The organism is Autumnicola patrickiae, from assembly GCF_031846525.1.
Taxonomy (GTDB): domain Bacteria; phylum Bacteroidota; class Bacteroidia; order Flavobacteriales; family Flavobacteriaceae; genus Autumnicola; species Autumnicola patrickiae.
Genome location: NZ_JAVRHM010000009.1, coordinates 57,672 through 173,014 on the forward strand (window position 1 = coordinate 57,672; position 115,343 = coordinate 173,014).

Below are 115,343 nucleotides of genomic sequence, written 5' to 3' on the forward strand. Positions count from 1 at the left end.
GATTATTGAGGAGCTTTACTATAGACGATAAGGGGAATGAACATATTCTGCAATTTGGGATGCAGGGTTGGTGGGTAGGCGATCTTTACAGCTTTCTTACAGGCGAAGCTTCAGAATATAATATCGAGGCACTGGAAGATTCAGAACTTTTACTTATCACCAAACCCTCCTGGAATCTGCTTCTGGATGAGGTTCCTGCTTTTGAACGTTACTTCAGGATTCTTATTCAAAATAACTTAATTGCCACTCAAAGGCGCCTAATGTGTACAATAAGCGCCACTGCCGAAGAACGTTACAGTAAGTTGCTGAAGGATTTTCCCGATATCTCGCAACGGGTGCCGCAGCATATGATTGCTTCTTATATTGGGGTCACACGCGAAACGCTAAGCCGCCTCCGGAGCCAGATGATCTCCGGTAATTAAATGCCTGCATCTCTTGCCAGCCCTTTGTCCTTCTTAGATTAACTTATCTTTAATAAGATTGTGTGACATAGATCACCTCCATTTCTTATCATAGGTCATTGGCTATGGCGCGTTATGACTGTAAGTTTGCAGGGTAATTATTAAAACATACTATTATGGCAACTACAAAATGGGATATTGATCCAACACACAGTGAAGTAACTTTTAAGGTAAAACACCTTATGATCTCAACCGTTACCGGAAAATTTAAAGTTTTTGAAGGACAGGCTGAGACGGAAAGCGATGATTTTAAGGACGTAAAGAATGTCGAGTTTAAAGCTGATGTAAAATCTATCGACACTAATAATGAGCAACGTGACGAGCATTTAAGATCCGGGGATTTCTTTGCAACAGATGAGCATGCCGACATGGTTTTTCGTGCTGGGAAATTTGACGTGAACAGTGATAAGCTGGAAGGGGAATTGACTATAAAAAATACAACAAAACCCGTCACCCTTGATGTAGAATTTGGTGGGGTTGTAGTGGATCCTTATGGGCAAACAAAAGCTGGTATAACTGTAAGCGGTAAAATTAGCCGAAAAGAATTCGGTTTAACCTGGGATGCCGTTACAGAAGCCGGGAGTGTGGTTGTAAGCGACCAGGTGAGACTTAATGCCGAGGTTCAGTTTGTAAAACAGGCATAAATACTGCACTGGGCAAGGGAAATTTTCTGCGGAATTTTTAGAATAGAAGGAACAGGTGATGATAAAAACAGTAGCAATTTTAGGAGATACAGGCAATTTTTTTGCTGAACTGGTAAAGGCTTTGATGAAGCAGGATCTTCGCTTGCTCTTTGTTTCTGAAGATGAAGAACATGATTTAAATATAATAAATAACCTGGAACAAACTGAAGCCGTAGCTGAAGTAGAATTCACCGGTTGTGAACACGATGGCTGTTGGGAAGCTGATATTATCCTAATAAATCAACCTCAGAATATCTCCTGTTCTTTGATTGAAAGAATAAAAGAAGTAGCGACACAAAAAGTGGTTCTGTTGGTCTCCGGCAACAAATTACAATTCGAAGAGTTGGATTTTAAGAAGTTGCTGCCTCACTCAAAAGTTGTTGAGGTTTTTGTGGACTTGCAGAAGATGGAATTCTCGGTTTCTGGTAAGGATCCTGAAGCCATAGCCGGAGTGGAGGCGATATTTGCAAATGCATGTTTCGAAATACAACGATGCCTTTAAAAAATTGAAGAAGCAGAAAATCAGCAGAACCTTGAACAAATCAGCTATTAAAACTCGAATAATTTAAATAAACTATTACTAATTTTTAAAAATGAATATTATGAAACAATTACTTTCTTTATTATTTGTCGCTTTTTTAAGCGCCACAACATTTGCACAAACAACCTGGAAAGCCGATCCGGCCCATACGCAGGTTTATTTTGGGATTACCCACCTTACAATTTCTGAAATTGAAGGTAAATTTAATGAGTTTGAAGGTAGCATTACAGCTTCAGAAGAAGATTTTAGCGATGCACAATATAACATGGTAATCCAGATACCTTCTATAGACACCGGAGTAGAAATGAGGGATGATCACCTGAAAAATCCAGATTTCTTTGATGTTGAGAAACACCCTGAAATGACATTTAAAAGCACCTCATCCAGAAAAACAGGTGATGGAAAATATGAAGTTACCGGAGATCTTACTTTCCACGGAATTACAAAACCAGTAACCCTGGAGGTTACACATCGCGGAACAATAGAGCATCCTCAAAACGACGATATTATCTCCGGATTTTCAATTTCAGGTAATGTGAAAAGATCTGACTATAATCTGGGGCCAGATTTTCCTGAAGCAGTATTAAGCGACAATGTAGTAATTGACGTTGACGGGGAGTTTATAAAGCAATAAATTTCACCTTATTCAGGAGGAAGCTTAGAAGATTGAAGTAACTTTTGGCTTCCTACTATCCAAAAATGGAATTAAACGAAAAGTCCTGTCGTGCAACGGCAGGGCTTTTCTATTTTATAACAGGAGAAGATTGTTCTTAAGTGTTTAGAAAGAAATAACTTATTTGATCAGGATGTATGGCCAAATAGGAATGTCTAATGCTTTAGTAGCTGTGGATATCCATCATTACATTTTATTGCTTGTATTTGCTTAACTTAAGAAGTTGAAAATTCTAAATTATAAATTTCTCTATGGTCAGAATACTAGCTTTTTACCGTTCCATAAAAAGCAAAATAGCATTTTATCCCACGCTATTCGCTCTTTCAGGTCTTCTGTTTGCACTTTTAATGATGTATCTGGAGAAACGTGGAATGTCAGACTATCTTGTAGAACATGCTCCCCTCTTTGTAGTGAACAGCGGAGATACTGCCCTTACAATACTCAGTGCTTGTATTACCGGACTTATTTCTATGATGGTTTTCAGTTTCTCAATGGTGATGGTACTTTTAAATCAGGCGGCAAGCGATTATTCGCCCCGTTTGCTTCCAGGGTTAATTTCAGATTACCGGCATCAAATCATCCTTGGGATTTATATTTCAAGTATTTTGTACTGCATCTTTGTTCTTTTTTCCATTCAGCCAACAGGGGATAAGTATCAGATTCCGGGATTCTCTGTCTTGTTGGGAATCCTGGCTACCGTTATTTCCATCTATGCTTTTATCTACTTTATCCACAACATTTCCGAAACTATTCAGATCACGAATATTATGGAAAAGATATTCAACAATGCCAGTACTAGGCTTAATATCCTGTTGGAGAGGGAAACTTCAATGAACTGGAATTTCCCCGATAGTCACGGCTGGACAGCATACAGTAGTGATAAAAGTGGTTACTTTCAGGATTTTTCGGGAAGGGATCTTCTGGCCTTTTCTAAGAAAAATAATACTTTTTTAGAAGTTCTGCCAATTAAGGGAACCTTCGTCTTAAAAGGAACACCGGTATTTCGTTCCAAAGAAAAACTTAGTGAAGAAGCCGTAAAGGAACTTCTGGAAAATTTTCATCTGTCAAGAAAAGAGCTGGTAACTTCCAATTATGTCCTGGCATTTAAACAGATCACCGAAGTTGTGGTAAAGGCAATGTCGCCCGGTATTAATGATCCGGGTACAGCGTTAAATGCCATTGATTATCTCTCTGAACTCATAAGGTTAAGAATGCTGAAATCTGACGAAAGTTTTGTCTCCGATTCCGGTCAGGATTATGTAAAAATGAGAGCTGTAAGTTTTGAAGAATTATTATACCAGATAAATGCAGCGTTAAGAAAATACTGTTGTGGCGATATTGTAGTTGTTCAGAAGCTGGGATATATGTACCTGGCTCTATTAAAGCAGAAAGTCTTACGTCCATCTTATCATGATGTGCTTGAGAAAGAGGCAAAAAGACTCCTGACTGACGCAAAGGTGGCAATGACAAACGAAGCAGATTTAGAAACTTTGAACCTTCTTGCAAAGAAACTGCCTCTGCAGTTTTAAGACCTTCAGTTTCAAAGATGATTGTTCAGCAGAATGGCGTTTTATAAAAGCGCATTTATCAAGTCTTCAATTTGTGCAGGATTGGTTTTTACGGCTATTTTTTTCAATTTTTTCGTGTTTGCATTAGAACAGGTTTTTTAAGAATGTGTATTTCCCTCTCCTTCATCTGGAAGGCCAAATTGAGTATAAACATCTTTAACTGTTTCACTATCTTCAGAAAGTATAACCAGAGTATCCTGATCTTCTAATGTAGTCATACCGGTGGGAGTGATAAACTTACCCTCTCTCATTATCATCGCAATAATTGCCTTTTTCGGGAATTCCAGATCTACAATTCTTTTTCCTGTGCTGTTGTGGCCTTCTGGGATAGTAATTTCTCTCATAAGAGATTTTGCGCTATCCTCAAGAAAAGCATCAACCGGGGATCTTTGTTTGGCTTGTGATGGTAATGAGACATGTAGCCATTTTGCAACTGCCGAAAGTGTGGTACCCTGTATAATTACAGAAAGTACCGAAACAAAGAAAACGATGTTGAAGATCATGCCGGCTTTTTCAATTCCAGCAATTAAGGGGTAGGTGGCGAAAACAATAGGAACCGCACCTCTTAGACCTACCCAGGAGATATACCACCTGCGTCGCATTTTCATTTTAAAAAAGGACAGGCTAATTAAAACTCCTATGGGACGTGCTACCAGGATTAAAAAGGTGGAAACGAGAAGTCCAATTCCCATGACAGGGAAAATTTGAGAAGGGTTAACTAACAATCCGAGGGTAAGGAATAGCACAATTTGCATGAGCCAGGCGAGTCCGTCGAACATTCGCATTATAGCTTTTTTGTGAATGAGATTTTGGTTTCCTAGAAATACTGCGCACAAATAAACTGCCAGGAAACCATTACCTCCCAAAGTATCGGTAGCCGAGAATGTCAGGAACATCAATGCAATAGCTAAAACCGGATACAAGCCTTCGAAATCCATTTTTATCCTGTTGATAATCATCTTGCTAATCTTCCCGAAGAGAAAGCCCAAAAACCCGCCGATAAGGATCTGTTGAAGGAAAAGAGGAATTATACTCAACAAGCTCTGATCCTGGTGTACTACAAGCCCCAGAAAAGCAATAGTTAAAAAATACGCCATAGGATCATTACTCCCACTTTCTAACTCCAGGGTTGGTCTAAGATTTGTTTTTAGTGCAATGTTTTTTGACCTGAGAATAGAAAAAACAGCAGCCGCATCTGTAGAAGAAACAATTGCGCCCAGCAGTAATCCTTCGTAAATACTAAAATCTGTTACCAGCCATACAAAAGTTCCAACTCCGGTTGCAGTAAACAATACGCCAAGGGTAGAAAGGGAAACCCCTTGCCAAACCACAGGTTTGATGCTCTTCCAACTAGTGTCCAAACCACCAGAAAATAGAATAAAATTAAGGGCAATAATCCCTATGAACTGAGTTAAATGTGGATTTTCAAACTGGATCTTTCCAATTCCTTCAGCACCGGCTATTACACCTACTCCCAGAAATAAAAGTAATGTGGGTACTCCGAATTTAAAGGAGGTTTTTCCAGCTAATATGCTAATGAACAAAAGAAGGGATCCTATTAAAATTATATTTTCGCTTGTTAGATCCATATTCCCTACCTTTTTATCTATTGTAATACTGTCTTAATGTTTGAATTCTTAAGAACCAAATTGGTTTATGTTACAGATAATTGATCTTCTGTACTGGGTTAAAATTAAGGAAATTTTGTTCGGCTCTAATAACTATATAAATCTTCTTAGCTGAAGTAGATGGTCAAACTGAAGAAATTATATTTTAAGTCAAATGAAGCACAAATTACTAAATGCCCTTGCCAAATAACAGGTAGCGTTGATAATTGATTAATGTTTTAATTCAGAAGGAAGTTTCCCGTATTTTTCTTTAAATACTTTCCTGAAGTATTTTACATTATTAAAGCCAACCTCATATGAAGCCTGGGATATCGAGAAGTTATTTACTTCAATAAGTTTGGCAGCTCTTTCAATTTTTACATTTCTAATGTATTCATTGATACTATTTCCTGTAATAGCTTTTAATTTTCTGTACAATGATGTTCTGCTCATGCCAACTTCTTTGGCGATCAATTCCACATTATCTTTTCCTGTGCCCATATTTTTTAAAATAACCTGATCGAGTTCGTGGAGAAATTGCTTTTCCTGGTTTAGAATCTTTGAGGTTTTATTGTCTATTGTGGAAGAATCGGTATTTTTTAAGAAGTAGTTTTGTAGTTGACGGCGGTTTTCAAGCAGGTTTTTTACGCGGGTCATGAGCAATTGGGGATGAAAGGGTTTAGTAATATAATCATCCGCTCCTTCCTCATAACCGGTACTTATACTTTCTATATTGTTTTTTGCAGTTAAAAGGATAATGGGAATATGGCTTGTTGAGGTTTGCTTTTTTAATCCGGAGCATAAATCTATACCATTTTTTTCCGGCATCATCACATCAGAAATAATGATATCCGGAACATATTTGGAAGCCTTGCGTATTCCTTCATCACCATTGGTAGCATGAACTATATCATAATCCTCTTTAAATATTCCATTCAGGAAAACCAAAATTTCAGGATTATCGTCAATAATAAGGATCAAAGGCCGGTTCTTATCTGAAGTAATGCTTTCATTCTTTTTGCCCGGTGTACTGCCTGGTACAAAATTTTCTTTCAGATAAATTTCCCCGGAAATTTCCTCAGGTATTATGGACAGTTTGTTAGAAACAGAATTTTTTACGATTGGGATGCTAAGTGTGAAAATAGTTTCTTTCTGAGGGACACTGCTCACCATTATATCTCCATTGTGTAATTCTGCAAATCGCTTAGAAAGTGCTAATCCAATGCCGGTTCCATTTTTCTTAACGGTGGAATCAGATCGATAATACCAATCAAAAATGTGGGTGAGGTCATTAGAAGTTATGCCTGTTCCTGTATCGGAAACCTGAATTTTAAAGTTTACCTCTTCTATAGATAAAACCACTTTTACCCTGCCTCCTTTTTTGCAATATTTTATAGCATTGGAAAGGAGGTTGTTTACAATAACTTCAATCTTTTCAAGATCGATATAGGCCAATATTTTTTCCTGAGGTAAAGAATGCTCCAGGGATATATCTTTTTCTTTTGCCAGGGGCAGATAGTTTTGAACCCATTTAAGAAGATTCCCCGGCAGATCATGATTACTACAATTTAATTGGCTTAATCCTTCTTCAGCTTTCCTAAACTCCAATAATTTGTTGATTGACTGAAAAAGTTTTTTTGCATTTCTCCTGATGAAGAGCAGGTTCTGTTTTAGGTCTTCATTTCTTTCTTTTGAAATTAAGTTTTCAACAGGTGCGAGTATAAGAGTTAGGGGGGTTTTTAGTTCATGTGAAAATGCTGTAAAAAAACGTAAGCGTTCTTCATTTAAATCATGTTCCAATTGCCGCTGTTTTTTTTCAAAAATTAAGGAATTCCTAAGGTGAACCCTTTCAGTATAATACCTCGAACTTAACCATAAAATAATGGCAATTATCAGGATATAGAGGATATATGCAGGTAGGGTCTTCCAGAAAGGAGGCACGATGCTGATCAATAAATTCTGAAATGCTTCTTCTCCCATCCCAGAATTTGTCTTTACCACTAAGTTATATTCTCCCGGAGGTACACTGGTAAAATTTGCCACACCAGAGCCTTGAGTGTCAATCCAAAAATCATTGTAATTTTCAAGTTTATAGGAGTAGTTGATGTTTTTTGCTTCAGGATACTTTAATGCGGCAAAATCTACGGAAAAAGAATTCTGGTTATGTTGCAGAACTATTTCCTTTTGAAAAGGAATAGCTTCTTCCAAAATGTAGCCTTCCTTTTTACTACCAATAGGAGCAGATTCATTAAGAATTTTAAGTTCTTCGAAAACAATGGGATAAATACTATTTTTTGTTCCGAAATCCTCTGGGTTAAGTATGTTTAAGCCGTTGTTTCCGCCAATATAAATTTTGCCTGTTGCACTTTTAATAGCCGCACCAATATTAAATTCGCCGTTCTGAACGTTATTCATGGAAGAAATGTTCAAAATCTCATTTGTCTGGACGTTATACCTGCAAATTCCGTTGTAAGTGCCCAGCCATATAAGATTCTCATCTTCCATTACCATGCTGCTTACCGTATTGTTGCTCAAGCCTTCCCTTTCCGTAAAAGTTTTCACCTCTTTTTTTTCAGGATCAAACCGTAGCAATCCTCCATACCGGGTGCCGGCAAGGATATCTTTATTATTTAAAACAGTAATAGAAAAGACGACATTTGTACTAAGTCCTTCCAGGTTATCCTGATTAAAGAATACCACAGTATCTTTAATGGGATCATATTTTATAATACCTGAGCCAAAGGTGGCGAGCCAAAGGTTACCTGCACAATCTTCATCAATATCCCGAATATCTATTTTTCCGAGGCTCTGTATATAATCAAACTGATCCTTATAAGCGTTATATTTATAGAGTCCGCCCCTGTTCGTTCCCACCCAAAGGCTATTGTTACGGGATTCAAAAATCTCACGCACATCACTACCTTCTGATGGAGAGCCCTGTAAATAATGAGTCCAGGTGTCGTTTCTTTTGTCTAATTTGTTAAGACCTCCCTGGTAAGTGCCTACCCATACCCGATTATTGGAATCTTCAAGAACAGAAATAATGTAATTGTTACTAAGGCTTTGGGAATTATTCTCCTTGTGATTAAAATTTTTTATTTCTCCCGTTTCGGAATTATAGAGGTCCAGGCCTCCACCATCTGTCCCTACCCATATCATATTGTTGTTGCTTCTGGCCAAAGCTCCAATGCGGTCATGGCTTAAGGACTCTGTGGCGGAAACATTTCTTTGAATTAGCTTTATAGGTTCTCCCCCGGGATTTACATAATTAATACCGGTAGGCGTTCCCAGCCACATATTATTATCTCTATCCCGTGTAATTACAGAAACAGTACGATTGTAAACACTTGAGCCATCAGTACCGGGTAAAAACCATTTTATTTCAGGATCTTGATCTGGTTTAATTAAAGAAGCAATGTTGATGATGTTCAATCCTCCATTTCTTGTACCTATCCACATCTGTCCCAGATCATCTTCTTCAAAGCAAAGAATGTCATCATCACTTAAACTTTTGGACGGGGAATTTCCTTTATTTAACTTAATGGTGTCTCCCTTTCCCGTTATAACTTCCAGCCCTTCTCTTGAGCCTATCCAAAGATTTCCGGATAAGTCTGTGTACAGGTTGTTTATAGTTGAAAAGGAAAAATTTTCTTCTCCGGAATTAAGGTGGATAATAGTATTGGTTTTATAAGAAAATTTATTTAATCCGTTGTTAAAAGTGCCTATCCATAGGATGGAATCTCCTTGCATGGTCATGGAAGAAATCTCGCTGGAAGAAAGAGGAAAATCTTTTCCAAATTTTTCTTTGATGGTTTGAATGTTCCAGTCTTTTTTAGCGAACTGTATGCCTCCCCGATAGGTGCCAATTATTGGGTTTCCATCCGGTCCCAGGGCGAGGGCACTTACGCTATTCGTTAATAATCCATCTTGATTGCTTACAACCGTAAATTTATCTTTACGAAAATTGTATATATTAAGACCTTCGTCTGTTGCAATTAAAAGTTCCCCGGACGATTTAAATTTTAATTGCTCTACGTAATTATTAGTAAGACCCGTCAAAGAATCATTATAACTACCCTTGTAATGAATAAATCTATTACCGTCATAGCGGTTTAAACCATCTATTGTAGCGATCCATATAAAACCCAAAGAATCCTGTGCAATATCATTAACAAAGTTATGGGATAATCCTGAAGATATATTTAATAAGTGAAAAGAGAGGTCATCATTGTTGCGATCTGGCTCTCCATGCTTCTCCTGTCCAAAAGACACCTTCGTGAGTGTTAGAAATATAATTATGTATAAATAACAAATTTTCATTATAACCTTAAAAATAAAGTTAGAAGCGTAAATAAACAGCATTAAAATGTAACAAAACAGGCTTTGAACGATTTGTGACCCATATTTTGACGATCTGCACCCTAAGGTTTTAGCTTTTATTTATGAAAATTGCAGACAACATTAACCAAAACGAAAATACGAAATCGTTTTCATTTTAATGTTCTGTATATCACTAATCATACTAACTAAAAACAGGGTATATGTCAAATTTTTTACTAAGTCAGAAAAACTGGAGAGGCTCAATAGCAGCAGTTTTTCTATTATTTACTTCAATACTTTTTGCTCAACAGCAGGAAATTACTGGTAAGGTAGTGGACGAATCAGGGCTGCCTCTTCCTGGGGCTACAGTCCTTGTTAAAGGAACTTCGAACGGAACCGTAACTGATATGGATGGTATTTATACTATAAATATTGATGATCCTGCTAGCGCAGTTTTAGTGTTTTCATTCGTAAGTTTTGAAACAAAAGAAGTCTCAATTGGTAATCAAACTTCCATTGATGTTCGTCTTGAAACAGATTCACAATCTTTAAATGAAGTTGTGGTAGTAGGATATGGTAGCAAAAAGAGAGCTACTTTAACAGGTTCTATTTCTGAGGTAGAAGCAGACGAACTTCAACGTAGTCCTCAACCTAACCTATCCAATTCTATTTCAGGCCGAATTCCAGGTGTTATTGCCAATAACCGTAGTGGTGAACCGGGATACGATGATTCAAGCATTTCTATAAGAGGTTTAGCTACAACTGGGAATAATGATGTTCTTGTAGTTGTAGATGGAGTTCCAGGACAGATTGGAGGGCTTTCGCGATTATCCCCAGAGGACATTGAGAGTTTTACCGTCTTAAAAGATGCCTCTGCAGCTATTTATGGAAGTAGGGCGGCAAATGGTGTTATTTTAATAACCACCAAAAAAGGTAGAAATGCCGCTCCGGAAATTTCCTATAAATTTGATATAGGTTTCGCTTCACCAACAAGGTTGCCTGATCTGGCAGATTCTCCAACCTATGCAGGGATTAGAAATGAAATAGCTTACTACAATAATCCTTCAGAGGGATTTAATCAGATTTATTCCAATGAAGAAATTAATTTATTTAGAGATGGTAGCGATCCAATAAATTATCCAAACACAAATTGGCCAGAAGAAGGTCTTCAGAACACTGCCATTCAAACACAACAAAATTTAAATATTCGTGGTGGTGGAGAACATGCCCGGTATTTCCTTTCCCTTGGCAAAATTAGCCAGGATGGAATCTATAAAAATGGAGCTAATAAATATGATCAGTATAGTGTAAGATCAAATATAGATGTTGACATTACTGAACAGTTAGAGGTGGGGTTATCTTTAAATGGAAGAAAAGAGGACCGGCAATTTCCTACCACCGGAGCCGGGGGTATTTTCCGATCCCTGTACCGGGCTTATCCAACCAGTCCAGCTTATTTCCCTAATGGTTTACCTACAACGGGAATCGAATTAAGTAATCCGTTAATAGCTGCTACGGAAGCAGGAGGAATAAACAACAATCCACAGTACACTTTTAATGGTATTCTTAGAGCAAAGTACGATTTTGATTTTTTAGATGGATTATCTGTTGACGGATTCTTTTCAGTTGATGAAAATTCTAACCGTACCAGAAATTTTGTAACTCCGTATACTTTATATGAATATAGAAATGAGGAATATATTCCCAGAGTTGTAGGTGGAGGACCAGACCAACAAGGGGCTTTATACGAAGAGCATTTCAATCAATCCAAAACAGTAGGTAATATTAAATTAAATTACGTGCAGCAATTTGGAGACCATAATGTAGATGCATTTATAGGCTATGAACAAAGTGAGGATAAATCCCATACAATGGGAGCCTCAAGAATTCATTTCCCTACTACAGAAACTCCGGAACTTTCCCAGGGCGGAGCGGCTGCTGCTGATTATGATAATTATGGAAGTAGCTATAATTTCACACGATTGAGTTACTTGAGCCGTGTTGCATATAACTTTCAGGAGAAATATTTAGCTGAATTTCAAATGAGGGTAGATGGATCATCTATTTTTCCTGAAGGGAATCGTTATGGATTCTTCCCTTCTGCTTCCGTTGGATATAGAATTTCTGAAGAAGAGTGGTTCAATGAGAGTGTTTCCTTTTTTGACGATTTAAAATTTCGTGCATCTCATGGTAAATTAGGTAATGATAATGTTGGACAGTTTCAGTATTTTAATAATTACACCTTTAATAATCGCTATGTCATTGGAAACGAAGTGACAACTGGTATAGATCTTACCCGACTGGCAAATCCTAATATTACATGGGAAGAAGCAATTAAAACAGACCTTGGTATAAATGCAAGGTTTTTAGGGAATTTTAATGCTGAATTCATATATTTTCAACAGGATAGGTCTAACATTCTTACGACCAGGAATGCTTCAGTACCAGGAACTACCGGAATTGTAAATCCGTACGATCTAGATCCTTTAGTTCCTTCTGAAAATATCGGTTCGGTGGAAAGCAATGGTATAGAAGCTGTTTTAGGTTACGATTATACGGGTGAAGATTTTAATTTCGGGATTTCAGGAAATTTCACCTATGCCCAAAACGAAGTGATTTTTATGGATGAAGCTCCAGGCCTGCCGGAATATCAGCAACAAACAGGAAGACCAATGAATACTTATTTACTTTATAAAACTGTTGGGATCTATCGATCAGAAGAGGATTTTAATCAATATCCAAGCGTTCCAGGCGCACAACTTGGAGATTTAATTTATGCAGATATAAACGGAGACGGTGAGATTGATGCCGACGACAGGTACCGCACAGAATATGGAAATATGCCTCAAATTACATTTGGTTTAAACCTATATGCAGAGTATAAGAATTTTGATTTTTCAGCCTTATTCTCAGGTCAAACTAATGTTAGCCAATATGTTCTTCCCGAATCTGGTACGGTTGGAAATTATTATAGTAGTTGGGCAGATAACCGTTGGAGTCCAGACAATCCCAATGGTTCCTATCCGCGTGTAAGTGAAAGAGCATCATCGGCAGTAAGTGGAGGTTTGTTTAGAAACGATTTCTGGCTGGATGATGCCTCATTTGTAAGATTGAAAAATATTCAAGTTGGCTATTCTCTTCCATCTTCTTTACTAGAACGGTTCTCGGTTTCCAATTTCAGAATATATGCCAGTGGATTTAATGTATTTACCTGGACCGGAGTGGAAGATTATGATCCTGAAGGTGCCAGCGAAAGCGGACAATTTTATCCGCAACAACGAATTATTAATTTAGGTTTAAATATCCAAATTTAAAGATTATGAAAAGAAATATAAACAGAGAACTTTCATCTTTGAAGGTAGGAATTGTTCTTCTTGCAACTATTCTAATTGGTTGTGAAAAAGACTTTTTAGAAGTTAATCCAACAGACAGGGTTTCAGAAGTTGCCATAGTGCAGGATTCCACGCTTTTTGAAGCATATGTGATTAACAGATATCTGGGAGTGAGATTAATTGACAAAGAAGGTGATGGATCAGTACCAGGTTTCGGCAGAGGTTTTGAATATGCAATGATGGGAACTCTTACCGATGAAGCCGTTTACAACAATGATGATAATACCTGGTTAATCCAACAAGGGCAATTATCACCTGAAAATACAGGGATCTTAGGCAGTTTCTGGGGTAGAAGCTACAGGAGTATTAGAGAAGTGAATTACGCTCTTCAGCAAATTGGTGAAGTAGAGATGAGTGATTCGGGAAAAGCAAGACTTACTGCAGAGTTAAAATTTATAAGGGCATTTCGTTATCACGATTTAATACGGAACTATGGAGAAGTAGTTTTAATGGGAGATCGGGTTTCTGAATTAGGAGATGATTTTACAGATCCTGAACTTTTCGAGAAAAGTTCAATCCAGGAAAGTATAGAATATGTAATTGGAGAATTAAATGAAGCTGCGGAAGGACTTCCTTTGCAAAACAGCGGAACCTGGGAAGAAGGTCGTGCTACTCAAGGTGCAGCTTTAGCCTTAAAATCCCGTTTATTGTTATATGCAGCCAGCCCATTGTATAACAATGATAACTCTGATCCTCAAAAATGGCAAAGGGCTGCAGATGCCGCGCAGGATGTTATGGAGCTGGGGATCTATAGCTTATATCAGAATGGCTACGCAGAGCTGTTCTTAACAGAAGGCAGTAATTCTGAAATTATATTTGCCAGGTACTACAATATAAATGAAAGACATACTGCTCTTGAAATAGCCAATGGTCCCAATGGCTATGGAGGCTGGGGAGGTCAGGCACCACTCCAGAATCTGGTAGACGATTATCAAATGGCAGACGGTTCAGATTTTGATTGGGATAATCCCGAAGAGGCCAATTCACCTTATGAAAATAGAGACCCGAGGTTTTATGCAAGTATTTTATATAATGGCGCCGAATACCGTGGCCGTGAGGTAGAAACTTTTACTCCGGGGGGTCTCGATAGCCAGGACGGCCCGGATAACTGGAACACAAGTAGAACGGGTTATTATCTCAGGAAATTTATTAACGAAGACTTACCTATTCAAAACCCATGGGAAGTGGCAGGTACTCAAAATTGGATCTACTTCCGATATGCTGAAATACTTCTAAATTATGCTGAAGCTCAAAATGAAGCATCAGGACCAGATGATTCAGTTTATGAAGCTGTTAATCAAATAAGAAGCCGTAATAGTGTAGATATGCCTCCTTTACCCTCAGGTTTGTCTCAACAAGAAATGAGAGAGGCTATTCGTCAGGAAAGGCGTATCGAATTAGCCTTTGAGGAACATAGATTCTACGATGTACGTCGCTGGAAAATTGCAATGGAAACAGAAAATGAGCCAGCATATGGTATTAATGTTAGAAAAAGTGAAGACGGTAGCCTTACCTACCAAAGAAGGATTGCTTTAGAAGGCAGAAGCTTTCAAGAACAACATTATTGGTTACCAATACCACGTGAGGAAATTCAGTCTTCAGATGGACAACTAGAGCAAAATCCTGGTTATTAAAAAATTAGGGAGAAGTTAAAAGCTTCTCCCTTTTAAATTCCTTTAATATGAAGAAAACAATAATTAAGCGCAGCATTCTTCTTTTCTTAATTGTTACCTCTCTCAGTGCATGTAATTCTAAATCAGAAACTCCGGAGGATGTTAATGATGAAGAAAGTGAAGAGCTTCAAGCTTTGAGTCTGGAAATAAATCAACAGAGAGTATATCAAATTATGGACAATTTTGGAGCATCGGACGCTTGGTCAGGTCAATTCGTGGGAAATTGGCCTTCTGATAAAAAACAGAAAATTGCTGATCTATTATTTAGTCAGGAATTAGATCCTGACGGAAATCCTGAAGGAATCGGAATTTCTCTTTGGCGGCTTAATATAGGCGCTGGAAGTGCTGAGCAAGGCGCCGAAAGCGGGATTAGAGATGAATGGCGTAGAGCTCCTTCATTTTTAAAGCTTAATAATGAATATGATTGGAATGGTATGGAAAGTCAGGTATGGCTTGCAAATGCTGCAAAAGCCCATGGTGTAGATCAATTACTTATCTTTTCCAATAGTCCTCATGTAAATTTTACCAGAAATGGTAAAGCCTTTACCAATGATGCCAACCATTCTAATCTTGCTGCAGATAAATATGATGAATTTGCGGAGTACCTGGCAATTATAACAGAGGGACTACAGAATAAAGGTCTTGAAGTCGATTATATAAGTCCCGTAAATGAACCCCAATGGGATTGGGCAGATGGAGGCCAGGAGGGTACTCCTTTATGGAACAACGAAATTGTGGGAATTGTTAAAGCTCTGAATAAAGAATTAGAAGACAGAAACCTCTCTGCATCCATAGATATTCCAGAAGCCGGACAAATAAATTATCTTTATGAGGAGGGTAACCGCCCCGGAAGATCAAATCAAATACAGGCATTTTTCAACGAAAGTTCAGAGAATTATATCGCAGATCTTGCCCATGTAAGTCCGACAGTTTCCGGTCATAGTTATTTTACGACCTCTCCGTTTTCATCTATGATTGAACAAAGGGAAAGACTATCTAATGCGGTAGATAACATTCCTGACCTAAAATATTGGATGAGTGAATATTGCATCCTGGGTGATAATAATGGTGAAATTGAAGGTAATGGACGGGATCTAGGTATAGATCCCGCATTATACCTCGCGCGTGTAATTCACAGTGACCTTACGGTTGCAAATGCCTCGGCCTGGCACTGGTGGTTAGCCGTGTCTCCTTATGATTATAAAGATGGTTTGATCTACATTGATAAAAATAAAGAAGCGGGTGAGTTTTACGAAAGTAAAATGCTGTGGGCTCTCGGGAACTATAGTCGGTTTATCAGGCCCGGTTATCAAAGGATTGATATAACAAATTCAGGGTCTAGTGATATCCGGAAAAACTTCCTTTTTTCAGCGTATAAAAATCCTGAAAATGATGAGGTTATAGTAGTTCTGGTGAATTCCGGGAATGAAGATGTACCAGTGCAGTTGCAATTAAAAGGCGAAGAATTAAATATAGTCGATTATTACGTTACTTCATCAAATGAAAATCTTAAGTATAAGAAGCTGAATTCCTCAGAAAACTTTATGGCACAAAAAAAATCGATAACTACCTTTGTATTAAATAATTAGTATTATGAACAGATATAAACTTCAGGTATTTCTTCTGGTGTGTTTTTTAATTTGGACCACTAATCTGTTTGCTCAGCAAAAAGGGAAAGAATTATTTAATGATAACTGGCAATTTCACCTTGGAGATAGTATTTCATTAAACGGGCAGGAATGGAGAAATGTAGATCTACCGCATGATTGGAGTATAGAAGGTCCCTTTGATGCAAAATGGGCGAGCGGAACCGGATTTCTTCCAGGTGGTACAGGCTGGTACAAGAAGGAATTTGATCTTTCGGACTATGATAAGGATCAGCAGTATGCCATATATTTTGATGGAGTATATAAAAACTCTGAAGTATGGATAAATGGACATTTCCTTGGAAAAAGACCAAATGGCTTTATCTCTTTTCAATATGATCTTACTCCTTATCTCAGAAAAGAAGGTAATGTGCTTCTGGTAAAAGCAGAGCATACTGATTATGCCGATTCCCGTTATTATACAGGGTCTGGTATTTACAGGAATGTATATTTACTAAAACAGGATCCAACTCATTTTTCGCAATGGGGAGTATTCTTTCAGACACCGGATGTTTCAGAAGAAAAAGCAACGGCAAAAATTGCTGTGGAAGTAGACAACCACAATGAACAAAACCAAAATTCTTATATCACGGTTCTTTTGAAGGATCCTTCCGGTAACACGGTAGCAGAAATAGAAAAGCAACTAACGCTACGACCTGGTAAAGAAAATTATGCTGAACTGAAAGTTGAAATTCTAGATCCAGAACTTTGGTCTCCCGACTCTCCTTACCTCTATGATCTGGAGGTGACAGTGCTGAGAAATGATCAGGCTGTAGATACATGGAAGGAAAAAGTGGGTTTCAGAAACTTCAGGTTTGATGCCAATAAAGGTTTTTTCCTGAATGGTGAGAATATGCTTATAAAAGGGGTATGTATTCATCATGATGCAGGAGCACTTGGAGCAGCTGTTCCAAAGGAGGTTTGGAGAGAGCGGTTCGAGACAATTAAAAAACTTGGGGCAAATGCTGTTCGTATGAGTCATTATCCGCACCAGGATTACATCTACGAACTTGCCGATGAAATGGGATTTCTGGTACAGGATGAAGCTTTTGATGAATGGGAATTCGGAAAGAATAAATGGATTACCGGCTGGAATGTTGGAGAACCTGGAAATGAAGGATACCATACTGATTTTGATGAGTGGGGGCAGAGAGACGTAGAAGATATGATTCGTAGAAACAGGAATCGTCCTTCAATTTTCATGTGGAGTGTCGGGAATGAAATAGATTATCCTAATGACCCATACAGTCATCCTGTTTTGGATGAAGGTCGTAATCCGCAGATCTACGGAAAGGGATATCAGCCTCAAAACCCACCTGTGGAACATTTAGGCAAACTTGCAAATGAACTGGTAAAGGCAGCCAAAAGTTATGATACCACCAGGCCTGTTACTGCAGCTCTTGCGGGTGTTACCATGTCAAATTTTACCGATTATCCCGGGGCGTTGGATATAGTTGGATATAATTATCAGGAATTTAGATATGAGGAAGACCACAAAGCTTTTCCGAATAGAGTTATCTACGGAAGTGAAAATGGTGATGCTTTAGATGCCTGGTATGCAGTAACTGAAAATGATTTTATATCTTCACAATTCCTCTGGACAGCCTTTGATTTTATGGGAGAAGCCAGAGAATGGCCTAACAGAAGTAGTGGGGCAGGGATTATTGATCTTGCCGGTAAACCAAAACCAGATTTTTACTTTAGAAAAAGTCTCTGGAGTGCGGAACCAATGATCTATATTGGGATAACCAATAGTGAAAACAATGTACTCCATAGAAGAAATATTCAGGAAGCCTGGATTGGAGATAAAGGAGAAACAAAATGGGTGACGGTATATACCAATACCGATGAGGCAGAATTGTTTCTGAACGGGAAATCTTTAGGACGTAAAACAGCCGTTTACTCCAATGAAAAAATGATATCCTGGGAAGTGCCATATAATGCCGGTAAATTAAGAGCTTTAGGATTTGAGGATGGGAAACAGGTGGCTGAATATGAAGTGGAAACTTTTGGTAAAGTTTCTAAACTGGAAGTCACCACCACAAAAGCTTCTTTTTCAGAGGAAGGTGAAATTGTGATTCTTGATGTTTTGCTGACTGACAGAAAAGGAAATGAGGTTACTAATCAGGATCGTATGATCAGTTTTCAGGTTGAAGGACAGGCAAAAATCCTTGCACTGGAAAGTGGTGACCGGGACAGCCATGAAAAATATCAGGCTCCTCAAAGGAAAACTTATAAAGGTAAGCTAAGGGCTTATATTAAAACAATGAAGGGAGAAGATGATTTAATAATTAAAGTTATTGATCGGGAACTCGGAACTAAAAAAATAAAAATTAAAAACCTCAACAAGTAAAAAAATTACAAAAGTGAAACTTGAAAATCTATGAAAAAATTACTCTTATTATTGCTTATGCTGTTTCCTGCGGCTACTTTTTTTGCTCAGGATACAGGAAACGAATGGGAAAACCCTACCATTCTTGATAGAAACAAGGAAGAAGGCCATGCCCAATTTGTTTTATATCATAATGAAGCGGCAGCCAGAACTGCAGCTAAAGAAGAATCTGAATATCTTAAAAGCCTCAATGGCACCTGGGAATTTGATATTGTTAAGACGCCTGGAGAAAGGCCAAAAGACTTTTTTCAGGCAGACTTAAATACCGATAATTGGCAAAATATCAATGTGCCTTCAAACTGGGAACTGGAAGGTTTCGATATCCCTATTTACACCAATGTAGTATATCCTTTCCCTAAAAATCCACCTTTTATAGATGAAGAGTATAACCCTGTGGGAAGCTACAGGACCAGCTTTACCGTACCGCAGGATTGGGATGATAAGGAAATTATGTTACACTTTGGTTCTATTTCGGGATACGCTCAAATCTATGTAAACGGAAAAGAAGTGGGAATGACCAAAGCTTCTAAAACCCCGGCGGAATTTAATGTTACGCCTTTTCTAAAAGAGGGAGAGAATTTACTGGCTGTACAGGTGTTTAGATGGCATGATGGCAGCTATTTGGAAGATCAGGATTTCTGGCGTTTAAGCGGAATAGAACGGGATGTTTATTTACAGGCAAATCCAAAGACTACTATCTGGGATTATTGGGCAACCAGCAGTCTGGATGAGGAATATCAAGACGGAATTTTCAATATGAACGTTGACCTTCGCAAATTTGAAGGTAGTAAAATAAGAAAGCCGGCAGTAAAAGTTGAACTTATTAATCCTGAAGGTGAAAAGGTCTTTTCTGAAGAAAAAAAGAGATTAGCTCAGGACGAAAATGTGCAATTTTCGACCACCATTCCAGACGTCCAAAAATGGAGCGGAGAATTTCCAAATCTCTACACTTATGTAATCACACTTTCAGACAGAAAGGGAGAAACTCTGGGAGTAATTTCAGGAAAAACAGGATTTAGAAAAGTGGAAATCAAAGATGCTCAGTTGATGGTAAATGGAGAACCTATTACCGTAAAGGGCGTCAACCTTCATGAACACCATGGAACTAAAGGTCATGTGCCAGACAGGGAAATGATGATCAAAGATATTGAACTGATGAAACGCAATAATATCAACGCGATTCGTATGAGCCATTATCCGCATGGGATTGAGTTATATGAACTTGCAGATAAGTACGGTATGTATGTGGTAGATGAAGCTAACATTGAAACCCACGCTATGGGTGCCGAACTGCAGGGCAATTTTGACAAATCTGTTCATCCTGCTTACCTTCCGGAATGGGCACCTGCACATATGGACAGGGTTAAAAGAATGGTGGAACGCACGAAAAATCATCCATCAATTATCATCTGGTCTTTAGGAAATGAAAGTGGAAACGGACAGGTTTTTTATGATGCGTATGACTGGATTAAGCAGAAAGATACAACGCGTATGGTTCAGTTTGAGCAGGCTGGGGAAAACAGGAATACCGATATTGTGGCACCTATGTACCCCGGCATCGAAAGCATGATAGCCTATGCTGAAGATGAAACTAAAGAGCGACCATATATTATGTGTGAATATTCCCATGCTATGGGAAATAGTAATGGGAATTTTCAGGAATACTGGGATATCATTAACAGCAGTGAACATATGCAAGGCGGTTTCATCTGGGACTGGGTGGACCAGGGTTTGAAGGCTGAAACCGAAGATGGAGAAATGTTCTGGGCATATGGCGGAGACCTTGGAGGGGCAAACCTGCAAAACGATCAGAATTTTAATGCCAATGGTCTTGTTGATGCAGGAAGAAATCCACATCCCGCCTTACAGGAAGTGAAAAAAGTGCATCAGAACATCAACTTTGAATTTAATGGACAAGATTTAAAAATTACCAATAAATTCAATTTCACTAATCTTAGTAACTATAATTTCAAGTGGGAACTTATCGCAAACGGCGAGGTCGTAGAAACCGGGAACTTTGAAGTTTCCGCGGAACCTAACCAGCAGGAGACGGTGAATTTAAACCTGCCACAGCTGGGGGATAAAGAATATTTTCTGAATACTTACGCTTATACTTCAGAAGCTACAGCGCTTGTTCCTGAAGGTCATGAAATTGCACGGGAGCAGTTCTTATTAGGCGATGCCGATTATTTTGCAAATATCGATCAGCCTGCTACTGATGAAAACCTTCAGCACAATGTCAAGAATGGTATTTTAAGCTTCAGCACCAATACCGTAACAGGAGAATTTGATTTAAAATCAGGAAAACTTCAGAAATACAACTTTAAGGATGCAGATACTGAAGTTATTTCTCAATTCCCTGAACCGTACTTCTGGAGGGCTCCTACAGATAATGATTTTGGAAACAATATGCCGGAGAAACTGGGAGCATGGAAAATAGCCACTAATGAAGATCCAACGGTAAATAATGTTGAAGTTGGAGAGAAAACAACAGAAGGCTTACCTGTAACAGTACAGTACCAATTAGCTGAAGTTGATGTGCCTTATACTGTGGAATATTTGATAAAACCAAACGGGGATATACAGGTAACTTCCAGTATAGACATGACAGGCCAAGAACTTCCGGAACTTCCAAGATTTGGAATGCGCATGATATTACCGGGAGATTACGAAAATCTGTTTTATTACGGAAGGGGACCATGGGAAAACTATCAGGACAGAAACACTTCTTCTTTTGTGGGCAAATACGAAGATAAGGTGAGCAACCAGTTCACATGGACCTATATTCGTCCACAGGAATCAGGTTACAAAACAGATGTTCGTTGGTTAGCCCTAAAGGATAATCAGGGAAAAGGAATAAGAATAGAAGGACAACAGCCATTGAGTTTTAGTGCGTTGGATATCCCGACGGAACAATTGGATGAAGGGCCAAAGAAGGTACAGCGACATCCTACAGATTTGGAGCCTCAGGATAAAGTATTTTTACACCTGGACTTAAAACAACGTGGTCTTGGCGGGGATACCAGTTGGGGTAGGTTACCACATAAGCAGTACAGGCTTGAAGATGATACCTATAGTTACACCTACACTATCGAGTTAGTGAAATAGCCAGTCAAAAAATATTCATAGTTTAAATGATTGAATTAATAAGTGGAATTTGCAATAGAAATCATTTAGGCTCAGAAAGCCCCAGACATTTCGGGGCTTTTTAAAATTAAGTTTTTTAACCTCCAGAATCAATGCTATTATGATAATAAAACACCCATTACTGGTATTAGCTTTTCTCATAGTGAATCTTTTCCCTATCTATTCGCAACAGAAAATTCAGGCCGCAGAAGAGGAAAAATTGTTGGATTCCATTCGTTTAAGTGATCCTTTTATTCTGGCTGATAAGGCTACTGCTATGTATTATATGACGGGAACCGGGGGAAAGCTTTGGAAAAGCAAAGATTTAGAAAAATGGAGCGGGCCTTATGATGTGGTAAAAACAGATCCTGAATCATGGATGGGTCCCGATCCTATGATTTGGGCAGCAGAATTGCATGAATACAAAGGGAAATACTATTATTTCGCTACTTTCACGAACAGGGATAAAATAATAGATACCGTTAAAGGAAATACGATTGAACGCCGGGCCAGTCATATCCTTGTAAGCGAAAGCCCAGATGGGCCATATGTTCCCATGGAGGATGACACCTATTTACCTGCCTCTAAACCAACCCTTGATGGGACCTTTTGGGTGGACCAAGACAATAAACCATATATGGTGTTTTGTCATGAATGGCTGCAAAATTGGAATGGTACTATGGAAAAAATTGAACTCAAACCTGATCTGAGTGGATCGATTGGAGAAGGTGAAATTCTCTTTAGGGCAAGTGACTCTCCCTGGAGCAAAGAATATAATGAAGAGGGCGAAATTGTTCCAAACAAAGTTACCGATGGGCCATGGCTTTTCAGAACCCAGACAGGGAAATTGGGTATGTTATGGACCAGTTGGGTTTTTAGTGACTATGTTCAGGGAGTGGCTTATTCCGAGAGCGGCACTTTAGATGGTCCATGGATACAACAGGAAGAGCCTATTACTGCTCCAAATTTTGGTCACGGTATGATGTTCAGAACTTTTGAAGGAGAATTATTAATGGCATTACACAGCCATAGAGTCGGGAAAAATGGCAATTTTATTAGAATCCCCAATTTACTGGAAGTAGACGATACAGGAAACAAAATTTCAATACAGAAGTAATTTTTACCAGTATAAACAACAAATAAAATCCGTTCAATAGTACAATTCAAAAAGAAAACATAAGATGAAAAAGACCTTTAAAACTAAAAATATCATCTTCCTTAGTTTATTCAGTTTAGTGATTTCCAGTTTTTTTTCCTGTAAGGAAGAAAATACAGATAAAGAATACACAGCCTATCTCTTTTCTTATTTCGTCGGAAATGGTGAAGGCGAAGAAGCCATACACTATGCCATCAGTAAAGACGGGTTTAATTATCATGCATTAAATAACAATCAGCCAATAATTTCCTCAGATTCCATTAGTAGGACAGGTGGTGTAAGGGATCCGCATATTTTACGCAAAGAAGACGGCGATGGTTATTATATGGTGGTAACAGATCTTTTGAGTAAAAACGGATGGACCAATACGGCAATGACATTATTAAAATCTGATGATCTAATAGACTGGTCCAGTACAATTATTGATATTCCCGAAATTTATCCCGAATTTTCTGAAGTAATGCGGGTTTGGGCACCACAGACTATTTATGATCCCCAGGAAGGAAAATATATGGTTTACTTTTCTATGCTGGAACCGGGTAGCTATGATAAGATTTATTATGCTTATTTAAATGAAGATTTTACCGGACTGGAAGATGCACCAAAACAACTGTTTTTTAGTCCAAATGAAAAAGCTACCATAGATGGGGATATTATAAATAAAGACGGAAAGTTTTATCTGTTTTATAAAACCGAAGGAGAAGACGACAAAGGGATTAAAGTCGCTATTTCAGATTCGATCACCTCAGGCTATAAGCCGGAACCTGGAAATGTAGATCAAACCGAAAAAGCTGTAGAAGGCTCAGGAGTTTTTAAGCTGAATGATTCTGAAAATTATATCCTTATGTATGATGTTTACATGGATGGCAGCTACCAGTTCACCAGAAGTTCAGATTTAAAGAACTTTGAAGTAGTAGATGAAGAAATTTCAATGGATTTTCATCCAAGGCATGGAAGTGTACTTCCTATTACTACGGAAGAATTAAAACGTTTAATGGAAGCTTTTCCATCAAATAACCTGGCGGAAATTACAGGAGCATCCAATCCTGAAATTAAGTCAAACAACATTGTTATTAATAAAGAGGAACAAACCATCTACCTTCCGGTAAGAGAGGGCTCAAATTTGGCAAATTTCGATCCGGGTTTTGAGACGCTCCCCGGAGTAACAGTAACACCAGAAGGCGCTCAGGATTTTAGCAATGGTCCTGTAACCTATACGGTTTCGAGAGGAGAAAATTCAGAAACTTTTGAAGTTACAGCAAAAGTGGCTAACAATCCGGTGGTAGAAGGTTACTATGCCGATCCTGAGATCATTTATTCTGAAAAAGAGCAGAAATATTATCTGTACCCCACCAGTGACGGCTTTACAGGCTGGTCTGGCACCTATTTTAAGACGTTTTCTTCAGAAGATCTGGTGAATTGGGAAGATGAAGGTATTATTCTGGATCTTGAAAAAGATGTTTCCTGGACCAGCAGAAATGCGTGGGCACCAGCTATGGCTGAAAAAAAGATTGATGGAGAATATAAATACTTTTATTACTTCACGGCAGCTCAACAAGTGGGAGTGGCAACTTCAGATAATCCTGCAGGTCCATTTGAAGATTCCGGTGCACCTCTTATTTCAGAATTGCCTGAAGGAGTAAATGGCGGACAAAATATAGATCCGGATATTTTTTTAGATCCTGAAAGTGGCAGGAATTATTTATATTGGGGTAATGGATTTCTTGCAGTTGTAGAACTTAATGATGATATGATGACCATCAAAGAAGGCTCCTCTAAAATACTTACTCCAGATGAAACATTTAGAGAAGGAGTTGAGGTCTTCTTTAGAAATGGAAAATATTATTTCCTTTGGTCTGAAGATGATACCCGAAGCCCAAATTATAGAGTGAGATACGCAACATCTGATAGTCCGCTGGGGCCATTAGATATTCCTGAAGATAATATTGTGATTCAGAAAGATGAAGAGCAGGAGATTTTTGCCACCGGCCATAATTCAGTTGTTCAGGTTCCTGAAAAAGATGAGTGGTATATTGTTTATCACCGGTTTACCCGACCCAAAGGTGCAGATATGGGACAGTCAGCAGGTTTTCACCGTGAAGTTGCCATTGATAGTCTGAAGTTTGCAGAAGATGGTTCGATCATTCAGGTTAAACCTACATTAGAAGGAATTTCACCGTTAAATTAATTGAACTGGCATTTACGTGCTACTATTACCATAAAATCATGAATTTTATTCGCTACTCCTTTTTAGTATTTGTAACCGGAATTCTCACTTCCAATATTTCCAATGCACAACATTCGGAAATACTGAAAAGCCCAGACGAAAAAATTTCGGTAGAACTTCAATTAGAAGATGGCAGGATATTCTATGATGTGCATTATGAAGAGGAGCAGTTTTTAGAAGAATCCCCTCTGGGCTTAGAGACTTCATTGGGAGATTTTTCGACAGACCTGAAATATATTTCTTCAGAAAATTCAACCGTAAAAAAATCCTATGATTTGAAGAATGCCAAAGTGAGCCATGTGATTTATTTGGCAAATGAGCTGGTCTCCAGGTTCGTGAATCCTAATGAAGATACTCTGGTGGTAACTTTTAGGGTTTCTAATCAAGATGTTGCTTATTCCTACGGAATCAGGTCCAAAGAAGGTAAAAGCAATATCAAAATTTTCAATGAGATTTCAGGTTTTGATCTTCCTCAAAATACGACTACCTATATTACTCCACAGGCAAAGCCTATGACAGGCTGGATGGAAACAAAACCTTCCTATGAAGAAGAATACACCCTGGGGGAGCCTATTGGCAAACCTTCAACTTATGGTGAAGGATACACTTTTCCTGCCCTATTTAAACTTCAGAATAAAGGTTGGCTCCTCATTTCTGAAACTGGTGTGGACAGCCATTATCCCGGCTCCAGATTGAGTGAAGGAACAGAAGATGGATTGTACCAGATTGCTTTCCCACAGGAGGGTGAAAATAATGGAATAGGAGATACCTTTGCTGCCCAGGCCTTACCAGCTCAAACTCCGTGGCGAACCATAACTTTAGGAAGATCCTTAAAACCTATTGTGGAATCAACCGTTGCTTTCGATTTAGTTGAACAAAAATATGAACCATCTATAGACTATAAGATGGGAAGAGCCACCTGGAGTTGGATTGTATGGCAGGATAACAGTATTAATTATGAAGATCAAATAAAATTTATTGATCTCGCTGAAGAATTAGATTTCGAATATGTTTTAATAGACAATTGGTGGGATAATAACATAGGCAGGGAAAGAATTGAAGAACTGGTTGATTATGCCGGTGCAAAAGGAATTGGAGTTATTCTTTGGTACAATTCCAACGGTTACTGGAGCGAAGCCCCGCAGACTCCCAAAAACAGAATGAACATCGCTATTGCACGTCAGCAGGAAATGGAATGGTTGCAGGAGATAGGCGTTAAGGGCTTAAAAATAGATTTTTTTGGCGGGGACAAGCAAACCACTATTCAGTTGTATGAAGATATTCTGAACGATGCCAACAACTACGGACTAGCAATTACATTTCATGGAAGCACCCTTCCCAGAGGCTGGGAAAAAATGTATCCCAATTTTGTTACTTCTGAAGCAGTTTTGGCTTCTGAAAATCTGGTTTTTAACCAGTCCTCTCTAGATAAACATGCTCTGAATGCGACCATTTTACCTTTTACCCGGAATACAGTCGGTGCTATGGATTTCGCCCCGGTTTTTCTGAATAACAGGTTGTCCAGGACCCAGGAAGATGGAACAATTAGAAGCACAACAGATGCGTTTGAACTTGCCACTGCCGTGCTTTATTTTTCCCCTATTCAGCATTTTGGTGTTACTCCCAATAATATCGAAGAGCAGCCGGAGTATGTGCTGGATTTCTTAAGGAATGTCCCTACCGTTTGGGATGAGACTATTTATATTGGTGGGGAACCTGAAGATTATGTTGCATTGGCAAGGCGAAAAGGTGATCAATGGTACGTAGCAGTTGCTAACGGGAAAAAACAAAAACAGACTATCGAACTGGAACTTCCTATGCTCTCTGGTCAGGAAGTTAAGCAAATTTATGATGAAAAAAATGGAGCTGCCGGGATTAAAACTTCAAAAATTAAAAAAAACGGTAAAATTACAGTCGAACTGAAGTCGGAAGGCGGCGCTATTTTGTTTAATTAGCCATTCTAAAGTCATACAAAAGAAACAGGTATACGAGGCTTCAGGTTTGTCTAAAGATAAGTGGGTAAATTTGCCAATTATCGGGCTGTAAATTGGTTTCTTGGCACCTTCGTTTTTATTATGAAAGTCGTGTGTAAATAGAAATTCATAAAAGTTTATTTTAGGCTTCCGGCTAGCATATAAAATTTATAAATTATTGTCTCCTTTTTAACAAAGCATTTAAAATTTTCAGAGGTCTTTTGCTTTACTTTTAGGCCATGAAAAAGATTTTTTTAGTTGAAGATGATCATGCTTTACGGGAATTAATAGGTTTTCTTCTAATTGAAAAAGACTATGAGGTAACAGCATTTTCCAATGCAACTTCCTTTACAGAAACGATTAACCGCGAACTTCCCGACCTTATCCTCATGGATATTATGTTACCAGATGGTAACGGAGTTGATCTTTGCAGGAACATTAAGGAAGAAAGCGAAACCAGAGAAATTCCTGTTCTGCTTATGTCTGCTCATGCCAACCCTTCTATGGTAAATGGGTCTGGTGCTAACTCATTCCTGGCCAAACCTTTTGATGTGGAAGAACTCTACGAGCATATCGAGAAAATTTCTTAAATTTTCTTTTAATGAAGGAAAGATCATGTAGCTCTCAGGACTTATACTTCCTAAAATTTTTTTTATTTACCCTGTAAAACTAGTTTTACGTAAAGAGGGAAATGATCAGAGCCAAATTCTGGTAGACGCTCTATCTCTGATAAATAAAATTCTTCAGTAACAAAATAGTGGTCAAGCGGCCACCTCATAATCATCGAATTAGAGTCAAAAGTATTAAAGACACCTCTTCCAATTCTAACATTCTTAAGACCACCGCTTTCTTCAAATAACCGGGAAGTAAGTGACCAGGAAACATCATTGTAATCTCCGGCAACAATGGAGGGCAGAGAATCTTTTGCCACCAGGTCGCCAATTTTTATCAGGGCTATTTCCTCTTCTCCCTTATTATCAGGGTACTTGCTACTGGGAACAGGGGCGACAGGATGCACGCCATGAAACATAAATTCCTCTCCGCCTGGTAAGGAAAACTTGGTATGGAAAGAAGGCACATCTTCCTGGTTTAAAAATTTAATCTGGTTTTCCAGGGGGAATTTTGAATACATTGCCATTCCATAGGCGTTGTCCAGAGGATACTCTATGTGATAAGCATAATCTTCTTTCAATACCTGAAGGTTCTGTATCCAATTCTCATCCACTTCCATAGCTAAAACTATATCAGGATTTTTCTCCTGGATAATTTTTAGAAATTCATCATAACTGGTATTGGTAATTAAGACGTTAGCAATAACAATTTCTATTTCTGAAGATTTTGCTATTTGTTCATCTGCATCAGGCACCGCTTTATCTCCAAAGAAATAGGGGAAAATTTTTATAGATTGAATAGTAATTACAGCTATTAAGCCAAGGCCAACGATGATAGAAAATAAATTCCATTTTTTATTCAGAAATAGGAAAACAGGAAATAGTAATATTCCGGTGATCATATACTGAAGCCTGGGGAAATCCAGAATTTTAGAATACCATAAGGAGAGATCATGAACAAGAGAAAGAAGGCTGACTATAATTAGCACTACAGAACAAACAACGATGCAATAGTAGAATATTTTCCTGGTGGTAGACATCTTTTTGTTCTTTTAATAATATTCGTTATTTGCTGAAAGGGAGCCTAAAAAGCGAGGTAGCCATATGGCCAAAAAGGCAATTATCGTCATAATACCATATTTATGAATGAAATTAATATCCGTCTGGTACTTTTATTCCCGGTTTTCTTAAGTGGCAGCCATAAGTAACACCTTAATTTAAGGATAAAAAGGGAACGCGAAAAAATTTAATTTTTTAAATAACTCACAATTTAATTGTTTTTATTCTTCTCCCTCAGAAATAAGATTTTCCGGCAGGGCAAAGGCAACATAACTGTCTCCCGCTGGTGCGCCTAATTTGGTTCCTCCACAGGCCAGTACAATATACTGCCGCCCATTAACTTCGTAAACACTGGGAGTAGAAAAAGCCGCCGAGGGAAGTTCTGTCTCCCAAAGCAGCTTTCCGGTTTTCTTGTTGTAGGCCCTGAATTTTGCGTCTTTAGTACCTGCAATAAACAACAGTCCGCTGGCAGTGACAACGGGTCCGCCGTAACTTTCGGCTCCTGTTTGCGGAATTCCTTTCTCGATTAATTCTTTGTGCTCTCCATAAGTTACCTGCCACAGGTATTCCCCCGTATTGAGATCTATGGCATTTAAGGTGCCCCAAGGCGGTCGCACAGCTGGATAGCCATCAGCATCCAGAAATTTATCATATCCTGAAATCTGATAGGGAATCTGATCATTTTCCTTAGACCTTCCCATTCCCGGTTCTTTAGACATTTCTTCTGCGATCTCCTCCTCGTTGACATAGGCTAAAAGTGCATCCATTTCTTCTTCGGAAAATTTATTAAAAGCAGGCATCATACCCTGCCCATGCTCCACAATATTCCTGATTTGTTTCTTATCCCTCCGTGATTCAATGTTTACAAGGGAAGGAAATCCGCTGGCGGGGCTGCCTGTAAGATCATTACCGTGGCACATAGCACAGTTCATAGTATACAATCGCTGGCCAAAAGATTGTTCAGCCAGCTCCTTTTCAGTAATAGTGGGGTTCAGAGAAATTCGCCAGGCCATTTCATTGCTGTTTACATAGAGAATCCCCTCGGGATCGGCCGCGGCGCCGCCCCATTCGGCACCGCCGTCAAGTCCGGGATAAATAATGGTTCCGCGTTCACTAAGCGGAGTGAAAGGTCCTTCAAAACGGCTGTTTCTAAAGGTTTCGATTAGTTCCTCCCTGTTAGAAGCAATTGGGCTAATATCGTCTTCGGTAAGCGTTTGCCTTGCATAAGGAGCGGGCTTTACAGGAAACGGCTGTGTTGACCAGGCCACTTCTCCCGGAACATCTGAAGCAGGGACCGGTCGCTCCTCAATAGGGAATAAGGGTTGACCGGTTACCCGGTCAAAAAGGAAAACAAAACCTTGTTTGGTGGTTTGTGCCACTGCATCTATTCTTTTCCCATCATGGGTGACGGTAAGCAGGTTTGGAGGGGCAGGAAGATCCCTGTCCAAAATATCGTGATGCACAAACTGAAAGTGCCAGATTCGTTCCCCGGTTTCAGCATTTAAAGCGATGAGGCTGTTAGCAAAAAGATTCTCCCCCTGCCGGTTTCCTCCGTAAAAATCAAAGGCAGCCGATCCTGTGGGGGCATAAATTATACCACGCTCAAGATCTACAGACATTCCTGCCCAGTTGTTGGCGCCTCCTATCAATTTATTCTTGCGTACATCCGGTGGCCAGGTTTCATGTCCAAACTCTCCGGGACCAGGAATGGTATTAAATACCCACTCCAGTTCCCCGGTTTTAATATTAAAAGCCTGGATAAGCCCCAGCGCAGCATCTGCACCTTCAGAAACCCGTAATGGCATCACAATAATGTCTTTATAAATCGTACCCGGCGTATTAGAAATTACCATCCTGTCCCGGGAAATCTCTCCCAAACCCGTTTTCAGGCTCACGCGTCCGTTATTGCCAAAACTTTTAATGGCTCTGCCGGTAGCCGCCTCTACTGCATACAGCCAGGGTCCACTGGTGTAGAGGATTCTTTTATCATCACCTTCTTCCCAATAAGAAAGTCCGCGGCTGGTACTAAAAGAATCCATTCCTTCAGATTCTTTTCTCCAGATAAGCCCTCCGGTAGCAGCATCTACGGCAAAGGGCTGGGTGGTGGCGGTCATCCCATAGACAATTCCATTTACCATAAGCGGATTAGTTTGCACCTGTCCGGAATCCTGAGTGTGAAACTGCCAGGCCAATTCGAGTTGGTTTACGTTGGATAGATTTATTTGTGTTAATGAAGAGTATTGGTTACGTTCAGGTCCCCCCTGGTAATGAGCCCATTCGCTACCGGCTCCTTTAATTGCCACTTTTTTGGTTTTCTGTTCAGAATCACATGCAGTAAAAACCGTAAGAAGAAACAGGATTATATAAGGATCAAAAAGTCGTTTTGTATAACAGGATTTCATTTAAAGCTACAGTATTTAAATGGATTATCAGCAGATCTTCCACAAGCGGGAACCTTCATCTAACGAAAATAGATAAAAAATACTGCTTGTAATTGTGAGGATACTTACTTTAAAACTATAAAGGTTGGGAGCTTTAAATCTGGAAAATTATTATAAACTGTTTTTCAGCCCTATTTTTATAAAAACATTGAGTTTAAAAATTGAGCTTATTGCATTTATATATCTAATTTTACAAAAAAAATCAATGGGTTTATTAATTTTTTATGCTGTTTTCTCTATTCTTTTTTCTTTTCTGTGCTCTATCTTAGAAGCAACTTTTCTTAGCATCACTCCAACATATTTACGAATGAAGCTAAACGAAGGTAAGAAATACGCCGCAGAACTTGAGAAGCTAAAGGAGGATGTCGATCAGCCTCTTATTGCGATTCTTACAGTAAATACAATTGCGCATACAGTTGGTGCAATATTGGTAGGAGTTCAGGCTGAGAAAGTTTTTGACGATGGAGGCAGTATGGTAGGTATTGTTTCTGCACTTATGACTTTGGCTATTCTTGTGCTTTCAGAGATCGTTCCCAAAACAATTGGTGCAACTTACTGGCAATCCCTGGGGAATTTCACAGCGAAATCTTTACAGGCTCTTATTTTTCCGCTGAAGTATACAGGAATTCTTTGGTTGATGATGCAAATCACCAAACTTGTGGGAAAATCAGAACAATCAGGAACACTTAGCAGGGAAGAATATATAGCAATGACAGATGCTGCTGTAGAAGAAGGTGTTTTTGCAGAAAATGAAACTACGCTAATTAAAAATATCCTAACCTTTAAATCCATTGAAGCTCAGAGCATAATGACACCGTTTTCAGTGGCTTTTATTGCAGATGCATCTACTACTATTGAAGATTTTTACCACTCCCAGGAAGAATTAATCTTTTCGCGAATCCCGATTTATGAAGGTACACCCAGCAATGTAACAGGTTTTGTACTAAAGGATGAAATTTTAGAGGAAATGCTGGATGGAAAAGGACCTGAAACCCTTCAATCCATTAAAAAAAACATTCCTATTACGGGAAAAGAAACTCCTATTACCGAACTTTTTCAACGGTTTATTGGAGAACGCGCCCATATGTCTATTCTTGTAGATGACTACGGGAATACCGTTGGATTAGTGACAATGGAGGATATCATTGAAACACTTTTAGGATTGGAAATTATGGATGAAAGTGACAATGTCGAAGATTTACAACATCTGGCACGACAGAATTGGGAGAAAAGAGCCAAAAAATTAGGTATTATTAATAAGAAAAAAGATGATGAAAATTAGTTGCTCATCATTTTATCTAAAAAAAATAATTAAAAGATGCAAAAAAGTTCCGGTAGCGATCATGCTGAAGACCTTACTTTTCGAAAAAAAGTATGGATTGTTGTTGGAATTTTAACTTTTACGGTTTTATTTATTTTATTGATAATTGAAGCTGCAAATGCTCTTTTACTAATCTTTGCAGGATCCCTTATTGCAATATTCTTTACCGGCTTAAGTTCTCTTATAGAAAGAAACACCGGCTGGAAGAGGTGGCTGTGTAAAACCATTTCCATAATCTCAACCTTTATAATTATACTTTTGTTTTTCTGGCTGATAGGTGCAAAAATTCAATCTCAAATTTCTGTTCTTAGTGAGACTATACCTTCAACTTTCGACAATTTAAGAGATCAGCTTAATAACAGTGAAGTAGGACAGGAAGTAATGGAAACGCTAACTTCAGAAGAGTCTATTAAAAAAGCAGAGGCTTTTGGAGGAAGGTTTTTCCAATCTACCTTTGGAGCTTTTGGTGATATTTATGTGGTATTATTTATAGGGATTTTCTTTACCGTTTCTCCAGATCTTTATGCAAAGGGTATTGTCACTCTTTTCCCTCCAAAAAAACATAAAAAAGCTCAAAATGTTTTAAGCCATCTTAAAAAACAGCTGCGAAACTGGCTTAAGGGAAAATTATTCTCCATGTTTGTAGTTTTTGCTTTTACCGCAATAGGGCTCTCCATTCTTGGAATAGAATTATGGTTAGTACTTTCTCTCTTAGCCGGCCTTCTTAGTTTTATTCCCAATTTTGGACCTTTAATAGCTTTAATACCGGCAATTTTAATCGGTCTTCTGGATGGACCTAAAACCGCACTTATTATTTTAGGGATTTATGTACTGGTGCAATTCCTGGAAAGTAATTTTATTACTCCCATGGTTCAAAAGAAAATGATAGAAATGCCTCCAGCCCTTATTCTTATCGCACAACTTTTTATGGGTGCTCTTACCGGGGGATGGGGTTTAATTCTGGCTACTCCAATAACCGTTATAGTAATTGTTCTGGTTCAGGATTTATACTTAAAGGAGCGTGAGCAAAACCAGGAGGCATAGTTTAGTGCATCAGGGTTTTCCAAATTAAATAATTCAGATTTTTTGAATTTTCCTTATATTAGCATCCGCTTTCTAAGTTTAGGACAGTAAAAGCGTAATAAGTAAATTATTTTCAAAAGGCTTAAGAAATTATGCTTTTTGAACTGAATATAAAGAGGTGTTGTTTATCCCAATTTATTGGGGTGAAGTGGTAGGATACTGATTCACTTCGGTATATGCCAATGAGAAGCTTTTTTCCATTAGGTTGGGAAGAGGCTTTTTTGCATTTTAAACCTTTTCAAAACTATCTCTTCTTAAAATTTAGTATTTAAGCTTTCACAAGCTAAAGGTCGATAATTGCCATTTTTGGGCTGCCTCTTATTTTCTTCGGAATAGATCTTTACTGAAGAGATTTCAGCAGGAAAATTGCTGAAAATCAAAGAGAATACATCCTTTTGAAGGCCAAAATGTTGTTGTTAAAGCTGAAAAATTTGTGAAAACGACCTTTCAGCAGCTAAAATTGGTTGTAAATGGTATATTTAGAGGAGAAAATTAAATTTTAAGTACCAAAATGGGAGTAATTCATCTGGAGTATTTAATCGATAAAAAATAATGAAGAAAATAAGCATTTTAAAGCATAGTCTTTTTTGCACAATCATCGCAATTTGCTTTTTTAGTACCGCTTTTGCACAAGATGAAGTAATAGACCTTTATGATGAAGCTCTTCCCGGCGCACTTATTTCCGGAAACTATAAAGAGCAACCTGAAATTGACGCAGAAGGAAATGTAAAACGTATCAGAAAAGTTTCCAATCCCACCCTCAGCGTATTTTATCCCGAAAATAGCAATGGCACCGCAGTCCTTATCTTTCCCGGCGGGGGATATGGTCACCTCGCAGTTCAGGCTGAAGGTAGTAACGTTGCCAGCTGGTTTAATAAAATAGGGGTAACGACCTTTGTTTTTTTATGAAAAAGGAGGCCACGGCTTTGGTTTGGGATATGAGGGCACAAAACAATTTTGGCCTTCGACACTGGAAAAATGGCTGCAGCAACATTCTTATCTGGAAGCTTCCAATAATTCTTCAAAAGATCTGAAAAAGCCATAAAGATTCTGAAGGCCATCTGCTAAAATTAAATCTCCTTATCATCTGGAAAACTGCAGCTCGAAAATTGGCAATTTTCGTACTAAGTTTTGAAAATGATATATCTGGATAGCCTGATATTCCTTCTCTTCCGGAATATATTTATCTCTTAAAATAATAATTATCAGCTTAATGCAATTGTAAGAATTTGAAACCTAATTTAATAGGAAGATTCTTCATATGACGTGGGAAAGTCAATTTGGCTAAATTCCAGGTTGTTCATCGAAAACTATATTTCCTTTCTGTCTATAGTATTATATTCGTTATAGGATTAATCTGTACCCTATCTTCAGTTATTCCGGTTAGAAAATATTTCTAATTGAATGCCGTGTACGTCGTTTGTCCTAACTCCTCTTAAGGACATTTCGCGATATTTTCTCCCCTTTTAAAATTGATAAGGTCTTTAGATGAATTGCTTTTTGTGAAGCATCAATAACAGCTATTTCTGAAGCAGTTTCATCTTCATTTTTTAAATCTATCTAATCTAAATACTTCAACTATGGAGCAAAATTACGAACGTCTCACATACTCCATTATTATCACCTTACTGATCATGTTTTTCCATTTTTATAATGTTAACGCACAGAGTTTTTCCCAAAAAGATCTGAACTTTAATGGAAAAGGAAACCTCAATAATGGTACTTCTCTCATGTTTGGGCCAGATGAGCGTCTATACGTAGCAGAATATACAGGTGAGATCAAAATCCTGTCCCTCGAGCGTACCGGCCCAGGGGATTATATGGTTACGGATGTAGAGATATTACAGCAAATCCAAAGTATTCCAAATTACAATGATGATGGGACTTCTTTTTCTTCGGCTTATAGAGAGACAGTAGGTCTTACCGTTACAGGAACTTCAGAGCACCCGGTAATCTATGTGGCTTCCAGCGATTTTCGTATAGGTGGCGGTGGGGGAGGTGGAAGTGGCGATGTGGGGCTGGATACTAATTCCGGAATCATTACCCGCTTCAGTTGGAATGGTACAGGTTGGGATGTGGTGGATATCGTACGGGGTCTCCCCAGATCTGAAGAAAATCACGCTACTAACGGTATGGAATTCCGCACCATTAACGGTGAGGATTATCTAATTGTTGCGCAGGGAGGGCATACCAACGGCGGAAGTCCTTCGGTTAATTTCGCATTTACTACAGAATATGCTCTCTCTGCCGCTATTCTTTCGGTGAACCTTAGCATGCTGGAGAGTATGCCTGTTCGGGACGATAATGGCAGAAAATATATATACGATCTCCCCACGGTAGATGACCCTACCCGCCCAAATCTCAATGGAATTACAGATCCCGATGATCCGGCTTATGATGGGATTGATATTAACGATCCTTTTGGTGGAAATGATGGGCTGAATCAGGCAAAAATTGTTGAAGGTGGACCTGTACAAATTTTTTCTCCCGGTTATCGTAATGCCTATGATCTGGTGATTACAGAAAGCGGTGCTGTTTATGTTACAGACAATGGTGCAAATGGAGGTTGGGGAGGTTTTCCCGTAAATGAAGGAACAGCGAATGTCAATAACGATTATGATCCTGCCGAACCTGGAAATACGTCTTTTAGTGATGGAGAAAAGATCAATAATAAGGATCATTTAACGCTGGTAACGCAGGATATTCAAAATTATCAATTCGGAAGTTTTTATGGAGGCCACTGTACTCCAGTCCGTGCTAATCCTCATGGAGCAGGTTTATATACCAATCCTGCTGCTACCGGAACAACAGGCGCAGTGTTTCGTACCTTGAAATACCACCCAAATCCAACTTCAGCAGGTTATACTTCAGATCCTCATCTTGCTTTACCGGCCGACTGGCCTCCGGTTTTAAAAGCTAATCCTGTAGAGGGAGATAATCGCTCTCCTGGAGATCTCAATCCAGATGGAGAGAAGGATGTCCTGGTCACCATCTGGGGAACAAATACTAATGGTATAGATGAGTATACTGCATCAAATTTTGATGGTTCCATGAAAGGCGACTTAATAGCGGGCGTTAATACCGGTGTGTTAAGACGGGTGGAGTTAAAAGCGGATGGAACTCTTGAAAAATTAACCCCATCCTTTGCCTCAGGAATAGGAGGGGATGCACTGGGAATAACCTGTAATAGTGATGATGATCCTTTTCCCGGGACAATCTGGGTGGCGACTTTGGGAGGAAAACTGGTGGTTTTAGAACCACAGGATTTTATTAATTGTAAACTCTCTCCTGAAGATGATTATGATGCTTTGGCAGATAATGATTTTGATGGATATACCAATCAGGATGAGTTTGATAATGGTACAGATCCCTGTAACGGAGCTTCCCAGCCGGGAGATTTTGATAAATCTTCAGGCGGATTAATGATTTCAGACTTAAATGATCCAGATGATGATAATGACGGAATTCCGGATAGAGATGATCCTTTTCAGCTGGGAGATCCCTTTAAAGAAGGCAGTGACGCCTTTGTACTTCCAGTAACAAACCAACTCTTTTCCAGTAATACTAATCTGAATGGTTATATGGGACTTGGTCTTACGGGATTAATGAACAACGGAGAACCAAACCCAAACTGGTTGAACTGGCTGGATCGCAGGGACGACCCTAACGATCCTAACCCGAACGATATTCTTGGTGGTGCAATTGGGGCCATGACTATGCAAATGACTTCAGGGACGGCGCTTGGTAGTAATAATACACAGGAAAAGGCTTTCCAATACGGGGTGCAGACAAATTTTACGACCGGCATCTTTACTGTGGCGGGTGGTTTATTCAATTTTAATGCACCGCTTCAATTGTATGGAAACTTTCATGCGCCAAATGGTGAGCTGGGAATCTTTATAGGTGATGGTTCTCAAAGTAACTACATCAAATTTGTTCTTACTCCCGGAGGAATAAAGGTGCAACAGGAGCTTAATGACATTCCCGGTACCCCGATAAATTATGATATTGCTGTTGAGGAAAGGCCAGAATCGGGAGCTTCTTTATTTTTTATCATAGATCCCTCTACAGGTTTAATCAGGCTGGAGTATTCCAAGGATTCGGACGTACGCCGTGAAGTTGGAAGTATTTATGCTGAAGGGGCTATTCTTGATGCCATTCAGCAAAAAGATATCGATCTGGCAGTGGGGCTTATTGGCTCTTCAAATGCTGAAGGTGTGGAGGTTGAAGGAACCTGGGATTTCTTAAATGTTACAGTAGATAATCCTTATGTGGTAAAACAGATCCCCGATATGGAAGTTCATTTAAATAGGGAAGAGAGTAGTATTGACTTGAATAATTTTTTTAATGACAATTATGGTGTAGAGAATCTCACTTATTCTGTTCAGGGTAATACCAATTTAGAAGTTGCTACAGTAATTTCAGAGAATAATTTAGCTATTGGTCATCCGTCCATTCCTACGATAGCGGGTATAATTATCCGTGCAACCGATGCTGAGGGAAATTTTACAGAGCAAACTTTTAAGGTGAAAGCTGTAGATCCAGATTCTGAGAAAAAGCCGGTACTTTACCGGGTAAATGCAGGTGGTCCGGTAATAACTTCCATAGATGCAGAGATGGATTGGAGTGGCGACACTTCTGTAAATCAATCTCCTTACCTGTCTCAACCCGGCGGTAACCGTACTATGATTTTTGGAATGACCGGATATGATCCGGGTGTGGATTTAGCCGCTACCCCTAAGACCATATTTAATACAGAAAGGTTTGATGACAAGGCGGGAGAACCAAACATGACCTATTCTTTTCCGGTAAATACAGCCGGGGTTTACAAGGTTAGACTCTATTGTGGAAATGGCTGGAGCGGAAGTTCTGACCCCGGACAGCGTGTTTATGATGTGAAAATTGAAGGAGTTATACCTTCAGATTTAAACAGATTGGATCTCTCTGCCAGGTTTGGTCACCAGGTTGGTGGGGTTGTTCCCTATGATGTTGTGGTGACTGACGGGGCTATAGATATATCTTTTATTCATCATGTGGAAAATCCGCTTTTAAATGGAATTGAAATTCTCAAAATGTCAGAAGGAAATCCAGTTATAGTCACAAAAGTAGACGACCAGATCAATCCTTCCGGAGAAGAATTGGAGAGTGGGCTTCAGGTTTTGGCTGATGGAGGCGATGGAACTTTAAATTATGCTATGACAGGAGCACCACAAGGTTTAACTATGAATTCAGCTACTGGAAGAATCTCAGGAAATATTGATATTGATGCACATATAAACAGCCCCTATACAGTAATGGTGGTTATAGATGATGCAGATGAGGAGACGGACGATGCTGAAATTGTTAATTTTAAGTGGGTGGTAACTTCAGGAAAACCGGAGATTGTCCAGGCAATACCAGATCTGCAACGAAATATTAATGCTCCGGCTGACGAACTGCTTTTAGATACTTTCTTTGATGATAATGGTGGTGTGGAGAACCTAAGCTATACAGTGGAGAAAAATACTAATACTGAAGTGAAGCCCATCATAAACGGCAATACCCTTACTATTAATTATCCTTCCTCAACTGCGGAATCAGATATTACTATTCGGGCTACCGATCTTCATGGGAATTATGCGGAACAGATTTTCCAAATCAGGGTAATAGATGATTCAACAGGTATTCCTATTGAGGTGACTGCAATTGCTTCTCAGGAAAATCTTGTTAGAGATGAACTGGATGGTAGCTGCGGTGTCACAGCCACAGGCGGGGATGGACCGCTTGTCTATTCAATGAGTGGCGCGCCAGAAGGTGTTGTTATAGACGCTGTCACAGGATCTATTTCCGGAACAATTGCTGCAGATGCTCATGATTATAGTCCTTACAACGTAACTATTACAGTAGACGATAGTGATGCGGAAAGTTCTGATGCTGTGGAAATCAACTTTACCTGGACAATACTCTCAGGAGAACCTGTTATTGCTGAAGTGATGCCCGACCTGGAACGATATGTTAATGCTCCCGATGAAGCGATACTTCTTAATAAATATTTTGATGATAATGATGAAATTCTCACTTACACTTTACAAAATACAAATCCGGAAATAGGTGCTGTTATTACGGACAATAAACTCGCTCTAAGTTATCCATCTTCCCCTGCAGTATCAGATATAATCATCCGTGCAACCGATTCTGATGGAAATTTTGTGGAGCAGACCTTTGGAGTAAATATTATCTACGATCCTGCAGGCGTTCCTATTGAAGTGACTCCAGTTGCTTCTCAGGAAAATCTGATAGGAGATGAACTGGATGGCAGCTTTGGCGTTACAGCTACAGGTGGGGATGGAGCGCTGATCTATTCCATGAGTGGTGCGCCAGAAGGCTTGATTATAGACGCTGCTACAGGAACTATTTCCGGAGTAATCGCTTCAGATGCTCATCAATACAGTCCTTATAACGTCCTTATCACGGTAGATGACAGTGATGATCAAATTTCTGATGCTGTGGAAACAAATTTCACCTGGACAATATTATCAGGAGAGCCTGTTATTGCTAAAATTATACAGGATATCGAACGATATATTGGTGCTCCAGATGAAGAAATAGTGCTGGATGCCTATTTTGATGACAACGATGGAAAGGAAAACTTAATTTATACTGTCAAAGCTAATACCAATTCAAATTTTGGAGCAGTAACCTCAAATAATATTCTTTTTATTAGCTATCCTTCTTCTCCTGCAGTATCAGGAATAACCATTCGGGCTACAGATGCTAATGGAAATTATGTGGAGCAGACTTTTGAAGTGAGGGTTAAGGAGGAGGAGATACCTCAGGAATACATTGTGCTTTATCGGGTAAATGCTGGTGGTCCTGCGGTCGCAGCTATAGACGGGGAAATGGATTGGGGTGCAGACACTGCCGGTGAAAATTCGCCATACCTTGTACAGCCCGGAGGTAACAAAGCACTCAATTTCGGAATGAAATCTTATCATCCAGATGTTGATCTTACTACCACTCCTACAGGTATATACAATTCAGAGCGATATGATGATAAATCCGGAGCGCCTAATATGACCTATTCTTTCCCTGTTTCCAAACCAGGATTTTACCAAGTGCGTTTGTACTTTGGCAATGGATGGAATGGTAGTTCCTCCCCGGGTCAACGTGTTTACGATGTAGAAGTCGAAGGTGTTATACCTTCAGATTTAGATGATTTGGACCTCTCTGGCAGGTTCGGTCATCAGGTGGGTGGAATCGTAACGTACAATGCTGAGGTTTTAGACAGTGCTATAGATATTTCATTTATACATAATGTGGAAAATCCGCTGATAAACGGAATAGAAATTCTGGGAGTTTCAGGAGGTAATCCGATTATAGTGGCAGACCTTGAGGATCAAATTAATATTTCAGGGGAAGAACTGGACGGTAGTCTGGTAGTTTCTGCCAGTGGTGGTGAGGGTAATTTAAGATACTCAATGTCAGGAGCACCTTCAGGTTTAGTTATAGAACCAACCAACGGCCAGATAGGAGGAAGTATTGCTGCAGATGCTCATAAATACAGCCCCTACAACGTCATTATTACTGTAGATGATAGTGATGAAGAGACTTCTGATATATCGGCAATGAGTTTTACCTGGACAATATTCTCGGGAGAGCCTTTTATTGCTGAAGTGATGCCAGACCTGGAGCGATATGTTGATGCTACAGATGAAGAGATACTTCTGGACACACATTTTGATGATAATGATGAGATTCTCACCTATACTTTGCAAAACACAAATCCGGAAATAGGTGCTATTATTACGGGGAATAAACTCACTCTTACCTATCCGTCTTCTCCTGCGGTATCATACATAACCATCCGGGCAACCGATGCTGATGGTAATTTTGTAGAGCAGACTTTTACGGTAAGTGTGATCTACGATCCTGCAGGCATTCCTATTGAGGTGACTCCAGTTGCTTCCCAGGAAAATCTTATAGGAGATGAACTGGATAGCAGCCTGGGTGTTACAGCCACAGGTGGGGATGGAGCACTGATCTATTCAATGAGCGGTGCGCCAGAAGGTGTTATTATCGACGCTGGCACAGGGACCATTTCGGGAATAATTGCTTCAGATGCCCATACATACAGTCCTTACAACGTAATTATCACGGTAGATGATGGTGATGAAGAAAGTTCTGATACTGTGGAAATCAGTTTCACCTGGACGATATTCTCAGGAGAACCCTTTATTGCTGAAGTGATGCCAGACCTGGAACGATATGTTAATGCTCCTGATGAAGAGATACTTCTGGATACTTATTTTGATGATAATGATGAAATTCTCACTTACAATTTACAAAACACAAATCCGGAAATAGGTGCTGTTATTTCAGTCAACAAACTTGCTGTCAGTTACCCATCTTCTTCTGCAGTATCAGAGCTCACCATCCGTGCAACAGATACTGATGGAAATTTTGTGGAGCAAACTTTTGGAATTATTGTTAAGGAAGAGGAAGTGCCTGAAGAAAATGTGGTGCTTTACCGTGTAAACGCAGGTGGCCCGGCAATTCCAGCTATAGATGGAGAAATGGACTGGAGTGCCGATACTTCCGATGATAATTCTCCCTATCTGGTCCAGGCTGGAGGAAACAGGACGCTTAACTATGGAATGAAATCCTATCATCCAGATGTGGATCTAACGACCACTCCTATGAATATTTATAATTCTGAGCGTTTTGATGACAAATCCGGACCACCAAATATGACCTATTCTTTCCCGGTAACCACTTCGGGAATTTACCAGGTGCGCTTGTACTTTGGAAATGGCTGGAAAGGTAGTTCCTCTCCTGGTCAACGTGTTTATGATGTGGCAATTGAAGGTGTGATACCTTCAGATTTGAATGATTTGGACCTCTCGGGCAGGTTCGGTCATCAGGTAGGTGGAATCGTAACCTACGATGCTGAGGTGTGGGATGGCACTCTGGATATTTCGTTTATTCATAACGTAGAAAATCCGCTTATAAACGGAATAGAAATACTTGGTCCATCCCAGGAAACAATAAAAGCAGAGGCGTTATTACAGAAGGATAGTAAAGGTTCCGGGCAACAGAGTCGCTGGACGAATTTGGGAGAGTTGAAAGCATCAATTTACCCCAATCCTGTTTCTTCGGAAGCTTATCTCCAGTTATCTGATACACAGGTGGAAGTAAACGGAATGTCTTTATACGGATATAGCGGACAAATGATTAAAACCTATCCTAAAAAAGAACTTACGAAAGTAGAAAATGGGCTGTACCTCTTCAGGGTTTCAGGTCTTCCCGATGGAATTTATATTGTAAGATTAGATACGAGTGTTTCCAATGCGGTAAACCTAAGACTCATCGTTAAGAATTAACTCAAAACTGATAAACAAATGTAGGAGATAAAGGGATTGCTTCTATTTGTAAATGTAAGATCAAAGTCTGGTTTTTATTCTGAAATTCCGGAGAGTTTCTTATATTCAAGGTATTTCAGCTTTAATCAGATAAAAAGTAATTTTATGAAACCAGAAGAATACTTCTTTAAAGACGACGGAAGCATCCCGAATAATAAGCTTCCGCTTCTGTTGTATAAAAATGCGTTTTCGGAAAGGGGAAAATCCGGAGCTGAATGGCTGGAGAAGCGATTTTCAGAAAATAACTGGAGAAACTCCTGGAGGAATGGTGTCTATGATTATCATCATTATCACAGTAATACCCATGAAGTCCTGGGAGTGTACAGCGGTAAAGCTTTATTGCAACTGGGAGGAGAAAAAGGCGAGAAACTGGAAGTGACTGCCGGAGATGTAATTGTTATTCCGGCAGGGGTGGGGCACAAAAATTTGGGAAGTGAAGATTTCCAGATAGTAGGCGCTTATCCCAACGGAATGGACCACGACATGAACTATGGAAAAGATCAGGAACGCCCTCAATCGGACAAAAATATTGCTGAGGTGCCATTACCGGAAAGCGATCCTGTTTTAGGAAAAGACGAAGGTTTACCAAAGATTTGGGCGGGGGGCTAAATCTCAATAATAACAACATTAAATCTATTTTTTTAAAGAAGCAGTCTGTTTTTCCATTTCAAGAGTTTTTCAGGGTCAACTTAAAAAACCAGCGGCTGCCATGAGAATGGCAGCCGCTGGTTTTATGCTGATGGTTGAGCACTAAATTACAGTCTAATTACCTATTGTGCAGGATAAATTCTGGCAGCCCAGCCGCCCCCGTTTGCCAGATGAACATTCAGTTGCTCACCAGACTTTACATTTATCACCTCCCGTTTATAATCGGTTGCTTCTTTGTCGGCATTTACTCCGTCTTTAAAAATTACGGCTTCGTAGTCTCCTTCCGGTAAAAATGAAAGATCGATTTCAAGATCCCGTGCATCCCAGTTAGTAATGGCACCTACATACCATATATCGTGTTTTCTCCGGGCAATGGCTGCGTATTCTCCTACTTTACCGTCCAATGCAACGGTTTCATCAAAAGTAGTGGGCACAGAAGCTATAAACGCTGTGCTTTCGGGTTCATCTTTATAATTGGTTGGATTGTCTGCAAGCATATTAAACGGAGCTTCATAAAGTACATAAAGTGCAAGCTGATGTACGCGCGTTCCCTGGCTCATGGGAGCAGAATGTATTGCCCGGAAATTATCTTTACTGGCATTTATCATTGCACCCGGAGTATAATCCATCGGGCCGGCGAGCATTCTTATATAGGGAACTCTGGTGTCATACAAAGGAAAGTCAGTATTGGACCATTTTGTATTTTCCAGACCGCGAACTCCTTCAAAATTCACCACATTAGGATAGGTACGCTGCAGGCCGGTTGGTTTATAGGAGCCATGAAAGTCCAGCATAAGTTGATGTTCCGCAGCTTTTCTGGATATTTCGTAATAAAAATCAACCATTTTTTGATCATCCCTGTTCATAAAATCTACTTTTAGACCTTTTACACCCATTTCAGAATAAGTAGCCAGCGCTTCATCCATATTTTGCGCCAATGGGAGATAGCCAGACCATAGCCAGACCCCCACACCTTTGCTGCCGGCATAACTAATAATTTCGTCCAGGTCTATATCAGGAATTGTATTTAGAATCTCTCCTTTGGGAGCCCAACCTTCATCCAGCAGGATATTTTCAATCCCATTTTCTGCGGCAAAGTCGGTGTAATATTTATAGGTTTCGGTATTAATTCCGGCTTTAAAATCCACTCCCGAAATGTTCCAGTCATTCCACCAGTCCCAGGTGACTTTTCCAGGTTCTATCCAGGAAGTGTCATCTATACGCGGGGCAGAAGCAAGCTTATAAATCATATCGTTATTAAGAAGTTCTTTGTCTTCGTTGCTGATGATCACAACGCGCCATGGAAAACTACGCGAACCTGAAGTTTTTGCTATGTAATCGGCTCTTTTGGTGACAAAAGACTGTAATCCGTTATGTCCGCCCTGTTCCTCTTCCAGGGGATAGCCGGCAAATTCTCCTTTTAAAGAAAAATCATTGTCGCCTGCTTTCAGAAACATTCCGGGATAACTTTCCAGGTCTGCTTCTGTAATTGCTGCTTTCATTCCGTTTGGCAATTCCACCAGAACAGGGGCAAAAGCGATCGTATCTTTGTTAATTTCAGATAAAGGAATATGCTGGTAGAGGTTTTCAAATGAAATCTGATACACGTCGTTTGCCGGATCGTTAGCATAAGGAATATAGATCATATGATCTTCAGGAAAATTAAAATTCACCTCTTCAGAAGCAATAGTGAACTCCTTTTTTCTGTTGGTGGTAAAGCGATAGGCAACGCCGGAATCATAAGCTCTAAAGATTAAACCATAATTCTTGTTGAACTTTAAAATCAGCTGATTGTAATGATCTTCAATGATATCCTTTTTATAATTAATCGCATCAATAGTCGTATTGATCTCCTTTTTTTCAGAATCGCGGACCTTAGGAGTGGTGCCAAGTTCTTCGCCATTTTCCAGCGTCATTGCGATACGGGAAGGGGAGATAACCTGGTGTGAACGGTTGGATACAGTCCAGGTGATATTTTTACCAATATTAACTTCCACCTGTATTTCAGAATTTGGAGATGCTAGTGTAAAGCTGGTCTCTTTTTGGGCAAGTACAGCGCTACTGCTAACAGTAACAAAAACGAATAGAGTTATGATTTTTGTAATACGCAACATTATTGTTGATTTTGGTAAAGCAAGATACTTTATTTCCGCTTGTCCTGAAAGTGCTGCCTATTGGACACTAAAATTAGAAGGCCTGCTTTCTCTAGAAGATGAATCAAAAATGAACAGGAAGAGTGCGGCAAAATTCTTTTTTCTATTTTTGTTCTATGAATGATCCCCACCCCAATGAAGAAATATGGCGAATTCAAACGCTACTGTCTTACAATATTTTAGATACTCCATACGAAGAGGATTTTGATGGCCTGGTGCAATTAATCTCTATTATTTGTGAATCTCCAATTGCGATTATTTCCATGATCGACGAAAACCGGCAGTGGTATAAAGCTAAAGTTGGAATAGCTTTTAATGAAGTACAAAGAGAAGAAAGTTTTTGTCAGCATACTGTTTTGCAAGACGGGATTTTAGAAATAGAAGATGCAAAATTGGATGACAGGGTAAAGGATAACCCTCATGTCACTGTAAGTGAGGGAATAAGGTTTTACGCAGGTGCACCTCTTAAGGCCGATAATGGGCATAATATAGGCACCGTTTGTGTAGTTGATACAAAGCCAAAAAAGTTGCGGCCAGATCAAAGAAAAGCCCTTCAAATACTTGCAGATCAGGTGATGTCTCTTTTGGAGGCGAGGAAGAAAAATGAAGAGCTAAGGAAAGAATTGAGTATTGTTCTTGACAGGAAAATAGAAGAAGCCGAAAAACAACTTCTTCAGAAGGAGGGCGAATATGATAATCTGCTGAAGGCAATAAAACTGAACAACGGAGTAATTGAATTCTCACCGGAAGGAAAAATCCTAAAGGTCAATAAAAATTTTCTCAATTCCATAGGCTACAGCAAAGAAGAGCTATTGGAGAAACAACATTCAATATTATTGAATGAAGAACAGAAAGAAGATTACTGTAACTTCTGGCAGGAACTTAAAAAAGGGAAGTCCAGGGGTGGTCGCTTTATGAGGCGGCATAAAAACGGCTCAGAAGTTTGGTTTCAGGCCACTTATAATCCTATTCTTGATTTGGATGACGAGGTAATAAAGGTAATTAAAATTGCCCAGGATATAACAGCAGAGATCAATGCTCAAAAAGAAATTCAGAAGGCAAAAGAAACTGCAGAATCCTTAAATGTCCATAAAGACAATTTTATAGCCAATGTAAGTCACGAGATTAGAACACCAATTCATGCTATTCTTGGATTTACAGAACTTTTGCTGGAACAGGAATCAATAGAAGGAAAACTCAACTATCTTAAATCCATAAAAACAGCCGGGGACAATCTTCTGTTTATCATAAACGATATTCTGGACTTATCTAAAATTGATGCCGGAATTATCGAAATGGATTATTCCGTCTTTGATTTAAAGCAGGTTGTGCGTAATGTCTTTTCGATCCTGCATTTAAAAGCCAAACAAAAGGAAATTGCGCTTACCTATGAATTCCAGGAGCAGGTGCCGCAATATTTAGTTGGGGATAAGAACAGGTTGACTCAAATCCTTATTAACCTCCTGGGAAATGCCATTAAGTTTACCGCGCAGGGGAGTGTGAAATTGGGTATTGGTTTGCAGGGAAGTACTGGTACTAAAGATCGTGGTTACGTTGAATTCACGGTTACCGATACGGGAATTGGAATAGCTGAAGAGAAACTGGATAAGATTTTTCAACGATTTTCCCAGGCAGACGAAGCCATTTCCCGAAAATTTGGCGGTACAGGTTTAGGTTTGAATATCTCAAAGCAGCTAATAGAGAAGCAGGATGGATCTATAGAAGTAAGTAGTGAAATTGGAAAAGGTTCAACCTTTAAAGTTGTAATTCCGTATAAGATAAGTGAAAACCCAATAGCAGAAAAAAGTCCATATTCCGTTGAAGGTGAAAGTATCACAAGAAAAGCTAATATTCTGGTGTGTGAAGATAATGAGCTTAATCAAAAACTTATAAAAGCAATATTGTCTGAAAAAGGACATCATGTAGATATCGCATCAAATGGTAATATTGGGCTGGAATTTCTCGCTAAGAACCAATATGACCTTGTGTTTATGGATATCCAGATGCCGGAAAAAGACGGCTATGAAACAACACGAGAAATCAGGAACACGATGGATCTTAAAATGCCAATTATCGCCCTTAGCGCCAACTTTCTTAATTCTGAAAAAGTAAAGTGTCTGGAACGGGGTATGAACGATTACTTATCTAAACCTTTTGGTAAGGAGGAGCTGGAAGGGCTGCTTAACAGATGGTTAGGTAGCGGAGGCCGGAAATTAACTAATGCGGGAGTTAACAAGGTAAGAGAAACGGATGACGTAGTTTTTCTGAATAACCTCGAAGAGTTTTCCGGTGGAAACGAAGAATTTAAAGCTGAAATGATTTTGTTGTTTATCGAGCAGTCAGAAAGAATGCTTCAGGATTTGGAGAAGAGCGTGGAGCAAAATGATTTTAAAAGCATTAAATCGACTGCCCACAAGTTTAAATCCTCCTTTGGGATTATTGGTGCAGATACAGAAAACCTGAATAATCTCGAGGAAATTCAGGAGGGGGAAGTAAATCAAAAAGAAGTTGAAGAACTTCTGAAGGCTCTAAAAGACCAGCTTAAAAAAATATTCTTTATCTTGAAAAAAATTAACAAACCCCAATATGAGAATCCTACTGGTGGAAGATGATGAGATGTTACGAAAGTCGCTTGTCTTCTTTTTAACTTCAAAGAAATATGAAGTCAGTGCTTTCGATAATGGTCTGGATGCCATAACACATCTGGAGTCTTCAGAAAATCCAACAGATCTTTTAATAACAGATCTTAATTTGCCTTTTGCAGCTGGACAACAGGTCATAGGCGCAGCAAAGAAAATTGTGGACTCTTCAATTCCAATTATTGTGCTAACTTCTTCCGGAGTAGAATCCACAGAGCTTGAGGTGTTTGATTTAGGCGCAGATGAATTTGTCACTAAACCTTTTAGTCCGCCGGTTTTATTAAAAAGGATTGAGAAACTCCTTCCAAAATAATTGGTTACTCTTTAATCACTTCAATAAATAATGTGAAATATAATATTTTCTGCAGGCCCTGATTTCTATTTATGCATCTAACAAATCAACAGGAATTTTTTTCTATTTATGAAGTTGTGCTGCTCCTTATCCTGCTAATTCTGGCGGTAGGCTTGCTGTTTTTTTTACTGACCTTCTACAAGAGGATTTTGCGTATTTCTGAAGACCGGCGAAAACAGGAATATCAGGAAAAAATTGAAAGTCTGTTGTTTTCCTTTTTATTCGGGGAGATGTCGATTAAGGAAATACAGGAAGATCAGGATTTTCAGAAAATGTTTCAATCAGGTTTATTTCAAAAGGTTTCGATAAAAGCTATAATTTCCCTGCATCACAGCTATAGTGGAGCCTACAGCAGGAAGTTGGAACAATTTTATGAAGAAGCAGGATTTGCGAATTATTCGGTAAAACGTTTAAATTCCCGAAAGTGGCCGCATGTGGTAGAGGCGATAAGAGATCTTTCCACCATGAATCATTTAAAATCTTATCCTAGAATCGCTTCACATATCGTTCATAAGCATCCGTATGTAAAAACTGAAGTACTTATTGCAATGATAAAAATGAAAGGGATTTCTGAAATTTATAAATTTCGGGATTCAGCTATGTTTTTAAATGACTGGGTGCAAAGCTGTATTCTTTTTACCGTAAAGAAGCACAATATACCGGCTCCTCCAGATCTTGTTGATTTACTGAAGAGCAGGAACCGTTCTATAGTAATGCTAACAGTTCGGCTTATAGATTACTACAAATCTGCAGAACATTATACAGTTCTTTCCAGTTTCTATCAGCAGACGGTGGATATAAAACTGAAGAAGGAAATGGCACTGGTTTTACGAAAAACAGAATCGATATATTAAAGTTATGACAGGAATAGATGCTCTGGATATACTCATTTATGGATTCAATTACCTGATACTTATTTTCGTATTCCTGGTAATGATTTCTTATATCGTTCTGGCGATAATATCCGGGTTTTCTTTAAAATCTTATCTTCGGGAGAACAGGTTTGTAAATTACAATGCACTTTTAGCGCTGGAGAATGCACCGTGGGTATCACTAATCGCCCCCGCATATAACGAGTCTAGAACAATAAAAGAAAATGTACGTTCCCTGCTGGCGATCAATTACAATAATTTTGATGTTATAGTAGTAAACGATGGAAGCAAAGACGATTCCATTCCGGTGCTGATAGAGAGTTTTGAACTGGTAGAAGCTCCTTTGGAATATAAACCGCGCCTTAAAACAAAGGATGTGAAGGCGATTTATGTTTCCTCCAATCCGGCATTTTCAAAATTAGTTGTAGTAGATAAAGAAAATGGAGGTAAGGCAGATGCCCTTAACACAGGAATAAATATTTCCAACAATCCATACCTCGTATGTATCGACGTGGATTGTATTATGGATAAGGACGTGTTGCTAAAACTTGCAAAGCCATACCTGGAGCAATCTGAAAAAAGAACTATAGCCACGGGAGGTGTAGTGAGAATTGCCAATTCCTGTATAATAAAATCGGGAAAACTTGTTGAGGTACGTGCTCCGGAGAATTTCCTGGCAAGAATACAGGTAATAGAATACCTAAGGGCATTTATACTGGGCAGGATGGCCTGGAGTAAGTTAGACGGATTGCTTATTATTAGCGGTGCATTTGGAATGTTTGACAGGGAGATAGCCATTAAATGTGGTGGATACGATACCAGGACAGTGGGAGAGGATATGGAATTAATTGTGAGGATGCGACGTTACATGATCGAAAATAAGGAGCCTTATACAGTGCAATATATTCCGGATCCGCTTTGCTGGACAGAAGCCCCTGAAACCTATAAAATACTTCGGAAACAACGCAGCCGGTGGATGCGTGGTACAATAGAAACTTTGTACACGCACAGGAAAATGCTTTTTAATCCGAAGTACAAAACCCTTGGACTTTTAAGCTATCCCTACTGGATGCTTTTTGAATATTATGCGCCAATAATTGAATTCACCGGACTTATAATAACAATAATACTTGCGGTTTTTGGAATTATTAGCTGGAAATTTTTCTTTCTGTTTTTGCTCCTGGTTTATGCCTTTGCTGTAATGTTTTCCATGATCGCCCTATATTCTGAAGAAGCCACCTTCCAGCGTTATGAGACTTTAAAAGATCTTAGGAAGCTTTCGATAATTGCACTCCTTGAACCAGTAATCTTCCATCCATTTACCGTTTATGCCGCTATTATGGGGAATTGGGAAAAACTCAGAGGAAATAAAGGCTGGGGTGACATGACCCGCACCGGTTTTGATAAAAAGCCATAAGCTTAGTTTCTGTTGTTTTAGGTAATGCATTAAAATGGCAATTATCGGCATGCTATATCGTGTATATTCAGATTAATCCTGCTTTTTACCTCTTGGTTCCTGCTTCTTCTTTTTACTTTTTATTTCTTTCCCTCTTTAACCCTATTCACAAAAATAAAATATCACTAAAAATGGGTATTGCGCCATGCTGCTGCTCAACCTATTTTTACCGCATTATTGTACAGAGAGATACAAATCCATTTTATACTAACCAGCCAATTAAAAAAACATGAAAAAAGCTATTCAAGTTTCTATTGTTACATTGTTTTTAATTTTTTCGTCTGTTCTTTCGGCTCAGGAAGTGGGGGAGCAATATTATTTTTCCGAAGATAAGCCAAAGGTAAGACCCTTCAGGATTGGAGGTAAATTGGGTTTTCCAAACCTGATAGGCGGAAACCTGGAATATGTAACGCCCTTGTTGGGGGATAAACTTGCTGTAAGTGTAGATTATTCGACTATTAAATCTGACTGGTTTGCACCTGAAGAAGAGGAGGGTTACGAAGAATCCGGGGATAAAATAGACTATACCTACATGGAAGGCGGTCTCAATTATTACCTCTTTAGCCCCGGAAAAGGTTTATATGTGGGTGCCAGTTATGGCACTATTAGAATTGACGGCGAGATGATGTTTTATTCTGAAAATTCTGACAGAACAGATCCTGGAACTGCGGATATTGATTTAACGAACAGCTCTTTCAGTGTGAAGTTAGGGGCAAAACTTGGAGGCTTATTCTACTTTAGACCTGAGGTTGGATATCGCTTTACACCCCTTCCGAAAGATTATGAAACCGTGGTGGTATTTAATGATGGCTATACTGAAACCCGACAAACTCCACCTATCGACACCGAGTCTTCTCCTCAAAATCTTTTGTATAAAGGATTAATAGCAAATATTGGTCTTGGATTTTCCTTTTAATGAAGTGCAACTCTTTGCAATTTATTCAGTGCTGAAGTTCATCTTCGATTTTAGGTGATGCTTTAAAATGGCAGTTATCGACCTGTTTTTGAGGTACGAAGTTAGAGATGTAATATGAATATCTTCTGGTGTACTGTGAACTTTCGTCTCTCCTCTCTTCTCTTTTTCTATTTAATTCTTTCACTCCTTTTTCAACATCTTCAAAGTTTAAATTCTTAAATTTTTTCCCATTTCATCTTAAAATTCCTGCCATCATACTTTCCGCAATGAGCTCAGCAGTATTTTTACAACCGCTTTTAGCGAGAACATTTTTTCTATGGGTGTGTATTGTATGGATAGAAAGATTTAAATGATCTGCAATTTGCTTGGCACCGTAACCTTGTGCAAGAAGATCTACAATCTCTCTTTCCCTGGTTGTGAGGGAGCCGGAAATATCGGATTCTGCACTTCCCATAGTGGGTTTAAAAATACCTTTATCTACGGGAACATTATAAAACGATTTTCCACCCTGGAGATTTACAAAAGAAACACTTCGTGTGCTATTCGCTGCAATGTGCGTGATGTCACAGTGAATAGTAAAGACGTGCATTGGCATATTATTTTTTGAAACTGATATTGGAGTGGCCTGCATGAGCATAACCCTGGTCCTCTTTTTATGATCTACCATTTTATAACTGTAGATTATTTTGTATTTCGTGAGCTCAGAGGGTGTAAGATAGTGGCAAAAAAAATCTTTTATTACCAGTTCCTTTTTTTCCAGTTTTTCAATTTCCTCCGGAAGTGCAAGTTTTAGTAGCTCATCCATAGTCAGGTTTTCAGGAGATATTCCTGCAAATTTTTCTACACTGGGGGAGATATAATCCAATTCAAGATTGTGCATATTTAAAATGTAGAAGTAAGATTCGCCCGGAGCAAAAAGAGCAGCCATCCTCTCGAACTGTTCAGTGATCTGATAACGTGAATATTGCAGAATTTCTGAAGAATATTCCCTTCTCCATAATTCTGAGATTTTGTGGTTTTCCGTTTCCATCCTACCTGTTAAATTTTTAACAATATAGGTAATTATCTCAAAATGACTACATTATAATGTTATATATTGTAAGTGTATTCCTATGTTTAAATAAGTCAAAGTGAATATAAATTTCTGATAACCAGATTTTTAGCGAGTGAAACTGTAGTGAATAATTTTTTGCATAAGAAATTAAATAGAAACCTTTTAACTGGTTGGATATTATTAAAAAAGGGCTTAAAAAGAGGTTTTTCCTTCAATCGTGTGAGACTTTTCTTTAAATATTTAAATCAAGATGCACGATCCTCTTATTGTTCTTTATTTTTTTTCTGAAGGGAAATATAGTGGTTTCAGGTTTAAAAATTCAGGGAAAAGCTTGAGCCTTTACCGGGTCCAGTATCAATAGTTAATTTTCCGTTTAGCTGTTTTGTAAGGGAGTGGATTAAAGACATTCCTGTCCTGTTGTTGTCTTTGTTGTAAACAAAGCCTGAACCGTTGTCTTCTATTTGCAGATGGTATTGCGAATCTATGAACCTAAAACGTATTGTAATGTTAGGATGTTCAGCGTCCTGAAAAGCATGTTTAAAGGAGTTGGTAATAATTTCGTTTATGATAAGACCCAGCGAAATTACCTTTTCAACATTTAAATCAATAGGCTCGACATAATATGAGATAATTTCGCCTTCAGAAGTCTTGGGTTTATTAAAGAATTCTATAGACTCACAAAGTTCCTTGATATAATCAGGCATAAAAATAGCAACACCCGTTTCCTGTCCATACAACCGCTGATGCACCAAAATAAGGGCCGTAAGCCTATTCTTGGTTTCCTGTACCTGGGATTGCTGAGCCGACTTTTCATCTTCAATAATCTGCATATCCAGTATACTTATTACCAGCTGGAGATTGTTTTTTACACGATGACTCAATTCCCGTAACAGGGTTTCGATAAAGGTATTTCTTTCCTGCAATTCGTTGACGGTTCTTTGAAGTTCCTGCTGCCTGCTTTCAATTTCCATCTTCTGACTTTGAATTTCCTTATTCTGTTTCAGGATTTCCCTTCTGTCCTTCAGCATTTTGTTCCTGAAGTTAATAATTACATAAGTCGTCAATCCCATAGAATAAAACATGGTGGTCATATGATCTATCACCGCTTCACCCCTGGAGGAATACGGAGTAATCCAACCAGGAAAGTTAAGCTCCAGGATGAGCAGGGTTGCATAGAAAAGAAACAGAATACCAGCTATTTTATATTGAAATCTTGCCGGCGCAACCAGAATAAAGACGTTTAGGAGTACAATTATAAGGAAGGCGACCGTGCCTCCAAGCCCATTGTTATAGAAGTACATGATGCCCAGAACTGTAATTATCGCTATCAGGTAATAACTTATTAATTGATTTGAATATTTATTCCTGTATCTCGATAAATAAAATAGATAAAAAGCGATGATGCTGCCTATAAAACTTAAGCCAACAACAGCCATGTTTAGGCCTATAATATAATTTATTACCGTCCCTACCAGCGCAAAAACAGAAATTGAAAACGAGGAAACATTAAAAATCCTCTGTTCAATTTCCAGTCCTTCAGTTCCGCTCAGCGATTTTAAGAAGTGAGAGATTGCCATCGATTCTTTATTCATTTTTCACCCACTTTAGCCGGGCTGCCAGGGCTATTAATTCGTAAGTAGAAGCCACGTCAAATTTTTTAAGAAGATTTTTGCGTTGGGTTTTGATTGTATGTTCGCTAAGGAAAAGGATATTTCCGATATCCCGGCTGTTAAATCCGCGGGTGAGCAATCCTATAATTTGCAATTCCCTGCTACTGGGTTTGGCAACAGCATTACCAAGATCGATTTTTTCAATTTTATTCAGGGCAATAGAAAAAGCTACCAGTAACTGGCGCTCAAGAAATGGCTTTACGAGGTATACCACAGGTTCGGTTTCCAACGCAGAATCCAGGAAACTTTTATCGGTATAAGCAGAGATATAAATTACCGGCACCCATTGTTCGTTCTGGATCTTTTTTACGATGCTTGTCCCGTCTGCGCTCTCATTAAGATGAATATCGCTTATAATTAATTTAGCAGGATTTTTTCTGAAAAGTTTTAGCGCTTCTTTCTCATTAGCCGCAATAGAAAATACAAAATCGCCCTGTTTACTGAGGATTTTCTCAATATTCTCTGCAACCAGGATCTCATCTTCAATAATTAAAATATGAAGATTTTCAGCAGCATTATTTTCTTCAGAAATCATTGTGAGGGTGTATTACATATAAAAATTTCAAAATTACCATTTACCAAAAGCCCTAGCTTTTAAAGCTGAAAATAGTAAGAAAGATAGTTTTTCTTCTGAATATTTTATAGGCTTAAACTGAACAAAATACAGCTTAAACTAAATCCGATAGATTTGGTCAAAAACAAAGTTTGAGTCGAAGGAATATTTATTCTGAAGTTATCTTTTTCAGTAAAATTAGAAGAAAAGCATTTACAGCACAATACCCACTTATGGTGAAAGAGTTTAATGCTCAGTAATAGCTGAAAAACCTGAGGAAAAGATAAAACCGTTCAAAAATGAATTTAACGTCATTCTAAAATTGGTTCATATGACGAAAACTGGCATTTTGGGACGGCCTCTTAATATAAAACTGTTGCTTGTAGAACAGCATTGCTGTTAGCTACCGATATTGAAATCTACCAGCGCTGGTGAACTTCCGGCTTGATGTATTTATCATAAATAGCATTCATTTTTTCTATTTTTTCCGAAGATAACGGCGGAAGATCATAAACTGAAGTATTTGATAATAAGTGATCTTTTTTAGATGCACCCGGAATGATACAGCTTATTTCTTCAAACTGAAGGATCCATTGTAAAGCTATAGGGGCTAGGTTTTTTGCGTCCGGAAAGAGCGCTTTTAATTCGTCCACTGCTTTTAACCCTTTTTCAAAATCGACTCCTGCGAAAGTCTCCCCTTTGTCAAAAGCTTCTCCATTCCTGTTGAAGTTTCTGTGATCTTCTTTATCAAAATGAGTATTGGAATCAAATTTCCCGGTAAGTAATCCACTGGCTAACGGCACTCTGGCAATAATTCCGACATCTTTTTTCTTCGCTTCCGAGAAAAATAGCTCTGAGGGACGTTGCCTGAAGAGGTTAAATATAATCTGAACAGTAGCAACATTATCATATTCCATTGCTTTTATGCCCTCTTCGATCTTTTCTACGCTCACTCCCAGGTTGCGCACTTTCCCCTGATCTTTAAGTTTGTCAAAAGCTTCAAAGATTTCGGGACGATAGTAAACATCTGTGGGCGGGCAATGCAGTTGCACAAGATCCAGGCGTTCGAGTCCGGTTCTTTTCAAGCTGTCTTCCACAAACTTTACAAGTGCTTCCGGAGTGTAATTTTCGTTGGTATGCGGATTAATTTGTCTTCCACATTTTGTGGCTACATATATTTCCTCAGACCGGGAGCGTACTACCCGTCCTACCGCTTTTTCACTTAGACCTTCCTCATAAACATCAGCAGTATCTATAAAATTCACACCCTGGTCTATCGCAGCATTTATAATTTGATCGGCTTTTTCATCATCAAACCCGGATCCCCATTTTCCTCCAACCTGCCAGGTTCCAAGTGAAATTTCTGAAATTTTTAAACCAGTTTTTCCCAGTGTTCTATAGTTCATGATCTTCTGTTTTTTATAAATTTAAAGATTAAAAGGAGCATAAAAAAGAACAGGGAGCTTTAAAGGGAAAGTTTAGGAATTTTATAACAGGAAGAGCGCTCTCTACTTTGGTAAAAAGTTCGTGGTTTGTCAGCGTTCGGATATAGGGAACCAACAACTGAGGTGTCACTTTCTACGTTTATTCGATTTAAAAGCGTCTCGACTCCGCTCGACGTGACATTCCGGAACTAAAAATAAATTAGAACATACGAAAGAGGGACGTACGATTAGGTCATCAGTAAATTTTAAAATCAGCAAATTCTCACATTTCTTTTATGAACCGACCTATTGAAGATTTATGAAATTTGAAATGATTCGTGAGTAGCAACTCTAGACGATAATTGCCATTTTTGAGCTGTCTCTTTAAGTTGTTCAGAAATAAAATTCACACTTCGACAGGGTCAGTGTGACAATAAACCCCAGCAATCGCGATTGTTTCTTTTCATTCAAGGAAAAGAAGAATGAACAGGTCGATAATAATTATTTTGGAGTGTCGCTTTGTACGTTAATTCGATTTAAAAGCGTCTCGACTCCGCTCGACGTGACATTCCGGGACTAAAAATAAATGAAGCTTCTACAATTAGGCAATTATCAAACTTTCCGAATCAGCACATCTTTAAGCCGCGACTTCTCTTTCCAGCGCCAGGAAATGAGTTAGTTCTGTGCCGTAGGAGCGCAACGGAATAATTGTGATTTCGCATAAATATTCCTCGTTATTCTTTCTGTAGTTTGTAAATGTTTCAGTGAAAATAATTTCCTCTTTTAATTTACGTGACACCCTCTTTTTAATCTCTTCAGGAGTATTTTGTCCCTGTAGGAAATCGGGAGTGCGTCCAATGGCAAAACTGGCAGCATATCCTGTCATCTCATAGAATCCTTTGCTTACCCAATTAATTACACGGGTTGCATCGGTTAATACCAGCGCATCGTACTCTTCATCCAGAACCGAATTAATATCGAATTGCCATTCGAATCTTTTTTGAAATTGTTTCAGGCTTTTTAGTTCCCTTTCTTTTCTCTTTCTGTTTAAAGCAGAGTGGAAACTGGTGGAGGAAATATCCATACCAGCCAGTGGGGCGGTAGCTAATCTATGGGAGTTAATTTTGCTTTTTATTTTCCTGTACTCCTTGTCACTAAGGGTTTGCAGGTAGAGATCCAGTGACCTCATATTGCTCAAATCATCCTGATATCTACTCATTTGCTGTTTTTAGCTTGTTTCTCAAATTATAAACCCCGGTGTGGGAAGCAATGTGCTAAATAATTAAAGAACCTTTTACTTAATAATCTTATCAGTGGTCAACATGCGCCTTTGCATCTTCGATTGGTGTGACACAAAGATACTCATAGCGTCGTCAGGCTGAGCCTGTCGAAGCCCTTTTAATGTCACTCAATACCAAGTTTAATTAAAAATAAAAGTACCTTAATCCGCTTCACAAACCAATTCTGTTTGCCCACTCAACGTTTATAATAAAAATAAATGTAGTGCTAATCCCCATGTGATGGTAATGTTATTGCCATTAACTTTAAATGGAAAGCTTAAAATATCTTTATAAGCTTTCCATTTAACATCTGTTTATTTAAAAAATGGACTTCAAAATATATATTGAAGCCAAATTAGGCTACATCTATGTGCAGAATTTATTCTGCATTATCTTTATATATTTTGTATCCAAGATAAGCTACCCCTGCAATGGCACCCCATTTTAAGAGACCTCCGAATAATCCCAATCCTTTTTTTGCAGCCCATATTTTTGCTGCTTTTTCTCCTGTTTCTTTTGCTGTTTTCGCTACATCCATAATGTTGTTGTTTTTAAATTAAGTTGATTTTTTTTGATCAAACACCTTTATCAGGTGGAAACTTTTGTGCTTTTAAACACTCCTGTTTCTTTAAAGTTAATCTGAATCAACCCCATTTTCAAAACCTTTTAAACATCTTTAACTAAGCTGAAGCCATGTTTAACAAAATCCTCAAAATCTAAAGGATAACCGATCCTGTATCCCAAGATTTTAAGAGACAAAAAAGATGATTTTTTATAGAAATTGTTGCTGCCACGAAAACCTTATTCTATTTATTGTAACTTATTATTCCCCGATATTGCCGTAAGCTTTATCCAGGAATAAATACCTGTCGTCTTTTTCTGCATCTTTAAATTTAGACTTTGAGTCGATAATCATTACCGGCGGGGTGGCATCATGAGCTTCTGCAGCCGGCCATTCGGGAAGGTTTTCTCCGTTTGGATTTCCGGTTTTAATGAAGTTTGCCAAATATTGCATGATGGTCGCAGAAACTGTAAAATCCTCTTCTGTCCAATCGTAAGTATCAAATAGATCCAGGTTGCCCATAAAATATTCGATCTCTGCGGCGTGTGGAGCACCAATCGGTTGCTGTTGTGGTGCATTTTCAGAATCCTGATTATTAAGCGACGGCCTTAATTTGCTATAGAGGTAGCGGTAGACGGGTTCGTTACTGTTTTTGCGGTGCAGGTCAAACCATTTCCAGGTACTGTAGGAGATAAAGCTGTCTGAAGCCAAAGCGGTGGCAGATTTCTCAATTTCGTCTGCAGAACTGTGGGGATAAAGCTTCAGAACTTCTTCAAAGTTTTCAGGATAGGTTTCTTTTACTTTTTCAATGTAATTTTCTTCGGAATAGGATTCGTCCTGCATAAAGGCTGTACCCGGAATTTCGGCAGAATTCCATCCTAAAAGCAACGGAATTTGCGCCTGATTTCGCTTCCTGAAGATTTCCGGAAGTGTTTCCGGTAAAAAGTAGCCGTCGATAACACTGGAAAACCTGAAAGCATCTGACTTTCTATAACTTTCAAATATTTCAGCAGTACTCGCTGCTTTCATTTCTTCAATAGAAGTATAGCCATTTTTTTCAGCAAATTCAGCTCCGTTTTTTTCAGCTTCAGCTAAAGAAACAGGCGCCAGAGTGGGTTTTATAGCAGCGCCACTCTCGCCAATTGCACCAGCAATAAGATCTTTGGAAAGGGGAGAGGCCATTTGTGCGCTCACAGAAACCGAACCGGCAGATTCTCCCGCAATGGTCACTTTTTTGGGATCGCCGCCAAAAGCCGCAATATTATCCTGAACCCATTGTAAAGCCGCATGCTGGTCCAGAAGTCCATAATTTCCTGAAGCATTATATTCAGCTTCCTCGCTGAGTTCGGGATGGGCAAAAAATCCGAAAATATTGAGTCGGTAATTTACCGTTATCGCAATAATGCCTTTTTGAGCCATGGCAGCTCCGTCATATCGGGGTTCAGACGCATCGCCGGCTACAAAGCCGCCGCCGTAAAAATAAACCAGCACGGGGAGCTTTGCAGTGCCCCTTTTAGCAGGCGTCCATACATTAAGATAAAGACAATCCTCGCTTTGGCCGTCACTACGGAAAACCATATCGTCGAAAATCCTTGCCTGCACAGGCGAAGGGCCAAATTTAGTGGTTTCTTTTACTCCTTCCCATTCTTCCAACTCCTGTGGAGCCTTCCATCGCAATTCTCCAACCGGGGGCTGTGCAAAAGGAACGCCCAGATAGATAAATAGATCTTTTTTGGCATCATAATAACCACCAATTTTCCCTTTTTTAATTTCTCTTTGTGCAGGTTGTTGCTCCTGGGAAACAGAAGGGGAAATGATGGAGAGGGCGAAGAAAAGCAACAGAATATTTTTCATGAAAAGCAGAGTTATCTTTTAAATATACAAATAATACGAGAAAAAAAGAGGCAGTCCAAAAATGGCAATTATCGCACTGCTAAAATAATTCCGGTATTTTGAAGTACATAGAAATCCTGTACAATCCGAAGCCATTAAGACAGCTAAATAATCCATTTTTGGACTGCCTGCTATAATTTTGAATGTGGTAGAAAAAATTAAATCACAATCTTTTTATCTCCTTTTACACCTTTGTAATTTCCACTAAGGTCCTGGTTTTCCTGCTCGATCTTGTGTTTCTTTTTGTTGAATTTATTTTTGAACTTTTTCTTTTTCTCGTTGATCTCGTCGCTGTTACTTTGTATATATTTATATGCAAGGTAACCTACACCCGCTGCTGCTGCTACGCCCACGCCAATAACTCCGCCGCGGGTGGCAAGGGTTTTGCCTACTTTAAAAGCTGTGGCTTTTGCCAATAGTTTTCCTCCCATTGCAACAAGGTCGCTGCCGCGGGTTACGAGTTTTTCTCCGGTTTTTATTACTGCATCATTCATATTTGTCAAATTTAGATTAGTATTTATTTTTAATTATGCTTTTCCTGTTGGTTTAATTAATAACTCATTAACATTTACAGTTTCCGGTTGTGAAACTGCGTAAAAAACAGCATCGGCTATATTTTCCGTATCCAGTTTCGCCTCGTCTTCACTGTAATCTTTGTCTTCCAGTAATTCCTGATCTGTAATGTCCTCCCGAAGATCGGTAGCGACTGTTCCCGGTTCTATCGCGGTAACGCGGATGTTGAATTCCGTAGAAAGTTCCATTCGCATGGCTTTTGACAGTGCAATAACCGCTGCTTTTGAAGCGCCATATACGGCACCGCCTTCAAAAATTTCCTTTCCGTCTACAGATGCTATGTTTACTATATGTCCGTTTTCCTGTTTTTTCATATGCGGAAGTACCGAGTATATACACCGGAGACAACCTTTTAGATTCACTTCTACGGTTTGCAGCCATTCATCCAGATGACGGTTTTTTAGATAGGTAAGCGGCATAACACCTGCTGAATTTACCAAAATATCGATCCTGCCAAATTCTCTTATTATCTCTTTAAAACCGTTAGCCACACTATCGGTGAGACTTACATCCATCTCCACGACCATACTTTTATTTCCGATTTCCATCTGCAGTTCTTTCAATTTATCTACACTACGGCTGGCGAGGGCGACATGGCAACCTTCCTTAGAAAGTTTTTTAGCAATTGCTCTTCCAATTCCGCTGCTTGCTCCTGTAATTACTGCTACTTTATTCTTTAAAATCATTCTTTTTCACTTTTTCCTAAATATCCAATATTCTCACTGGAGAAGGAGTTAAGAGGTTTGTAAATAACAAGAATTTAACGAGTTAAAGGAGATGTGAAAATGTTTCTTTGGTACAATGGTTTGGTTTACTGATGGTACTTCTAATTTTATTGGTAGTTCATTGTTGTCCACAATGTCACAGCGGAGTCGAGATGCTTTCTGGCTTAGGAAGTTGTAATTTGAAAATTTCTAAATTCGAAAATGTACTGATGAAATAATGAGGGCTTCGACAGGCTCAGCCGGACTGTAGCTTCCATTGTCACACAGAGCTTGTCGAAGTGTGTTTTGATCTTTTTTCTAATATCTTTGAGTCATGGCTCTTGTCTCCTGCTTCCCGTTTCCTGTCTCCCGTTTCCTGCTTCCTGCTTCCTGTTTCCTGTTTCCGTTTAAGATAGAACCTCCAAAAAGCCAATTTTCGACCTTTTTCGTACTTCCAACTTCATACCTCGTAATTCTATTTCCCCTCTTTCTTTTTCCTTAGATGAAAAAGAAACAAAAAATCAAGGCTTACGAAACTTTATCTAAATTTTTCATTCGGCACCTAAATTTTGTGAACTCGCTGTCATACTTTTTGTAAGTACTAATTTCTGCACAGCTCAAACAGCATAAAATTTTACGTTGCCTTCACTTCAAATTTTACGATAAACTTTCGATAGGCCGGGTCATAAAGTAATTTGAAGATTTGCTGATGAGATAGTGGAGGGCTTCGACAGGCTCAGCCGGACTGTGTTGATCTGAAAATGTGCTAATTTGAAAATTTGATAATGTTATCACTATAGTTTCTTTGTGTTTGGAATGTCACACAGAGCTTGTCGAAGTGTGATCTCATTTTTCTAACATTTTTAATTGTCTATTGTCTATTGTCTATTGTCTCTTGTCTCCTGCTTCCTGTTTCCTGTTCACATAAAATGTTATTTTATTCCAAAAGGACTTCCGGAGCTATAAATTTTACTTCAGAATGCTTATCTTAAGAGGTAAATCAAAAAAACCAGAAACTATGAAAATTTCTAAATTATTGTTTTTATTGTTTTTTGTAGCCATTGCTTCCTGTAATGATGCTCAGCAAAATCAACAAAATATTGAAGAAATTGAAGAACAGGAAGTAGACGTAGAAGATAGGGCTACTGTAGAGAAGCAAGTGGGAGATCCCGAAAACCTGATGAAGGACTGGGACGAGTTGTTGAACCAGGAAGATACTTTGGGACTTGCCGAAATAATTGCAGATGATGCGGTGTTGCTAACCGGCGGTAAAGGCGTGAAGGATACCGATAGTATCAGGATGTGGTTAAATAATAATTCTGTTGCGATGAAAGGTCTTACTAGGGAAGCTATGGTGAATAGTTCGGGTGAAAAAATCAGGTACCAGGCCGGGACATTTTCTAAGGAAGAAGAAAGTACGCCAGGGGAAGGAACTTATACCATTATTTGGGAACAGGACGATAGTGACAGCCAGTGGAAAATAAAACTTCTGGATATTTCTTCTGAAGGAAATTCTGATTAGAACCTGGAAATCGGTTTTTTAAACCAGGAATTTTACTGAAATGAAGGTCGGTAAGGTGGCAGCTTTAAATGCTAATTATCGGCCTTTATTAATTTAGATTCTTAGTACTGCTGAAGGATGCTGGGTTAATTGAGGGAGCGGTTAAACCGCGTCATCATTTTATAAGCGCAGCGAAAAATTTTCTGCTTTCTAGAGGATTTTTTCGAAGATCCGGAATTCATCATTTCAATCTTTATAAATTTCCCTCCCAATTTGTAAAAGCTTATTTCCTGCGGAAGCGTAAGTGCTCCCGAATCATTTCTTTTAATGCCACTATTCTTTTTAAAAATAAAATCTCCTACACATTCCCTTACTAGTTTCGAATTTTGCGAAGCATCTTCCATAACTATTTATTTTTTAATGAAAAGTGATATAATTTACGAAAAATAATTGAGATCGGTAAATTTTTAAAGCATTTATAGAAGTTGTGTTTGAATTTTGAGGATTCTGAAGTGATTGAATTATGTTATTTCAAGTGCTTTCTGCGCCTGTAGCATATGGCGATCATTATGATATATTACCACTCTTAAGGTGTCTCCCAACTTTAATTTAAGAAAGCTTGTAATACTAATAGAGGTTTTAGTTTTATTGAGGCTAATTTTTCTTGCTTTTTCCAGGAGGTCCAATATTTTATTTTGCTGAATAATAAATTCTTCCAATGCTTCCTTATCCAATTTACTGCCATTGGGATTTTTGTTCCTGAAGGTTTTTATTTTCTTCATCTTTTCACCGGGAAGCATCATTTTAGCAAAATAATTTCCAAGCTTGCCAGATGCAAATTTTTCTTCAGCAGCGTAGTCCCTTTGGTTTATTCTCTTTTCTATCTCCGGCAAGTAATACTCTCCGTAGAGGTTAAGGTGTTTAATGCATTCTAAAGCACTCCAGGAATGATCATTAACTTTATGGTTTAAATTTTCCAGTGGAAGCTTTTTCATCTGTTCTGCTTTGCGAAGGTTTTGAAGGGTACGTGCTTTTAAATCAGAAATTAAGTCTTCGGAAGCTATTTTCATGTTGTTGAACTTTAAAACAAATATCGAAGTTTCTGAAAACCAAAATCTTGATTCAAATCAAGACTTTTTTAACCTTGAAAGTGTTTCCGGAGTCATTCTTAAGTACGACGCGATGTAGCGGTTCGGAATTTCCTGAAATAGTTGCGGACTTGTTTGCAGGACTCTTTGATATCTTTCGGAAGGGGAGGAGGTAAGTAAGTCTCTTTCCCTTTCCATTTGCTGAAAAACTAATTGTTCTAAAATTACGTGCCACAGTTTCAGGTTTTCTTTATTGCTGAAGATAAAGTCCATAAACTTCTTCTTTCCAATTACCTTTAGTTGTGACTTTTTCAGTGCCTGAATGTAAAGATCAGAAGGCTGCTGGCTAATATAACTGTCCAGTGCAGCCACAAAATTGTATTTATAAGCAAACCTGATGGTAAGCTCCTCTTCCTTATCTACCACGAAAATCCTTAGGCTGCCTTCTTTTACAAAATAGATATTAGTGTCTATACTTCCTGCTACTTTAATATATTCGTTGCGAAGAGGTTTGAAATCCCGCTCCCAGAGGTCTAGCTCTTCTATTTTTTGCTGAAGTTGATGTAGAGGGTTCATAATTTCAAATGTTTTTCTAATTTATTCAATAGCAGTAAATAAGCAATAGATAATGAATAGCCGAAGTTTAGACCTTTAGTTTTCCACAAAACAGGTTTTCCTATCATAGTTGTTTCATCCTAAGATTTCAACAATATTTAAAACTTTTACTACAGCTGCTAAAATCAGAGTAGCGAGACTAATTTGATATTCGGAAATATCACAATAAAGTGCTGGAAATCGGAACGGTGCCTTTGCAGTTGCTGGAAGACAAATTGACCGGTGGATTGAGGAAGTGAAGAATAGCAAGAGCTAGAAAATAATAGATATCAAAAATGCCCTTTTTGGAGAATATTGCAGGAAGGGCTTTTTTGATTTAGAATGAATTTGAACTCCGAAATCTATTCCTGTTTTCCTTGGAGAAAAAGCGAAAGTAGAGCTAAAAATGAATTTAAAGAAGAATTTTTTTATCATGTGCTAAAAACTCTTAACTTGGTTATCCACTAATTTTGTATTGTGAATTACGTGCTTATAAAGAATATGGAACATTTTAAAGCTGAATCCTTTAAAGAAAATGGAGATTTCGTAGATTTTTTTATTCTCGTAGCCGGAGGTTGGGGTAAGAGCAGCAAAAGGATAAGTTATAGGCCACACTTCAAAGAGTTTCTGATTATCCACGAGATTGATGAAAGTTATCAGGAGCTGAATTCAGATGAAATTGGAGCTGAAACAAATCTTTTGGAAGCAATTTCTAAAAAAGCATTTTATAAAATAGACTGGTAAAGGGGAAGGAATAAAGGTCTGATAATCATATCACGACTTTCATCAAATCAGTCAATGATGCGGAAAAAGGTAAAGCCGCTTCACGTTCTTTTTTATATCTTTCGAGCTCAAATAAATTCAGGGTGCTACTTTGAATTTCTCTCCAATATCTGCACTAATTAATCTAATTATTCTTCTGACATGCTTAACCAACAGCTAATTTTTGACTTTCTTTTAGAATGTAAGATGGCATTGGCTCATGAAGTCTCCACTCTACACTCATAGGTTTCGCTCCTTTGGACTTTATAAATTCTGCTTCCCCCAAGAATGTGTAAGACATAGTAAATCCATATTCATCTACGTTCTGTTCTCTTACGAAAAGTAAAATTCTCTTTCCGATATTTTTGTGTTGTATGTAAGATTCTCCTTTTGGAGAATTTGGAGAAATGCTGTTTTGCGATTGCCAATGAAAAAGATTTTTGTTCACAGCATAATCTTCATACATAGTGGTGGGAGAATACTCTTTTTCAGTCTTTTTTAGCGTCACGAATAATGCCTCAACGTTTAGTTTTTTATTAAAAGCAGATCCTTCGCGATTGGACGATTTTTTGCTGAATGTGCTCATTCCTATTGCAGCTAAAATTTCTTCTCTGTTATATCTGCCGTGGAGTTTTAAGGGGAAAGGGAAGCGTAAATCTATATCTTTTTCAACAAATTCTATTTTTTCAATTTGATGAGCTGTGAATTCTTGCATTTCTTGAAGCATCACCTTGTTTTTCCTAAGTGATACAATACTCTCCTTAACATTTTTGAATCCTAATTTTGTTCCGGCTTCTTGCCATACATCATAATGGAACATGAGAAGCATAATCTCTTCCTCATTATTTAATAAATCGAGATCTGTATCTTCAGATATTACCTTCTGAATAAAGTGCAAATAACTTAATGAATTACATTGTATAAGCTTCTTCTGCATACAAGTTGTTAGTTCTTTCTCTTGAGGCTCAGTAAAATCTGAAATAACTCCTGCATCTGCACATAATCTTTTCCAGCTTCCTTTCTTGTAAATTTGTTGAAGTTTGAGGTGATGGAATTCTAGAAAATTATTTAAGGTAAGCGGAAGTGTAGAATGATGTTTAAACTTCTGAATTTTAAGGAGGAGCTGAGGTCTCCTAAATTCAGTTGCTTCCCTTATGTTTCTTAAGATTACTTCCTTGGCTTTTTTCTCCAGTACAATTGAACAGCCTAAAGGTAAATGGGGAAATTCATCTTCTATTTCTTTAATTATAGATGTATGAGATTTGCCTACAAGTGCTCTGAATTTATGCTCGAAATCGTACTCTGGACGGGCATTTCCAACAAAATCCAGGACAGTCAAGCAGTCTTTATTCTCTGCAAGTCTGAGGCCACGGCCTAATTGCTGTAGAAAGACAGTCAAGCTTTCTGTAGGTCTAAGAAAAAGAACAGTATCAATATTTGGAATATCTACTCCTTCATTGAAAATGTCTACTACAAAAAGATAATTTATTTCCTTTTTCAGGAGCTGACTTCTCAAAACTTCTCTGTTTGAACTATTGCTACTCACCAAATAATCAGCTTTTAGACCTGCTATTGTAAATTTTTCTGCCATATATTTTGCGTGATCTTGACTTACGCAAAATCCTAGAGCCTGTACATCATCTATATCAGTTAAATATTCTTCACAGTTATGGATAATGTCGGAAACACGTCTGTCATTTTCAGTATAAAGTTTAGTAAGTTCTTTTATTTCGTACTTTCCATTTCTCCAATTAACATTGGACAGATCAATCGCATCAGATAGAGCAAAATATTGAAATGGGCTTAAGAGCTTCCGATTTAATGCTTCCGGTAATCTTATCTCCGCAGCAATTTTGTTGTGAAAATCTTCTGCTATGTCTCCTCCGTCCATTCTTTCTGGTGTAGCTGTCAATCCTAAGAGAATTTTGGGATCAAATCTTTTGAGAATTGGTCGGTAGCTATCCGCTTTTATGTGATGCACTTCATCAACTATTATGTAGTCAAAGAAATCAGACGCCAGTTCAAGGTTTTTTAATCGACTGTGTAAAGTCTGAACGGAAGCGAAAATTTGATTATATCTTTCAGGTTCATTTCCATCTACCCATAGTTCACCAAAATTAGAATTCCGTAAGACGTGCTGAAATGTTATTTGTGCCTGTTGTAAAATTTCTTTTCGATGAGCAACAAATAGAAAGTTTGAACTGGGATTTTTAGAATAAAATCTTTTAAAATCAAACGCTGAAATAACTGTTTTTCCTGTCCCAGTGGCTGCGACTAATAAATTTTTATGCCTGTTGTGCACCTCTCTCTCAGATTGCAGTTTGGATAAGATCTCCTCCTGGTATGGATATGGTTTTAGGTCGAAGAAGGTCGTGATTTGATTTGTGCCGTATGAACTTTGTCTTTTAAGAGCACTACTTAATTTTTCTCGATCCTTTCCCTTTTCATAAAATTCAAATTCTGGATCTTCCCAGTACGTCTCGAAGGTTTTTTGAAATTTATCAATAATATGTCCAATTTCCTGTGTAGTCACTTTTAAATTCCATTCTAAACCATTTGTTAGAGCAGATCGAGAAAGATTCGATGAACCGATATAACCAGTATGAAAACCTGAGTTTCTTAAAAATAGATAAGCTTTTGCGTGCAGACGTTCGTGTTCAGAATTATAAGAAACTTTTATTTCGGTATTAGGTAAAGAGGACAGGTATTCAACGGCTTTCACGTCCGTGGCTCCCATATAAGAAGTGGTGATAATCTTTAATTTTTTACCACTGTTTGTAAATTCCTCCAGCTCTTTTTTAAATATCCGAATTCCAGAATACTTTATAAACGAGACTAACCAGTAAATTTCATCTGAAGAAAGAATTTCTTTTCTCAATTCACTTTCCAAAGAAATTCCAACATTGTTGCCAGTGAATAGTTCGCTTTGGCTTAAGCGAGTATAAGGTGTAATTTCTTTTAATCGCGCTTCTAAATTGGAAAACGGGAAATTTAATTTTGAAAAAACGGCTTGCAGTATTTTGCCTTCACTTTCTAATAGATTATCAGATAGTTCTACATTTTTGAGCTCTGAGACTAATAGTTGAATTATCTTATTGGAAAGCTCAATTTGTTTTAAAGGGCGATCTTTTTCCTTAATCTCATTAAGAGCAAATTTAATTGTTTCAGCTAAGTAAAGACTTAGATATTGTGAAGCCTCTTCTTTGTCTAGTGTAGTTTCGCTGATGTGAAATTTTTCAGAATCAATGGATTCTAATTTATTTGCAACCAATTTATTTATTAGCTGTTCGTAAAGACCAGTTTCAAAATTCATTTGTAATTCTGTATATAATATTGAACAATAGGAATGTCTGCTTCAGCCCAGTCGAATTGTATTAACTGAGATTTGGATGCCCATTCTATTTTCAGATGTTCTTTTAAATCAATTTCAAATGTTTGCAGGGAACAGCGAAATGGAATAAGTTCAATTATTTTATCATGTGAATATTGATGTTTATTGGAAGGAAGTTGTTCGGAAATTTTAATTTCCACACCTAACTCTTCAAGAATTTCCCTATGAATACATTCTCTAAGATTTTCATCTTTTTCTTTCTTGCCTCCTGGAAATTCCCACTTAAGAGGAAGATTCATTTTTTCGCTTCGTTGGGCGCAAAGAATCTTGTCGTTCTTCTCTATAATAGCACAGGTGACTTGAATTACTTTCAATGGGGAAAAGCTTTGTGCATAAAAATACAAGATTTAATGAGAATTAAGGTTTAATTTCTTCCAGCCTCCTCCTTAATTGGACAAATTCCATTTAACAGGAAACATTCCTTTTTAACTATTCTTTCCGCACTGGCCACAAATTTATTTTATAATTTTGGACTTATTCCTATTAGAGGGAAATAATCCAAATTGCAATGAAGAAAAATAAATCAATCATCCACCTGGATCTGGATAGTTTTTTTGTTTCCGTAGAAAGAGTAAGGGATTCAAGGCTGGAAAACAGGCCGCTGATTGTGGGCGGAATGGGAGACCGGGGCGTGGTGGCCGCAGCCAGTTATGAAACCCGTAAATTTGGAGTGCATTCTGGTATGGCCATGAAAGTAGCCCGGCAGCTTTGTCCGCAGGCTGTAGTGATAAAAGGAGATTCTTCGGTTTATACCGCGCACTCCCATCTCGTAACCGAAATTATTAAAAACAGGGTGCCCGCTTTTGAAAAGGCGAGTATAGATGAGTTCTATGCAGATCTTAGCGGGATGGATAAATTTTTCGGAATAAGGAAATTTGCTCACGAACTAAGGGAAACGATTATAAAAGAAACCCGGCTGCCAATTTCTTTCGGACTCTCACAAAACAAAATCGTTTCCAAAATCGCCACCGGGGAGGCAAAACCCAACAATGAACTTTATATTGACAATGGCGAAGAAAAGGCTTTCCTGGCGCCACTTTCTGCGGGTAAAATTCCTATGGTCGGGAATAAAACATTTCAGATTTTGATGAACCTGGGGATCAGGAAAATTGAAACTATCCAGCAAATGCCGGTGGAAATGCTGGAAAGTGTGCTGGGCAAAAATGGGCGTACCATCTGGAAAAGGGCGAATGGGATAGATGATGCGCCTATTGTTCCTTTTCACGAGCGAAAATCTATTTCGGCAGAGCGTACTTTTAACCGCGATACGATAGATATGGTGCAGCTAAATGCCACGCTGGTGGGAATGGCAGAGAATCTTGCCTATCAGCTGCGGCGCGGTAATAAACTTACCTCGAGTATAAGTGTGAAAATCCGTTATTCAGATTTTCAGACGGTGAGTAAACAGGCTAAGATTCCGTATACCAGTGCAGATCATATCCTGATTCCGAAAATTGAAGAGCTTTTTAAGCAGCTTTATTCGCGCCGACTCCTGATTCGCCTTATCGGAATAAAATACACCGGACTCGTAGGCGGGCATTACCAGATTAACCTGTTTGATGATTCTGAAGAAATGTTACGGCTCTATAATTCTATAGACAAAATTAGAAGCCGCTTTGGCGAACATAGCGTGGTAAGGGCTTCTACGCTTGGCGGTGCGAGTGTTGGCAGATCTGAAAATCCTTTTAACGGCGAGCCACCGGTAGTTCTTGCGCATAGACACTTTTAAATGTTTAATGTTTAATGTTGAAGGTTTAAAAGCAAAAAGTCAAAAGAGCAAGTGAGTTAAGGAGGGGGGAAGTTATAGTAATAGGCTTTAAGCGTTAAGTTTGAAAAGGAGGAAAAAGATAAAAAGCAGAAAATAGAGAATAGAGAAAAGAGGTTTCTTCAGGTCGAAAAGGGGCATTTTTGGAGGGTGGTTTATATTTTTTGCTAAACACTCCACAACAGACAACTTACAACCGAATTCCGGCCTTAACTCAAAATAATCAAACTGAACTCCGAACCCTGAACTGAGAAAACCCACAACTTCCACTTTTTTAAACAGCTCTTCGACTCCGCTCTGGGGGACATCGAATTCCATACTTTCAAATTTGACTAAGACTGCCAACCCACAACTCACAACCAAATTCCGGCCTTAATTCAAAATATAAAATTCAGCATTTAAAATAGTGAAAAAGCTTCGCTAATTTAGCCGTATGAAGGCAAAAATTGATCATGGCTCTAAAACTTACAATATCGACCTGTCGAAGCCGCTGGATATTTCTATTGGTTTACGCGGAGACAGTAAAAATCCCGTTGCCTGGTATCTTTCGGCGCCGGAAATAAATCCGGTAAAAGAAGGAGATTTTATTGGCAGGGTGAGTGAGGGAGCTTCGGTTAATTTCAATAATATCAGGTTTAATCCGCATGCGCATGGCACTCATACCGAATGCGTGGGGCATATCTCCCGGGAATTCCATAGCATTAATCAAACCCTGAAAAAATTCTTTTTCATTGCTAAATTAATTTCCGTAGAACCAGAGAAAAGAGGAGAGGATTCAATAATTACTGAAGCGCAATTAAAGTCGAAAATTGCCAAAAACGAAGCCGAATCTTTAATTGTAAGAACGCTGCCAAATTACATCGAAAAGCGGAGCAGAAAATATTCCAATACCAACTGGCCGTATCTGGAAGAAGCTGCGGCGCGGTATATAAGGGAATGCGGAGTGCAGCATTTGCTTATCGACCTGCCTTCTGTAGATAAAGAACGCGACGGCGGCAAATTGCTGGCGCATAAAGCCTTCTGGAATTATCCTAAAAATACGCGGGCGGAAGCTACAATCACCGAATTTATCTATGTTTCCAACAATATTACAGACGGGGAATACCTGCTAAACCTGCAAATCGCTTCTTTTGAAAATGACGCTTCCCCGGCAAAACCGGTTTTATATAAAATTCAGCAATAATGAAAATAACTTTACAACTTGAAGAAATGGCAATGCTCGCGCTGGGCATTTACGCCTTCAGCTTTCTGGGGCTTTCCTGGTGGTGGTTTTTTGCACTCTTACTCGCGCCAGATATTGGAATGCTGGGTTACCTGGGAGGGAACAAATCCGGAGCTTTTGTTTACAATATTTTTCATCACAAAGGCCTGGCGATTTTGCTGTGGATCGTGGGTTTTGCTCTCCAAAACGTGATTTTACAATTAATAGGATTAATTTTGTTTTCACATTCGGCTTTTGATCGTATTTTAGGCTATGGCCTCAAGTACGAAAAAGGCTTTAAATTCACACATCTGGGAGAAATTGGTAATTAATTATGGAGCTTTTATTTATCGGGCTGGCCGTGGGTGCGGTGGTTGCTTATTTTATTTTTGCGAAATTCAATACTAACCGTTCAAAGGAAAATACCAGCGAACAGTCGGTAGTGCTAATGGATAAAATCCGTAGCGTTTGCAAATTTATTACGGTAGAAGGCGATTTCGCTGAAATTTACCATTACGAGAATCTAAAAGAAAGGTATGTAAGTCTTTTCCTCGGAAAAAAGAAAGCCATAATCCTGATTAATGCCAAGGCGCATATTGGTTTCGATTTAAGTAAAATCAGCATGGAAAGTGATACGGAATCCAAACGGATTATTCTCACTAATTTTCCGCAACCGGAATTGCTTACCGTAGAAACAGATTTCAAGTATTACGACAAACGTGAAGGCTGGGCGAATCCTTTTACCACTTCAGATTTAACCGATATTAACCGCGATGCAAAGAGACATATTGTAGATAAAATTCCGGAAAGCGGACTATTTGAGCAGGCAAAAAAGGAGGCGCTGGGAACCATTCTGCTTATGGAAAAAATCGTGGAAACCATTGGCTGGAAGCTGGACTACACGGCACTTACTTTAAAAGAAGCCGAAGAAAATAAGAAACTGAAATCGTAGGTTGCGCTCTTAAAACCTGGCAATATGAACATCGAAACCTTTAGAAATTACTGCCTCGCCAAGAAAGCGGCGACCGAAGAGCTTCCTTTTGGACCCGATAATCTTGTTTTTAAAGTTATGGGCAAGATGTTTGCACTCGCTTCGTTAAATGATGTTCCGTTGCGCATTAATCTAAAATGTGATCCCGAAAAAGCGATTGAGCTGCGGGAAGAGCATGAAGAAAGTATTTTACCGGGCTATCATATGAATAAAAAGCACTGGAATACCTTAATTTTAGGCGGCAGGCTGAGTCCCGAAATGATTTTTAATTTAACCAATCATTCCTATAAACTCGTCGTGGCGGGGCTAACCGGAAAACAAAGAAAAGAACTGGAGAATTTAGAATGAAAAATACCTTAGAATTTTACACTCATCAAAAAAGTATTCACGAGCAGCAGTTAGCTGTACTTTCCAAAAAATTACTGTTTTCCAGTCTTATCAGATTGCTGGTTTTTCTGGCAATTTGCTACGGAATCTATTTTTTCTTCGGAAATGTAAATGTGTTGGTTCCGGTAATTATCGGCGGAATTGTCATTTTCCTGTTCCTTGTTTCCAGGCATAGCGATATTAAAGAAAAGAGCGATAAACAGAAGGAGCTCATAAAAATCAATGAAACCGAAATTGATATCCTGAAGACTCGCAATTTTCAGGATTTGCCTTCAGGAAGTGAATATGACGATCCTGTACATGTTTACAGTCAGGATATCGATCTTTTTGGGAGAGGATCTTTTTTCCAATATCTCAACCGGACTGCCTTACACGAGGGCACCAATAAGCTCGCCGCAATCCTTAAAGAAAATTCCATTGATGGTATAGAAAGTAAGCAGGAAGCTATAAAAGAACTCGCTGAAAAGTCCACCTGGCGACAGGAATTTACTGCTTTGGCGAGATTGGTGAAAACCGAAACCGCATCTGCCACCGTACTCAACTGGTTTAAAAATTACCGGTTTTTCGTACCTGCATTTATGAAATGGCTGCCAACGGTCTTCAGTATAATATCGATAATTGCCATTTTAGCCTATGCCTTTGATTATATTAAAGGAATTCACCTGCTGCTGTGGTTTTTGGTGGGGATTCTCACTACCGGATACTTCCTGAAGAGGATAAATTTGCTTTCCGGTAGCGTAAGCAAGGTTCAGGATACTTTTCACCAGTACCACAGGCTGCTGGGGCTTATAGAAGATGAAGATTTTACTTCAGAAATCCTGAAAAAGAACCAAAACATGATCCGTTCTGAGAAAGAAAAGGCTTCAGCGATCTTCAGGAAGTTTTCTAAAGCTATTGATGCTCTGGATCAACGGAATAATATGTTATTTGGCTTTTTTGCCAATGGATTCCTGCTTTGGGATTTGCAGCAGTCCTATAAGTTAGAGCGCTGGATTGGCAATTATCGTCAAAATGTGGAAAACTGGTTCGAAATTATAGAATTTACAGATGCTTATAATTCACTGGGCAATTTTGCTTTTAACCATCCGCAGTATGTTTTTCCGAAGATTAGTATTGAAAATACCGGGATTTCAGCAAAAAATCTGGCGCATCCGCTTCTAAATCCGGAAAAAAGGATAGCGAACGACTTCAACATTAATAATGAAGAATTCTTTATCATCACCGGGGCAAATATGGCCGGAAAAAGTACATTTTTGCGTACCGTTTCTCTGCAAATCGTGATGAGTAATATTGGGCTTCCGGTTTGTGCTGAAGCATGCACGTATTCACCAATTAAGTTGATTACCAGCATGCGTACCAGCGACTCATTAAATGATGACGAGTCTTATTTCTTTTCGGAATTAAAACGCCTGAAGTTTATAGTAGATAAAGTGAAAACCGACCGCTATTTTATCATTTTAGACGAAATCCTGAAGGGGACTAACAGTACGGATAAAGCTACGGGAAGTAAAAAGTTTGTCCGGAAACTTTTAAAATCGCATTCCACCGGAATCATCGCCACTCACGATCTGAGTTTATGCGAAATTTCTTCGGAATTACCAGAAGTGAAAAACCACTATTTTGATGCTGAAATCATTAACGACGAACTCAATTTCGACTATCAATTCAAAAACGGAATTTGCCAAAATATGAATGCCTCTTTTCTACTCCGGAAGATGGAAATTGTGGACGAGTGAGTTTGTAGTTTGTAGTTCTTTGTTCGGAGTTCCGGTGTCACCCTGAGCTTGTCGAAGGGTAGGTTGTCTGTTGTAAGTTTTAGAATGACAACTCCAGGCTGGATTGAAGTGACTGTCCCCCTGAGCGGAGTCGAAGGGTGGGTTACTTAGTGAAAAGTTTATGGATCGGAATCTTGAGTCACAAGCATCTCGACTCCGCTCGATGTGACATTTATGGTTCCTTGGCGAAGTGTAGAATTGAAGTAGCTTCGACAGGCTCAGCCTGACTTCACGAACGAACAGGGATATATCATATTACAATAATTCAAAATTTAAAATTCATCATTCAAAATAATAGTACTTGGATTCAATAACACAAATCGTATTAGGAGCTTCTGTAGGAGAAGTGGTGCTGGGCAAGAAAGTCGGAAACAAAGCTATGCTTTACGGCGCGATTGCAGGGACAATCCCAGATTTAGATACCTTCGTGGGCTATTTTACAGATACGATCACGGCTATTGAAATTCATCGTGGCTTTAGTCATTCCATTGTATTTTCTATTCTTTTTGCACCCGTTTTCGGCTGGCTAATTTCGAAAATAGAAAAGAATTCTGAAGCCAATTGGAAGGACTGGTCCAAATTGATGTTCTGGGGCCTGGTCACGCATCCGTTACTCGATGCACACACCACATGGGGAACTCAGCTCCTATGGCCGTTGGATTTGAGACTTGCCTACAAGAACATTTTTGTAATCGATCCTCTTTATACACTTCCGTTTCTCGTATTCCTGATTCTTGCAATGCGGAAAAAGAGAACTTCTCCCGAAAGACGAAAACTGAATTATTGGGGGCTGCGGATAAGTAGTTTTTATCTGCTTGTGGTAACTCTACTGCTAAAGGGCTATTCATATGGAAAGTTTACTGATTCACTTGAAAGTCAGGGGATTTCTTATGAAGATATAGAAACAAAACCGGCTCCTTTAAATACGATTCTTTGGACGGCAAATGTGAAATTAGAAGATAAATTTCTGATAGGGGATTATTCCATTTTCGATTCCCAGCCCGTTCAGTACTATGAATATCCTAAAAATCATCATTTCTTAGGAGATCTAAAGGACGATAAAAATGTTCAGCGGCTTATCGACATCAGCAATGGCTGGTACACTATTTCAGAAAAAGACGGAAAACTATTTTTTAACGATCTCCGTTTTGGAACGTTAGAGCCTGCTTCCAAAGATGAAAATTTTGTGTTTAGTTATGAGCTTATTCCGGAGAATGGAACGATAAGAGCGAAGGAAGTGGAAAAGAGCAGGGGTGATGCTAAAAAATTACTGGCAGACCTGGGAGAACGGATTTTAGGGAATTAAGTTTTTTGAGTGGAAAGTGAAAAGTTTAATAAAGGGCAAATTATGAAATTTTTTATTTTTCAATACCACAGATTTTAAACTCTAAAGGCATACTCTTAAAATGGCAATTATCGGATTTAGATCTTACTTCGGCTGTAAATATAGGGGAATGAAAATCAGGAATAGGATCTAGCATCTCGACTGCGCTCGATGTGACATTTGAGTTACAAGTTTATCGTAAAACTTCCACCGATTCATTTACTTTTGCGCATTCAAATCAACCAATGGAATTACAGGAAAAATTACAGCAAAGGAGTGACTCTAAGTGCGAGTTGTGTGGAAATACTGAAAATCTTCAGGTTTACGAAGTACCCGCGTCTCCGGTAGAAGGTGAAGAAGCGAGTATTCTGGTTTGTTCCACCTGCCTGGAACAGATTGAAGATCCCGAAAAAGTAGAGCCAAATCACTGGCGTTGCTTAAACGATAGTATGTGGAGTACGGTTCCAGCAGTTCAGGTAGTATCGTGGAGAATGCTTAACCGTTTACGTGCTGAAGGCTGGCCGCAGGATTTGCTCGATATGATGTATATGGACGAGAAGCTAAAAGCCTGGGCAAAGTCCGGTGAAAATTCTGATGCAAAATCTGAAGAAATTGTACATAAAGACAGTAACGGAGCTGTGATAGAAGCTGGTGATACCGTGGTTCTCACTAAAGATCTGAATGTAAAGGGGTCAAATATAACCGCCAAACGAGGTACTGCCGTTCGCAGAGTTTCACTGGTGCACGATAACCCGGAACAAATAGAAGGAAAAGTGGAAGGGCAGCAAATCGTGATCCTGACGAAATTTGTCAAAAAAGTCTGATGACGATACCTTCGGGAATATAAACGTGACAGGTTTTCAAAACCTGTCACGTTTGAATGTAGTTATCTTTTCTTTTGTTTGCCGCTGAACCCTGTCAGGTTGAGCTTGTCGAAACCTTCTTCAGTACAGGACAAACTTCTTCAGCTTAAAATCAAAGGAAAACACTTAATACGATCAAAAACCTCACAGGTTTTGGAAACCTGTGAGGTTTAAACTGTTGATAGTGATTATTCCTCCTTTTTCAGTTCCGTAAAATACTTATAAAACCACGGAATAGTTTCTATTCCTTTCAGGTAATTCCAGATTCCGAAATGTTCGTTTGGAGAGTGGATGGCATCGGTATCCAGTCCGAAGCCCATGAGGATAATTTTACTTTTCAGCTCTTTTTCGAATAGAGAAACTATGGGGATACTGCCGCCACTCCTTTGCGGAATTGGAGTTTGGCCAAATGTCTCTTCATAAGCTTTACTCGCTGCTTTAAAACCAACATTATCGATAGGTGTTACATAAGCATAGCCGCCATGGTGAGGTTTTACTTCTACGGTAACCGCTTTAGGAGCTATTGCTTCAAAATGCTTTTTAAAAAGCTGGGTTATTTCTTTCCAATCCTGATCTGGCACCAGTCGCATGGAGATTTTAGCAAAGGCTTTTGCAGGAAGCACAGTCTTCGCGCCTTCGCCAATATAACCACCCCAGATTCCGTTTACATCCAAAGTTGGGCGAATAGAAGCTCTTTCCAGAGTAGAATAACCAGCCTCGCCGTAGACGTCATTAATTTTCAGTTTGTCTTTATATTCCTCTTCATTATAAGGAGCTTCGGCCATTTTCTTGCGCTCTTCCTCACTTAACTCTTCAACTTTGTCATAAAACCCCGGAATGGTGATATGATTATTTTCATCTGTAAGGGATGCAATCATTTTGCTAAGGATATTTATGGGATTCCCCACAGCACCGCCATATAACCCGGAATGCAGGTCGCGGTTAGGTCCTGTAACTTCAACTTCAATATAGGAGAGTCCGCGAAGTCCGGTGGTAATAGAAGGAGTTTCTTTGGAAATCATTCCGGTATCGGAAATAAGGATCACATCATTGGCAAGTTTTTCCTTGTTTTGCTCTATAAACCAGCCCAGATGTTCACTTCCCACTTCTTCTTCCCCTTCAATCATAAATTTTACGTTGCAGGGCAGCTCGTTGTTTTTGGTCATATATTCCAGTGCCTTCACGTGCATATACATCTGACCTTTATCGTCGCAGGCGCCACGGGCGAAAATAGCCCCTTCAGGATGAATTTTTGTGTTTTTGATCACCGGTTCAAACGGCGGATTCTCCCAAAGATTCAATGGATCTGGCGGCTGAACATCGTAATGACCATAAACCAGAACTGTAGGTAAATCTTTGCTGATTATTCTTTCTCCGTAAACAACAGGATGCCCCGGAGTTTCACAGATTTCGACAAGGTCACAACCGGCATCCTGCAGTTTTTGTTTAACCGCTTCGGCTGTCTTCAGCATATCCTTTTTATAATTTGAATCTGCGCTAATGGAGGGAATTTTTAGCAAGTCAATTAATTCATGAACAAAGCGGTCTTTATTTTCTTCTATGTATCCTTTGATGTCTTTCATTTTGTGGTTTTAGATTCCTCCAAAGGTAATAATTTGAATTTTTTTATCTTGACTATTTGAAAATTGAAACTATTATGTATATTTGCATCCGCTAACCAAATAACGGATAGCAGATTTGTCCAGAAAAGCGGGCGTGGTGGAATTGGTAGACACGCTAGACTTAGGATCTAGTGCAGCAATGTGTGGAGGTTCGAGTCCTCTCGCCCGCACCAAAGGAAAAAGCCGACTTTAACGAGTCGGCTTTTTTGTTTGGGTAACACAGGGGTAACACAATTTAGGGAAAAATTTAGTTATTGATCATAAGCCAAGGGTGTAGGCTTCCAATTTGTACAGAGATATTTCGGGGATCAAGCCTGATTGTTGTGTTTAGGCAAAAATTGTGGTTAATCTATAGAGGAAGATATTTCCCTAAATTCACCAGTTGTTTAAGATAATCGAGACGGGGGGAAGACCCGGCTGTAAGGAATAATTGCTATTTTTACATCCGCTCTAAAACCTGAACCTGGGTGAAATGGTCTTTTTTTTCCCGTGTATAGGCGTGGACTGTCCCCTAAAGGCCGGGCAGGTTTTCCACTTAAAATAAATTGGATCTCAGAATTTTTTGTCTTGCTGAAACAAAATTAAATAAAGACTCGGTTCTATTTTTCATATTCCTCATCAGTTACTTTATCCAACCACACTACGCCCCCTTGATCTATGTTGGTGCTTATTGCGGTATGAGTCATTGATTCTCCTGGTGATGCTCCATGCCAATGTTTTACATTGGGTGGGCATTTTATTACTTCACCTGCCTTAATGACTTGGACCTGCTTTCCCTCTTCCTGATAATGGCCTTTTCCGTGAGTTATAATTAATACCTGTCCGCCGGGATGGTAGTGCCAGTTTGATCTCGCACCGGGTTCAAAAGTGACATTCCCCATAGAAATATTATGAATAGTATGGTTTGGCGCAAGCATATTTACCCAAACGGTACCGGTAAAATTTTCACTTTCAATTTTATTGCCCTTTGAAAATGGCCTTTGAACCTGGGCATCCTTGATGTTGTTTTCTTTTGTCTCTCTATCTAAAATAGCATCAGTCTGGACATTAAGTTTTTCTGCTAATACTTCTGAAATCACCTGCCCTTCCCGCCAGCCTACTTTTTGAGCTATTTGCAAGGCGAGTTCCTTTAGCTGCTCATCGGTAAAACCAATATTCCTGGCCACATTCAGGTGCGATCCTAATTGAGCTTTGACCCCGCTCATACTGGCCAGGGCAGAAATAGTGGCAATTTCTCGCGCCTCAAAATCCAGAACATCTCTTCCAAACAAATCCCGAATAGGTGCTCCTTTAAAAACTGATCCACAACGGGGGCAAACTCCCGTACTCCCGAAGCTTCACTTGTTCCTACCAATTCAACTAGAACTTCAGAACCCAATTCCCTGCTGGTCTTATTAGCAGGAAGGGGAGATGCTGTTCTTCCCTCTTCATCTTTGATGCCTTTTTCTTTCCGTCCTTCCAAAACCGACTGAAATGTTCCCAATGCATTAAGACTCCGCGGAAAACCTGTATAGGCGTATAAATGAACCAGCACTTCTTTTATTTCGTTAATGGTTAGACCGACATCCAAACCTTCATTTAAAGCTGATCTTAAATTCTCCTGATTCCCTTGTGCCGTAAATGCTGAAATAGGGATGATATGTTTCTGTTCTTCTGTTAAGGTCTCAGTGTCATCGATATTGTTTTGTGCATGATTTTTTTCAACAACACTAAATAGTGTCATTAAAAGAGCTAGTACTATTTGTATTCTTTTCTTTCTCATAAACTGAACTTGTTTTATGGATTTTCTGAAACCCCTATTTTTTGTAGCCAATCTTTCACTTCTTCCCAGACTTCTCTTGCTCTTTCATCCTTGATTGCCAATAATACCCCATCTCTTTCGCTCCCTCCTTCAACGGAAAAACCTTCTAAGATCCTGCTTTCATTTGCTATTTGTTGTACATCTTCAAAACTGCTACCTATCCCGTATCCTCCATTGGTATTGAAAGGAATTACAGTTTTACCGCTCAGATCATATTGATGCAGGAAAGATTCCATTGGCGGAGGCAATTGCATATCCCAGGTAGGAAAACCTATAAATATGGTATCATATTGATCAATGTTCTCTATTTCAGTTGCTAAAGGAGGTAAATATCCACTTTTATTCTCCCTGTCCACCTGGTCAACAATTTCCTGGTAATTTTCAGGATACGGATCTTTTAATTGTAGTTCCACCATTTCGCCTCCAACAAAATCCTGGATCATTTCAGCCACCGCTTCCGTGTTATTTGTTCTGGATAAATAAACAATCAATATATTGGAACTTTCCTGTGCTATAGTTTCTTCATCTTGAGGCTGACTTGTAGATTTACCATTACAGGAAATATTCAGACATAGGAAAAACAGCAGTGCAGGATATAAGTGACTTTTCATCTTAATCTTTTTTTTTTTTTGAATTTAATTTACTTAATCTCCCATCTGCCGTACAAAGGACATATTAGCCAATTTCCAGTCTCCATTTTCTTTCTTATACACTTCTGTAACTATAAAAGGGTTGGTCACTTCATTTCCCCCAACCACGGCTAACAAGGTGATTCGGTTTAAAACAATAGCAGTATTCCCCATGACATCTACTGAAACTTCATGTATATCGGCATTTTTATAGTGTATGCCGCCGGACCTGATGACTTCCACCTCACGCTCTTTGCCCCAGCTTCCACCCATATGAACAAACTGCGATTTTTCGTGGAAGAGCTCTGCCAAAGCATCGGCATTCTTGTCTGCCATCCATTCCCATTTCTTTTTAGAAAGTTCTATGATTTCCTGCTCCGTATCTTTTTGTGATAAGTCAGGAGTTTTTAGCGCATTATAAGTTTCTGCAGTTAGAGTATCTGTCCATACTGTAGGTGCATTTCCACTTATTGCCAGATAAGCAACCGGATTATTGGGGGTAGCACCATGCCAGTGTTCCACATTTGGAAGACACTTCACAACATCTCCGGCACGTACCACCATAACTTCTTTTCCCTTTTCCTGATAATAACCAACCCCGTGAGTTATTAATAGTAATTGTCCTTCAGGATGCAAATGCCAGTTCAGTTTAGATCCCTCAGCAGATACGACCTGAGAGATGTTAAAATCGAAAGTTTCATCGGCATCAAACACATGGCTCAGCCACACCTCCCCTGTATGATTAACATTAGGTGCTTTTTCACCCTTAGGAAAAATACTTTCCTGAGCAAACAGCAAATTTGGAATTAACAATCCCAAAACGAACATCAGAAACCAATTTTGTATGCTTTTCATATTTTGAGTTTTTGAATTTTGTTGTTTTTAATCCAGTCCTTTTTCTTTTAACCACTCAAATAAATGGTTTGCCACTTCTTTATTGTTCAGATCGGACATGGGGAAGTGGGTATTTCCTTCCAATCCAATTTCCGGAAGTGGGACTAATGTTACATCCCCACCGTACTTGTTAACTGTCTCAGTCCATTTCTTTGCCATGGCAAGTGCTACCCGCCACTGTTCCTTTCCGGGGTTTTTGGTAACTTCTTCAGGAATGTAATCGCCATAGTAGATGATAACGGGAATTTCCGTAAGGCGTTCAAATTCAGCCATTGGAACAGCCCGGGCGCTCAATTGCCCGCCCAGATAAGGCATAGGTTCAGGTACTTCACCTTCAGGAAATACAAAGTTACTCCCCGGTTCATAAGAAACGATTCCTTTAATATTTTGATTTTGTAAAGCAGTAAGCCAGCCCTGGCCACCGCTATGAGAATGAGTAACTAAAACGCCAGGTCCCATTCTGTCAAATAAAGCAGAAACAGCTGCTATATTTAAATCAATCTCAAGCGGCCCGGTATCGGGCGTCATTTGTCTAAAGAATTGATCTAACGCCTGTGGATCTTTAGAAAATTGAACTCCTTCATAAAATTCAGTTCCCATTCCTAAGCGGAAAATCCCAAACCATAGCTGATCATCTGTTGCGGCTGAAATTGTAGTTCCTTCAGTACCCCTTCCGGCCAAACCTCTTCTTGGCTGATCAATTAGATACACCGGAAAACCTTTCCGAAGAAAAATACTTTGAAATCCTTCCCTGCCATCTGGTGTAGTTTGCCAGGTCCTCATTGATTGTCCGAATCCGTGCCAGAATACCAGCGGGAGTTCCCGTGCATTCACAGGCTTTTGGTAAAACACAGTCGCGTGATCGCCGTGCAATGTTTGGCCCTCTGTACTTTGATTGCCGGGATTAAAAGCCCCGTGTTCTACAGGATCAAAAGTGCCAGGGCTCTTTTTTACTGTACCCCCCACTGCGAAACTTCCCTGTTCCTGAATTTTAATTATACTGCTCTCTGAGGAGCTGCAGGAATTCATGGAAATTATTAGTAAAAACAGGTATAAAGGCTTGAAAAAAGAAATTGTTTGTTTCATAATATTAATTGTTCACCTGCAAATATTATATTTGATTATGTAGAAAATGCTACATAAAATACCTTTTTTTTAATCAATTCTACTAATCAGGCCTTCAAAAAATGCCTTTCTTGATGGAGAACGAGACAAAAAGTCCGTAGTGGAATTAACTGCCATTTCTTAACCTTCGGAAGGTGCTTCCACACCCATAGCGTCCATTACCCCCTGTGCATTCCTTGTACCTGCAATTGTAATATCTGAAATGCCGGAATTAAACTCTTTTAATTCTTCCGAAGAAAAAGATATATCATTTGCCCTTATGTTTTCCCTAAGGTGTACTGAATTTGAAGTTCCTGGAATAGGCACTATCCAGGGCTTTTGAGCTTGCAACCAAGCCAGGGTTATTTGCGAAGGACTAGCATTCTTTCGCAGTCCCCATTCCTCAATATAATAAAGCATTTCAAGGTTTTGAGGAATATTTTCTGGAGTGATTCGTGGTAAAATAGCCCGGAAATCACCCTCAGAGAATCGGGAGTTTTCATTTATCGCATCGGCAAAAAAGCCATAACCTAAAGGACACCAAGGAACAAAGCCGATCCCCAGTTCTTCACACAGAGGTAAAATATCGGTTTCAGGATCGCGGCTCCAGGGTGAATATTCATTCTGAACAGCAGACAAGGGTTGCACAGCGTGAGCTCTACGAACGGTATTCAAACCCGGTTCAGATAATCCCCAGTTCCGCACTTTACCTTCGTTCATCAAATCCTGGATGGTGCCTGCAACGTCTTCAATAGGGACATTGGGGTCAACACGATGTTGATACGACAGGTCAATATAGTCTGTTTTTAATCTTTTAAGCGAGCCTTCCACTGATCTTCGGATAGTTTTGGGACGGCTGTCTATACCTCTTCTTTCCCCTGTATCGGGATCTACATCAAAACCAAATTTAGTTGCAAGTACCACATCTTTTCGAAATGGTGCCACCGCTTCCCCTACCTGTTTTTCATTAGTTAAAGGCCCATATACTTCGGCAGTGTCAAAAAATGTTACACCATTGTCATAAGCTTCCCTGTAAAGTTTGTTTACCAGGCTCTGATCACGGACACCACTGGTATAGAACCCGACCACCGGAAGACCTCCCAGCCCCTGGGCGGAAACCTCCAGATTTCCCAATTTTCGGCGATTAGGTGCTGTTCCGGTGAAGGTTTTGCCTTCACCGTTGTTTGCAGCCCCAGTTTCTCCATGGGCAACCATGGAGAATGGATTCAAGGCAAGACCCAAACTTGCAATAGCCGACCTGCCCAAAAATTTCCGTCTGTTTACAATATTTCCTCTCCACAAATTTTCTGAATTTTTATTCTCCATAATCTCTTAATTTAAAAAGTTACTATTCTATTTTGGTTGTTCCTAACCACTTCACCATTTCTGGATCACGATGGTCAAAAAACAAGCTTTGCTTTTGATCCAGTTTGGTAATGGTTTCCATATCCTCTTTACTTAATTGAAAATCGAGGCTATTAAAGTTCTCTTCTATGCGTTTCTTATGAACAGATTTTGAGAGGGCAACAATACCTCTTTGAGCTAACCATCTTAATACGACCTGTGCAACAGATTTATTATACTTCTGACCTATTGACGCTAATGACTCATTTTTAAATAAATTGTTTTTACCTTCGGCAAAAGACCCCCACGCTTGGTGTTGAACATCATTCTCTTTAAGAAAGCTATTGGCTTCTGTTTGTTGATGGAAGGGGTGGGTTTCTATTTGGTTTACTGTAGGCTTTATTTCATTGTGAATCATCAGGTCCATTAACCGGTCCGGTTGAAAATTGCTTACTCCAATGGCTTTTATTTTTCCTTCTTTGTACAATTCCTCCATAGCTCTCCAGGAACCGTGAACATCCCCGTATGGCTGATGGATCAGGTACAAATCCAAATAGTCTAACTGCAGTCGCTCCAGGGATTTTTGAAATGCCTTTTTTGTTTTTTCATACCCGGCATTCTGAACCCAAACCTTTGTTGTAATAAACAAGTCTTCTCTTTGCACACCGCTTCTCTTAATAGCTTTACCAACAGCTTCTTCATTTTGATATGCTTCAGCCGTGTCGATAAGACGGTAACCTGTTTCTATAGCTTCAGATACACTATTTTCACATTCATCTGCATCCGGGATTTGAAATACTCCAAATCCAAGAATTGGCATTTCCACATCGTTGTTTAATTTAATCTTTTCCATATTTTCTATTTATATTTCAAAGTTCCCTATTTCCTATTGTCTTAACTGTATACAGATTACGGATAGTCATACCATTATTACTGATATTGAGAAGATAGGATATTACCCTTTCGTTGTTATTGATTTACTTCCTTGCTTTTCTTTTTCGGAATGGCTGTTGTTTCAAATAAGTTGCTGAACGCCATAGCCATTCCAAAGGACCATACAGGAAGTGCTTAAGCCAGAATTTACTGAATATGATTTGCGCCACGTAGATTACAATTCCAAGTAAAAACAACTTTGTAGGATTCCAACCACTAAAAGTTGGACCAAAAGCCCACATAGAAAATAAAAAGCTTCCTATTAAACCTTGCATCAGGTAATTGGTTAAACCCATTCGCCCATAGGGTGAGAGGACATCCAGATATTTACCTACTATTTCGGTCTGATAAATAATTATAAATCCCATTGTTAAAGCTCCTGAAAAAAGCACCAGGCCTATATCATCCAAAGCCTGTACAGTTAAAAGGGTTTGGGATATATAATTTTCTTCGGGGTTAAATAATTGACGGGTATTGACCTCTGGAAGTATGCTTTGAATCCAGTTGACAATAAGCACTCCTGAAGTGAATCCCAGGAGGAGAAAATCATTTCTTTTTTTATTGTTATCTACGCTTTCAAAAAAGCGAATACGCCCCACGACCAACCCAAGAAGAAAAAGCGCAAAAGTTACATATCCGCGACCTATCAGGCCAAACTGATAATTCAATTTTCCCTGAAAGCGTTCAGAATAATGGTATTCAGCAGAATTTAGAAAGGAAGGATTTGCTATATATTCCGGGGCCACGTTTTCTTCTTGCTCAGGATCGTTGCCTGCCGTCACGTCAACTTGCTCAGAATATTCACTATTACTTATTGTAGCCTGAATAATTCTTGGTGTTCCAATTAATAGCAAACAGGCCAATAAAACTAAAACCCAATTTTTGATTTTATAAAGCGGGATCATTAATAATCCAAAAACAGCATAAACCGATAAAATTTCAAGGCTGTAAAAAGAATGGGCGATGACCCCTATTACCAGTAAAATAAACATTCTCCACACAAACCGCTTCCGAAAATCTATACCCTTCTTTGCTGCACTATCCATTTGAATGAAGAAACTTAGACCAAATAAGAAGGCAAAAATATTTATAAACCTTCCCATTATTATATTTCGGCCAATCCATTGAATAGCTTCATCTAAAGCCGGAAATAACGGTTCACTTTGGTCTGATGGTATTGAATAAATCCCAAAATTTTGAAGCATATGAATAAGAACAACTCCTAATAATGCAAAACCTCTTAAGGCATCTAAAACAGTAATTCGCTTTAGCGGTGATGAAATAGATTTAGTCTCAGTCATGTTGGTATCTAAATTTTGGATCCATTTTTGGGAATTTGAAGATGTAACTTTCTTTTCCACCTTTCTTCTTTTGCAAAAATCCTTATTCTAAATTCCCTTTACTGTATACGTATTACAGATTGTCTTACCATTATTACTGATTTTGGACTTTAAGGGAAATTAGCCGGTGATAAATTCTTAATTTTGAACAATATAAATAGGCATGGCTATGGATGAGTTAAGACGATTTGAAACAATAAATGACTATAACGTATTCAACAATAATGGAACCCTGCATCCACTGGTAAGCGTGGTGGATGTGTCAAAAGCAGATCCACGAAGAGCCTCCAATATGTATTTTGGGTTTTATACTATTTTCCTGAAGGAAGTTAATTGTGGAAACCTTCGATATGGCCGTCACACCTATGACTATCAGGAAGGAACACTCGTTTTTATTGCACCCGGGCAGGTTGTGAGTGTAGACAATACAGGAGAATTATATCAACCGAAAGGCTTGGCTTTAATTTTTCATCCAGATCTCTTACTGGGAACACCACTTGCAAATCGTATGCAGGATTATACGTTTTTTGGCTATCAATCTAATGAAGCCCTTCATTTATCTGAACGGGAAAGAAAGCTAATTCTTGATTGTATTTCGAAGATTGAATATGAATTGGAACAATCTATAGATAATCATAGTAAGCGTCTTATTGCTTCCAATATAGAATTACTTTTGAATTATTGCGTACGTTTTTACGACCGCCAGTTTATAACCCGGGAAAATGTGCATAAAGGTATCCTGGAAAGATTTGAAGATTTATTGAATGGTTATTTTAAAACAGATAAGCCTCAAACATTAGGATTGCCCTCTGTAGCTTATTGTGCTGAAGAATTGAATTTATCACCAAATTACTTTGGAGATCTGATAAAAAAGGAAACAGGAAAATCGGCTCAGGAATACATTCAGTCTAAGGTGATTGACCTGGCCAAGGAAAGAATCTTTGACCATAGTAAATCGGTGAGTCAGATAGCTTATGAGCTGGGTTTCAAATATCCCCAGCATTTTACCCGGCTGTTCAAGCAGCGGGTGGGGTTACCTCCAAACGATTACAGAATGATGAACTAGTGCAGAAAGATAGATTTCCAGTTGTTACTATTTTGTAACTGCAGGAAATAAACTTCAAAGCAATATCTCAACAATTAAGTAATGCCCCATATCTACCATAACCTTACCTGCGCGAGGTTCCTGTGCTGTTTTTATAGCGTACGGGAAGTTAAGCGTTAAGTAAAAACAGCATAGGGCGCATCCTACTTCTGTTTTATATTACCAGTAAATTTCAGCCTGTTTTCAGGGGCTTTGAGCCCATTTACTGGAATATCCACTCATTATCCACTGATCTAAAAAATTGCTTTTATTTTTCACTAATTTTTTGCCGCAAATTTCAATGGTTTTATTGGGGATTTCAGGCCATTTGCCGCAAATTTACTAATTTTTGCTACAGGCCATTTGTCATTACAAACCCTGGTATCCACTCTCTAGCCACTGGCAATAATCCTCTTTAATTTCCGGATATGCTGCGAACTAATCTTCATATAGCTTATTTTGAGATTCCCTGATCATCCGGTAGACTTCAAAGTTCTGCTCTGTTTTTTCTTTGGAGGTGTAACTAAAGTATCCTACTAAACTTAAAGCAAGTATTCCCATGATACCGAAAAGGATTAGCAGATAATTAGGTATCAGCCTGGCATTCTTTAGTTTCTTATCGATGCCTTTTAAAATTTCATCCCTTTCCTGGCTTTCCGTTTCCTGCTTTTTCAGAAAGATGTTTAATTCTTTTTCCAGAACTTCAGTTGTAATTGGAATGCTGAGATCAAATAGTTTATCCGAAAGTTGTTGAAGCTCCAGAACAGTAGTTTTAAAATCAGCCATTTCATCGGCCATCAGTTCCATAATCTCGTCTAGTTTTTTCATCGCTCAAAATTTTAAAATTATATTCCTATACCAGTATCCAGTGCTTTCAGAACTCCCTTAATAAGTTCTTTGGCTATTTTAGTGCTCAGGTTAGAACTTAACTGTACCGTTTTGTTCATTATCAGCAGACTTTTTGGTGCTTCCTTTAACCTGGTAAGACTTCTGTTTTGAGAAATTTGCGCAATAAGTCTATTGCCGCTCATGTCCCGGTGCACCTCGCTTGCTTTGAGATTTACTCCTTTGTATTCCACACGAAACCCTTGCAGTTGATTGGATTTATTGACAGTGGGAATCACTTCCACTTTATGAGATTTCATTTTGCTCATATATTCATCCAGTGACTTTGGCCTTGTTTGGAGCACCCGTTCATGTATAATTTTGATTTCCTGTCGAAGGTTTTTTAATTCCTGAAGCCTATCCTGTTGTTTTTCCCGCGCCCTGGTAAACCCTAATTCCTTTGCTACATTATCTGCCGCTATCTGGCTTCGTTTTCCGATAAAGCTGTCATTGTAAGCCTTGCCATCAAAGCCAATTCTATTGGTATAGATATGAATATGGGTATGCGCTTTATCTCGGTGAACAAACCCAATGGACTGATTGTTTTGCAGGTTCATTTCCTTTAAAAATTTCTTAGCGATTTCTTCCAGGTCTTTTTTGGTTAAATCCCTTCCGTCCTCTATTGATGGGCTAACTATAAAGCTTAAGGTGTTGTTGTGGCAGCGCTCATTTTGCGACTGGATAATTTTGAACTCTTCCGTTATTTCCGCGGGAGTATCTCCGGCCAAATGTTCTTTCAGCACTACTTCAGCTTCTTTTTCCTGATTCCAGCCATAGGATATGGATACCTTTGTGCTGGAAATTGAATGTCCTTTCCCTATCATTTTTTAAAGTTTTTTAAATGGTTCCTGATTTCTTCCGCCAGCTTCTCCACCGTTGCAGCCAATTTGGGATCCCGCTTTTTAAACATGCTGCTTATCCGTGCAAAGTTATTTTTGTATTGCACCAACATCCGGTAGTATTCCAACTGCTCTGGGGTAATCCGTTCTACAATATTTCTTTCAAAAGCAGTGGAACGGAGATATTCTGAAAGGGAAATTCCTGCCCTGGCCGCTCTTCTTTTGAGCAGCTTCTTCTCGTAAATCGAGCAACGGATCTGGATGTATTCCCTCTTCATTTTTTTCTTTTAAAGTCTTTGCAACCTCCGGGCGTAAAGCAAGAATGTCATGACAATGACACATCTTGCTTTACTATTTCAACTGAAATTCTCCGATAGGCGTTTACTGTTCTTATCCTAAACTTCATCTTTATAAAATCAATGAAAATGTTTGCGGAGGTAAGCCAAAAGTTTTAATGTCAGGTGGGTATTAATAAATTATGAACTCTGAATTAATATGTTTTCTAATAGCCATTTAAATTTTGGCTTACTTCCAAATCCTCTTTCTGGACGAACCTCTTTTTCCTAAGATGTAGCTTTTGCGAAATCGTGGAAAATGTGGTGAGGACTTTTATCATTAATCATTCCCGCCAGCTCTTTCCTTCCCACTTAATAATATTGAACATTTCCGGAAGCCGGTCCCCAATATGGTTACCATATCTGGCAGCTATAGCCGATGGATTTTCATTGGTGGTTACAAATGTTTTTAATTTCCGGCGATGTCTCTCAAAAAGTAACTTTCCGATGATCTCTTCCCGGTTATATGCTTTATCTTCTTTTCCCAGATCGTCCAGGTACAACTTTCCATGGTAGTAACTTTCCAGTTTAAAATTGCTGGTGTTATCTTTTTGTGATTCGTAATACCGTGTTAGCATATGAACTGTCGATATGCTTGGGAACCAAAGTTGGGTGCTTTCGGTATGCTTCCAAACCACTTTCCCAACGGCATGAATGGCATCAAAAAGCGTTGATTTGCCTACACCATAGTCACCATATACCAACAAGCCTTTATCAAGTCCTGCCTTATTTTTAATTACACCAAATTCATTAAAGTTAGGCAGCTGCAGAAAGTAGCGGAAAATGCTAAAGGTTATTTGTTGGTTTTCAGGTGTTATTTGAAATTCCGGGAAATGACTGCGAAACAGTTTCCAAAAAACCTTTTTGTCAACCAAAAGGCTTTGATTTGCTTTTTCTTTTTTGGTTGCTAAAACCTTTTGTAAAATGGTTTGGGAGTGTGTACTAATCATAACTTTGGATTTTATGCTGGACCATCAGATCCATAGTTTTTATTTTCACCGGCTTTTTTCCCTGCGCGATCAATTGTCCTATTTTCACCCTTAGCTTATTGGTATCCAGGATAATCCCTTTCCAAAACTCATCAGGGCCATTAAGTAGCTCATAAGCGAGCTGTAAATGAGCCTCTGAAACACCATCTTTTTCAATCATTAGCCGGATAGGTGCCACACAATCCTTGAATCTTGCCATCTCCGTTCTTTTCAAAGGAGCTCCTTTGTTTTTTAAGTTTTTTAAAAAGAGCTCCTGGAATTTACATGCCCACTGATAAGAACCCAGGTAACATTCTGGAATTTCAGATTTTTCAATTTTTGAAAATTGTTTTTTATCTAAAGTTTTAAGGTTTATTGGTTTATAGTTTAATTGTTTATCTATACTCGCAATGCTCCGTACTTGCTTTGTACACTGCGTGGATAATGCTTTATCCAATGCTTTGGATTGTGCTGTGGTGTTTTTTACCAAAGCAATGATATTGGCAGTGTACTGGTTCTTGCTTTTTTGGATCCACTTTAGAAATTTCCAATCCACAAGATCCTGGAGCGCACTGACATAGGTTCTGTAATTCCTGATGCCCAGCGCTTCCATTGCAAGGTCTGTAGGGAAACCAAATTCTTCTTTCCATCCGAGCCGATTGCAACGCTCTATGGCAAAGAAGTAAATAGCGGAATGGACTGGCTTCACTTTATCTGGGTTAACAAAACTGAAATCGAACCATGCCCTGGAAAATTCGTAGCCGTTCATAGCGTTCAAGATTTTGAATTTCTCAGGAGCCAGGAATTCAGTTTGACCCTTTCAAAATAGATCATCTTACCACTAGGTTTAGAGTGGGGGATTTTTCCAGCAGAGGTAAGCTTGTACATATAGCTTTGGGAAATCCCGGTATAATCACAAGCTTCCTCCAGGGTCAAAACTTCCTTGTTTGCGGCAAGCAATTGTTCAATGCGCAGCAATCGATCTTCTAATTTTAAATCATCCATAAGTTCTATTCTTAATGAAGACAGCCACTAATGCTAACTTCTGGTTATAGAAACAAATGACTAACTAAAATCGCTGTAAATCAATATGGTAACAGGTAATCAAGGGGTAATTACCTATAGGTTAATTTTAAAAATCCCGGAGATATCTTTTAGGTAAGTGGCTTTGTTATTTCTCCAGTCGGAAATATTTTTGGTAGATAAGGTTTGCTCGGTACCCTCTGAATTTTTAAGGATGAAATAATGTTCGACCAGTTGCATCATTTGATGGTTTTCCAGGCGTTCAAATCCGATCATCAGCTGGCTTAAAAACTCTAATAAAGTTTGTCGGTTTACCTGTTTCTGACTCTTAGGAGAAGGATCCTTCCATTCCAGGCGCTCTTTGAATGAAATTGGTTCCAGTAGGATTAGAGATTGAAAGCTCTTATAACTTCCACAGAAATGCTTTACTGAGAAAGCTTCAAAAATAGCATTTGCCTGATCTTTGTTTAATTGAATAACCCTAAGGTCAAAATGCTGAAACTTTTCTTGCACATCGTCATCTATGGAATATACTTCCAGGGTATTTAATCTGTTTCTGATCCTTTTTCTTCTAACAAAGAAATAAACGGCTGCCATGCTTAATAAAAAAGAAATCAGGTAAATAACTGTAAAACTTATCTGAATCCACAAACTGGAGGGAGTAGTCCAGACAAAATATAGGAGGGTCGTCAAAAAGAAAAAACAGCAGGTAATTAATACCTGGCCAAGTTGTGAATCTGTTTCCCGCAATACATAATTAAAAGAATCCTGGAGCTTTGCCCTCAGCTGAAGAGTAATAACTGCGATACGCTCCAAAAACATGTTATCTTTCTTACTGTTAACTAATTAAATATAACGAAAAGAAAGAATAGATTGGTTTAAATATTTATGCTTACAGTAGGATGGGAATTGTGAAAGAATTATTTGTTTCTCTATAATAAAGTAATTTAAATCAAGATTTTCATTAATTAATTTTTCTTTTCAGTAGAAAATTTTAAAATTTCATTCAAGGCCTGATCGGAGGAAGCGTGAATAAAGTTCCCCTGATATCCAATTGTCGTACTCAAGCTACTGTGTCTATATAGCTTCTGCAGCATTTGTGGAGAAACCTTGTCTCCGGCAATATTTCCAAAAGAATGTCTTGCAATGTGGTTAGTAATTTTTTTATCAATTTCTGCAAGCTTGGCAATATTCTGCAAATTAGAATTGTGTTTTTTAATAGCGCCCTTTATTATGCTGTATTTTTGTTTAGTTTCATCATCTCCAACTTTTTTAAGTTCAGGAAAGATAAAATCAGCATAGGACCTCTGATCTTCACGATAAAACTTCAGGATTACTATAACCTTTTCCGGCAGTTTTAGTGAATCAAGTTTGGCATTTTTTTTCATTCTATATAATAACCTGTCCTCAATTATGTCATTCCATTTAAGGTGAAGGACATCTGTAATTCTAATCCCAGCTAAATAAAAGGAGAATAAAAAAATATTTCTTGTATGCCACAACGGAGTATGTGTTTGTAAATCTAATTGTTCGATTTTAAGAATTTCTTCTTCAGTTAAACCTATTTTTAATGATTCAGGATATTTAATGAGTATTTTTCCTCTACCAAAAGGATAAAAACTTTGGTCGATTATGCCATTTTTAATAGCACGATTAAAAAGCAGCCTAATAAACACATATGAATTCATCACAGATCGTTCAGAATTGTTCTTTTCATTTTTAAGGTAAATTTTAAACCGCCTTAAAAAATTTTCATCAATTTCCTGAAATAAGACATCTTTTCCTTTAGTGAATTCTTTAATATTTTTTGCTTTAGAGCGGTCGGAAATAGCACGATTAAATTTTTTGGATTTTTCTAAATCTTCCACATGTTCCTTGGCAAAATCAAAGAAGGATTTGTTCCTAGTATTATCTCTTATTTTATCTGTAATTTGTTTCGCAGATAATTGCGTTTTGTTACGCTCCGCTTCATAAATAATATCGTCCAACTGATCGTATTTTTTCCGAATTAATCGATTTAAGTGCTGGTATTTAGGATGAGATTTTTTGACTTTTTCAGCTTTTTCATCCCAATCGTTGGGATCAATGTTATAGCCAAGATGGAAATAGCTACGTTTACGGAAATTAGTTACTCTTAAAGCTAGCCTGTATATTGTTTTCTCCTTTTTAACTTTTTTAGGATGTAAAATTGCCTTTAGATGAACCATGATTTTTAGTTTAGATTACTAAGTTAGTAATTCTGGGTAACACATAGGTAACACATTCGTTGAATTGTTTTGGATTTATTTGACATCTTTCTATAAGTTAAACATCAGTAAAACAGTATTTTAGCTTCTTTTATATTCCTTTGGTTTCTATATAAATCGAACTTAGGATCTAGTGCCTTACGGTGTGAGAGTTCGAGTCTCTCCGCCCGCACAAAGGGATAAGCCGACTTGAAAGAGTCGGCTTTTTTGTTTTGGTACAACATAGGTACAACATTTCTTGAGTTTTAATGAATTGATTTATTTTAGCATAAATTGAAGTTAGAAGAAACAACAGACTTTATCGAAATATTAGGATTGGTTGATTATTTTTAATCATAGAATTGCTTTCAGAATTGTATTTTTAATCAGGATTCACAGGCCGCCCCGAAAAAGCAAACTTTCGAACTTGGTTGTGAATTGCTTTCAGAATTGTATTTTTAATCAGGATTCACAGGAAACTAATTTTATGGCACAATTAGATGTTAGTTGTGAATTGCTTTCAGAATTGTATTTTTAATCAGGATTCACAGGTTAATATTTCACCATCTATAACAGTAACCTGTTGTGAATTGCTTTCAGAATTGTATTTTTAATCAGGATTCACAGGGCTTGAGTGTGTGTCATTTCAATGCAACCAGTTGTGAATTGCTTTCAGAATTGTATTTTTAATCAGGATTCACAGGTATAGCCTCGTACACCATTGGTAATTCGCTGTTGTGAATTGCTTTCAGAATTGTATTTTTAATCAGGATTCACAGGAGAAGCCCGCAAAAGGTGAGCGTAAGCACAGTTGTGAATTGCTTTCAGAATTGTATTTTTAATCAGGATTCACAGGACAAAGCTGAGGGACTGCAGCAGGCCAGGGGTTGTGAATTGCTTTCAGAATTGTATTTTTAATCAGGATTCACAGGCCAGAGGTGCAGGAGGTGCAGGAGGTGCTTGTTGTGAATTGCTTTCAGAATTGTATTTTTAATCAGGATTCACAGGCTGGCGTCAAGGCAAAGCAAACAGGCTCCTGTTGTGAATTGCTTTCAGAATTGTATTTTTAATCAGGATTCACAGGTTCTTCTGAATCATCGTCCCATATAAAGGGTTGTGAATTGCTTTCAGAATTGTATTTTTAATCAGGATTCACAGGCTCATACTATTAAAGTCCATCGCTGGCTTGTTGTGAATTGCTTTCAGAATTGTATTTTTAATCAGGATTCACAGGCCAATGGTTTCAGATGCCTTAACCGGAATGGTTGTGAATTGCTTTCAGAATTGTATTTTTAATCAGGATTCACAGGATTTCGTTGGTAGAAGACTTCCAGGAACTAGTTGTGAATTGCTTTCAGAATTGTATTTTTAATCAGGATTCACAGGGTGCAATTTTTAATATTTTAAGTCCACCGGGTTGTGAATTGCTTTCAGAATTGTATTTTTAATCAGGATTCACAGGTGCAGGCTTATTAATGGCGAGCCGGAAACTGTTGTGAATTGCTTTCAGAATTGTATTTTTAATCAGGATTCACAGGAAAGGACTTCTCAAGTAAAATGCAGAATGCGTTGTGAATTGCTTTCAGAATTGTATTTTTAATCAGGATTCACAGGAGTCAAGTGATTGGCCAGAGATAACTACCAGTTGTGAATTGCTTTCAGAATTGTATTTTTAATCAGGATTCACAGGTAGGCATCCCCGAAGAAGAAATGGAAATGCGTTGTGAATTGCTTTCAGAATTGTATTTTTAATCAGGATTCACAGGCATCTATCATTGCCGTAGTTACGACCGTAGGTTGTGAATTGCTTTCAGAATTGTATTTTTAATCAGGATTCACAGGCGATGTGACCGAGTACCATACTCGCCCACTGTTGTGAATTGCTTTCAGAATTGTATTTTTAATCAGGATTCACAGGGGGAGTAAGTAAGGGTTACAAAGTGAACGTGTTGTGAATTGCTTTCAGAATTGTATTTTTAATCAGGATTCACAGGGTTATAAATCGGTTAAACCGGGTACCAACGGTTGTGAATTGCTTTCAGAATTGTATTTTTAATCAGGATTCACAGGTTTTGGAGCTAAACAGATCAAGGAATATTGGTTGTGAATTGCTTTCAGAATTGTATTTTTAATCAGGATTCACAGGTTTCTTAATAGCATCACCCAACTCTGCAGGTTGTGAATTGCTTTCAGAATTGTATTTTTAATCAGGATTCACAGGCAAGACCAAAGAAAAGAACGGGGCAAATGGGTTGTGAATTGCTTTCAGAATTGTATTTTTAATCAGGATTCACAGGCTGAGATATCCAAAGAGCTTATCGATAACAGTTGTGAATTGCTTTCAGAATTGTATTTTTAATCAGGATTCACAGGATAAAATATTTAAAGGTGACGGAGATGAGAGTTGTGAATTGCTTTCAGAATTGTATTTTTAATCAGGATTCACAGGCCAATACGAAGCGGAAAAAGCGAAGGACCCGTTGTGAATTGCTTTCAGAATTGTATTTTTAATCAGGATTCACAGGTAGGAAAGTCCAGAAAGTAACCGACTTCTAGTTGTGAATTGCTTTCAGAATTGTATTTTTAATCAGGATTCACAGGTAGAAAGCGGCGATATTGTAGCTCTAAAAAGTTGTGAATTGCTTTCAGAATTGTATTTTTAATCAGGATTCACAGGACATCGTTTTTTTTAGTAACGAAATTAAATGTTGTGAATTGCTTTCAGAATTGTATTTTTAATCAGGATTCACAGGCTGACTTAACTAAGGGATTAAATCCTGTATGTTGTGAATTGCTTTCAGAATTGTATTTTTAATCAGGATTCACAGGCAGAGAATTTTGCTTTAATCGATAGCTTGGGTTGTGAATTGCTTTCAGAATTGTATTTTTAATCAGGATTCACAGGTCAAATGCCTTTTACACCTAAAACTTTTCTGTTGTGAATTGCTTTCAGAATTGTATTTTTAATCAGGATTCACAGGTAAAAGAATAATTGAAATAACTGATGTGAGTTGTGAATTGCTTTCAGAATTGTATTTTTAATCAGGATTCACAGGCAGCTTGTCAGTAATCCGAAGAGTACAATTGTTGTGAATTGCTTTCAGAATTGTATTTTTAATCAGGATTCACAGGTTTTTGAATCTACAATGCACCACACTATCTGTTGTGAATTGCTTTCAGAATTGTATTTTTAATCAGGATTCACAGGCAAAAAAGTGGTGATGTTGAAAACAGATCAGTTGTGAATTGCTTTCAGAATTGTATTTTTAATCAGGATTCACAGGTTTGTGTCTGTGGAAGATCATCGGTAATTGGTTGTGAATTGCTTTCAGAATTGTATTTTTAATCAGGATTCACAGGATACCCGCTCTAAAATGCTGGTATCCTGTTTTTTAAGTGTTGTTTCAGGATTTAAAATAAAGGAGATATTGAAACACCAAGAATGATTTTAAAGGGGATTTTAAAATCCTAGAAAAGTTCGAGTTGCTGGGTGGGAGTTTCGGGAGCTGTTTCTTTTCTTCCGTGAAAAAGTTCAATCATTCCAAACTGCTTATCGGTTATTTGCATAATACACACTTTTCCTTTTTTGGGGAGGTTTCTTTTGGTACGCTTGGTGTGTACATCTGCATTTTCACGACTTGCACAAAACCTGGTATAAATTGAAAATTGGAACATGCCAAAACCATCATCAAGCAGGTCTTTTCTAAAACGGGCTGCCGCTTTTCGTTCAACCCTGGTTTCCGTTGGAAGGTCAAAAAACACTAATACCCACATACTTCGATATTGATTTAAACGTGAAAATTTTTCATCCATATACTTTATGTTGAATTCCCTTCTTCATACATTATGTTACTGATAAACCGGATAAAGGATCTTTCGGCTTAGATTGGCAAAGCATTCGTATAAGGAATTAGTGGTGCGACTAAGGGCTACCATTAAGGGGCTCCATTTCCCATCAATAAAGACATCTAAGGCGGGAATTTTTAGAAGTTGTGATTTCAGGTCAGTAGTCAACTCGTCTATATTCGCTTCCACAACAACCATTTCATAAACCAGATCATCTACATAAATGCGATAAGGTTCCATAATATCATCGGCCAGGGCAAAGGCATTGTATTTATTATGGTGAAAGATTCCCACACCTGGCAATAAGCCGGAACTAATTAGCGCTCTTGCAGTAATTGCCCGTAGAATCGCATAGCCGTAGTTAAGAAGGTTATTTGGAGGATCCCCGTGTCGATATCTGGTAAATCCTTCTATATCAAAAAGATTTTGCCAATAATGGGCGGCTGCAACGGCTTCGTGATTTTCGGTATCGCCACTTTTGACCTCTGCAGCCCAACGCAGCAGTTTTTTATGGTTTTTATTCCTACGAAAAAGGTGCTGCGCCTGGTTGCTTATTTTAGCACTAATGGTTTGCTGCCATAAATTTTTCTTTAAAGGCAAACTCGCGCTGAGTTGAGCTGAAAAACGTTCTGTTTGTTCTGTATGCCCCACAAGGGGTTGTAAAATAGAGCAGGGGAGGTGCTGTTTATCACAATTTATGACTGCCGCTTTATTCTGAATAAGTTTTGTGATGAGCCCATTGGTTAAAGTAATCTGAGGGTTTTCTAAAACAAGCATACCTATATCCTCAATGGGAACTGTTTTATCCTCTTTTTCATCTTCAGGGAAAGTTACTACTAACTGTTCATTTTTAGTGCTAAGGTATGCTGGATTGCCGAAAAAGATAGTGCGTTTTATCATCGAACTACATTTTGAATGATTCCCAGGCGATCAACTTTAAGTTTCCAACAGACTTCTTTTATTCTAACTAAGTTATCTATCTCAAGTGTAGTCTCTAGTTTATTTTGACTAGATAATTCACCAGTCTTTGTCTTAGCATCATATCTCTTTATCAAAGTAGAGATGTTTTGATGAGTGAAATAGCATTCAGATCCAGAACTACTCACCATTTTATAAATATTTTCTTTTTTTAAATTTTCAGGGATAATACCTGAAGATATATCATCTTGGGTAGGAACATATACCAAATCATTTGGGGAGAGATAAAATATAAACTCACCTTTAGTGTGGTCTATGGGAATAGGTTGCTTTTCCTTCATCGGGATATGGGCGGTCTGTTTTTGATGTTCCACCATTTCATTTAAGGGAATGGTTTCAAAGTTTCGCTTTTGCTTCTTCTCATCCCAATACACCGCAAAATATAAATTGGTTCCTTTTGCGGCCTCAACATACTTATCTGTTTTATTTCCTCGTTCACCTACGCTAAATTTATTTCCCACCTCATATTGCCTTACTTTATATATTGGGTGATGATTCTTGCCATTGTTTAAGACTTTAATATTATTATTCAAATCTGAAATTCCCTTAGGGCTAAAGGCTTCTGTGAAATCTTCTTTTCCCTTTTCATCAAGATAAATCTTTACATGGTTTCGTAAAATTTTCTGAATACTTTTATCGGTAATCTTATCTATGTGTTTATGGTTTTTAATATCAGAAATGTTAGTTCGGGTAGCAGTTGCCACTTTTCCTTTTGGAGTGGGAATGTCAATCAATCCGGAAACTGTCTCTTTATGAAGTGGTTTTCTTATGCCAAAATTCTTTCCTTTTTGAAGTTGAAGTGATTTTTTCCATTGCCCATTTTTTCTTTCCCAATGCCAGGTTTTATTATTTGTTCGGTTAACTACCCTAATATTTTTCTTGAAACTTATTACTAATTCTTCCAAGGCATTTTTTGTGTCAATAGTAAAACCTTCCCAGGGTTGTTTAAATGATTTAGCAACTGTGCGTTTTTTCCCGCCTAGTTCTATTTTTTTAGTTTCCCTTAGTTTCTTAACTAAACTATGATTCTTCCTTTCCGTATTAATAGAAGTAATGTAATTAATATGATCTTTTGTAGTACAAGCAATTACCAATGCATCTAAAGCATGATGACGATGATCAATGCGTTTTTTGCTAAAACCAACTTCAATATCTTTAGGAACCTTTGTTCTAAACGCATTTATTCTATTGTCCCAATACCCATAATCATTAGAATTGGTGATTTCGTTCAACCGCTTAAAACGCGGGGCGATAAGTTCATTCCATTTGTCATTCAATCCCCAATCTTTTTTTAATCTGCTGGTAATCGCACCGCTTACCGGAACAAGGTTTTTTACTGTTGTATCTCTCTCATTAGGTTCTCGTAAAATATTACTTAATAAGCCTTTAATGAATTTACTGATATATCTGCTGTCATTAAGTTGACGATTTATAAAGCCTTCAGGAATATCTTCACTTAGTAAATATTTTAATTTTGTTCGATTCTTTCTAAAATAGCTTCTGCAATGGTCTTCATATTCCTCCACGGTAAAAATTGTACATTCTTTCCCATTATTAGCCAATTCCGGTACGACACACCCCCTACTGTTCTTTATAAATTCATAAGCAGTTTGGTTGTCTTTATATGGATATGGATTAATAGCACTTTCACATATTACCTTGTTATTGAAGGAATCATCAAAATAGCGGGATTGAGGAATAATGTGTTCAATTTGATAATCAGTAGTAAAAAGTTTGCTCATCGGAATTATGTCTCCGGTATAGGGCGAACGATAACCTTGTTCCAACCATAATTTATAGCGTAATATATCTTTCTTTGTAGGTGTATTTTTCTTCCTAATCGCTTCAATTTCATCCTCACTAACCTGGTCGTATTCTGCATTAAAGTAAACACCTTCCTCATATAATTTTAAAATTTCCTGTTGGCTGGGGGAATAGGGTTTTACAGAATCAATACCTTCGTTTTGCAATTCTTCTAATAGAGCCTTGATTCGTTGGTTGGTATTCTCCCTTTCAGTATTTTGGTTGCTTAATCGCTGTCGTTTTTCGGCTGAATTTTTCATTTCCCGGCCTAATTCCAAATGGATCTCCGAGAAAAAATCCTTTTCACTTTTCCCGTAATGCTTCCAGATATCCCTCACAACTCGTAAAGTTTCGGTCACCACTTGTTCTACAATAGGATTTCGAAGTTGATGTTGCTTGAAGGTTTCATTTAAATACAAGTCAATATCTGCCGGTGTTTTCCAGTTAATAACTTCAGAAACTTCAGAATGCCTTTCATAAACTGCATAACAGGCCTGATATGTATTTAAACCTTCAAATGGATTGACTTTTCCTTCGAACTTTATAAAACTTCTTAACACCTGTTTTTTATAGGCATCATCAGCCACAGTTTCAATTTTTTCTTTATCAAAATTGATGGACTTAAGACGTTCTATAATATCATCGATTCTTGTTCTAACCTCAAGTGTGATGTCGCCTTCATTCCAATATTTACCCATCCGCATTAATGGTAAAAGTTTTTTGATAGCTTTTTCAGAATATGCTCCATAATCACTGGAATAGGGAGGAATCTTTTTAAAGGTTTCTACGAAGTCTTCGGATGATAATTGTTTTTTCTTTGCAAATGTTTCAAGTGCTTTCTCAAATTCTTTTCTATCTTTTACGGAGTAAACAATATGCCATAATTCCTTTTCAATTTCAGGGGTGAGGAAGTTTTGAGGAACTCCTTGGATCTTTTTTATTCTTGTTAAAAATTCGGACCTTGTTGTATTGCAAGGATATTTTTTATCTTCTACATAGTTCCACCGATATAAAGAAGAATCCTTCTTCTGTTTTGGGATTACTTTTAGATTTGAAAAATACTTGAGTATTTGATTTTGGTCAATTTCCTTATGGTCATTTAAAAAATCAAATAGATCAATGATGGAAGAAGTATCCGGCAATAGTGCCTTTGTAATGTCTTCATCAATTTTTGTCTTTTCTTCTCCAGCGGTGATCTTTTTATAAATTCTGAGATTTTGAATAAACTGCCAAAGACGGAACTCTTGGTAGAGCGGGTTGGATTTTGGAATACCTTTTAATGGATTTTCCAACAGTACACCATCTTTTTTAAAATACCTTTTTTCGTAGGCACAATTGGAAATAGTAGATTTCTTGGTTTTCAACGGACGTTGGTAGAAAATAATATCGTCTATGAACAAATAGGTGAAATCCTTGCTTTTATTATTTGCCCGATGTGCTTCATTGCGGGGATATAATTCAATTAAACATTTTTGATATAGATCATGATTCTGTAATTCTGGATGAAACTCCTTTTGACTTTCTAAAATTTCAGAAAGTTCCTTCTTATAATATTTCCGGTCTATAGTCTTTACCAGATTTCCCCGTATCTTTTGATTGGGTTTTTTCAATAAGGATTCATAAATAAATTCACCCACAGTTTTTTTTGATTCATCTATATTCTGCTGCGTTTTTTGCTTGATGGCAATCCAATCCTGTTCGGAATCTACTTTTTTAAAAGTTCTTTTGATACTACCATCTTTGTTGGTTTTTGTAGTTACAATAAATTCTCTTTCTTGATTTTCCCAATCTTCGATTTTGGTAATATCTCTATCGTATTCCCATCCATTTTCAAAGATTACTTTATAAAGTGGTTTGCCTTTAACGGCTTCCCCTGTGTCAATTAAATTCTTTACTTGTAAAGAAACATATTCTTGGTTTTTATCGGTTTCTTCGTCTTCGCCACGTAATTGATAGTAACCTCTCTTTTGGTTAAAATTTAAAATTACCCACGCAAGTTCTTCTTTAGATATTCTTAATGAAAGCGCCTTCTTCCTTAAATAGTATAAGGTCCAATCATATGGAATTTTCAGACCAGGATGTTTAATCTTAAAATCTTTAGCCATTTCTTCAAATGACTTCTGAAAAATAAAATGGTGTTTGGGACCTCCATTAAGCTGATAGTTTAGTTTCACTTCCTTTCCGGGTAAAAACTGACCTAACTTATTGTGAAAATCAATTGAGTCTGCATAATGGTGTGGAAGAAAGCCTAGAATATTCAAAACCCGATGTAAACGTTGACGACGTAAAAGATAGCGTTCATTTAAACGACGTGTTCCTCTATAGTCAGTTCTTTCTGCGGTTTGCGAAATGGAATTTCCGCTATCAAATTTCCCTAAAATATCCTGACTCATTGGGATAATCCGAGTTCCCATTCCTAAAATATATCCTTCTTTTTTATCAAAATCCTGTTCTATAATGGACCACCCAATAGAGTTTGTCCCCAGATCCAAACCTAAAATTCGTTTCATATACTATGATTTTCGGTAAGTTAATTAATACAAGTTTTATCCCTTTACGGAAATCCGCATTGTACAATTCAAATAATTGTTTTATACTTGTTACACAATTTTGAAGCAATTCACAATAAGGATTATTCCGTTGTGAAAACATTTAAAGCGGCCTTAACAGGTCGCTTTCATTTTTTGGAATAGTAGGGTAGGCCAAATAAGATTAACATAATTACTGAAAATAATTATAAACTCCTACAAAAAACTAGGAAAAACCCTTAATTAAAGAAAGATTCTAGGCTATTGAAAAAAGACCATTAGCGATAGGTACCTTTAGGTTATAGGTCCTGCGATTTTCTATTAACCTGTCTCATCCCTAACTTTCCAATGTTCTTAACTTAATTTTTATGACACCTATAGTATAGTATTTTCTTAAATCTATATCTTCTGAACTATTTCTTCCTTCAACCATTGAAATGCTTTTACCTGGTTATATTGAATTTCTGACCTTAATAAAGCTTCCATATCACCAGTAAAATCCGGATCTTTTTCTTTCTCTTCTATATTTAGTAAAAACTCCTTAGCGCTGGGAGATTGGCCTACAGAGAAATCCATATAAACCTTAAAGCACTTTAAAATCAGCTGAATGTCTAGATCCATATTGCGCCTGGAGTAGTCTAGATCGAAGAGATCTCTACCTTTACTGCGTTGATATAAGGCTCTTAATTTTGTTCCCAATAATTCGTTGATATTATAAGTACGAATATTCGCTTTTCCTTCAAACCAGTTGCTTTTCACTTCAAAAGGATATTCAACCCAGGGCAATACATTAAAATGTTCTTTACAGTTTATTTCTAGCTTTAGCCTTAGTCTGATATTCTCATATTCTGAATTGAATCGATATAGTGCTTTTGCTCCGTGTCCTTTAACTTGAGTACGCCTTTCTTCTTCAAAGAAAGTAACGACTTCACCTATCCGTTTCATAATTGGTTTAATTGGTCCCGGTTTTATTTGCACCAGGTCAATGTCTTCGGAATATCTTGGAGCAGGATTTAAGTAAAGTTTATGTAGGGCGGTTCCTCCACGGAAAGCTAAATTTTCCCTCAAAAAATCATCGGAAAATAACTCCACTAAAGTCCTACTGATTACCAAATCTTGCTCGACTTGCATAAACTCTTTCCAGGGGGCATTCATCTGCCATTTCGCTATATCTGGTCTTGGTATCATAAATCACTTTCCATTTTAATATTAACATCCACTTTCCAACGATTGTTGACGGCACCTGCTTTTTGATTTGACTTAGGACTTAATAAAACAGGATAAAACTTTTGAAGCTTCAAATGGCTATAAATTAATTCGGCTGGTTCGGAATTGGAATTGTATTCATTTAGCAAAAAACCAAAACGTTGCAATACGCTTCTTTGGGAATACCAAGAGAGCAGATCATTTATATCCGAAACTTCTACTTCTTCGAACAACTCTTCTAAAATGGAAAGTGTTCTGTTCAACCCCCCAATTTTGGATTGATGGTGTAATAGATCGGCTGCTGTTAATGCCGGACTGGATATTTTAAATATTCCCGCATCACCCTTACGATTTAGAATATTTTTTTCTGGCCAGTTGGAAACGGTAAAAAAGTCAAGTTTAACAGCTCCTTTGGAGACTGAAAGCAATGGAGATTTATCGTGAAGTATATACTCCTTTTGAATTTGCTGATGGCTTGCTTCATAATACCTCGCGGCCGAATACAATCCCAAATAATAGTTTCTATTTAGGAAACTAAACAGTTTATCGATATATAGCTCAATTGGTAGTTTGCCGGAATGAGAATATCTAGGCGGAATAATTAAATAGAATTTATGTCGGAGGGAAACAACATCCCCATTACCCACAGCATAATAAAGATCATTACGAATCAAGGATTCGGATTTACCAGACGTCCCTTCAACTAGCTCATTCCACGTAAAAGCATATTCCTCATAGGATAATCGCTCTTTTATAAATTCGCTTAAACTCACCTTTAGTAAAATTTCGAGAAATATAGTGATTTTTGCCACATTTCTCGAATAATTACTAAAAAATATAATCTAATATAGATTGTCTAACAAAAATCATTGTTTCTCTATTTAGACCTACTTAAGATTTTATTTCCTCAAGTAATTTATGAGGATCTAAATCATCGAACAACTCATCTTTAGATGAAATAAGTGGATTCAACCAGTCAACTTTTTTGTAACCAAATATTACAAGCTTCTTCATCTCTTCAGTCAAATTTTCATTCTCATCACACGCCTTCAGAAAATCTCTAATTTTATTGGCCTCGTGCCAGAGATCTGATTTTTGCTTAATAAACCGGAGCTTTTCAATTTCTTCTGTTTGTAATTTTTTTCGTGCTTCTTCTTTTTTCTTTTTAATAGCCTGCTCTTTCAATCGCTTTTCGTTTTCAACCTTCCTTATTCTTTCCTGCTTAGCCATTTTCTCTAAATAGGTAATGATAAGCGGTAATTTTTCAGCAAGAGACCTGGTAGGGGTTTCCTGCCATTCCTTTTTATAAAAATACTCTCCTGTAATAATGGTTAAAAGTCCAATAGGAACTAATTTACTGGTTCGATAACCTGATTTCTCAGTTTCATAAACCCTCTTTGATCTTTCTCGCATTCGGATGGCGATTTCAATACCTTCAATCACAATATAGGCCCGCTCATAAATGAATAAAAAATAATGTCCTCTTGTTTTCATCACTTTAATAAATGTATTTAGAAAACAAAGGGCTCTTTTATATGGCTTTATTGAGGCACTAACCGAAATTCTTCCGTAGTTGTACCTTTTGGTGTAATCCCAAATATTATTTACTACTGGATGTTTCTTCGGATTATCAGACAACATTTCCTGGATAATAGGATCTGGATTTTTTGGTAATTTCTTTGGAACTTCTAAAACGTAAGACTCAGAATTAGAATCTATACGCTGGAGTTTTTCGGCTGTCTTAGGCTTTCTTGAATTTTCTTTAGTTCTTAATACCAGGTGAATTTTTGATGGACCATGATAGGTTTTAGGTAAATCTGGTTTGTTTATTTCCTTGCCAAATTTTCTTTTCATCCAATATCCATTGGGAGGCAAAGGAATTTGATATTTAGTACTGATATTTTTAAACTCCCGATACGATAATAAATAATTTTCACAAAACCAGGCAATACTCTTTTCCCAGCAGAGATTAAAGAATTCCTGTCTATCAAATTCAGTTTTCATTACTATAAAATTTTAAGTTGGACAGACTTCACTTGTAAATTTAAAATGTTGTTTATTATTCTGAAATACAAGGTTGAAACTGACTATTAAAGAATGACCAAAATTGAAAGATGACGGAGCCAGCTTCGGTGAAAAAATTCACCTTTTATTATACGGGAGAATGTTTAACTAGCAATATATTATAATACCCGTTCAGCCCATTTCCACTACATTTCGCAAAAGCTTCATTCCGGGAAAAGCGCTTCTCTATAAAGGTCTTGGACACCATCGAAGAAATTGCGACTTCCATTACGCTAACCCGATGAAAAATCGGATCGCTCCACTCCAGATCGAAATTTTTCGATGAAGTCCGCTTGGTAGAACTTCAGATCATAGTTTTACCTCCTGAAGAAAATAGTAGGATTTTCTGATCCTTATATAAACTTCATCCTAACATCCATACCTTTTTTAGACGCAAAAAAACAACATCCTTTCCTGGACAGCGGCATAAAGCCGTTTCGGCTTCGCCTACTCTTTTTATACGCTTTACCAGGCCAGGATATTGTAATGCAAAAGCATCAAAAAAGGTAATGTGACGGCTCTATAGGAAGTAAATCTGAAAAGAAAAGGCAGAATCAGTATCAATTCTAAAACGATAAATCCAGTTTGAGGTTAAAAAACAAAAAAGGAAAATGCTCGGGATATAATAAGTAAATCATTTAAAAATTAATTCAGTGAGAGATTTAATTTGTTCAAAACTGGATATCTTTTTTTAAAATCAACAGTAGAAATTTTTGAAGGTTTGAAGTCTCCAAAATCAAAAATCTGCCGTTTCAAATTTTTCCAATTTGACAAATTTGTAGGAATTGCTATCAAATTAATCCAAAAGACACCAAATCCTATGAAACTTTCACTTTCATTGAATAGGTATAAATAGTATCTTAAAGTGTTGATTTACCGATTGATATCATAATTGGAATTCTACTGATTTGACTTTTGTCCTATAATTATACCTGTTTAAAAAAGGAAAGAGATTTTTTAATTCCTTTTTTAAAAATGCAGTTGGTGCAAACCAACTTGTATGGAAATTTTGTCCCGCCTGCGGGACGAAATCGAATAGCAAGAGGATGACACGCAGAGCGATGTCGTTCGATTTCTTTAATGTGTAAAACACTGATTTTGTGTTGTTTAGTTATTATTGAAACTAGAAAAGTATCCACCCTCGTGGATATACCCCACTGGAAAGGCCTGTAAAATCGAGATGGCTATAGCCAGTAAATATTAAAATAGTATCCATTATGTCAAAATCAAGGCTTCAATTAAAGGCAAGTACGGCAAAGAGGTTCCGGGAGTTTTCTAAGAAGAACAATAGCGACCAGTCCGAATCTTTAGACCTGGTCCTGGATTTTTTTGAAAAAAATAACCTCTCTCCTTTTGAAACCTTAGTGCCTTCAAAAGTGAGCCTGGAACTGCTTATTAAAAAAAGGATAGATGCCGTGATAGCTATTCTTAAAAATATTGAGAAGACCCAGACTAAACCAAGCTTGTTAATGTTGGAGCTACTTATGGAAGGACGCGCAGTTCCAAAACTTGAAGTTGCAAAAAAGGAAAAAGTTTCGGCTTCTAATAAAAAAAGCCTGGCGCAATTGGAATTGGAAATCTCCAGGCTTGAGGAAGTATTGAAAGCTACCAAAAGGGACCTGGAGTACCTGCTACAAAATGTGGAAATAAAGAGCAACGCCTTTGGCCCGGATTATCTAAAGTTAAACATCCCCCGCACCGAGTTTGAACAATTTAAAGTAGCCATAAAACAGAAGAACTAAATGTATATCAGCATCTCTCCTCAAAAAACAGGTGGCGCTTTTTCAAAAAGCGCAGGGGATTTTGTGAGCTACCTGGAAAAAGAAAACCAGGGTAAAAGTCTGTTGGATAAGGAATATTTTTTTAATCAGTATGATGATAAAATACAGCCCTACGAGGTGATCAAAGAGATCGATGGGAATACTTCGAAATTAAAACACAAAGAACCCAAATATTATTCTATCACCATTAGTCCCAGCCATTACGAGTTAAAACATATCCACAATAATCCTGAAAAATTAAAGGCATTTGTTCGTGACGCAATGAAAGAATATGCCGGCTCCTTTAACCGGGAGATAGGTGGAAGGCCAATCAATGTGGATGACATTAAATATTACGCCAAAATTGAATATGAAAGAACCTTTAAAAGTAACGATGTAGCCATTCGGGAAAATAAACCCTTCAGCAAGCAGATCGCCCACCTGAAAAATGAACTTCGGAAGGTAGAACGTGGGGAAGTTCCCGGAAACACCCGGAAACTTGAAAATGAGATTCAAAAGCTGGTCAGGGATGCTCCTTATAAAATTCGGGGACAGGCGGTGGAACCGGGAATGAAAAAAGAAGGACTGCAGAGCCATATCCATATCATTGTAAGCAGGAAAGATGCTTCAAACACTTACAGCCTTTCCCCGGGCAGTAAATACAAAGCTTCGGAAGTGGAGATGCATGGCAAAAAGGTCAAGCGCGGGTTTGAACGGGACCGGTTTTTCCAAAATTCTGAAAAGGCGTTTGACAAGATGTTTAATTACAACAGAAATTATGTGGAAAGCTATACCGCCAGGAAAATGCTGAGTAAGGATCCCAAACAATATTTTTTATCCCTAAGAAACCTGGGGATCAATGAGAAAAAGATCGCTTTTAAGATGATCCGACAAGCGGGCTTACAATTGCCCGTTTTACACCTGCCTCAAAATAAAGTGGGGTTCGCTTATAAACAACTAAAAAGAATTATCGAAGCCAGTATTAAAGCAAGTTCTATTGGTTATTAAAATTATCTGTTATGCTGTCAAATATTTATTTTATCCTTTTTTTTAATGCAGCGGTTGGGGGCTTGTTTTACTATTCCCTGAAAAATACCTCCTGGGGTTATATCATCAACTTTGGGTTTATATTCCTGCTGTTTGTTACAAGTTTTACTTCACGCTTTGATTTTAACTTGTTCGTGATGCTTTCCATTCGCCTGTTTATTCCACTAATCCTCATCAATATTCTAATTAATGAATGGCTGTTAAAGATTGAAAAGGATAAGTTGACCTACAAGTATGCTTTCAGGATGCCACTATCTTCGGGATCGATCAAATTGAAAGATATCCGCCGCGGAGTTTCTATCATTGGAGCTGCGGGGAGCGGAAAGACCGAAAGTGTGGTTGCCCAATTTCTAAGACATTTTAGTAAGCAAACTTTCTGTGGAATTATTCATGACTATAAAAATTTTGAACTTTCCAGGATTGCCTACCCACTATTTAAAGAAGGCAAAATGCCCTTTTATATAATTTCCTTTGATACCATTTATAGTAAAGTAAATCCCATTGCACCTCGCTATATGCAGGACGCAGAAAGTGTGAACGAGATTTCCCGGGTACTGCTGGAAAATTTATTGGAAAAAAAGGAAAATATATCATCCGGGAGTTCCCAGTTCTTTAATGATGCTGCAGAAGGTATAATTGCAGGGCTTATTTGGAAACTTAAAACTGATCATCCCGGCTATTGTACCCTGCCACATATGATCGCCCTATTCCAACAATTAACTGCCTATGAGTTAGTGGGCCTTTTAAGTTCTAATCTCACCTCTCAGGCTATGGCGAATGCTTTTATAAACGGGGTAGATTCCGAACGACAGACAGCTTCCGTAAAGAGCACGCTTTCCAATGCTTTTAAAAAAATAAGCACCCAGCGGATCTTTATGGTTCTTTCTGAAGATGAGATTCCGTTAAATATCAATCATTCGGAAAATCCAGGAGTGATCTCAGTAGTGAATAATCCTAAATTTGAATCGGCATACTCCCCAATCGTCGCTACTATTATTCATAGTATCACTAAGCAAATGAGTGTACATGATCGGCTTGGTTCTTTTATCCTTATGGAAGAGGCTTCCACAATTCGCCTACTCAATATGCACCGTATTCCGGCGACGCTACGAAGTTATAATATAGCTACGGTCTATGTAATCCAGGATAAGATACAGAATGATATTCTTTATGGTAGGGAAGCAGGAAAAGCGATTCTCAGCAACTTGTCTTACCAGTTTTTTGGAAAGGTGAATGATCCCGATACTGCGAAATATTATGAAAGTTTCTTCGAGATTGTAAAGAGGAAAAGTATCAGTGTAAGCAAAAGTGATAATCTGGATTTCGATACTCGTAGAACCGAAAGTGAGCGGGAGGTCGCCAAGATCAGGGCCGATCTATTCTTCCGCTTAAAACCCGGGCAGTTCGTAACTTTTGCCGATGGAAAAGACCGAAAAGTAAGATTCGCTACACCCGAATGGCCGAAAGAATTACCGATTCCTAAGCAGGAATTTTCTTCGGAAGATCTGGAATTGAATTTTCAGAAAATATACAGGGAAGCCAAAGCGATCTATAAATCTGAAAACTCCCAGAAATGAATGCCGTCAATTACATTAGCCACCTTAACGGAGTACTGCGAAAATTCTCTGAAGATGACAAAATCTCATCTTCACACCGCAGCTTATACCTGGCGTTTTTTGAGTTATGGAATCAAAAACGTTTTCCAAAAACCATCATGGTTAACAGTAAACAGGTAATGTCGCTGGCCAAAATACGTTCCAGGACTACTTACCACAAATTACTCCAGGATCTAAAAACCTGGGGATACCTGCAATACCATCCTTCTAATAATCCGCAAATTGGTTCACTCATTGAGATGTTCAGATTTGAATTCCTCACTGATCAAAAAATGGACAAGACTTATTCAAATTCTGAACAAGTACCTGTCCAAAAATTGGTCTCTTTTAATAAACATAAAGGTAAACATATAATAAACTCTTTTAAAAACACTTGTCCAAAGAATGAACAAGTTGTAATAGCATATTTTATAGAAGAAAAAAGAAGTTCTATAGAAGCTAAAAAATTTTTTAATTTTTACGAATCCATTGGATGGAAATTAAATGGCAAAAATCCAATCACAAATTGGCAGGCCTGTGCCCGGAATTGGATGATAAAGGCTGACGAAATAAAAAATGAGCAAAATTTAAAACCTGCGTCCCATAATTGGGATCACTTGCATGTTAGAAAGAATAAAGATTATGGAAAGCCATTGTGAGAAATTAAGTCAACTTATTCATATAAAAACTGATTAATTTGTCACAAGGAAAATTTATTATCATAAAGTGGTATCTAATAACCTATTAAAACAGTATAGGTTATTATTTAAATTTAGTAGTCACAAAGTAATAGGTTCCTCACTCCCTATAATTTTACTAAATCTTAAAATAACACCATTTTTTCAGCTCTCTATTTTAAATATTCACTTGGGTGTAGAGATTCGGTGAGAATCTAAAAACATCTTATCAATTTTAAAAATCCTAAACATTTCTGAATAGATATAATTTCATATCTAACGGATATTTTTGCTATATTATATCCTGATTTATAGCAAACTACAACTAACCGAGCCATAAACATGAAACAATTAATCTTTTTTTGCCTTCTATTTCCTGGATTAGCATCAGCACAGATTTTTAAATCAAAAGTCGAACTAGACAGGATCAGAGAAGCTAATTATTTAGATCAAGAAGATTACAGAAATACTATTTTTTATATCATTCAACAGGGTTGGACTGCAAATATGCCCATTTCGACGGCATCAGCTATTACAAATGGTGTATTTCCTATACAAGATAGAAGAGTTCCCATGAAAGATAATGAAGGGGAATCAAACGATTATTTATTAGAAGCAGATCTTTATTTGAGTTATCCCTTAATATATGGTAGAAAAGAATATGGCGTAGCTTCTAACAAATTAGCACGAATAGCATTTGATTATGGAGTTAATTTCCGAATGCTATATGATAACTCCAGTCCTGTTACACCTCCAAGTCAGAAACCAGGATTATCTTATCAAATGAATTTATACAATAATTACTCAAAATGGTTTGGATCATCCTGGAAAAAAAATAGTAAGGATAGTATCTATAGATTAAAACCTGGCAAGAACCTAACATTTGTAAACTTTCTATTCAAGGTTCAACATTATAGTAATGGCCAATCTGGCGATTCAATTTATATTGAGCCTGAATCCGGTTTAGAAAGAAATAATTATCGTGACGGAGATTTTAGCACAAATTATTTATATTTTCAAACTACTCTTGGAAAATATCACGTGGGATATAAAAATCTACATCAATTAAGTGTGGGATATCGATGGGATTGGGGGTCTAGTGATGGCACATTCGCTTACTCAGGTGGCCAAGACTTTAAGTATGGCAGGAATAGACTAACCTTAATTTATGATTACCGGTCTTCTCCAAGACAAGATATACCATGGCATTTCCGTGCTGATTTTAATTATATCATTGGAGACCTAGGTGAATTTCAAGCAAACATAGACTCGGATAAGAAATATAGGACGGGTGCGAAGTTATTTTTTGCTCTTACTCCAAAATATCATAGGTCCGTTGGATATTTTGTATCGACCTATTATGGAAGAGATTATCTTAATATACGATATGATGATATTGTGTTTGTTTTCAGAATTGGACTTTCTCTTAGTTTAGATGGATATAAAATAAACAAAGCAAAGAATGTGATGAATTAAATATCCTATCTATTTATTTGAAATTATAGGTTTTATCTACGAAAAAATAAATTTAAGGTGGTTCTTCAATAACCTATAAAATAGTAACCAACGTTACAAAATAATATGATTGATCAATGGTCTGAAATTTATCCAAATTGAGTTCAAAGACATAACATCTCACCACCCAAAGGAACGTAACCAACTGTAGACTAAAATATGGCCCTGCTAAATGCTATAGTAATTATTTAATGTGCTTTATGTAATTGCCCTAAAGACAAATAAATTCCTAACCTTATCCAAACGATAATTAGAAAAATTAAAATTCCTGATTAGTTTTTAATCATTAGTATTTAGAAAATCTCTTTTCTTTTTTTCAAACGTAGGTTTCCATCTTATAAACGAATCCTTACAATCAATTTTAAATGAAAAGCACAATAGCTTGCAAACTATAACAGCCGAAGATCAACCAATTTCGGCCGATTACGGACGATTAACTTTAGAGAAATAAAAAATACTTCTCTACCTTTAGACCATTAAACAATAAACAGGGGAGCAGCTTTTCCATTAATTAAAGCTAAATCAAGTAAGAATTCAGAAATTTTAGCTCAATTGGTAGATGAGGACAAGTTAGTTTTTCGACAAGGAAAAGGCCGGGCACCTATTACACGCTAAAATAAAATAATACTTAATGGGAAATATTATATCTGAATCAGATACCATACATAGCCAATTTTATTGAGTAATAAATACCACTTGGGTTTTGACCGAATAAAATGGATCCAAAAATAAAGAGAAAATCTTTGATGATTATTTAAGTATAAACACCAAGAACTGGAGAATTTCGAAGTGCAGATTACTTTAAAGAATTTATCTCAAAAAGAAAAAAGATAAAATTAAGCAGCGTTTAGAAAAATTACCCAAGATTTTGAAAATAAATGAAAGAAAGGTTTTCAGTACAATGGTAGAAAGGTTTTGTTTTATGGTTTCCCGTAATAAGTCTTATTTATAATGGGTAATTTTATAAAACTGAGTTTATTTCTATTCCATAATTGTTAAAGTTATATTTAGTAGTGTAAGCTTACAATAGGAGATACCTTGAAGGGCATTTGAAAAACCAATCGTATGAGACACAAACTAATTCTTGACGTATTTACTATAATTTATAAAGGAAGACAAAGAGTTGGCTTCAAAGTAAAGGGAATTGAAAAATTTCTGTATTTAAGTCCTGCGAATGTAAAGCAATCTACAGAAGTTGATATTAATGAGGTAGAAATTTTAATCGGTTCTAAAATAAGACCTGAACTTTACAGGAAAGGAGAAAAAATGTTTGGAGGAGAAATTTATAAAGGGGACTATCCAATTATTAAAGACTTTTGGATTGAATGCTCGGATACAATCGAAAATATGCGGAAAAAGAACTCGGATAAACTTAAAAGTCTAAAGAAAATCAAGAAAGTATTTCATTTTCATAAATTCGGAAAGGATAACATTGGTTTTGATGTAGGAGAAGATAAAGCAATTTTTACAAGTGCAAATAGAGTTGTAGGTTTAACATCATTAGATTTAAGTGAAATTCACATTTTAGAAGGTTCATTTATAGGTCCTGAATATTA

83 protein-coding genes, 1 tRNA gene and 1 CRISPR repeat array (2 of these 85 cut by a window edge) are annotated in these 115,343 nt (G+C 38.0%); of the genes, 42 read left to right on the forward strand and 42 right to left on the reverse strand.

Annotation, left to right across the window (positions count from 1 at the left end):
- The 5 genes from RM549_RS09325 to RM549_RS09345 all read left to right on the forward strand — a co-directional run.
- Positions 1–422 carry the 3' portion of a Crp/Fnr family transcriptional regulator gene (locus RM549_RS09325; RefSeq protein WP_311684044.1) on the forward strand. 160 nt of this gene lie to the left of the window's left edge, so only the last 422 of its 582 coding nucleotides appear in the window; its start codon lies beyond the left edge, outside the window; its stop codon occupies positions 420–422.
- 155 nt (positions 423–577) lie between these two features.
- Positions 578–1,105: a YceI family protein gene (locus tag RM549_RS09330; protein ID WP_311684046.1), complete on the forward strand. Its 528-nt coding sequence runs from the start codon at positions 578–580 to the stop codon at positions 1,103–1,105.
- Between the two features lie 58 nt (positions 1,106–1,163).
- Complete coding sequence (locus tag RM549_RS09335; protein ID WP_311684047.1) at positions 1,164–1,646, forward strand: hypothetical protein; 483 nt, start codon at positions 1,164–1,166, stop codon at positions 1,644–1,646.
- A gap of 100 nt (positions 1,647–1,746) precedes the next feature.
- Positions 1,747–2,319 carry a YceI family protein gene (locus tag RM549_RS09340; protein ID WP_311684049.1) on the forward strand — a complete coding sequence of 191 codons (573 nt, stop codon included), beginning with the start codon at positions 1,747–1,749 and terminating at the stop codon, positions 2,317–2,319.
- A gap of 290 nt (positions 2,320–2,609) precedes the next feature.
- Positions 2,610–3,887, forward strand: coding sequence for a DUF2254 domain-containing protein (locus RM549_RS09345; protein WP_311684051.1), 1,278 nt, complete (start codon positions 2,610–2,612; stop codon positions 3,885–3,887).
- A gap of 137 nt (positions 3,888–4,024) precedes the next feature.
- On the opposite strand, the gene RM549_RS09350 is transcribed toward RM549_RS09345, so the two are convergent.
- Complete coding sequence (locus RM549_RS09350; RefSeq protein ID WP_311684053.1) at positions 4,025–5,515, reverse strand: potassium/proton antiporter; 1,491 nt, start codon at positions 5,513–5,515, stop codon at positions 4,025–4,027.
- 249 nt (positions 5,516–5,764) lie between these two features.
- Positions 5,765–9,805 (reverse strand): hybrid sensor histidine kinase/response regulator transcription factor, encoded by a 4,041-nt coding sequence (locus tag RM549_RS09355; protein WP_311684055.1) that lies wholly within the window; start codon positions 9,803–9,805, stop codon positions 5,765–5,767.
- A gap of 269 nt (positions 9,806–10,074) precedes the next feature.
- Here RM549_RS09355 and RM549_RS09360 point away from each other — a divergent pair, with 269 nt between their 5' ends.
- The 9 genes from RM549_RS09360 to RM549_RS09400 all read left to right on the forward strand — a co-directional run bounded on the left by RM549_RS09360 (position 10,075) and on the right by RM549_RS09400 (position 28,028).
- A complete protein-coding gene (locus RM549_RS09360) occupies positions 10,075–13,167 on the forward strand; it encodes a SusC/RagA family TonB-linked outer membrane protein (protein WP_311684056.1) in 3,093 nt (1,030 codons plus the stop codon).
- Positions 13,168–13,172: 5 nt separating this feature from the next.
- The gene (locus tag RM549_RS09365) at positions 13,173–14,879 is read left to right on the forward strand and encodes a RagB/SusD family nutrient uptake outer membrane protein (protein ID WP_311684058.1); all 1,707 of its coding nucleotides are present in this window, start codon (positions 13,173–13,175) and stop codon (positions 14,877–14,879) included.
- Between the two features lie 47 nt (positions 14,880–14,926).
- Entirely contained in the window at positions 14,927–16,507 is a 1,581-nt protein-coding gene (locus RM549_RS09370; protein ID WP_311684061.1) for a glycoside hydrolase, read from the forward strand.
- Between the two features lie 4 nt (positions 16,508–16,511).
- Positions 16,512–18,917: a glycoside hydrolase family 2 TIM barrel-domain containing protein gene (locus tag RM549_RS09375; protein WP_311684062.1), complete on the forward strand. Its 2,406-nt coding sequence runs from the start codon at positions 16,512–16,514 to the stop codon at positions 18,915–18,917.
- A 30-nt stretch (positions 18,918–18,947) separates the two neighbouring features.
- Complete coding sequence (gene lacZ, locus RM549_RS09380) at positions 18,948–22,064, forward strand: beta-galactosidase, LacZ type (RefSeq protein WP_311684063.1); 3,117 nt, start codon at positions 18,948–18,950, stop codon at positions 22,062–22,064.
- Between the two features lie 139 nt (positions 22,065–22,203).
- A complete protein-coding gene (locus RM549_RS09385) occupies positions 22,204–23,199 on the forward strand; it encodes a glycoside hydrolase family 43 protein (protein WP_311684064.1) in 996 nt (331 codons plus the stop codon).
- 64 nt (positions 23,200–23,263) lie between these two features.
- Entirely contained in the window at positions 23,264–25,426 is a 2,163-nt protein-coding gene (locus RM549_RS09390) for a glycoside hydrolase family 43 protein (RefSeq protein WP_311684065.1), read from the forward strand.
- 38 nt (positions 25,427–25,464) lie between these two features.
- Positions 25,465–27,420 (forward strand): glycoside hydrolase family 97 protein, encoded by a 1,956-nt coding sequence (locus tag RM549_RS09395; protein ID WP_311684067.1) that lies wholly within the window; start codon positions 25,465–25,467, stop codon positions 27,418–27,420.
- Positions 27,421–27,677: 257 nt separating this feature from the next.
- Positions 27,678–28,028, forward strand: a complete 351-nt coding sequence (locus RM549_RS09400) for a response regulator transcription factor (protein WP_311684069.1) — start codon at positions 27,678–27,680, stop codon at positions 28,026–28,028.
- A 62-nt stretch (positions 28,029–28,090) separates the two neighbouring features.
- Here RM549_RS09400 and RM549_RS09405 read toward each other — a convergent pair whose 3' ends face one another.
- A complete protein-coding gene (locus RM549_RS09405; RefSeq protein WP_311684071.1) occupies positions 28,091–29,089 on the reverse strand; it encodes an endonuclease/exonuclease/phosphatase family protein in 999 nt (332 codons plus the stop codon).
- Between the two features lie 240 nt (positions 29,090–29,329).
- Positions 29,330–31,510, reverse strand: a complete 2,181-nt coding sequence (locus tag RM549_RS09410; RefSeq protein ID WP_311684073.1) for an outer membrane protein assembly factor BamB family protein — start codon at positions 31,508–31,510, stop codon at positions 29,330–29,332.
- Positions 31,511–31,754: 244 nt separating this feature from the next.
- Between RM549_RS09410 and RM549_RS09415 the strand changes: the two genes are divergently transcribed.
- The 5 genes from RM549_RS09415 to RM549_RS09435 all read left to right on the forward strand — a co-directional run bounded on the left by RM549_RS09415 (position 31,755) and on the right by RM549_RS09435 (position 43,960).
- A complete protein-coding gene (locus RM549_RS09415) occupies positions 31,755–32,831 on the forward strand; it encodes a CNNM domain-containing protein (RefSeq protein WP_311684075.1) in 1,077 nt (358 codons plus the stop codon).
- 36 nt (positions 32,832–32,867) lie between these two features.
- Entirely contained in the window at positions 32,868–33,914 is a 1,047-nt protein-coding gene (locus tag RM549_RS09420) for an AI-2E family transporter (RefSeq protein WP_311684077.1), read from the forward strand.
- 591 nt (positions 33,915–34,505) lie between these two features.
- Positions 34,506–34,862: a hypothetical protein gene (locus RM549_RS09425; protein WP_311684079.1), complete on the forward strand. Its 357-nt coding sequence runs from the start codon at positions 34,506–34,508 to the stop codon at positions 34,860–34,862.
- Between the two features lie 671 nt (positions 34,863–35,533).
- Positions 35,534–43,312, forward strand: coding sequence for a malectin domain-containing carbohydrate-binding protein (locus RM549_RS09430; protein WP_311684081.1), 7,779 nt, complete (start codon positions 35,534–35,536; stop codon positions 43,310–43,312).
- Between the two features lie 144 nt (positions 43,313–43,456).
- Entirely contained in the window at positions 43,457–43,960 is a 504-nt protein-coding gene (locus tag RM549_RS09435; RefSeq protein WP_311684083.1) for a cupin domain-containing protein, read from the forward strand.
- A 161-nt stretch (positions 43,961–44,121) separates the two neighbouring features.
- Here the strand turns inward: RM549_RS09435 and RM549_RS09440 are convergent, their stop codons facing one another.
- Complete coding sequence (locus tag RM549_RS09440) at positions 44,122–46,113, reverse strand: retaining alpha-galactosidase (RefSeq protein WP_311684084.1); 1,992 nt, start codon at positions 46,111–46,113, stop codon at positions 44,122–44,124.
- Between the two features lie 155 nt (positions 46,114–46,268).
- Here RM549_RS09440 and RM549_RS09445 point away from each other — a divergent pair, with 155 nt between their 5' ends.
- The 5 genes from RM549_RS09445 (at position 46,269) to RM549_RS09465 (ending at position 52,387) form a co-directional block, all read left to right on the forward strand.
- Positions 46,269–48,764 (forward strand): ATP-binding protein, encoded by a 2,496-nt coding sequence (locus tag RM549_RS09445; protein WP_311684087.1) that lies wholly within the window; start codon positions 46,269–46,271, stop codon positions 48,762–48,764.
- Positions 48,739–49,104: a response regulator transcription factor gene (locus RM549_RS09450; RefSeq protein ID WP_311684089.1), complete on the forward strand. Its 366-nt coding sequence runs from the start codon at positions 48,739–48,741 to the stop codon at positions 49,102–49,104. Before RM549_RS09445 ends, RM549_RS09450 begins: the two co-directional genes overlap by 26 nt.
- 71 nt (positions 49,105–49,175) lie before the next feature.
- Positions 49,176–49,997, forward strand: a complete 822-nt coding sequence (locus tag RM549_RS09455) for a hypothetical protein (RefSeq protein ID WP_311684092.1) — start codon at positions 49,176–49,178, stop codon at positions 49,995–49,997.
- Positions 49,998–50,001: 4 nt separating this feature from the next.
- Positions 50,002–51,432 (forward strand): glycosyltransferase family 2 protein, encoded by a 1,431-nt coding sequence (locus tag RM549_RS09460; protein ID WP_311684094.1) that lies wholly within the window; start codon positions 50,002–50,004, stop codon positions 51,430–51,432.
- Positions 51,433–51,700: 268 nt separating this feature from the next.
- A complete protein-coding gene (locus RM549_RS09465; protein ID WP_311684096.1) occupies positions 51,701–52,387 on the forward strand; it encodes a hypothetical protein in 687 nt (228 codons plus the stop codon).
- A 232-nt stretch (positions 52,388–52,619) separates the two neighbouring features.
- On the opposite strand, the gene RM549_RS09470 is transcribed toward RM549_RS09465, so the two are convergent.
- The 9 genes from RM549_RS09470 to RM549_RS09510 form a co-directional block, all read right to left on the reverse strand.
- Positions 52,620–53,417, reverse strand: coding sequence for a response regulator transcription factor (locus RM549_RS09470; RefSeq protein WP_311684098.1), 798 nt, complete (start codon positions 53,415–53,417; stop codon positions 52,620–52,622).
- Positions 53,418–53,752: 335 nt separating this feature from the next.
- The gene (locus RM549_RS09475; protein ID WP_311684100.1) at positions 53,753–55,033 is read right to left on the reverse strand and encodes a sensor histidine kinase; all 1,281 of its coding nucleotides are present in this window, start codon (positions 55,031–55,033) and stop codon (positions 53,753–53,755) included.
- Positions 55,026–55,646 carry a DNA-binding response regulator gene (locus RM549_RS09480; RefSeq protein ID WP_311684102.1) on the reverse strand — a complete coding sequence of 207 codons (621 nt, stop codon included), beginning with the start codon at positions 55,644–55,646 and terminating at the stop codon, positions 55,026–55,028. Before RM549_RS09480 ends, RM549_RS09475 begins: the two co-directional genes overlap by 8 nt.
- 437 nt (positions 55,647–56,083) lie before the next feature.
- The gene (locus tag RM549_RS09485) at positions 56,084–57,070 is read right to left on the reverse strand and encodes an aldo/keto reductase (protein WP_311684104.1); all 987 of its coding nucleotides are present in this window, start codon (positions 57,068–57,070) and stop codon (positions 56,084–56,086) included.
- Between the two features lie 655 nt (positions 57,071–57,725).
- Positions 57,726–58,307: a PAS domain-containing protein gene (locus tag RM549_RS09490; protein ID WP_311684106.1), complete on the reverse strand. Its 582-nt coding sequence runs from the start codon at positions 58,305–58,307 to the stop codon at positions 57,726–57,728.
- Between the two features lie 440 nt (positions 58,308–58,747).
- Entirely contained in the window at positions 58,748–58,906 is a 159-nt protein-coding gene (locus RM549_RS09495) for a hypothetical protein (protein WP_311684107.1), read from the reverse strand.
- 285 nt (positions 58,907–59,191) lie between these two features.
- Positions 59,192–60,784 (reverse strand): carboxylesterase/lipase family protein, encoded by a 1,593-nt coding sequence (locus RM549_RS09500; RefSeq protein ID WP_311684109.1) that lies wholly within the window; start codon positions 60,782–60,784, stop codon positions 59,192–59,194.
- Between the two features lie 197 nt (positions 60,785–60,981).
- Complete coding sequence (locus RM549_RS09505) at positions 60,982–61,317, reverse strand: hypothetical protein (protein ID WP_311684111.1); 336 nt, start codon at positions 61,315–61,317, stop codon at positions 60,982–60,984.
- A 33-nt stretch (positions 61,318–61,350) separates the two neighbouring features.
- Positions 61,351–62,082 carry an SDR family oxidoreductase gene (locus RM549_RS09510; protein WP_311684112.1) on the reverse strand — a complete coding sequence of 244 codons (732 nt, stop codon included), beginning with the start codon at positions 62,080–62,082 and terminating at the stop codon, positions 61,351–61,353.
- A 1,036-nt stretch (positions 62,083–63,118) separates the two neighbouring features.
- On the opposite strand from RM549_RS09510, the gene RM549_RS09515 reads away from it, so the two are divergent.
- Entirely contained in the window at positions 63,119–63,622 is a 504-nt protein-coding gene (locus tag RM549_RS09515; RefSeq protein ID WP_311684113.1) for a Cif family virulence factor, read from the forward strand.
- A 125-nt stretch (positions 63,623–63,747) separates the two neighbouring features.
- On the opposite strand, the gene RM549_RS09520 is transcribed toward RM549_RS09515, so the two are convergent.
- The 3 genes from RM549_RS09520 to RM549_RS09530 form a co-directional block, all read right to left on the reverse strand.
- Complete coding sequence (locus RM549_RS09520; RefSeq protein ID WP_311684115.1) at positions 63,748–64,005, reverse strand: hypothetical protein; 258 nt, start codon at positions 64,003–64,005, stop codon at positions 63,748–63,750.
- A gap of 117 nt (positions 64,006–64,122) precedes the next feature.
- On the reverse strand, positions 64,123–64,671 hold the full coding sequence (locus RM549_RS09525) for a DinB family protein (protein ID WP_311684117.1): 549 nt from the start codon (positions 64,669–64,671) through the stop codon (positions 64,123–64,125).
- Positions 64,672–64,728: 57 nt separating this feature from the next.
- A complete protein-coding gene (locus RM549_RS09530) occupies positions 64,729–65,265 on the reverse strand; it encodes a Crp/Fnr family transcriptional regulator (RefSeq protein ID WP_311684118.1) in 537 nt (178 codons plus the stop codon).
- A gap of 519 nt (positions 65,266–65,784) precedes the next feature.
- Between RM549_RS09530 and RM549_RS09535 the strand changes: the two genes are divergently transcribed.
- Positions 65,785–66,027, forward strand: a complete 243-nt coding sequence (locus tag RM549_RS09535) for a hypothetical protein (protein ID WP_311684119.1) — start codon at positions 65,785–65,787, stop codon at positions 66,025–66,027.
- Positions 66,028–66,211: 184 nt separating this feature from the next.
- Here RM549_RS09535 and RM549_RS09540 read toward each other — a convergent pair whose 3' ends face one another.
- Together RM549_RS09540 and RM549_RS09545 are read right to left on the reverse strand one after the other, a co-directional pair.
- Positions 66,212–69,358, reverse strand: coding sequence for a DUF3427 domain-containing protein (locus RM549_RS09540; protein WP_311684120.1), 3,147 nt, complete (start codon positions 69,356–69,358; stop codon positions 66,212–66,214).
- On the reverse strand, positions 69,355–69,750 hold the full coding sequence (locus tag RM549_RS09545) for a (deoxy)nucleoside triphosphate pyrophosphohydrolase (protein WP_311684123.1): 396 nt from the start codon (positions 69,748–69,750) through the stop codon (positions 69,355–69,357). The genes RM549_RS09540 and RM549_RS09545 overlap by 4 nt, the downstream gene beginning before the upstream one ends.
- 194 nt (positions 69,751–69,944) lie before the next feature.
- On the opposite strand from RM549_RS09545, the gene dinB reads away from it, so the two are divergent.
- From dinB to RM549_RS09585, 8 genes are all read left to right on the forward strand, one after another.
- Positions 69,945–71,165, forward strand: a complete 1,221-nt coding sequence (dinB, locus tag RM549_RS09550; RefSeq protein WP_311684125.1) for a DNA polymerase IV — start codon at positions 69,945–69,947, stop codon at positions 71,163–71,165.
- Positions 71,166–71,634: 469 nt separating this feature from the next.
- Complete coding sequence (locus RM549_RS09555; RefSeq protein ID WP_311684127.1) at positions 71,635–72,384, forward strand: cyclase family protein; 750 nt, start codon at positions 71,635–71,637, stop codon at positions 72,382–72,384.
- Entirely contained in the window at positions 72,384–72,734 is a 351-nt protein-coding gene (locus RM549_RS09560) for a DUF4260 domain-containing protein (RefSeq protein WP_311684129.1), read from the forward strand. Before RM549_RS09555 ends, RM549_RS09560 begins: the two co-directional genes overlap by 1 nt.
- 2 nt (positions 72,735–72,736) lie before the next feature.
- Complete coding sequence (locus tag RM549_RS09565) at positions 72,737–73,354, forward strand: DUF4230 domain-containing protein (RefSeq protein WP_311684131.1); 618 nt, start codon at positions 72,737–72,739, stop codon at positions 73,352–73,354.
- A 24-nt stretch (positions 73,355–73,378) separates the two neighbouring features.
- A complete protein-coding gene (locus RM549_RS09570; protein ID WP_311684132.1) occupies positions 73,379–73,741 on the forward strand; it encodes an MmcQ/YjbR family DNA-binding protein in 363 nt (120 codons plus the stop codon).
- Complete coding sequence (locus tag RM549_RS09575; protein WP_311684134.1) at positions 73,738–75,516, forward strand: MutS-related protein; 1,779 nt, start codon at positions 73,738–73,740, stop codon at positions 75,514–75,516. The genes RM549_RS09570 and RM549_RS09575 overlap by 4 nt, the downstream gene beginning before the upstream one ends.
- A gap of 340 nt (positions 75,517–75,856) precedes the next feature.
- On the forward strand, positions 75,857–76,861 hold the full coding sequence (locus RM549_RS09580) for a metal-dependent hydrolase (protein WP_311684136.1): 1,005 nt from the start codon (positions 75,857–75,859) through the stop codon (positions 76,859–76,861).
- A gap of 263 nt (positions 76,862–77,124) precedes the next feature.
- Positions 77,125–77,703 carry a PhnA domain-containing protein gene (locus tag RM549_RS09585; protein ID WP_311684138.1) on the forward strand — a complete coding sequence of 193 codons (579 nt, stop codon included), beginning with the start codon at positions 77,125–77,127 and terminating at the stop codon, positions 77,701–77,703.
- Positions 77,704–77,930: 227 nt separating this feature from the next.
- Here RM549_RS09585 and RM549_RS09590 read toward each other — a convergent pair whose 3' ends face one another.
- The gene (locus RM549_RS09590) at positions 77,931–79,325 is read right to left on the reverse strand and encodes a dipeptidase (protein ID WP_311684140.1); all 1,395 of its coding nucleotides are present in this window, start codon (positions 79,323–79,325) and stop codon (positions 77,931–77,933) included.
- A 127-nt stretch (positions 79,326–79,452) separates the two neighbouring features.
- Between RM549_RS09590 and RM549_RS09595 the strand changes: the two genes are divergently transcribed.
- A tRNA-Leu gene (locus RM549_RS09595) sits at positions 79,453–79,537 on the forward strand.
- 426 nt (positions 79,538–79,963) lie between these two features.
- Here RM549_RS09595 and RM549_RS09600 read toward each other — a convergent pair.
- The 8 genes from RM549_RS09600 to RM549_RS09635 all read right to left on the reverse strand — a co-directional run bounded on the left by RM549_RS09600 (position 79,964) and on the right by RM549_RS09635 (position 87,370).
- Positions 79,964–80,635, reverse strand: a complete 672-nt coding sequence (locus RM549_RS09600) for a (R)-mandelonitrile lyase (RefSeq protein WP_311684142.1) — start codon at positions 80,633–80,635, stop codon at positions 79,964–79,966.
- Complete coding sequence (locus tag RM549_RS09605) at positions 80,566–81,126, reverse strand: carboxymuconolactone decarboxylase family protein (RefSeq protein WP_311684144.1); 561 nt, start codon at positions 81,124–81,126, stop codon at positions 80,566–80,568. The genes RM549_RS09600 and RM549_RS09605 overlap by 70 nt, the downstream gene beginning before the upstream one ends.
- A gap of 14 nt (positions 81,127–81,140) precedes the next feature.
- Positions 81,141–81,776, reverse strand: coding sequence for a flavodoxin (locus RM549_RS09610; RefSeq protein ID WP_311684146.1), 636 nt, complete (start codon positions 81,774–81,776; stop codon positions 81,141–81,143).
- Positions 81,777–81,809: 33 nt separating this feature from the next.
- Positions 81,810–82,649 (reverse strand): DUF4440 domain-containing protein, encoded by an 840-nt coding sequence (locus RM549_RS09615; RefSeq protein ID WP_311684148.1) that lies wholly within the window; start codon positions 82,647–82,649, stop codon positions 81,810–81,812.
- A gap of 27 nt (positions 82,650–82,676) precedes the next feature.
- Positions 82,677–83,774: an alpha/beta hydrolase gene (locus tag RM549_RS09620; protein ID WP_311684151.1), complete on the reverse strand. Its 1,098-nt coding sequence runs from the start codon at positions 83,772–83,774 to the stop codon at positions 82,677–82,679.
- A 159-nt stretch (positions 83,775–83,933) separates the two neighbouring features.
- A complete protein-coding gene (locus RM549_RS09625; RefSeq protein WP_311684152.1) occupies positions 83,934–85,118 on the reverse strand; it encodes an aldo/keto reductase in 1,185 nt (394 codons plus the stop codon).
- Between the two features lie 22 nt (positions 85,119–85,140).
- Positions 85,141–85,989: an aldo/keto reductase gene (locus RM549_RS09630; protein ID WP_311684153.1), complete on the reverse strand. Its 849-nt coding sequence runs from the start codon at positions 85,987–85,989 to the stop codon at positions 85,141–85,143.
- A gap of 124 nt (positions 85,990–86,113) precedes the next feature.
- Positions 86,114–87,370, reverse strand: a complete 1,257-nt coding sequence (locus RM549_RS09635; protein ID WP_311684155.1) for a DUF418 domain-containing protein — start codon at positions 87,368–87,370, stop codon at positions 86,114–86,116.
- Between the two features lie 208 nt (positions 87,371–87,578).
- On the opposite strand from RM549_RS09635, the gene RM549_RS09640 reads away from it, so the two are divergent.
- A complete protein-coding gene (locus tag RM549_RS09640) occupies positions 87,579–88,475 on the forward strand; it encodes a helix-turn-helix domain-containing protein (protein ID WP_311684158.1) in 897 nt (298 codons plus the stop codon).
- Positions 88,476–88,931: 456 nt separating this feature from the next.
- Here RM549_RS09640 and RM549_RS09645 read toward each other — a convergent pair whose 3' ends face one another.
- The 14 genes from RM549_RS09645 to RM549_RS09710 form a co-directional block, all read right to left on the reverse strand.
- Positions 88,932–89,321: a DUF6730 family protein gene (locus RM549_RS09645; protein ID WP_311684159.1), complete on the reverse strand. Its 390-nt coding sequence runs from the start codon at positions 89,319–89,321 to the stop codon at positions 88,932–88,934.
- Between the two features lie 17 nt (positions 89,322–89,338).
- Complete coding sequence (locus RM549_RS09650) at positions 89,339–90,202, reverse strand: relaxase/mobilization nuclease domain-containing protein (protein ID WP_311684161.1); 864 nt, start codon at positions 90,200–90,202, stop codon at positions 89,339–89,341.
- Positions 90,199–90,495, reverse strand: coding sequence for a mobilization protein MbpA (mbpA, locus tag RM549_RS09655; RefSeq protein WP_311484064.1), 297 nt, complete (start codon positions 90,493–90,495; stop codon positions 90,199–90,201). Before mbpA ends, RM549_RS09650 begins: the two co-directional genes overlap by 4 nt.
- Positions 90,496–90,836: 341 nt before the next feature.
- On the reverse strand, positions 90,837–91,502 hold the full coding sequence (locus tag RM549_RS09660) for a P-loop NTPase family protein (RefSeq protein ID WP_311684163.1): 666 nt from the start codon (positions 91,500–91,502) through the stop codon (positions 90,837–90,839).
- A complete protein-coding gene (locus tag RM549_RS09665) occupies positions 91,495–92,289 on the reverse strand; it encodes a phage replication protein O (protein WP_311684166.1) in 795 nt (264 codons plus the stop codon). Before RM549_RS09665 ends, RM549_RS09660 begins: the two co-directional genes overlap by 8 nt.
- Positions 92,290–92,294: 5 nt before the next feature.
- Positions 92,295–92,525, reverse strand: a complete 231-nt coding sequence (locus RM549_RS09670) for a helix-turn-helix domain-containing protein (protein WP_311684168.1) — start codon at positions 92,523–92,525, stop codon at positions 92,295–92,297.
- A gap of 114 nt (positions 92,526–92,639) precedes the next feature.
- Positions 92,640–93,365 carry a hypothetical protein gene (locus tag RM549_RS09675; RefSeq protein WP_311684170.1) on the reverse strand — a complete coding sequence of 242 codons (726 nt, stop codon included), beginning with the start codon at positions 93,363–93,365 and terminating at the stop codon, positions 92,640–92,642.
- Positions 93,366–93,511: 146 nt separating this feature from the next.
- On the reverse strand, positions 93,512–94,750 hold the full coding sequence (locus RM549_RS09680) for a phage integrase SAM-like domain-containing protein (protein WP_311684172.1): 1,239 nt from the start codon (positions 94,748–94,750) through the stop codon (positions 93,512–93,514).
- Positions 94,751–95,122: 372 nt separating this feature from the next.
- Positions 95,123–98,128: a CRISPR direct-repeat array (repeat unit 46 nt; unit sequence GTTGTGAATTGCTTTCAGAATTGTATTTTTAATCAGGATTCACAGG).
- Positions 98,129–98,236: 108 nt separating this feature from the next.
- Positions 98,237–98,581: a CRISPR-associated endonuclease Cas2 gene (cas2, locus tag RM549_RS09685; protein ID WP_311684174.1), complete on the reverse strand. Its 345-nt coding sequence runs from the start codon at positions 98,579–98,581 to the stop codon at positions 98,237–98,239.
- Positions 98,582–98,617: 36 nt separating this feature from the next.
- Complete coding sequence (cas1, locus tag RM549_RS09690; RefSeq protein ID WP_311684176.1) at positions 98,618–99,514, reverse strand: type II CRISPR-associated endonuclease Cas1; 897 nt, start codon at positions 99,512–99,514, stop codon at positions 98,618–98,620.
- The gene (cas9, locus tag RM549_RS09695) at positions 99,511–103,905 is read right to left on the reverse strand and encodes a type II CRISPR RNA-guided endonuclease Cas9 (protein ID WP_311684178.1); all 4,395 of its coding nucleotides are present in this window, start codon (positions 103,903–103,905) and stop codon (positions 99,511–99,513) included. The genes cas1 and cas9 overlap by 4 nt, the downstream gene beginning before the upstream one ends.
- Before the next feature lie 417 nt (positions 103,906–104,322).
- The gene (locus RM549_RS09700) at positions 104,323–105,111 is read right to left on the reverse strand and encodes a nucleotidyl transferase AbiEii/AbiGii toxin family protein (RefSeq protein ID WP_311684181.1); all 789 of its coding nucleotides are present in this window, start codon (positions 105,109–105,111) and stop codon (positions 104,323–104,325) included.
- Positions 105,108–105,941, reverse strand: coding sequence for a type IV toxin-antitoxin system AbiEi family antitoxin (locus RM549_RS09705; RefSeq protein WP_311684183.1), 834 nt, complete (start codon positions 105,939–105,941; stop codon positions 105,108–105,110). The genes RM549_RS09700 and RM549_RS09705 overlap by 4 nt, the downstream gene beginning before the upstream one ends.
- Positions 105,942–106,020: 79 nt before the next feature.
- Positions 106,021–107,133 (reverse strand): hypothetical protein, encoded by a 1,113-nt coding sequence (locus tag RM549_RS09710; RefSeq protein WP_311684184.1) that lies wholly within the window; start codon positions 107,131–107,133, stop codon positions 106,021–106,023.
- A 1,277-nt stretch (positions 107,134–108,410) separates the two neighbouring features.
- Here RM549_RS09710 and RM549_RS09715 point away from each other — a divergent pair.
- From RM549_RS09715 to RM549_RS09740, 6 genes are all read left to right on the forward strand, one after another.
- Complete coding sequence (locus RM549_RS09715) at positions 108,411–108,935, forward strand: BfmA/BtgA family mobilization protein (RefSeq protein ID WP_311684186.1); 525 nt, start codon at positions 108,411–108,413, stop codon at positions 108,933–108,935.
- Positions 108,936–109,961 (forward strand): MobB family relaxase, encoded by a 1,026-nt coding sequence (mobB, locus tag RM549_RS09720; protein ID WP_311684188.1) that lies wholly within the window; start codon positions 108,936–108,938, stop codon positions 109,959–109,961.
- Between the two features lie 11 nt (positions 109,962–109,972).
- Positions 109,973–111,577: a type IV secretory system conjugative DNA transfer family protein gene (locus RM549_RS09725; protein ID WP_311684190.1), complete on the forward strand. Its 1,605-nt coding sequence runs from the start codon at positions 109,973–109,975 to the stop codon at positions 111,575–111,577.
- Entirely contained in the window at positions 111,574–112,254 is a 681-nt protein-coding gene (locus RM549_RS09730; protein WP_311684192.1) for a hypothetical protein, read from the forward strand. The genes RM549_RS09725 and RM549_RS09730 overlap by 4 nt, the downstream gene beginning before the upstream one ends.
- Before the next feature lie 360 nt (positions 112,255–112,614).
- Entirely contained in the window at positions 112,615–113,748 is a 1,134-nt protein-coding gene (locus RM549_RS09735; RefSeq protein ID WP_311684194.1) for a hypothetical protein, read from the forward strand.
- A gap of 1,104 nt (positions 113,749–114,852) precedes the next feature.
- Positions 114,853–115,343, forward strand: partial view of a hypothetical protein gene (locus RM549_RS09740; RefSeq protein WP_311684196.1) — the 5' portion only. Its footprint extends 274 nt past the window's final position; only the first 491 of its 765 coding nucleotides appear in the window; it begins with the start codon at positions 114,853–114,855; its stop codon lies off the right edge, out of view.

Bases quoted from the DNA above. Each gene is read 5' to 3' on its own strand.
- RM549_RS09330 (WP_311684046.1), top strand. From the start codon at position 578: ATGGCAACTACAAAATGGGATATTGATCCAACACACAGTGAAGTAACT.
- RM549_RS09335 (WP_311684047.1), top strand. From the start codon at position 1,164: ATGATAAAAACAGTAGCAATTTTAGGAGATACAGGCAATTTTTTTGCT.
- RM549_RS09340 (WP_311684049.1), top strand. From the start codon at position 1,747: ATGAAACAATTACTTTCTTTATTATTTGTCGCTTTTTTAAGCGCCACA.
- RM549_RS09345 (WP_311684051.1), top strand. From the start codon at position 2,610: ATGGTCAGAATACTAGCTTTTTACCGTTCCATAAAAAGCAAAATAGCA.
- RM549_RS09350 (WP_311684053.1), bottom strand. From the start codon at position 5,515: ATGGATCTAACAAGCGAAAATATAATTTTAATAGGATCCCTTCTTTTG.
- RM549_RS09360 (WP_311684056.1), top strand. From the start codon at position 10,075: ATGTCAAATTTTTTACTAAGTCAGAAAAACTGGAGAGGCTCAATAGCA.
- RM549_RS09365 (WP_311684058.1), top strand. From the start codon at position 13,173: ATGAAAAGAAATATAAACAGAGAACTTTCATCTTTGAAGGTAGGAATT.
- RM549_RS09370 (WP_311684061.1), top strand. From the start codon at position 14,927: ATGAAGAAAACAATAATTAAGCGCAGCATTCTTCTTTTCTTAATTGTT.
- RM549_RS09375 (WP_311684062.1), top strand. From the start codon at position 16,512: ATGAACAGATATAAACTTCAGGTATTTCTTCTGGTGTGTTTTTTAATT.
- lacZ (WP_311684063.1), top strand. From the start codon at position 18,948: ATGAAAAAATTACTCTTATTATTGCTTATGCTGTTTCCTGCGGCTACT.
- RM549_RS09385 (WP_311684064.1), top strand. From the start codon at position 22,204: ATGATAATAAAACACCCATTACTGGTATTAGCTTTTCTCATAGTGAAT.
- RM549_RS09390 (WP_311684065.1), top strand. From the start codon at position 23,264: ATGAAAAAGACCTTTAAAACTAAAAATATCATCTTCCTTAGTTTATTC.
- RM549_RS09395 (WP_311684067.1), top strand. From the start codon at position 25,465: ATGAATTTTATTCGCTACTCCTTTTTAGTATTTGTAACCGGAATTCTC.
- RM549_RS09400 (WP_311684069.1), top strand. From the start codon at position 27,678: ATGAAAAAGATTTTTTTAGTTGAAGATGATCATGCTTTACGGGAATTA.
- RM549_RS09405 (WP_311684071.1), bottom strand. From the start codon at position 29,089: ATGTCTACCACCAGGAAAATATTCTACTATTGCATCGTTGTTTGTTCT.
- RM549_RS09410 (WP_311684073.1), bottom strand. From the start codon at position 31,510: ATGAAATCCTGTTATACAAAACGACTTTTTGATCCTTATATAATCCTG.
- RM549_RS09415 (WP_311684075.1), top strand. From the start codon at position 31,755: ATGGGTTTATTAATTTTTTATGCTGTTTTCTCTATTCTTTTTTCTTTT.
- RM549_RS09420 (WP_311684077.1), top strand. From the start codon at position 32,868: ATGCAAAAAAGTTCCGGTAGCGATCATGCTGAAGACCTTACTTTTCGA.
- RM549_RS09425 (WP_311684079.1), top strand. From the start codon at position 34,506: ATGAAGAAAATAAGCATTTTAAAGCATAGTCTTTTTTGCACAATCATC.
- RM549_RS09430 (WP_311684081.1), top strand. From the start codon at position 35,534: ATGGAGCAAAATTACGAACGTCTCACATACTCCATTATTATCACCTTA.
- RM549_RS09435 (WP_311684083.1), top strand. From the start codon at position 43,457: ATGAAACCAGAAGAATACTTCTTTAAAGACGACGGAAGCATCCCGAAT.
- RM549_RS09440 (WP_311684084.1), bottom strand. From the start codon at position 46,113: ATGTTGCGTATTACAAAAATCATAACTCTATTCGTTTTTGTTACTGTT.
- RM549_RS09445 (WP_311684087.1), top strand. From the start codon at position 46,269: ATGAATGATCCCCACCCCAATGAAGAAATATGGCGAATTCAAACGCTA.
- RM549_RS09450 (WP_311684089.1), top strand. From the start codon at position 48,739: ATGAGAATCCTACTGGTGGAAGATGATGAGATGTTACGAAAGTCGCTT.
- RM549_RS09455 (WP_311684092.1), top strand. From the start codon at position 49,176: ATGCATCTAACAAATCAACAGGAATTTTTTTCTATTTATGAAGTTGTG.
- RM549_RS09460 (WP_311684094.1), top strand. From the start codon at position 50,002: ATGACAGGAATAGATGCTCTGGATATACTCATTTATGGATTCAATTAC.
- RM549_RS09465 (WP_311684096.1), top strand. From the start codon at position 51,701: ATGAAAAAAGCTATTCAAGTTTCTATTGTTACATTGTTTTTAATTTTT.
- RM549_RS09470 (WP_311684098.1), bottom strand. From the start codon at position 53,417: ATGGAAACGGAAAACCACAAAATCTCAGAATTATGGAGAAGGGAATAT.
- RM549_RS09475 (WP_311684100.1), bottom strand. From the start codon at position 55,033: ATGAATAAAGAATCGATGGCAATCTCTCACTTCTTAAAATCGCTGAGC.
- RM549_RS09480 (WP_311684102.1), bottom strand. From the start codon at position 55,646: ATGATTTCTGAAGAAAATAATGCTGCTGAAAATCTTCATATTTTAATT.
- RM549_RS09485 (WP_311684104.1), bottom strand. From the start codon at position 57,070: ATGAACTATAGAACACTGGGAAAAACTGGTTTAAAAATTTCAGAAATT.
- RM549_RS09490 (WP_311684106.1), bottom strand. From the start codon at position 58,307: ATGAGTAGATATCAGGATGATTTGAGCAATATGAGGTCACTGGATCTC.
- RM549_RS09495 (WP_311684107.1), bottom strand. From the start codon at position 58,906: ATGGATGTAGCGAAAACAGCAAAAGAAACAGGAGAAAAAGCAGCAAAA.
- RM549_RS09500 (WP_311684109.1), bottom strand. From the start codon at position 60,784: ATGAAAAATATTCTGTTGCTTTTCTTCGCCCTCTCCATCATTTCCCCT.
- RM549_RS09505 (WP_311684111.1), bottom strand. From the start codon at position 61,317: ATGAATGATGCAGTAATAAAAACCGGAGAAAAACTCGTAACCCGCGGC.
- RM549_RS09510 (WP_311684112.1), bottom strand. From the start codon at position 62,082: ATGATTTTAAAGAATAAAGTAGCAGTAATTACAGGAGCAAGCAGCGGA.
- RM549_RS09515 (WP_311684113.1), top strand. From the start codon at position 63,119: ATGAAAATTTCTAAATTATTGTTTTTATTGTTTTTTGTAGCCATTGCT.
- RM549_RS09520 (WP_311684115.1), bottom strand. From the start codon at position 64,005: ATGGAAGATGCTTCGCAAAATTCGAAACTAGTAAGGGAATGTGTAGGA.
- RM549_RS09525 (WP_311684117.1), bottom strand. From the start codon at position 64,671: ATGAAAATAGCTTCCGAAGACTTAATTTCTGATTTAAAAGCACGTACC.
- RM549_RS09530 (WP_311684118.1), bottom strand. From the start codon at position 65,265: ATGAACCCTCTACATCAACTTCAGCAAAAAATAGAAGAGCTAGACCTC.
- RM549_RS09535 (WP_311684119.1), top strand. From the start codon at position 65,785: ATGGAACATTTTAAAGCTGAATCCTTTAAAGAAAATGGAGATTTCGTA.
- RM549_RS09540 (WP_311684120.1), bottom strand. From the start codon at position 69,358: ATGAATTTTGAAACTGGTCTTTACGAACAGCTAATAAATAAATTGGTT.
- dinB (WP_311684125.1), top strand. From the start codon at position 69,945: ATGAAGAAAAATAAATCAATCATCCACCTGGATCTGGATAGTTTTTTT.
- RM549_RS09555 (WP_311684127.1), top strand. From the start codon at position 71,635: ATGAAGGCAAAAATTGATCATGGCTCTAAAACTTACAATATCGACCTG.
- RM549_RS09560 (WP_311684129.1), top strand. From the start codon at position 72,384: ATGAAAATAACTTTACAACTTGAAGAAATGGCAATGCTCGCGCTGGGC.
- RM549_RS09565 (WP_311684131.1), top strand. From the start codon at position 72,737: ATGGAGCTTTTATTTATCGGGCTGGCCGTGGGTGCGGTGGTTGCTTAT.
- RM549_RS09570 (WP_311684132.1), top strand. From the start codon at position 73,379: ATGAACATCGAAACCTTTAGAAATTACTGCCTCGCCAAGAAAGCGGCG.
- RM549_RS09575 (WP_311684134.1), top strand. From the start codon at position 73,738: ATGAAAAATACCTTAGAATTTTACACTCATCAAAAAAGTATTCACGAG.
- RM549_RS09585 (WP_311684138.1), top strand. From the start codon at position 77,125: ATGGAATTACAGGAAAAATTACAGCAAAGGAGTGACTCTAAGTGCGAG.
- RM549_RS09590 (WP_311684140.1), bottom strand. From the start codon at position 79,325: ATGAAAGACATCAAAGGATACATAGAAGAAAATAAAGACCGCTTTGTT.
- RM549_RS09605 (WP_311684144.1), bottom strand. From the start codon at position 81,126: ATGAGAAAGAAAAGAATACAAATAGTACTAGCTCTTTTAATGACACTA.
- RM549_RS09610 (WP_311684146.1), bottom strand. From the start codon at position 81,776: ATGAAAAGTCACTTATATCCTGCACTGCTGTTTTTCCTATGTCTGAAT.
- RM549_RS09615 (WP_311684148.1), bottom strand. From the start codon at position 82,649: ATGAAAAGCATACAAAATTGGTTTCTGATGTTCGTTTTGGGATTGTTA.
- RM549_RS09620 (WP_311684151.1), bottom strand. From the start codon at position 83,774: ATGAAACAAACAATTTCTTTTTTCAAGCCTTTATACCTGTTTTTACTA.
- RM549_RS09625 (WP_311684152.1), bottom strand. From the start codon at position 85,118: ATGGAGAATAAAAATTCAGAAAATTTGTGGAGAGGAAATATTGTAAAC.
- RM549_RS09630 (WP_311684153.1), bottom strand. From the start codon at position 85,989: ATGGAAAAGATTAAATTAAACAACGATGTGGAAATGCCAATTCTTGGA.
- RM549_RS09635 (WP_311684155.1), bottom strand. From the start codon at position 87,370: ATGACTGAGACTAAATCTATTTCATCACCGCTAAAGCGAATTACTGTT.
- RM549_RS09640 (WP_311684158.1), top strand. From the start codon at position 87,579: ATGGATGAGTTAAGACGATTTGAAACAATAAATGACTATAACGTATTC.
- RM549_RS09645 (WP_311684159.1), bottom strand. From the start codon at position 89,321: ATGAAAAAACTAGACGAGATTATGGAACTGATGGCCGATGAAATGGCT.
- RM549_RS09650 (WP_311684161.1), bottom strand. From the start codon at position 90,202: ATGATAGGGAAAGGACATTCAATTTCCAGCACAAAGGTATCCATATCC.
- mbpA (WP_311484064.1), bottom strand. From the start codon at position 90,495: ATGAAGAGGGAATACATCCAGATCCGTTGCTCGATTTACGAGAAGAAG.
- RM549_RS09660 (WP_311684163.1), bottom strand. From the start codon at position 91,502: ATGATTAGTACACACTCCCAAACCATTTTACAAAAGGTTTTAGCAACC.
- RM549_RS09665 (WP_311684166.1), bottom strand. From the start codon at position 92,289: ATGAACGGCTACGAATTTTCCAGGGCATGGTTCGATTTCAGTTTTGTT.
- RM549_RS09670 (WP_311684168.1), bottom strand. From the start codon at position 92,525: ATGGATGATTTAAAATTAGAAGATCGATTGCTGCGCATTGAACAATTG.
- RM549_RS09675 (WP_311684170.1), bottom strand. From the start codon at position 93,365: ATGTTTTTGGAGCGTATCGCAGTTATTACTCTTCAGCTGAGGGCAAAG.
- RM549_RS09680 (WP_311684172.1), bottom strand. From the start codon at position 94,750: ATGGTTCATCTAAAGGCAATTTTACATCCTAAAAAAGTTAAAAAGGAG.
- cas2 (WP_311684174.1), bottom strand. From the start codon at position 98,581: ATGGATGAAAAATTTTCACGTTTAAATCAATATCGAAGTATGTGGGTA.
- cas1 (WP_311684176.1), bottom strand. From the start codon at position 99,514: ATGATAAAACGCACTATCTTTTTCGGCAATCCAGCATACCTTAGCACT.
- cas9 (WP_311684178.1), bottom strand. From the start codon at position 103,905: ATGAAACGAATTTTAGGTTTGGATCTGGGGACAAACTCTATTGGGTGG.
- RM549_RS09700 (WP_311684181.1), bottom strand. From the start codon at position 105,111: ATGATACCAAGACCAGATATAGCGAAATGGCAGATGAATGCCCCCTGG.
- RM549_RS09710 (WP_311684184.1), bottom strand. From the start codon at position 107,133: ATGAAAACTGAATTTGATAGACAGGAATTCTTTAATCTCTGCTGGGAA.
- RM549_RS09715 (WP_311684186.1), top strand. From the start codon at position 108,411: ATGTCAAAATCAAGGCTTCAATTAAAGGCAAGTACGGCAAAGAGGTTC.
- mobB (WP_311684188.1), top strand. From the start codon at position 108,936: ATGTATATCAGCATCTCTCCTCAAAAAACAGGTGGCGCTTTTTCAAAA.
- RM549_RS09725 (WP_311684190.1), top strand. From the start codon at position 109,973: ATGCTGTCAAATATTTATTTTATCCTTTTTTTTAATGCAGCGGTTGGG.
- RM549_RS09730 (WP_311684192.1), top strand. From the start codon at position 111,574: ATGAATGCCGTCAATTACATTAGCCACCTTAACGGAGTACTGCGAAAA.
- RM549_RS09735 (WP_311684194.1), top strand. From the start codon at position 112,615: ATGAAACAATTAATCTTTTTTTGCCTTCTATTTCCTGGATTAGCATCA.